This is a genomic window from Samsonia erythrinae (assembly GCF_004342665.1).
Classification (GTDB): domain Bacteria; phylum Pseudomonadota; class Gammaproteobacteria; order Enterobacterales; family Enterobacteriaceae; genus Samsonia; species Samsonia erythrinae.
Genome location: NZ_SMBY01000008.1, coordinates 1 through 115,343, shown reverse-complemented (window position 1 = coordinate 115,343; position 115,343 = coordinate 1). Strand labels below are relative to the sequence as shown.

102 protein-coding genes and 2 pseudogenes (1 of these 104 running past the window's edge) are annotated in these 115,343 nt (G+C 52.2%); 67 read left to right on the top strand and 37 right to left on the bottom strand.

The window, feature by feature from the left end; all coding sequences use genetic code 11:
• On the bottom strand, positions 1–709 hold the 5' portion of the coding sequence (gene asnA / locus EDC54_RS13385; RefSeq protein WP_132457172.1) for an aspartate--ammonia ligase. 284 nt of this gene lie to the left of the window's left edge; only the first 709 of its 993 coding nucleotides appear in the window; the start codon lies at positions 707–709; the stop codon falls past the left edge of the window.
• A gap of 151 nt (positions 710–860) precedes the next feature.
• On the opposite strand from asnA, the gene asnC reads away from it, so the two are divergent.
• From asnC to EDC54_RS13320, 13 genes are all read left to right on the top strand, one after another.
• Positions 861–1,322: a transcriptional regulator AsnC gene (gene asnC, locus EDC54_RS13380; protein ID WP_132457169.1), complete on the top strand. Its 462-nt coding sequence runs from the start codon at positions 861–863 to the stop codon at positions 1,320–1,322.
• A gap of 89 nt (positions 1,323–1,411) precedes the next feature.
• Positions 1,412–1,861, top strand: coding sequence for an FMN-binding protein MioC (gene mioC, locus EDC54_RS13375; protein ID WP_132457166.1), 450 nt, complete (start codon positions 1,412–1,414; stop codon positions 1,859–1,861).
• A 385-nt stretch (positions 1,862–2,246) separates the two neighbouring features.
• A complete protein-coding gene (mnmG, locus tag EDC54_RS13370) occupies positions 2,247–4,136 on the top strand; it encodes a tRNA uridine-5-carboxymethylaminomethyl(34) synthesis enzyme MnmG (RefSeq protein WP_132457163.1) in 1,890 nt (629 codons plus the stop codon).
• An 81-nt stretch (positions 4,137–4,217) separates the two neighbouring features.
• Entirely contained in the window at positions 4,218–4,838 is a 621-nt protein-coding gene (gene rsmG, locus EDC54_RS13365) for a 16S rRNA (guanine(527)-N(7))-methyltransferase RsmG (RefSeq protein WP_132457160.1), read from the top strand.
• Between the two features lie 631 nt (positions 4,839–5,469).
• Entirely contained in the window at positions 5,470–5,853 is a 384-nt protein-coding gene (atpI, locus tag EDC54_RS13360; protein ID WP_132457157.1) for a F0F1 ATP synthase subunit I, read from the top strand.
• A 22-nt stretch (positions 5,854–5,875) separates the two neighbouring features.
• On the top strand, positions 5,876–6,676 hold the full coding sequence (gene atpB, locus EDC54_RS13355) for a F0F1 ATP synthase subunit A (protein ID WP_132457154.1): 801 nt from the start codon (positions 5,876–5,878) through the stop codon (positions 6,674–6,676).
• A 50-nt stretch (positions 6,677–6,726) separates the two neighbouring features.
• The gene (gene atpE / locus EDC54_RS13350) at positions 6,727–6,966 is read left to right on the top strand and encodes a F0F1 ATP synthase subunit C (RefSeq protein WP_005976545.1); all 240 of its coding nucleotides are present in this window, start codon (positions 6,727–6,729) and stop codon (positions 6,964–6,966) included.
• A 62-nt stretch (positions 6,967–7,028) separates the two neighbouring features.
• Complete coding sequence (gene atpF / locus EDC54_RS13345; RefSeq protein WP_132457151.1) at positions 7,029–7,499, top strand: F0F1 ATP synthase subunit B; 471 nt, start codon at positions 7,029–7,031, stop codon at positions 7,497–7,499.
• Positions 7,500–7,513: 14 nt separating this feature from the next.
• Complete coding sequence (gene atpH / locus EDC54_RS13340; protein WP_132457148.1) at positions 7,514–8,047, top strand: F0F1 ATP synthase subunit delta; 534 nt, start codon at positions 7,514–7,516, stop codon at positions 8,045–8,047.
• A 12-nt stretch (positions 8,048–8,059) separates the two neighbouring features.
• Positions 8,060–9,601, top strand: a complete 1,542-nt coding sequence (atpA, locus tag EDC54_RS13335; RefSeq protein WP_132457145.1) for a F0F1 ATP synthase subunit alpha — start codon at positions 8,060–8,062, stop codon at positions 9,599–9,601.
• A 52-nt stretch (positions 9,602–9,653) separates the two neighbouring features.
• Positions 9,654–10,517, top strand: coding sequence for a F0F1 ATP synthase subunit gamma (gene atpG, locus EDC54_RS13330; RefSeq protein ID WP_132457142.1), 864 nt, complete (start codon positions 9,654–9,656; stop codon positions 10,515–10,517).
• Positions 10,518–10,563: 46 nt separating this feature from the next.
• Entirely contained in the window at positions 10,564–11,946 is a 1,383-nt protein-coding gene (gene atpD / locus EDC54_RS13325; protein WP_132457139.1) for a F0F1 ATP synthase subunit beta, read from the top strand.
• A gap of 19 nt (positions 11,947–11,965) precedes the next feature.
• Positions 11,966–12,385, top strand: a complete 420-nt coding sequence (locus EDC54_RS13320) for a F0F1 ATP synthase subunit epsilon (RefSeq protein WP_132457136.1) — start codon at positions 11,966–11,968, stop codon at positions 12,383–12,385.
• Positions 12,386–12,640: 255 nt separating this feature from the next.
• Here the strand turns inward: EDC54_RS13320 and pelX are convergent, their stop codons facing one another.
• Positions 12,641–14,839, bottom strand: coding sequence for a pectate disaccharide-lyase PelX (gene pelX / locus EDC54_RS13315; protein ID WP_132457133.1), 2,199 nt, complete (start codon positions 14,837–14,839; stop codon positions 12,641–12,643).
• 321 nt (positions 14,840–15,160) lie between these two features.
• On the opposite strand from pelX, the gene glmU reads away from it, so the two are divergent.
• The 7 genes from glmU to phoU all read left to right on the top strand — a co-directional run bounded on the left by glmU (position 15,161) and on the right by phoU (position 23,381).
• Positions 15,161–16,531: a bifunctional UDP-N-acetylglucosamine diphosphorylase/glucosamine-1-phosphate N-acetyltransferase GlmU gene (glmU, locus tag EDC54_RS13310; protein WP_132457130.1), complete on the top strand. Its 1,371-nt coding sequence runs from the start codon at positions 15,161–15,163 to the stop codon at positions 16,529–16,531.
• Between the two features lie 182 nt (positions 16,532–16,713).
• A complete protein-coding gene (gene glmS, locus EDC54_RS13305; protein ID WP_132457127.1) occupies positions 16,714–18,546 on the top strand; it encodes a glutamine--fructose-6-phosphate transaminase (isomerizing) in 1,833 nt (610 codons plus the stop codon).
• 226 nt (positions 18,547–18,772) lie between these two features.
• Positions 18,773–19,813 carry a phosphate ABC transporter substrate-binding protein PstS gene (pstS, locus tag EDC54_RS13300; protein ID WP_132457124.1) on the top strand — a complete coding sequence of 347 codons (1,041 nt, stop codon included), beginning with the start codon at positions 18,773–18,775 and terminating at the stop codon, positions 19,811–19,813.
• 132 nt (positions 19,814–19,945) lie between these two features.
• Positions 19,946–20,905, top strand: coding sequence for a phosphate ABC transporter permease PstC (gene pstC / locus EDC54_RS13295; protein WP_132457121.1), 960 nt, complete (start codon positions 19,946–19,948; stop codon positions 20,903–20,905).
• Positions 20,905–21,792, top strand: a complete 888-nt coding sequence (gene pstA / locus EDC54_RS13290) for a phosphate ABC transporter permease PstA (RefSeq protein ID WP_132457118.1) — start codon at positions 20,905–20,907, stop codon at positions 21,790–21,792. The genes pstC and pstA overlap by 1 nt, the downstream gene beginning before the upstream one ends.
• Positions 21,793–21,860: 68 nt before the next feature.
• The gene (pstB, locus tag EDC54_RS13285) at positions 21,861–22,637 is read left to right on the top strand and encodes a phosphate ABC transporter ATP-binding protein PstB (RefSeq protein WP_039346412.1); all 777 of its coding nucleotides are present in this window, start codon (positions 21,861–21,863) and stop codon (positions 22,635–22,637) included.
• Positions 22,638–22,649: 12 nt separating this feature from the next.
• Positions 22,650–23,381: a phosphate signaling complex protein PhoU gene (gene phoU / locus EDC54_RS13280; protein ID WP_132457115.1), complete on the top strand. Its 732-nt coding sequence runs from the start codon at positions 22,650–22,652 to the stop codon at positions 23,379–23,381.
• 114 nt (positions 23,382–23,495) lie between these two features.
• On the opposite strand, the gene EDC54_RS13275 is transcribed toward phoU, so the two are convergent.
• The 8 genes from EDC54_RS13275 to EDC54_RS13240 all read right to left on the bottom strand — a co-directional run bounded on the left by EDC54_RS13275 (position 23,496) and on the right by EDC54_RS13240 (position 32,284).
• Positions 23,496–24,281 carry an SDR family oxidoreductase gene (locus tag EDC54_RS13275; protein ID WP_132457112.1) on the bottom strand — a complete coding sequence of 262 codons (786 nt, stop codon included), beginning with the start codon at positions 24,279–24,281 and terminating at the stop codon, positions 23,496–23,498.
• A gap of 19 nt (positions 24,282–24,300) precedes the next feature.
• Positions 24,301–25,098 (bottom strand): glucose 1-dehydrogenase, encoded by a 798-nt coding sequence (locus EDC54_RS13270; protein WP_132457109.1) that lies wholly within the window; start codon positions 25,096–25,098, stop codon positions 24,301–24,303.
• Positions 25,099–25,148: 50 nt separating this feature from the next.
• Positions 25,149–26,216, bottom strand: coding sequence for an ABC transporter permease (locus tag EDC54_RS13265; protein WP_132457106.1), 1,068 nt, complete (start codon positions 26,214–26,216; stop codon positions 25,149–25,151).
• 17 nt (positions 26,217–26,233) lie between these two features.
• The gene (locus EDC54_RS13260; RefSeq protein ID WP_132457103.1) at positions 26,234–27,778 is read right to left on the bottom strand and encodes a sugar ABC transporter ATP-binding protein; all 1,545 of its coding nucleotides are present in this window, start codon (positions 27,776–27,778) and stop codon (positions 26,234–26,236) included.
• Between the two features lies 1 nt (position 27,779).
• On the bottom strand, positions 27,780–28,400 hold the full coding sequence (locus tag EDC54_RS13255) for a DUF2291 family protein (RefSeq protein WP_132457100.1): 621 nt from the start codon (positions 28,398–28,400) through the stop codon (positions 27,780–27,782).
• Between the two features lie 50 nt (positions 28,401–28,450).
• A complete protein-coding gene (locus tag EDC54_RS13250) occupies positions 28,451–29,386 on the bottom strand; it encodes a D-ribose ABC transporter substrate-binding protein (protein ID WP_132457097.1) in 936 nt (311 codons plus the stop codon).
• A gap of 64 nt (positions 29,387–29,450) precedes the next feature.
• Complete coding sequence (locus tag EDC54_RS13245) at positions 29,451–30,977, bottom strand: FGGY family carbohydrate kinase (protein ID WP_132457094.1); 1,527 nt, start codon at positions 30,975–30,977, stop codon at positions 29,451–29,453.
• Between the two features lie 356 nt (positions 30,978–31,333).
• Positions 31,334–32,284 (bottom strand): sugar-binding transcriptional regulator, encoded by a 951-nt coding sequence (locus EDC54_RS13240; protein ID WP_132457091.1) that lies wholly within the window; start codon positions 32,282–32,284, stop codon positions 31,334–31,336.
• A 363-nt stretch (positions 32,285–32,647) separates the two neighbouring features.
• Between EDC54_RS13240 and EDC54_RS13235 the strand changes: the two genes are divergently transcribed.
• The 5 genes from EDC54_RS13235 to EDC54_RS13215 all read left to right on the top strand — a co-directional run bounded on the left by EDC54_RS13235 (position 32,648) and on the right by EDC54_RS13215 (position 37,032).
• A complete protein-coding gene (locus EDC54_RS13235) occupies positions 32,648–33,478 on the top strand; it encodes a transketolase (RefSeq protein ID WP_132457088.1) in 831 nt (276 codons plus the stop codon).
• Positions 33,471–34,406, top strand: a complete 936-nt coding sequence (locus tag EDC54_RS13230; protein WP_132457086.1) for a transketolase family protein — start codon at positions 33,471–33,473, stop codon at positions 34,404–34,406. Before EDC54_RS13235 ends, EDC54_RS13230 begins: the two co-directional genes overlap by 8 nt.
• Positions 34,407–34,618: 212 nt before the next feature.
• Positions 34,619–35,455: an ABC transporter substrate-binding protein gene (locus EDC54_RS13225; protein ID WP_132457083.1), complete on the top strand. Its 837-nt coding sequence runs from the start codon at positions 34,619–34,621 to the stop codon at positions 35,453–35,455.
• A 103-nt stretch (positions 35,456–35,558) separates the two neighbouring features.
• Positions 35,559–36,302 carry an amino acid ABC transporter permease gene (locus EDC54_RS13220; protein ID WP_132457080.1) on the top strand — a complete coding sequence of 248 codons (744 nt, stop codon included), beginning with the start codon at positions 35,559–35,561 and terminating at the stop codon, positions 36,300–36,302.
• 1 nt (position 36,303) lies between these two features.
• Entirely contained in the window at positions 36,304–37,032 is a 729-nt protein-coding gene (locus EDC54_RS13215) for an amino acid ABC transporter permease (protein ID WP_132457077.1), read from the top strand.
• Positions 37,033–37,053: 21 nt separating this feature from the next.
• Here the strand turns inward: EDC54_RS13215 and yieH are convergent, their stop codons facing one another.
• Positions 37,054–37,722, bottom strand: a complete 669-nt coding sequence (gene yieH / locus EDC54_RS13210) for a 6-phosphogluconate phosphatase (RefSeq protein ID WP_132457074.1) — start codon at positions 37,720–37,722, stop codon at positions 37,054–37,056.
• A 388-nt stretch (positions 37,723–38,110) separates the two neighbouring features.
• On the opposite strand from yieH, the gene EDC54_RS13205 reads away from it, so the two are divergent.
• Entirely contained in the window at positions 38,111–39,448 is a 1,338-nt protein-coding gene (locus EDC54_RS13205; RefSeq protein WP_132457071.1) for an NCS2 family permease, read from the top strand.
• Positions 39,449–39,503: 55 nt separating this feature from the next.
• On the opposite strand, the gene EDC54_RS13200 is transcribed toward EDC54_RS13205, so the two are convergent.
• The 3 genes from EDC54_RS13200 to aegA all read right to left on the bottom strand — a co-directional run bounded on the left by EDC54_RS13200 (position 39,504) and on the right by aegA (position 43,092).
• Positions 39,504–40,247 carry a 4'-phosphopantetheinyl transferase family protein gene (locus EDC54_RS13200; RefSeq protein WP_132457068.1) on the bottom strand — a complete coding sequence of 248 codons (744 nt, stop codon included), beginning with the start codon at positions 40,245–40,247 and terminating at the stop codon, positions 39,504–39,506.
• Between the two features lie 305 nt (positions 40,248–40,552).
• Positions 40,553–41,071, bottom strand: a complete 519-nt coding sequence (locus EDC54_RS13195) for a 4Fe-4S dicluster domain-containing protein (protein WP_132457065.1) — start codon at positions 41,069–41,071, stop codon at positions 40,553–40,555.
• A complete protein-coding gene (gene aegA / locus EDC54_RS13190) occupies positions 41,068–43,092 on the bottom strand; it encodes a formate-dependent uric acid utilization protein AegA (RefSeq protein WP_132457062.1) in 2,025 nt (674 codons plus the stop codon). The genes EDC54_RS13195 and aegA overlap by 4 nt, the downstream gene beginning before the upstream one ends.
• Before the next feature lie 412 nt (positions 43,093–43,504).
• Between aegA and EDC54_RS13185 the strand changes: the two genes are divergently transcribed.
• Genes EDC54_RS13185 through EDC54_RS13175 form a run of 3 tightly spaced genes read left to right on the top strand, consistent with a single transcriptional unit; the run spans position 43,505 to position 45,210 of the window.
• Positions 43,505–44,176 (top strand): CsgG/HfaB family protein, encoded by a 672-nt coding sequence (locus EDC54_RS13185; protein WP_132457059.1) that lies wholly within the window; start codon positions 43,505–43,507, stop codon positions 44,174–44,176.
• A gap of 18 nt (positions 44,177–44,194) precedes the next feature.
• Positions 44,195–44,554 (top strand): DUF4810 domain-containing protein, encoded by a 360-nt coding sequence (locus tag EDC54_RS13180; RefSeq protein ID WP_132457056.1) that lies wholly within the window; start codon positions 44,195–44,197, stop codon positions 44,552–44,554.
• Positions 44,551–45,210: a DUF799 domain-containing protein gene (locus EDC54_RS13175; RefSeq protein ID WP_132457053.1), complete on the top strand. Its 660-nt coding sequence runs from the start codon at positions 44,551–44,553 to the stop codon at positions 45,208–45,210. Before EDC54_RS13180 ends, EDC54_RS13175 begins: the two co-directional genes overlap by 4 nt.
• A gap of 87 nt (positions 45,211–45,297) precedes the next feature.
• On the opposite strand, the gene EDC54_RS13170 is transcribed toward EDC54_RS13175, so the two are convergent.
• The 3 genes from EDC54_RS13170 to EDC54_RS13160 form a co-directional block, all read right to left on the bottom strand.
• The gene (locus tag EDC54_RS13170) at positions 45,298–46,800 is read right to left on the bottom strand and encodes an MFS transporter (protein WP_132457050.1); all 1,503 of its coding nucleotides are present in this window, start codon (positions 46,798–46,800) and stop codon (positions 45,298–45,300) included.
• A 76-nt stretch (positions 46,801–46,876) separates the two neighbouring features.
• Positions 46,877–48,349 carry a GGDEF domain-containing protein gene (locus EDC54_RS13165; RefSeq protein WP_132457047.1) on the bottom strand — a complete coding sequence of 491 codons (1,473 nt, stop codon included), beginning with the start codon at positions 48,347–48,349 and terminating at the stop codon, positions 46,877–46,879.
• Positions 48,350–48,918: 569 nt separating this feature from the next.
• Complete coding sequence (locus EDC54_RS13160) at positions 48,919–49,770, bottom strand: WYL domain-containing protein (protein ID WP_230514517.1); 852 nt, start codon at positions 49,768–49,770, stop codon at positions 48,919–48,921.
• Positions 49,771–50,030: 260 nt separating this feature from the next.
• Between EDC54_RS13160 and pgaA the strand changes: the two genes are divergently transcribed.
• From pgaA to pgaD, 4 genes are read left to right on the top strand one after another with little or no spacing between them, the layout of a single operon-like run.
• Positions 50,031–52,493 carry a poly-beta-1,6 N-acetyl-D-glucosamine export porin PgaA gene (gene pgaA / locus EDC54_RS13155; protein WP_132457030.1) on the top strand — a complete coding sequence of 821 codons (2,463 nt, stop codon included), beginning with the start codon at positions 50,031–50,033 and terminating at the stop codon, positions 52,491–52,493.
• Positions 52,494–52,504: 11 nt separating this feature from the next.
• Complete coding sequence (gene pgaB / locus EDC54_RS13150; RefSeq protein WP_132457027.1) at positions 52,505–54,520, top strand: poly-beta-1,6-N-acetyl-D-glucosamine N-deacetylase PgaB; 2,016 nt, start codon at positions 52,505–52,507, stop codon at positions 54,518–54,520.
• Positions 54,517–55,845, top strand: a complete 1,329-nt coding sequence (gene pgaC, locus EDC54_RS13145) for a poly-beta-1,6-N-acetyl-D-glucosamine synthase (protein WP_132457024.1) — start codon at positions 54,517–54,519, stop codon at positions 55,843–55,845. Before pgaB ends, pgaC begins: the two co-directional genes overlap by 4 nt.
• Positions 55,846–56,271, top strand: coding sequence for a poly-beta-1,6-N-acetyl-D-glucosamine biosynthesis protein PgaD (gene pgaD / locus EDC54_RS13140; protein ID WP_230514516.1), 426 nt, complete (start codon positions 55,846–55,848; stop codon positions 56,269–56,271).
• A gap of 143 nt (positions 56,272–56,414) precedes the next feature.
• Here pgaD and EDC54_RS13135 read toward each other — a convergent pair whose 3' ends face one another.
• Complete coding sequence (locus tag EDC54_RS13135) at positions 56,415–56,807, bottom strand: winged helix-turn-helix transcriptional regulator (protein WP_132457021.1); 393 nt, start codon at positions 56,805–56,807, stop codon at positions 56,415–56,417.
• An 86-nt stretch (positions 56,808–56,893) separates the two neighbouring features.
• Between EDC54_RS13135 and EDC54_RS13130 the strand changes: the two genes are divergently transcribed.
• Entirely contained in the window at positions 56,894–57,745 is an 852-nt protein-coding gene (locus EDC54_RS13130; protein WP_132457018.1) for an SDR family oxidoreductase, read from the top strand.
• 46 nt (positions 57,746–57,791) lie between these two features.
• Here EDC54_RS13130 and EDC54_RS13125 read toward each other — a convergent pair whose 3' ends face one another.
• On the bottom strand, positions 57,792–58,625 hold the full coding sequence (locus tag EDC54_RS13125) for an acyltransferase family protein (protein ID WP_329957847.1): 834 nt from the start codon (positions 58,623–58,625) through the stop codon (positions 57,792–57,794).
• Between the two features lie 882 nt (positions 58,626–59,507).
• Here EDC54_RS13125 and EDC54_RS13120 point away from each other — a divergent pair.
• Both EDC54_RS13120 and EDC54_RS13115 read left to right on the top strand, forming a co-directional pair.
• Positions 59,508–59,828: a DMT family transporter gene (locus tag EDC54_RS13120; RefSeq protein WP_165904314.1), complete on the top strand. Its 321-nt coding sequence runs from the start codon at positions 59,508–59,510 to the stop codon at positions 59,826–59,828.
• Positions 59,829–59,839: 11 nt separating this feature from the next.
• Positions 59,840–60,169, top strand: coding sequence for a DMT family transporter (locus EDC54_RS13115; RefSeq protein ID WP_132457012.1), 330 nt, complete (start codon positions 59,840–59,842; stop codon positions 60,167–60,169).
• A gap of 112 nt (positions 60,170–60,281) precedes the next feature.
• Here EDC54_RS13115 and mnmE read toward each other — a convergent pair whose 3' ends face one another.
• The 5 genes from mnmE to rpmH form a co-directional block, all read right to left on the bottom strand.
• Positions 60,282–61,646: a tRNA uridine-5-carboxymethylaminomethyl(34) synthesis GTPase MnmE gene (mnmE, locus tag EDC54_RS13110; RefSeq protein ID WP_132457009.1), complete on the bottom strand. Its 1,365-nt coding sequence runs from the start codon at positions 61,644–61,646 to the stop codon at positions 60,282–60,284.
• 114 nt (positions 61,647–61,760) lie between these two features.
• Positions 61,761–63,395: a membrane protein insertase YidC gene (gene yidC / locus EDC54_RS13105; RefSeq protein WP_132457006.1), complete on the bottom strand. Its 1,635-nt coding sequence runs from the start codon at positions 63,393–63,395 to the stop codon at positions 61,761–61,763.
• Positions 63,396–63,397: 2 nt separating this feature from the next.
• On the bottom strand, positions 63,398–63,655 hold the full coding sequence (gene yidD, locus EDC54_RS13100; RefSeq protein ID WP_129707533.1) for a membrane protein insertion efficiency factor YidD: 258 nt from the start codon (positions 63,653–63,655) through the stop codon (positions 63,398–63,400).
• Positions 63,619–63,978, bottom strand: a complete 360-nt coding sequence (rnpA, locus tag EDC54_RS13095; RefSeq protein ID WP_132457003.1) for a ribonuclease P protein component — start codon at positions 63,976–63,978, stop codon at positions 63,619–63,621. The genes yidD and rnpA overlap by 37 nt, the downstream gene beginning before the upstream one ends.
• 18 nt (positions 63,979–63,996) lie before the next feature.
• A complete protein-coding gene (gene rpmH, locus EDC54_RS13090; protein WP_004093983.1) occupies positions 63,997–64,137 on the bottom strand; it encodes a 50S ribosomal protein L34 in 141 nt (46 codons plus the stop codon).
• Positions 64,138–64,780: 643 nt separating this feature from the next.
• Here rpmH and dnaA point away from each other — a divergent pair.
• The 4 genes from dnaA (at position 64,781) to gyrB (ending at position 70,947) form a co-directional block, all read left to right on the top strand.
• The gene (gene dnaA / locus EDC54_RS13085; RefSeq protein ID WP_132457000.1) at positions 64,781–66,175 is read left to right on the top strand and encodes a chromosomal replication initiator protein DnaA; all 1,395 of its coding nucleotides are present in this window, start codon (positions 64,781–64,783) and stop codon (positions 66,173–66,175) included.
• Positions 66,176–66,179: 4 nt separating this feature from the next.
• A complete protein-coding gene (gene dnaN / locus EDC54_RS13080; protein WP_132457221.1) occupies positions 66,180–67,280 on the top strand; it encodes a DNA polymerase III subunit beta in 1,101 nt (366 codons plus the stop codon).
• Between the two features lie 145 nt (positions 67,281–67,425).
• The gene (recF, locus tag EDC54_RS13075) at positions 67,426–68,511 is read left to right on the top strand and encodes a DNA replication/repair protein RecF (protein ID WP_132456997.1); all 1,086 of its coding nucleotides are present in this window, start codon (positions 67,426–67,428) and stop codon (positions 68,509–68,511) included.
• An 18-nt stretch (positions 68,512–68,529) separates the two neighbouring features.
• Positions 68,530–70,947, top strand: a complete 2,418-nt coding sequence (gyrB, locus tag EDC54_RS13070; protein WP_132456994.1) for a DNA topoisomerase (ATP-hydrolyzing) subunit B — start codon at positions 68,530–68,532, stop codon at positions 70,945–70,947.
• Positions 70,948–71,107: 160 nt separating this feature from the next.
• Here gyrB and EDC54_RS13065 read toward each other — a convergent pair whose 3' ends face one another.
• Together EDC54_RS13065 and EDC54_RS13060 are read right to left on the bottom strand one after the other, a co-directional pair.
• Complete coding sequence (locus EDC54_RS13065) at positions 71,108–72,298, bottom strand: MFS transporter (protein WP_132456991.1); 1,191 nt, start codon at positions 72,296–72,298, stop codon at positions 71,108–71,110.
• Between the two features lie 310 nt (positions 72,299–72,608).
• A complete protein-coding gene (locus tag EDC54_RS13060; protein WP_132456988.1) occupies positions 72,609–73,622 on the bottom strand; it encodes a LacI family DNA-binding transcriptional regulator in 1,014 nt (337 codons plus the stop codon).
• Positions 73,623–73,891: 269 nt separating this feature from the next.
• On the opposite strand from EDC54_RS13060, the gene EDC54_RS13055 reads away from it, so the two are divergent.
• Positions 73,892–75,334, top strand: a complete 1,443-nt coding sequence (locus EDC54_RS13055) for a 6-phospho-beta-glucosidase (RefSeq protein ID WP_132456985.1) — start codon at positions 73,892–73,894, stop codon at positions 75,332–75,334.
• 349 nt (positions 75,335–75,683) lie between these two features.
• Positions 75,684–76,499 carry a sugar-phosphatase gene (gene yidA, locus EDC54_RS13050; protein ID WP_132456982.1) on the top strand — a complete coding sequence of 272 codons (816 nt, stop codon included), beginning with the start codon at positions 75,684–75,686 and terminating at the stop codon, positions 76,497–76,499.
• A 147-nt stretch (positions 76,500–76,646) separates the two neighbouring features.
• Here the strand turns inward: yidA and EDC54_RS13045 are convergent, their stop codons facing one another.
• Positions 76,647–77,543, bottom strand: coding sequence for a LysR family transcriptional regulator (locus EDC54_RS13045; RefSeq protein WP_132456978.1), 897 nt, complete (start codon positions 77,541–77,543; stop codon positions 76,647–76,649).
• A 178-nt stretch (positions 77,544–77,721) separates the two neighbouring features.
• Between EDC54_RS13045 and EDC54_RS13040 the strand changes: the two genes are divergently transcribed.
• The 12 genes from EDC54_RS13040 to EDC54_RS12985 all read left to right on the top strand — a co-directional run bounded on the left by EDC54_RS13040 (position 77,722) and on the right by EDC54_RS12985 (position 91,390).
• Positions 77,722–79,272, top strand: coding sequence for an ABC transporter substrate-binding protein (locus tag EDC54_RS13040; RefSeq protein ID WP_132456975.1), 1,551 nt, complete (start codon positions 77,722–77,724; stop codon positions 79,270–79,272).
• 67 nt (positions 79,273–79,339) lie between these two features.
• Positions 79,340–80,224 (top strand): dihydrodipicolinate synthase family protein, encoded by an 885-nt coding sequence (locus tag EDC54_RS13035; RefSeq protein ID WP_132456972.1) that lies wholly within the window; start codon positions 79,340–79,342, stop codon positions 80,222–80,224.
• 99 nt (positions 80,225–80,323) lie between these two features.
• Positions 80,324–81,277 carry a nucleoside hydrolase gene (locus tag EDC54_RS13030; protein ID WP_132456970.1) on the top strand — a complete coding sequence of 318 codons (954 nt, stop codon included), beginning with the start codon at positions 80,324–80,326 and terminating at the stop codon, positions 81,275–81,277.
• Position 81,278: 1 nt separating this feature from the next.
• Entirely contained in the window at positions 81,279–82,250 is a 972-nt protein-coding gene (locus tag EDC54_RS13025; RefSeq protein WP_132456967.1) for a nucleoside hydrolase, read from the top strand.
• Entirely contained in the window at positions 82,250–83,227 is a 978-nt protein-coding gene (locus EDC54_RS13020) for an ABC transporter permease (protein WP_132456964.1), read from the top strand. The genes EDC54_RS13025 and EDC54_RS13020 overlap by 1 nt, the downstream gene beginning before the upstream one ends.
• A complete protein-coding gene (locus EDC54_RS13015) occupies positions 83,224–84,132 on the top strand; it encodes an ABC transporter permease (RefSeq protein WP_132456961.1) in 909 nt (302 codons plus the stop codon). Before EDC54_RS13020 ends, EDC54_RS13015 begins: the two co-directional genes overlap by 4 nt.
• Positions 84,133–84,172: 40 nt before the next feature.
• Positions 84,173–85,978 carry an ABC transporter ATP-binding protein gene (locus tag EDC54_RS13010; RefSeq protein ID WP_132456958.1) on the top strand — a complete coding sequence of 602 codons (1,806 nt, stop codon included), beginning with the start codon at positions 84,173–84,175 and terminating at the stop codon, positions 85,976–85,978.
• Positions 85,979–86,351: 373 nt separating this feature from the next.
• Positions 86,352–87,050 (top strand): D-galactonate utilization transcriptional regulator DgoR, encoded by a 699-nt coding sequence (dgoR, locus tag EDC54_RS13005; RefSeq protein ID WP_132457218.1) that lies wholly within the window; start codon positions 86,352–86,354, stop codon positions 87,048–87,050.
• A complete protein-coding gene (locus EDC54_RS13000) occupies positions 87,047–87,943 on the top strand; it encodes a 2-dehydro-3-deoxygalactonokinase (RefSeq protein ID WP_132456956.1) in 897 nt (298 codons plus the stop codon). Before dgoR ends, EDC54_RS13000 begins: the two co-directional genes overlap by 4 nt.
• Positions 87,927–88,541 (top strand): 2-dehydro-3-deoxy-6-phosphogalactonate aldolase, encoded by a 615-nt coding sequence (locus EDC54_RS12995; RefSeq protein WP_132456953.1) that lies wholly within the window; start codon positions 87,927–87,929, stop codon positions 88,539–88,541. Before EDC54_RS13000 ends, EDC54_RS12995 begins: the two co-directional genes overlap by 17 nt.
• Complete coding sequence (gene dgoD / locus EDC54_RS12990) at positions 88,541–89,689, top strand: galactonate dehydratase (RefSeq protein ID WP_132456950.1); 1,149 nt, start codon at positions 88,541–88,543, stop codon at positions 89,687–89,689. Before EDC54_RS12995 ends, dgoD begins: the two co-directional genes overlap by 1 nt.
• Before the next feature lie 411 nt (positions 89,690–90,100).
• Positions 90,101–91,390, top strand: a complete 1,290-nt coding sequence (locus EDC54_RS12985) for an MFS transporter (RefSeq protein ID WP_132456947.1) — start codon at positions 90,101–90,103, stop codon at positions 91,388–91,390.
• Positions 91,391–91,452: 62 nt separating this feature from the next.
• Here the strand turns inward: EDC54_RS12985 and ssuB are convergent, their stop codons facing one another.
• The 5 genes from ssuB to bhsA all read right to left on the bottom strand — a co-directional run bounded on the left by ssuB (position 91,453) and on the right by bhsA (position 95,804).
• Entirely contained in the window at positions 91,453–92,265 is an 813-nt protein-coding gene (gene ssuB / locus EDC54_RS12980; RefSeq protein WP_132456944.1) for an aliphatic sulfonates ABC transporter ATP-binding protein, read from the bottom strand.
• Positions 92,262–93,056, bottom strand: coding sequence for an aliphatic sulfonate ABC transporter permease SsuC (gene ssuC / locus EDC54_RS12975; RefSeq protein ID WP_132456941.1), 795 nt, complete (start codon positions 93,054–93,056; stop codon positions 92,262–92,264). The genes ssuB and ssuC overlap by 4 nt, the downstream gene beginning before the upstream one ends.
• Before the next feature lie 9 nt (positions 93,057–93,065).
• Positions 93,066–94,208 (bottom strand): FMNH2-dependent alkanesulfonate monooxygenase, encoded by a 1,143-nt coding sequence (gene ssuD, locus EDC54_RS12970; protein ID WP_132456938.1) that lies wholly within the window; start codon positions 94,206–94,208, stop codon positions 93,066–93,068.
• Positions 94,209–94,247: 39 nt separating this feature from the next.
• Positions 94,248–95,204, bottom strand: coding sequence for a sulfonate ABC transporter substrate-binding protein (locus EDC54_RS12965; RefSeq protein WP_165904313.1), 957 nt, complete (start codon positions 95,202–95,204; stop codon positions 94,248–94,250).
• Between the two features lie 342 nt (positions 95,205–95,546).
• Positions 95,547–95,804 (bottom strand): multiple stress resistance protein BhsA, encoded by a 258-nt coding sequence (gene bhsA, locus EDC54_RS12960; protein WP_132456932.1) that lies wholly within the window; start codon positions 95,802–95,804, stop codon positions 95,547–95,549.
• A gap of 233 nt (positions 95,805–96,037) precedes the next feature.
• On the opposite strand from bhsA, the gene EDC54_RS12955 reads away from it, so the two are divergent.
• The gene (locus EDC54_RS12955) at positions 96,038–97,318 is read left to right on the top strand and encodes a DUF3748 domain-containing protein (RefSeq protein WP_165904312.1); all 1,281 of its coding nucleotides are present in this window, start codon (positions 96,038–96,040) and stop codon (positions 97,316–97,318) included.
• A 36-nt stretch (positions 97,319–97,354) separates the two neighbouring features.
• Here the strand turns inward: EDC54_RS12955 and EDC54_RS12950 are convergent, their stop codons facing one another.
• On the bottom strand, positions 97,355–97,711 hold the full coding sequence (locus tag EDC54_RS12950; RefSeq protein WP_132456929.1) for a YceK/YidQ family lipoprotein: 357 nt from the start codon (positions 97,709–97,711) through the stop codon (positions 97,355–97,357).
• 258 nt (positions 97,712–97,969) lie between these two features.
• On the opposite strand from EDC54_RS12950, the gene ibpA reads away from it, so the two are divergent.
• The 6 genes from ibpA (at position 97,970) to dcuR (ending at position 105,387) form a co-directional block, all read left to right on the top strand.
• Positions 97,970–98,383, top strand: a complete 414-nt coding sequence (gene ibpA, locus EDC54_RS12945; RefSeq protein ID WP_132456926.1) for a small heat shock chaperone IbpA — start codon at positions 97,970–97,972, stop codon at positions 98,381–98,383.
• A gap of 151 nt (positions 98,384–98,534) precedes the next feature.
• A complete protein-coding gene (gene ibpB, locus EDC54_RS12940) occupies positions 98,535–98,990 on the top strand; it encodes a small heat shock chaperone IbpB (RefSeq protein WP_132456923.1) in 456 nt (151 codons plus the stop codon).
• Between the two features lie 157 nt (positions 98,991–99,147).
• Positions 99,148–100,806, top strand: coding sequence for a putative transporter (locus EDC54_RS12935; protein ID WP_132456920.1), 1,659 nt, complete (start codon positions 99,148–99,150; stop codon positions 100,804–100,806).
• A gap of 649 nt (positions 100,807–101,455) precedes the next feature.
• The gene (locus tag EDC54_RS12930; protein ID WP_132456917.1) at positions 101,456–102,868 is read left to right on the top strand and encodes an anion permease; all 1,413 of its coding nucleotides are present in this window, start codon (positions 101,456–101,458) and stop codon (positions 102,866–102,868) included.
• Between the two features lie 175 nt (positions 102,869–103,043).
• Positions 103,044–104,672, top strand: a complete 1,629-nt coding sequence (locus EDC54_RS12925; protein ID WP_132456914.1) for a sensor histidine kinase — start codon at positions 103,044–103,046, stop codon at positions 104,670–104,672.
• Complete coding sequence (gene dcuR / locus EDC54_RS12920) at positions 104,665–105,387, top strand: two-component system response regulator DcuR (protein ID WP_132456911.1); 723 nt, start codon at positions 104,665–104,667, stop codon at positions 105,385–105,387. The genes EDC54_RS12925 and dcuR overlap by 8 nt, the downstream gene beginning before the upstream one ends.
• A 134-nt stretch (positions 105,388–105,521) precedes the next feature.
• On the opposite strand, the gene EDC54_RS12915 is transcribed toward dcuR, so the two are convergent.
• A complete protein-coding gene (locus EDC54_RS12915) occupies positions 105,522–106,871 on the bottom strand; it encodes a 2-hydroxycarboxylate transporter family protein (RefSeq protein WP_132456908.1) in 1,350 nt (449 codons plus the stop codon).
• A 1,351-nt stretch (positions 106,872–108,222) separates the two neighbouring features.
• Here EDC54_RS12915 and dppA point away from each other — a divergent pair.
• From dppA to dppF, 5 genes are all read left to right on the top strand, one after another.
• On the top strand, positions 108,223–109,830 hold the full coding sequence (dppA, locus tag EDC54_RS12910) for a dipeptide ABC transporter periplasmic-binding protein DppA (protein ID WP_132456905.1): 1,608 nt from the start codon (positions 108,223–108,225) through the stop codon (positions 109,828–109,830).
• A gap of 218 nt (positions 109,831–110,048) precedes the next feature.
• Positions 110,049–111,068, top strand: a complete 1,020-nt coding sequence (gene dppB, locus EDC54_RS12905; protein WP_132456903.1) for a dipeptide ABC transporter permease DppB — start codon at positions 110,049–110,051, stop codon at positions 111,066–111,068.
• A 13-nt stretch (positions 111,069–111,081) separates the two neighbouring features.
• Complete coding sequence (gene dppC / locus EDC54_RS12900) at positions 111,082–111,984, top strand: dipeptide ABC transporter permease DppC (RefSeq protein ID WP_132456900.1); 903 nt, start codon at positions 111,082–111,084, stop codon at positions 111,982–111,984.
• 13 nt (positions 111,985–111,997) lie between these two features.
• The gene (dppD, locus tag EDC54_RS12895; RefSeq protein WP_132456897.1) at positions 111,998–112,978 is read left to right on the top strand and encodes a dipeptide ABC transporter ATP-binding protein; all 981 of its coding nucleotides are present in this window, start codon (positions 111,998–112,000) and stop codon (positions 112,976–112,978) included.
• Positions 112,975–113,991, top strand: coding sequence for a dipeptide ABC transporter ATP-binding subunit DppF (gene dppF / locus EDC54_RS12890; RefSeq protein WP_132456894.1), 1,017 nt, complete (start codon positions 112,975–112,977; stop codon positions 113,989–113,991). Before dppD ends, dppF begins: the two co-directional genes overlap by 4 nt.
• A 46-nt stretch (positions 113,992–114,037) precedes the next feature.
• On the opposite strand, the pseudogene EDC54_RS18270 reads toward dppF, so the two are convergent.
• A pseudogene (locus EDC54_RS18270) lies at positions 114,038–114,175 on the bottom strand (RHS repeat domain-containing protein); the annotation flags it as partial.
• Positions 114,176–114,262: 87 nt separating this feature from the next.
• Between EDC54_RS18270 and EDC54_RS18265 the strand changes: the two are divergent.
• Positions 114,263–114,451: pseudogene (locus EDC54_RS18265) on the top strand (SymE family type I addiction module toxin).
• Positions 114,452–114,530: 79 nt separating this feature from the next.
• On the opposite strand, the gene EDC54_RS12875 reads toward EDC54_RS18265, so the two are convergent.
• Positions 114,531–114,860 (bottom strand): hypothetical protein, encoded by a 330-nt coding sequence (locus EDC54_RS12875; RefSeq protein WP_132456891.1) that lies wholly within the window; start codon positions 114,858–114,860, stop codon positions 114,531–114,533.
• A gap of 1 nt (position 114,861) precedes the next feature.
• The gene (locus EDC54_RS12870; RefSeq protein WP_230514515.1) at positions 114,862–115,188 is read right to left on the bottom strand and encodes an HYD1 signature containing ADP-ribosyltransferase family protein; all 327 of its coding nucleotides are present in this window, start codon (positions 115,186–115,188) and stop codon (positions 114,862–114,864) included.
• Positions 115,189–115,343: the final 155 nt, after the last annotated feature.

The following is a 115,343-nucleotide window of genomic DNA, read 5'->3' as shown; positions in this document are numbered from 1 at the left end:
GGATATCGCCATTCAGACCAGCCAGTCCCTGCTCGCCCGGCGTTGTCCAGTCATCATAATCCGGCGCGCGCGCATCGTGAGGCTGCCCGCTGGACAGTTTACCGCCGATCCCAATCAGGAAGACCGCGCCCAGCTCTTTGGCAATGGCGCGTTCACGCCCTTTGGCATCCAGCTCAGGGTAACGTTCTAGCAACGTTTCGGTGTGGACAAAGTGGATCTGCGCCGGCAGGAAAGGCTGAATGCCAAACGCCTGATGCACGGCAGCTTCCGTCGCTTTAATGCCCTGATAAATTTTCTCGACTGTGGACTTCAGGTAGTCGGCATGACGCTCGCCGTCGCCCATCACACGCTCCCAATCCCACTGATCGACATAGACGGAGTGGATCGGACTCAAGCGATCTTCGTCCGGGCGCAGGGCTTTCATATGGGTATAAATTCCTTCGCCGCGGCTAAAATCATAGCTGCCCAGCGTCTTACGTTTCCACTTGGCAAGAGAGTGAACCACTTCAAAAGCTGCATCCGGCAGCGCCTTAACCTTTACCTGTACCGCTTTTTCCGTACCGGATAAGTTATCCTGCGTACCATCGCCGATACGACTGAGAATCGGCGCCTGGACTTCAATCAGCCCCAGAAGCTGCTCCAACTGACTGGAGAAAAAAGACTTAACGAAGCTGATTTGCTGTTGTTTTTCGATGTACTGTTTTTTCATTGCCGCATCTCTTGTCAATCGTATTTGTTACTCATTAAGCAATAAAAAGGGTTAGTCATTCAATATTCTTATGGATAAATTGCGGTTGTGCTTTTAATCCGTCATTTTATAACGGTATAAAATGACTATTCGTTAAAACAGGAGGCTCAAAATGGCTGAAATTTATCAGATCGATAATCTCGATCGCGGCATTCTTTCCGCATTAATGGGCAATGCGCGCACCCCTTACGCCGAACTGGCAAAACAATTCTCCGTCAGCCCCGGCACCATCCATGTCAGAGTGGAAAAAATGAAGCAGTCAGGCATCATTGTCGGCACGAGGCTGGACGTGAACCCAAAACAGCTGGGTTATGACGTATGCTGCTTTATCGGCATCATTCTCAAGAGCGCCAAGGATTATCCCTCCGCGCTGGAAAAGCTGAACAATCTGGAAGAAGTCGTCGAGGCCTACTACACCACCGGCCATTACAGCATCTTTATCAAGGTCATGTGCCGTTCGATCGACGCGCTGCAACATGTACTTATCAACAAGATCCAAACCATTGATGAAATTCAGTCCACTGAAACCCTGATCTCCCTGCAAAACCCCATTATGCGGACGATCGTGCCATAATGCTTTTTTCCTATACCCATATTATCCACAGGTAGATCCCAGCCAGATCACAGCGTACAATGTCCCGTCTTTTATCGGATGGGATCGCTATGGCAGACATTACCCTTATCAGCGGCAGTACCCTTGGCAGCGCCGAATATGTCGCAGAACACCTGGCTGAATTGCTGGAAAAAGAGGATTTTTCCACTGAAATTCTGCACGGCCCTGAACTCAGCGAGCTGCCAGAAAGCGGAATATGGCTGGTGGTGACATCCACGCACGGCGCTGGGGAATTTCCCGATAACCTGAAAACTCTGTTTGAACAATTGGCACAGCAGAAAACCGATCTTTCTCAGATTCGTTTTGGCGCGGTGGGGATTGGCAGTAAAGAGTACGACACATTTTGTGGCGCGATCCTGACGGCAGATCGTGTATTAACCCAATCGGGGGCGAGACGGATCGGCGATGTTCTGACGATCGACATTACGGAACATCAAATTCCGGAGGATCCGGCAGAAATCTGGTTGGGATCCTGGATCGATTTACTCAAAAAAGATTAAAAAAACACCGAACAGATGTGGATAACTATAATTATTTCACGTGTAAAACCAGTAGTTATCCCAATAACAACCGCTGTGTGTTTTTTATCCTGTGAATAAATCCTCATTAAGATCCCAGCTTATACTGGCTAGGATCACCGATCATTCACAGGTAAGGATCTTCTCCATTCTCTTGATCTTTAATATGAATAATCACTTATCCACATAACACGACGATCCTAATAAGAGATCTAATAAAGAGATCTTTAAATAAAAAGATCTTTCTTTAATTAACGACGATCCAACGTGCTTGGTCGTTGACGCAAAGTTGAGTAAAATCCCCCACCCCAGGGCAAGTAACGATCGTTAACCACTCATCATTCGCAATAATGCGAGGAGCAGTTCCATGTTTTATCCAGATCCCTTTGACGTCATTGTCATCGGTGGCGGTCATGCCGGAACAGAAGCGGCGATGGCCTCTGCACGAATGGGCCGACAGACGCTTTTACTGACTCACAATATCGATACGCTGGGGCAAATGTCCTGTAACCCGGCTGTCGGGGGTATTGGCAAGGGTCATTTGGTGAAAGAGATCGATGCCATGGGGGGATTGATGGCGCGTGCTGTCGATCAGGCGGGCATCCAGTTTAGGATACTAAACAGCAGTAAAGGCCCGGCGGTCAGAGCCACTCGCGCACAGGCCGATCGCGTACTCTATCGGCAGGCGGTTCGCACCGCGCTGGAAAACCAGCCTAACCTGACGATCTTCCAACAGGCGGTGGACGATCTAATCGTGGAAAACGATCGCGTCGTTGGCGCCGTGACTCAGATGGGACTGAAATTCCGCGCGAAAGCCGTTGTGTTGACGGTAGGAACGTTCCTCGACGGCAAGATCCACATTGGTCTGGATAATTACAGCGGTGGCCGTGCAGGCGATCCGCCGTCCATTCCACTGGCGCGCCGTCTGCGTGAACTGCCGCTACGCGTCAATCGCCTGAAAACGGGAACGCCGCCGCGTATTGACGCCAGAACAATTGATTTTAGCGTGCTCACTCAGCAACACGGCGATAACCCGCTGCCGGTATTCTCATTTCTGGGCAATCCAAGCCAGCATCCGGCGCAAATGCCGTGTTATATCACGCACACGAATGAAAAAACGCATGAGGTGATCCGCAATAACCTCGATCGCAGCCCGATGTACGCTGGGATCATTGAAGGGATCGGTCCCCGCTACTGTCCTTCGATCGAAGACAAGGTGATGCGGTTCGCCGATCGTAACGCGCATCAGATCTTCCTCGAACCCGAGGGGCTGACCAGCAACGAGATTTACCCTAACGGGATCTCAACCAGTTTGCCGTTTGACGTCCAATGGCAAATTGTGCGTTCCATGACCGGGATGGAAAATGCGCGCATTGTTCGTCCCGGTTATGCCATTGAGTACGATTTCTTCGATCCCCGCGATCTGAAACCCACGCTGGAAAATAAATTCGTTCACGGTTTGTTCTTTGCCGGACAGATCAACGGCACGACCGGTTATGAAGAAGCTGCGGCGCAAGGCATGCTGGCAGGGTTGAATGCGGCGCGTTTGGCTGCCGATCAGGAAGGCTGGTCGCCGCGCCGCGATCAGGCCTATCTGGGCGTACTGGTTGACGATCTCTGTACGTTGGGAACCAAAGAGCCCTATCGTATGTTCACGTCACGCGCCGAATATCGGCTGATGCTGCGCGAAGATAACGCCGATCTGCGTTTAACCGAAATTGGTCGTAAACTGGGGATGGTTGATGACTATCGCTGGGCGCGTTTCAATGAAAAACTTGAAAATATCGAGAAAGAACGCCAGCGTCTGCGCGATATTCAGGTACATCCTCACGCCGAGCAGGTGGAACAAGTTAATTCGCTGTTGAAAACACCGCTGTCTCGTGAAGCCAACGGCGAAGAGCTGCTGCGTCGCCCGGAAGTGGACTACGTTAAGCTTACCGCTTTACCGCTGTTTGCTCCGGCATTGGCTGATGAACAGGCGGCGGAACAGGTTGAAATTCAAGTCAAATATGAAGGATATATCGCCCGCCAACAGGATGAGATCGAGAAACAGTTGCGCAATGAGAATACGCTGCTGCCTGCCGATCTGGATTACAAACAGGTTAGCGGGTTGTCCAATGAGGTTATTGCCAAGCTAAACGATCACAAACCGGTATCAATAGGTCAGGCTTCGCGGATTTCCGGTATCACGCCAGCGGCGATCTCCATTTTGTTGGTTTGGCTGAAAAAACAGGGGTTGCTGCGTCGCAGCGCCTGATTTGAGATAGACTTATCCTCTAAATAGCCGGTTATCCGGCTATTTTTATGACTATTCTGACACTTTCATCGGGATTTTATTGTGCGTAACACACTCGATAGTCTGCTGAACACATCTGGCATTGTGATCTCAGACAAACAAAAAAACCTTCTGATACAATATGTTGATATGCTGAATAAGTGGAATAAAGCGTACAACCTGACGTCGGTACGCGATCCGCAGCAAATGCTTATCCGTCATATTATGGACAGTATCGTCGTTGAGCCGTATTTAGACGGACGACGTTTTATCGATGTGGGAACCGGTCCCGGGCTGCCGGGGATCCCGTTGGCGATTGTTCGCCCTGATTCGCATTTTACCTTGTTGGATAGTCTGGGTAAGCGTGTCCGTTTTCTGCGTCAGGTGCAGCATGAACTTCAGCTTGAAAATATCACCCCGGTGCAACGCCGCGTTGAGGAATTTCCGGCTGAGCCGCCTTTTGATGGGGTCATTAGCCGCGCATTTGCGTCTTTGCAGGACATGATCAACTGGTGCCGTCACCTTCCAGCCCGACCCGCGGGACGTTTTTATGCCCTGAAAGGCGTTATTCCTGAAGAGGAATTGTCAGACTTGCCACAAGGGGTTGTGCTGGATCGGGTGGTTCGTCTCTCCGTTCCTGAACTGGAGGGAGAACGTCATTTGGTCGTGCTTAAACCAAACTAATTTTGCTCTTTATCAAAAAAACGATAGCTAAAGATAGCTAAATATTGTGCATCAGTCTGTTATCCCGTTTACCGGCCGGGGAATATCTGAGTACATTGTTTTCACTGAAATTTTACACCTTTGTTTTTCTGTCTCGCGCTTTTTGCTTTCGTGCTGAATAATAACGTTCGAAAATAAATAATTGGCATCAAAAGCGGGTTGTTTTTGTGTTAATTGAGTAAAAAAATGATATCAATAATGTCAATAGTTGGTTTAAACGGTGTTTATCAAGTATTCCAAAACGATGGTTTTATAACACATTGAAATTAAATAAAATAAATAGCTTCTTTTGCTAAAGACAAAAAAAAACGCTTTCGGTTATAAAACTTTGTAAGCGCTTTTATGTGAGAGGTATCACATATTGTGGACCTTTAGAAATTAATGATACCAGGCATGCGCTGAGAGATAGTTAGTAAAAATCGGGCTTCAGGAAGAAATTTAAATAATTGTTCACCTTTTCGCTACTTATCGATTGAATTCGTAGGGATGACCCGTATAATTTGCTCGTTTTTTGCTGCTTGACTCTGTGGTGTAAAGGCAGTTTTATACGTCAGCGGCATACCTCTGAAAAGGTACGGAGAGAGCAAACGTCATGTCTGTATCCCTTTACAGCGGAAAAGTGGCTTTAAAACTGCTGTTGCTACAGTTAATGACTTTTGTTCTGTTGAGCGCGGTTTTCAGCCTCAATAGCATCCATGCTGCCGTTTCTGCACTCGGTGGTGGGTTGTCGGCCTGGTTGCCGAACATCTTGTTTGTGCTGTTTGCCTTGTTGCATCAGTCGCACAAACCCGTGGATGGAAAGGTGGCTTGGTCATTCGCGATTGGCGAGGCGCTTAAAGTCTTTGTCACCATTGCGCTGCTGGTGGTGTCGTTAGGGGTGTTCAACGCGGCATTTTTTCCGCTTGGCCTGACTTATTTATCGGTGCTGGTTATGCAGATCGTGGCGCCGACAGTTATTAATCGTTACCGTAATTAACAACAAAAGGGTAAGAGACATCATGGCTGCTGGAGAAATCTCTACTCCGCAAGAGTATATCGGTCACCACTTGCATCATTTGCAGGTGGGGACGGGTTTTTGGTCGATTAACGTCGATTCGATGTTTTTCTCCATCGCTCTTGGGATCCTCTTTCTGGTTATCTTTCACCGCGTCGCTAAACATGCGACCAGTGGCGTTCCAGGCAAGCTGCAAACGGCTGTCGAACTGATTATCGGTTTCGTTGATGGCACCGTACGCGATATGTTCCACGGCAAAAGCAAACTGATTGCGCCTTTGGCGCTGACCATTTTCGTCTGGGTTTTCCTGATGAACCTGATGGATTTGCTGCCTATCGATCTGTTGCCGCAAGCCTGGGCTGGAATCTACAGCCTGTTGGGATACGATCCGGCGCATGCTTATCTGCGTGCTGTACCGACAGCTGACGTCAATATTACGTTATCGATGGCGCTTGGGGTGTTTATTCTTGTGCTGTTCTACAGCATCAAAATGAAAGGCGTCGGTGGTTTCGTTAAAGAACTGACCATGCAGCCGTTCAACCATCCCGTGTTTATTCCAATCAACCTGATTCTTGAAGGTGTCAGCCTGCTGTCCAAGCCTATTTCCTTAGGGTTGCGACTGTTTGGCAATATGTATGCGGGTGAGTTGATCTTCATCCTGATTGCCGGTCTGTTGCCGTGGTGGTCACAATGGTTGTTAAATGTGCCTTGGGCTATTTTCCACATTTTGATTATTACGCTTCAGGCTTTTATTTTCATGGTTCTGACCGTTGTTTATCTCTCGATGGCATCTGAAGAGCATTGATTTTCTTTCAACACAATAACGTTTTTAACTGAAACAAACTGGAGACTGTCATGGAAAACCTGAGTGTGGATCTGCTGTACATGGCTGCCGCGTTAATGATGGGTTTGGCGGCAATCGGTGCTGCGATCGGTATCGGCATTCTGGGTGGTAAATTCTTGGAAGGTGCTGCACGCCAGCCTGACCTGATTCCTCTGCTGCGTACACAGTTCTTTATCGTCATGGGCCTGGTTGACGCCATCCCGATGATCGCTGTTGGTCTGGGGCTGTATGTGATGTTTGCGGTAGCCTAAGCAGAAGGTTTTCTGCTGAGGTTAAAACATCAACTTATTAACTTTGAAAGAGGCATTGTGCTGTGAATATTAACGCAACAATCCTCGGCCAGGCCATTGCGTTCGTCCTGTTTGTCTGGTTCTGCATGAAGTATGTATGGCCGCCGATTATGGCAGCCATCGAGAAGCGTCAGAAAGAAATTGCTGACGGTCTGGCTTCTGCCGAACGTGCCAAAAAAGATTTGAACTTGGCTCAGGCCAATGCGACAGATCAACTGAAAAAAGCCAAAGCGGAAGCTCAGGTCATTATCGAGCAAGCGAACAAGCGTCGCGCTCAGATTTTGGATGAGGCGAAAGTTGAAGCGGAAGCTGAACGTAACAAAATTGTCGCGCAGGCGCAGGCTGAAATCGAAGCCGAACGTAAGCGCGCTCGTGAAGAGTTGCGTAAGCAAGTTGCCGTGTTGGCGATTGCCGGTGCTGAGAAAATTATTGAACGTTCCGTGGATGAAGCTGCTAACAGCGACATCGTTGATAAACTGGTCGCTGAACTGTAAGGAGGGAGGGGCTGATGTCTGAATTTGTCACGGTAGCTCGCCCCTACGCCAAAGCAGCTTTTGACTTTGCGGTTGAGAATCAGGCTTTGGAACGCTGGCAGAATATGCTGGCGTTTACGGCTGAAGTGGCGCGCAACGAGCAGATTGCCGAGTTGCTTTCTGGTGCGGTCGCACCGATTGAGCTGGCGAAAACGTTTATTGCCGTTTGTGGTGATCAACTTGATGAAGCCGGTCAGAACCTGATTAAGGTGATGGCCGAAAACGGACGTTTACCGGTGCTTCCTGAAGTACTGGAACAATTTATTCAACTGCGGGCGGCTCTGGAATCGACGGTTGACGTCGAGGTGATTTCTGCCAACACGTTGAATGAGCAGCAGCTGTCGAAGATTTCTGCTGCTATGGAACAACGTCTGTCACGCAAAGTGAAGCTGAATTGCAAAATTGATAAGTCTGTCATGGCCGGTGTGGTTATTCGCGCGGGCGATATGGTGATAGATGGCAGCATTCGCGGTCGTCTGGAACGTCTGGCAGACGTCTTGCAGTCTTAAGGGGACTGGAGCATGCAACTGAATTCCACCGAAATCAGCGAACTGATCAAGCAGCGCATTGCTCAGTTCAATGTGGTGAGCGAAGCTCACAATGAAGGTACTATTGTTTCCGTCAGCGACGGAATCATCCGTGTTCACGGTCTGGCCGACGTGATGCAGGGAGAGATGATCTCTCTGCCGGGCAACCGTTATGCGATTGCACTGAACCTGGAGCGCGACTCCGTTGGTGCGGTGGTAATGGGGCCGTATGCGGATCTGGCCGAAGGCATGAAAGTAAAATGCACTGGCCGTATTCTTGAAGTTCCGGTTGGCCGTGGCCTGCTGGGGCGTGTGGTGAACACGCTGGGCGTGCCGATTGATGGTAAAGGCCCTCTGGATCATGATGGCTTCTCTGCGGTTGAAGCGATTGCGCCTGGCGTTATCGAACGTCAGTCCGTCGACGAACCTGTACAGACGGGTTATAAGTCCGTTGACGCCATGATCCCAATCGGGCGTGGTCAGCGTGAATTGATTATCGGCGACCGTCAGACGGGTAAAACCGCGCTGGCTATCGATGCCATCATCAACCAGCGTGACTCCGGTATCAAATGTGTGTACGTCGCTATCGGCCAGAAGGCTTCCACGATCTCTAACGTGGTGCGTAAACTGGAAGAGCATGGCGCACTGGAAAATACCATTGTCGTCGTGGCTACCGCGTCTGAGTCTGCCGCGCTGCAATATCTGGCGCCGTATGCCGGTTGCGCGATGGGCGAGTACTTCCGTGACCGCGGTGAAGATGCGCTGATTATTTATGATGACCTGTCTAAACAGGCCGTTGCTTATCGTCAGATTTCTCTGCTGCTCCGTCGTCCGCCAGGCCGTGAAGCTTATCCTGGTGACGTTTTCTATCTCCACTCCCGTTTGCTGGAGCGTGCATCGCGCGTTAACGCCGATTACGTTGAAGCATTCACCAAGGGTGAAGTGAAGGGGAAAACCGGTTCGTTGACCGCGCTGCCGATCATCGAAACGCAAGCGGGTGACGTTTCTGCGTTCGTTCCGACCAACGTAATTTCGATTACCGATGGTCAGATCTTCCTGGAATCCAACCTGTTTAACGCCGGTATTCGTCCTGCGGTTAACCCGGGGATCTCCGTATCCCGTGTGGGTGGCGCTGCACAGACCAAGATCATGAAGAAACTGTCCGGTGGTATTCGTACCGCGCTGGCGCAGTACCGTGAGCTGGCTGCTTTCTCTCAGTTTGCCTCCGATCTTGATGATGCGACACGCAAGCAGTTGAGTCACGGTCAGAAAGTGACCGAGCTGTTGAAGCAGAAACAGTATGCGCCGATGTCTGTCGCACAACAGTCTCTGGTTCTGTTTGCGGCTGAACGTGGTTATCTGGAAGACGTTGAACTGTCGAAAGTCGGCAGCTTTGAAGCGGCTCTGCTGGCTTATGCCGACCGTGAGCATGGCGAACTTCTGCAACAAATCGACCAAACTGGCGCTTATAACGATGAGATCGAGGGCAAATTTAAAGGCATCCTCGATACTTTTAAGGCAACCCAGTCCTGGTAACGCCCGGTGGCCTGCTATAAAGCAGGCCGCAAGGCATTGAGGAGAGGCAAAGATGGCCGGCGCAAAAGAGATACGTAGTAAGATCGCAAGCGTCCAAAATACGCAGAAGATCACCAAAGCAATGGAAATGGTCGCCGCTTCCAAAATGCGTAAATCGCAGGAGCGTATGGCGGCAAGCCGTCCTTATGCGGAAACGATACGCAATGTGATTGGTCACCTTGCGTTAGGTAATCTGGAATATAAGCACCCATACCTGGAAGAGCGTGACGTTAAGCGCGTCGGGTATTTGGTCGTGTCTACTGACCGTGGTCTGTGCGGTGGTTTGAACATTAACCTGTTCAAGAAACTGCTGGCTGATATGAAATCCTGGAGCGATAAAGGCGTTGAAATTGATTTAGCGCTGGTGGGTTCCAAAGCGGTCTCTTTCTTTGGTTCAGTAGGCGGGAACATTGTTGCTCAGGTCACCGGTATGGGGGATAACCCTTCCGTATCAGAGTTGATCGGCCCGGTTAAAGTTATGCTGCAAGCCTATGACGAAGGTCGTCTGGACAAGCTGTATATCGTAAGCAACAAATTTATTAATACCATGTCTCAGGAACCGCTTATTGTTCAAATTTTACCGTTACCGCCTTCGGATGACGGTGAGTTGAAGAAGAAAGCCTGGGATTACCTGTATGAGCCCGATCCCAAGTCGCTGCTGGATACCTTGCTGCGCCGTTATGTGGAATCTCAGGTTTATCAGGGCGTCGTAGAAAATCTGGCTAGCGAACAGGCTGCACGAATGGTTGCGATGAAAGCCGCGACCGATAACGGCGGTAGTCTGATCAAAGAGCTTCAGTTGGTTTATAACAAAGCTCGTCAGGCCAGTATTACCCAGGAACTCACCGAAATCGTCGGGGGAGCCTCCGCGGTTTAAGCAGGTTTACGAATTACGTATTGTTGAATTACGTAGAGGATTCAAGATGGCTACTGGAAAGATTATCCAGGTAATCGGCGCCGTGGTGGACGTCGAATTCCCCCAAGATGCCGTACCGAAAGTGTACGATGCGCTTGAGGTAGAGAACGGTTCTGCCAAACTGGTGCTTGAAGTGCAGCAGCAGTTGGGCGGCGGCGTTGTTCGTTGTATCTCAATGGGTTCCTCCGATGGCCTGCGTCGCGGGTTGACGGTCGAGAATCTGGAACACCCGATCGAAGTGCCGGTTGGTAAAGCAACGCTGGGTCGTATCATGAACGTACTGGGTGAACCGGTTGACATGAAGGGCGACATCGGCGAAGAAGAACGTTGGGCTATCCACCGTTCAGCACCTAGCTATGAAGAATTGTCAAACTCACAGGAACTGCTGGAAACCGGCATCAAGGTTATCGACCTGATGTGTCCGTTCGCCAAAGGCGGTAAAGTGGGTCTGTTCGGTGGCGCGGGTGTAGGTAAAACCGTCAACATGATGGAGCTGATCCGTAACATCGCGATCGAGCACTCAGGTTATTCTGTGTTTGCCGGTGTGGGTGAACGTACTCGTGAAGGGAACGACTTCTACCACGAAATGACCGACTCCAACGTTATCGATAAAGTATCACTGGTGTATGGCCAGATGAACGAGCCGCCGGGTAACCGTCTGCGCGTTGCATTGACCGGTCTGACCATGGCGGAAAAATTCCGTGATGAAGGCCGTGACGTACTGCTGTTTGTCGATAACATCTACCGTTATACCCTGGCCGGTACCGAAGTTTCCGCACTGCTGGGTCGTATGCCTTCTGCGGTAGGTTATCAGCCGACGCTGGCGGAAGAGATGGGCGTTCTGCAAGAACGTATCACTTCCACCAAAACCGGCTCAATCACGTCCGTTCAGGCCGTTTACGTTCCTGCGGATGACTTGACTGACCCGTCGCCTGCCACCACCTTTGCGCACCTGGATGCAACCGTGGTTCTGAGCCGTCAGATCGCGTCGTTGGGGATCTACCCGGCGGTTGACCCGCTGGATTCCACCAGCCGTCAGCTGGATCCGCTGGTTGTTGGTCAGGAACACTATGATGTTGCCCGTGGCGTGCAGTCTATTCTGCAACGCTATCAGGAACTGAAAGACATTATTGCGATTCTGGGTATGGACGAGCTGTCTGAAGAAGATAAGCTGGTGGTATCCCGTGCGCGTAAGATTCAGCGTTTCCTGTCCCAGCCGTTCTTCGTCGCGGAAGTCTTTACTGGCTCGCCGGGCAAATACGTCTCTCTGAAAGACACCATTCGTGGCTTTAAAGGGATTATGGACGGCGAATACGACCACCTGCCAGAGCAGGCGTTCTATATGGTTGGTTCCATTGAAGAAGCCGTGGAAAAAGCCAAGAAACTGTAACGCCTTGTAGGAGGGTGACATGGCTATGACTTACCATCTGGATGTCGTGAGTGCGGAACAGCAAATGTTCTCCGGTCTGGTGCAGAAGATCCAGGTAACGGGGAGCGAAGGCGAACTGGGGATTTATCCGGGACATGCCCCTCTGCTCACTGCCATTAAACCTGGTATGGTTCGTATCGTTAAGCAGCACGGTGAGGAAGAGTATATTTATCTTTCTGGCGGCATCCTTGAGGTGCAGCCGAACATGGTTACCGTGCTGTCTGATACGGCTATCCGCGGGCAGGATCTGGATGAAGCGCGCGCGTTGGAAGCAAAACGCAAAGCCGAAGAACATATCCGCAATTCGCATGGCGATGTGGATTATGCACAGGCTTCTGCTGAGCTGACTAAAGCGATTGCGAAACTGCGCGTTATCGAGCTGACCAGAAAAGCGATGTAACAGATAAGCTTGCAATAATTGAAGGCCAGTCGGTTCACACTGACTGGCCTTTTTGCATTTAAGGTGATTCCTCTTTCCTGCCTGCCTTCACAGATTCACCTCTTAGTTACATTTTTATGCAGACTAAGAGATGGTTTTGTCCTGCGTGGCGCAAGCTTTCGCAGCGTCCATGCTGCTCATCCTAAGCCTGCTATCTCCTCAGCATAATTTTTTGCGCCGGATAATGACAAAATCTGTGATGCTCTCTGCTCAAACTTATTTTTTCTTCAGGAAGTCACCGGGTACCAGATTGCCTTTGGCGTCACGTGTAAACGTCTCTGGGACGGTAACCGAAACAAAGTTATTTACTGTGATTTCCTTACCTTGCGCGTTAACAGAGCGGTCGCCTTTGATGAAGTAGTTGGTGTTATCGATATTGCCGACCACTGCATCATCATATTTACCGGTCTTGGTTTTCAGCGAGATGTTGTTCTTAAAGATGCCTTGTTTTTCCGGGCCAGAGTAAGGGCTTGGGCGGAAAATGAAGTTAAAACGCTCGTTATCTAACGCGATGTTGTTTTCAACGATCAGTGCGCCAGGGTTGAAGTTGTCAGTGAAACCATCAAGTTTATTCCCCACCGCAATACTGTGTTTGACCTGATGCGCGACTGGCTGCCCCTCTCCCCCCATTTTGAAACCGTTGCTGGTGTTGTTCATAGCGATAGAATGCTCGATCACCACAACGCCGTTTGCGCCATCTTCAATTTTGTTAAACAGGTCGAAGCCGTCATCGATGTTGTTGTGTGAGAAGGCGCCACGAATCACGTTGCCTTCACCCACGCGCATTTTCACCGCGAAGCCGTCGGCATTAATTTTGCCTGGATCCTGGTTGCTGTGAGATTCTGAATTCAGAATCAGGTTATGGCTGGCCCAAAGTGGTCTACCTACATCGGCTTTCGAGGTAACCTGAATACCGGTGTCATCACAATGGTGTGCCAGAACGCGTTCGATAGTGTTGTGGCTCCCTTCGATACGGAAAGGTTTCTCTGTGATTTCAATCCCTTTCACATGCCAATGGTTTGCATTCAGTTGCAGACCATGAATGACGGCTTTATTACCGACGGCAAACAGGTTCTTGACGGCTTTTGGCTGACCGCTGGCGCTGACGGGGATTTCGGTCGCAGTGTAATCACCATCGTTAAGCCAGATTGTACCGCCAGCGGGCAAAGCGGCGATGGCGCTGGTCAGATCGAGCGGCGCATTTTTACTGCCGTCGTTGCTGGCTGAACCTTGCGGCGAGACATACAGATTTTTCGCGTCGGCATAAGCCAATCTCTCTACTTTAAACGTACTCTCTTTTGCTGCTTTATCATCCCCTTCTACGGGTTGATAAGTGAGAGTGAATTCAGCACCGTTACCGGTCATTTTGGCTGGCTGAGAGAACGTTTCTCCCGCTTTGATCGGTTTGGCCTCGCCCAGAGACGTCCCGTTTTGTGCAACCAAGATCGTGCCGTCATAGTTGGCTCTGGCCTGCACGATATAATGTTCGCTGGTGGTTTTGGGGGATGACATCACCTGTAACAAGGGCTTATAGGCTTTAGCTTTAAATTCGGGTGACGATTTTGTCTGCGCCGGGGTCGTGGTTAACCGGGCATTGCTGACCGTTATTTTGGCATTACGTGAGGCAAAGAAACCGACGTAATAGTGGTCTTTATCCAGCTTGGTAACGACGTCCGCGCCTTTGACTTCTTTCGATACCCAGTTATCCGTGCCTTTCGGTGCATAAGAGGTAATGAAGCCGTCGTTGGTGCGCTCCAGTTTCAGGCGGAACGTCGGCGTTTGCTCCAGATTCACATTTTCCTGATAGCTGGTTTTGGTCATCTTCGCGCCCGCGTTACCCCACGGCTGTGTCACGCCATTGCGCAAAATGGCCTGTAGTTTAATTTCGGTATGAGATTTTTTATCCTGCGTCATGATGGCGTTCATCACCATATTGGAGGCCGCGGGGAATTCCTCATAACCTATTTTCAGGGGGACTTGACGCGGTGCGCCGAGAATATCGCGTACCAGAATTCCCGCCCCTTCCTGCGCGGCGGGTTTGGCGCCATTTTCGGGGCCAAACTGTTCCACGGTAATATCAGACAGAAGCGTAAAATTCACATTGGCCGGTAACCGCTTATAGAAGAACGTTAACCCGTCATGGGTGTTGGCAATCTTCCCGCCACGGCTCTCAATCGTGATAGGCGCGGAGAGATCGGCGTTATCGCCCGGTGATAATTTCTTACCGTTAATGGTGACGTCGTTAATACCTATTTTTTCTGGCAGGACATTGGATGAGAAGTTGACATCTGTTGACTGACCAAAGGTGATGCCGTGCCAGACCGTTGAAACGGCGGTCGTGGCGTGTGTGCTGAAGCTAAAGAGTAATGCATTCGTCAAAGCGACGACGGCAAGGTGTGAAGAACAACGTTTCATTGTATCTCCTTCGTTATTAAATTATTCGCTCGCGTATATTGCTATAAATGAAACGCTGTTTCTTTTGTGTACGTCACAAATGGGTTGGTTTAAAAATAAGGTCTGTTTTATATGAAATGGCATGTCATTTATTTTTCGATGGATGGCGCCCATTTTATTTCCTGATGAGAATTCTCGTTTTTTTGCGCCATTTTCGGAAAAAACTCACCAAAAAGTATCTGCGTTATGCACCAGTTTCGGTAAACTCAGAGGATTCGCGCCGTAACAGGCTGGCTGTTTTTATTCTTGCGGGGCTGCGACCCCGGAATTGTCAGGATGCTTATGTCAAATAGTGCTATGAGCGTGGTGATCCTTGCCGCCGGTAAAGGAACCCGAATGTATTCCGATCTTCCAAAGGTGCTGCACAGACTGGCAGGTAAACCGATGGTTCAGCACGTCATTGACGCCGCAATGACGACAGGCGCACAGCATGTCCACCTGGTGTATGGTCACGGCGGCGAGTTATTAAAGCGGGAATTAACCGATCCGGCATTGAACTGGGTATTGCAGGCGGAGCAGTTGGGAACCGGTCATGCGATGCAGCAAGCTGCGCCTTACTTTGCTGATGATGAAGATATTTTGATGTTGTATGGTGATGTGCCGCTGATTTCGCCGCAAACGCTGGAACGTCTGCGTCAGGCTAAGCCACAGGGTGGTATCGGTCTGTTGACGGTGAAACTGGACGATCCGACGGGATACGGACGTATTGTGCGTAAAAATGACGCGGTCGTGGGGATCGTCGAGCACAAAGATGCCAGTGAAACGCAACGACTGATTAACGAAATCAATACCGGCATTTTGATTGCCGGCGGCAAAGATTTGAAACGCTGGTTAAGCCGATTGAATAACAACAATGCTCAGGGCGAGTTTTATATCACCGATATTATTGCAATGGCGGCGGAAGACGGTCAGCGGGTTGAAACTGTCCACCCCGATCGGCTGAGCGAAGTTGAGGGCGTTAATAATCGTCTGCAACTGTCGACATTGGAGCGGATTTACCAGCGTGAACAGGCGGATAAGTTGTTGTTGGCTGGCGTCATGCTACTCGACCCGGCGCGATTTGATCTGCGTGGTGAATTGACCCACGGTCGTGATGTGGTGATTGATGTCAATGTGGTTATGGAAGGTCAGGTACGGCTTGGCAATCGGGTAAAAATCGGTGCCGGATGTGTCATTAAAAACAGCAGCATCGGTGATGATTGTGAGGTAAGTCCTTACTCTGTATTGGAAAATGCGACGCTGGACTCGCAGTGCACCGTCGGGCCGTTTGCTCGCTTGCGCCCCGGTACTGAGCTGGCCGAAGGCGCGCACGTCGGTAATTTTGTCGAGCTGAAAAAAGCGCGTCTGGGAAAAGGTTCGAAAGCGGGCCACCTCAGCTATTTGGGGGATGCGGATGTCGGTTCCAATGTTAATATTGGTGCGGGGACGATCACCTGTAACTATGATGGCGCGAATAAACACAAAACGGTGATTGGTGATGACGTATTTGTCGGTTCGGATACGCAATTGGTCGCGCCCGTTAGCGTCGCCCACGGCGCGACCATCGGCGCGGGAACGACGGTTACCCGTGATGTGGCAGAGAATGAGCTGGTGATTAGTCGCGTAAAACAGCGCCATATTTCCGGTTGGCTACGGCCAGTGAAGAAGAAGTGATACCCGATGCCTCCGCACGCCGCGGAGGCGATTTTGTTTTGTACGCTGGCTGGTGCAGGGTACAAAACAAAACATAATAATCCCCAACTCTCTACAAGGCTCGGGGAATCCGGAAAACCGGAACAATCAGATCTAAGACATCCCAGGTGACACAATATGTCACTTTTATAGGAATACCATCGATGTGTGGAATTGTAGGCGCAGTCGCGCAACGTGATATTGCAGAAATTTTGTTGGAAGGTTTACGCCGTCTTGAATACCGTGGTTATGACTCTGCGGGGCTGGCGGTGGTTGACGGCGAAGGGCATGTCGCCCGTTTACGCCGTCTGGGGAAAGTGCAAGTGTTGGCTCAGGCCGCCGATGAGAGTGAACTGCACGGCGGTACCGGTATCGCCCATACCCGCTGGGCAACGCACGGCGAGCCTTCCGAAGAGAACGCCCACCCGCATGTTTCTGAACATATTATTATCGTTCATAACGGCATTATCGAAAACCATGAGCCGCTGCGCGAACTGATGATCGGTCGCGGTTATCGTTTTGTTTCTGAAACGGATACGGAAGTGGTTGCCCATCTGGTGCATTTTGAGCAACAGCAGAATGGGGGATCTCTGGTTGACGTGGTTAAGCGCGTGATCCCACAGCTGCGCGGCGCGTATGGTATGGTCGTACTGGACAGCCGCGATCCCAGCGTGCTGGTCGCTGCTCGCTCGGGTAGCCCGCTGGTGATTGGCCGCGGTGTTGGCGAGAACTTCATTGCTTCCGATCAGCTGGCGCTGCTGCCTGTCACTCGTCGCTTTATGTTCCTGGAAGAGGGCGATGTAGCGGAAATTACCCGCCGAGATGTGCGCGTGTTTGATAAATCCGGCCAGCTTGCGACACGCGAAGAAATCGAATCAAAAGTGAATTACGATGCCGGTGACAAAGGCGCTTACCGCCATTACATGCAGAAAGAGATCTATGAACAGCCGATGGCGATCAAGAATACCCTTGAAGGGCGTTTCAGCTACGGTGAGATCAATCTTTCTGAATTAGGCCCGAAAGCGGATGAACTGCTGGCGAAGGTTGAGCACGTTCAGATTATCGCCTGCGGGACGTCATACAACTCCGGTATGGTTTCTCGCTACTGGTTTGAAGCGCTGGCTGGTATTCCGTGCGACGTGGAAATCGCTTCCGAGTTTCGCTATCGCAAACCGGCTTTGCGTAAGAACAGCCTGATGATTACCCTGTCTCAGTCGGGCGAAACCGCTGATACGCTGGCGGCTCTGCGGTTGTCCAAAGAGCTGGGGTATCTGGGGTCACTGGCTATCTGTAACGTCGCGGGTTCTTCGCTGGTGCGCGAATCCGATCTGGCGTTAATGACCAAAGCCGGCGTGGAAATTGGCGTGGCATCGACCAAGGCTTTCACCACCCAGCTTACCGTTCTGCTGATGCTGGTGGCACGTATTGGCCGACTGCGCGGTATGGATGCACAAATTGAGCATGATATCGTTCATGGTTTACAGGCGCTGCCGGCGCGTATTGAGCAAATGCTGTCTCAGGACAAACTCATCGAATCGCTGGCGGAAGGTTTCTCTGATAAACATCATACATTGTTCCTTGGCCGTGGCGATCAGTATCCGATCGCGATGGAAGGGGCGCTGAAGCTGAAAGAGATCTCTTACATTCATGCAGAGGCCTATGCGGCTGGCGAGCTGAAGCACGGCCCGCTGGCGCTGATCGATGCTGATATGCCGGTTGTCGTGGTGGCGCCGAACAACGAGCTGTTGGAAAAACTGAAATCCAACATCGAAGAGGTTCGGGCGCGCGGTGGGGAACTGTATGTCTTCGCCGATGAAGATGCCGGTTTCACCAGTAGCGAAAATATGACGGTTATCTCGCTGCCGCATATTGAAGAGGTGATTGCGCCAATCTTCTACACGGTGCCGTTGCAGCTGCTGTCTTATCACATCGCGTTGATTAAAGGCACCGATGTCGATCAGCCGCGTAATCTGGCGAAGTCCGTTACGGTAGAGTAATGTTTTGAAAATGAAGGTAAATAGCCAGCGTGTTATTTACCTTCAGCCCGTTTTTCATTTCCGTCCCTTTTTTTTCGCTATTTCATTGTCATAAAAATGTCATATTTCGTACATTTTACTGTCACTGAATTGTCCTATTTTTCCTCCTGCAAACTACACTCTGATTTGATAGCTCTGATTGATAACGACTCAATATCGACACATCGAGTATCCCACAGGAGGGATTATGAAACTGATGCGTACCACTCTTGCCAGTGTTGTTGCGGCAACCTTTTCTTTGACGGCGTTTTCTGCTTTTGCTGCCACCAACCTCACTGGTGCGGGTGCGACATTTCCTGCGCCGGTTTACGCTAAATGGGCTGACTCTTATCAAAAAGAAACCGGCAATAAAGTTAACTATCAAGGGATCGGTTCTTCAGGCGGTGTGAAACAAATTATCGCGAAAACCGTGGATTTCGGTGCGTCTGATGCGCCGCTGAGCGATGATAAATTAGCGCAGGATGGGTTGTTCCAGTTCCCTACGGTGATTGGTGGCGTGGTGCTGGCCGTCAATATTCCGGGTATCAAATCGGGTGATTTAACGCTGGATGGTAAAACGCTGGGCGATATCTACCTGGGTAAAATCAAAAAATGGAATGACCCAGCGATTACCAAACTGAACCCCAATGCGAAGCTGCCGGATCAGGATATCGCCGTTGTTCGCCGTGCTGATGGCTCAGGCACATCCTTCGTGTTCACTAGCTATCTGGCGAAAGTGAACCCTGAGTGGAAAGAGAAGATCGGCGCAGGATCTACCGTTAACTGGCCGACCGGTCTGGGCGGTAAAGGTAACGATGGGATCGCCGCATTCGTTCAGCGTCTGCCTGGTTCAATCGGTTACGTAGAGTATGCGTATGCCAAGCAGAATAATCTGGCCTACACCAAAATGATTTCTGCCGACGGTAAGGTTGTGAGCCCGACTGGCGAGAGCTTTAGTAACGCGGCTAAAGAGATCGACTGGAGCAAGTCTTTTGCTCAGGATTTAACGAATCAGAAAGGCGCTGATGCATGGCCAATCACATCAACGACATTTATTCTGGTTCACACTAAGCAGGATAAACCCGTACAAGGCGCTGAAGTACTGAAGTTCTTTGACTGGGCGTTCCAGAAAGGCGGCGAGCAGGCGACCGCGCTGGATTATGCGACGCTCCCGAACGAAGTGGTTGAGCAAATCCGTACTGCCTGGAAAACGCAGGTAAAAGACAGCAGTGGTAAGGCGTTGTATTAATTGTATTGATAGCCAGTGTCTGGTCATCATGCCAGGTTCTGGCAGCGTTACTGAATAACAAGTTGTATTGGGGCGGAGGGGAATAATGACCTCTCTGCCTTTCATATGTCGTTAAAACGAGAAGAGAGACGTATGGCTGAATACAAGCCAACTATCAAAGCCCCGGGGAAGTATGGCGATATCCTCTTCAGCGCGCTGGTAAAACTGGCGGCGCTGGTCACGTTACTGCTGCTGGGCGGTATTATTCTTTCCCTGATTGTGGCGTCCTGGCCCAGCATCGAAAAGTTCGGTTTTTCCTTCTTGTGGACGAAAGAGTGGGATGCGCCCGCTGAACAATTTGGTGCTCTGGTGCCGATTTACGGCACGATAGTCACCTCGCTGATTGCTCTGATTATTGCGATTCCGATTAGCTTCGGGATTGCGCTATTTCTGACGGAACTGGCGCCAGCCTGGCTGAAGCGCCCGCTTGGCGTAGCGATTGAACTGCTGGCTGCCATACCGAGTATTGTTTACGGCATGTGGGGCCTGTTCATTTTCGCCCCGCTGTTTGCCGAATACTTTCAGCAGCCGGTGGGCAACGTCCTGTCCGGCATTCCTATTGTTGGCGAGTTGTTCTCCGGTCCGGCGTTCGGGATTGGGATTCTGGCCGCCGGCGTCATTCTGGCCATTATGATCATTCCGTATATTGCGGCGGTGATGCGTGATGTGTTTGAGCAAACGCCGGTCATGATGAAAGAGTCCGCCTACGGTATCGGCTGTACAACGTGGGAAGTGATTTGGCGCATTGTGCTGCCTTATACCAAGAACGGCGTCATCGGGGGGATTATGCTGGGATTGGGACGCGCGCTGGGGGAAACCATGGCGGTGACCTTTATCATCGGTAATACCTACCAGCTCGACAGCGCGTCATTGTATATGCCCGGTAACAGTATTACTTCTGCGTTGGCGAATGAGTTTGCTGAAGCGGAGTCCGGCCTGCATACGGCGGCACTGATGGAGCTGGGGCTGATTTTGTTTGTGATTACCTTTATTGTTCTGGCGTGTTCAAAGCTGATGATTATGCGCCTGTCAAAAAATGAGGGGGCGCGCTAATGGCGACATTAGGCATAGAACAAGAAGCCGCACTGACACGTATGCGGCGTAAAATGCAGGCCTGGCGACGTAAGAAAAACCGCATTGCGCTGTTTTTATCCATGTCCACGATGGTGTTCGGCCTGTTCTGGCTGATCTGGATCCTGTTCTCGACGGTCACCAAGGGTGTGGATGGCATGTCGCTGGCCTTGTTTACTGAAATGACGCCGCCGCCGAACACGGCTGGCGGGGGGCTGGCTAACGCCATTGTCGGGAGCGGATTACTGATCCTGTGGGCAACGCTGCTGGGAACGCCGTTAGGCATCATGGCGGGTATCTATCTGGCGGAATATGGTCGCAAATCCTGGATCGCCGAAGTGATTCGTTTCATCAACGATATCCTGCTGTCAGCGCCGTCGATTGTGGTCGGTCTGTTTGTTTACACGCTGGTCGTGGCAAAGATGCAGCACTTTTCCGGTTGGGCGGGGGTGATTGCGCTGGCGCTGTTGCAAGTGCCGATTGTGATCCGCACCACCGAAAATATGCTCAAACTGGTGCCGGATAGCCTGCGAGAGGCGGCTTATGCGTTGGGGACGCCGAAGTGGAAAATGATCTCCGCGATCACGCTGAAGGCCTCGGTATCGGGCATTATCACCGGCGTGTTGCTGGCTATCGCGCGTATTGCCGGGGAAACGGCGCCGCTGCTGTTTACGTCGCTGTCGAATCAGTTCTGGAGCACGGATCTGATGCATCCGATTGCCAACCTGCCTGTCACCATATTCAAGTTTGCCATGAGCCCATTTGTGGAATGGCAACAGTTGGCCTGGGCGGGGGTGTTGCTGATTACGCTGTGCGTTCTGCTGCTGAACATTCTGGCTCGCGTTATTTTCTCCGCGAAGAAGCATTAATTTGCGGATAAACACCAAATAAATTCAAAGCGTTGCCAGCCAACGCCCGGTTAAAGAGAGAAGTCTTGATGAGTATGGCTACTGAGACATCCACCAGCAAAATCCAGGTACGCGATCTGAATTTCTATTACGGAAAATTCCATGCGTTGAAAAACATCACGCTGGATATTGCCGCTAATCAGGTTACCGCGTTTATCGGCCCGTCCGGCTGTGGTAAATCCACGCTGCTGCGTACGCTGAATAAAATGTATCAACTCTATCCTGAACAGCGCGCCGAGGGCGATATTCTGCTGGATGGGAATAATATTCTGACGGATAAGCAGGACATCGCGTTGCTGCGCGCCAAAGTTGGTATGGTTTTCCAAAAGCCGACGCCGTTCCCGATGTCGATTTACGATAACATCGCGTTTGGCGTTCGCCTGTTTGAGAAGCTGTCTCGCGCCGATATGGATGAACGCGTTCAGTGGGCGTTGACCAAAGCGGCGTTGTGGCAGGAAACCAAAGACAAGCTGCACCAGAGCGGCTATAGCTTGTCTGGTGGTCAGCAGCAGCGTTTATGTATCGCGCGGGGGATTGCGATTCGTCCTGACGTTTTGCTGCTGGATGAGCCTTGTTCCGCGCTCGATCCCATTTCCACGGGACGTATTGAAGAGCTGATCTCCGAGCTGAAAAAAGATTACACCGTGGTTATTGTGACGCACAACATGCAGCAGGCGGCACGTTGCTCAGACCATACGGCGTTTATGTACCTGGGCGAGCTGATTGAGTTCAGCGACACCGACACCCTGTTTACTGCCCCACGGCAAAAACAGACTGAAGATTACATCACCGGCCGTTACGGTTGATTAGGGTATATCATGGATAATCTGAATCTGAACAAACACATTTCCGGTCAGTTTAATGCCGAGCTGGAGCATATCCGCACACAGGTCCTGACCATGGGCGGGCTGGTGGAGCAGCAGTTGAGCGACGCCATCACCGCTATGCATAATCAGGATGCACAGCTGGCTCAGCAGGTGATTGAAGGTGATGCCAAAGTTAATATGATGGAAGTGGCGATCGATGAAGCCTGCGTGCGCATTATCGCCAAACGTCAGCCGACCGCCAGCGACCTGCGTCTGGTGATGGCGATCATCAAAACCATCTCAGAGCTGGAGCGCATGGGAGACGTGGCGGATAAAATCTGTCGCACCGCGCTGGAGAAATTCTCCCATCAGCATCAGCCGCTGCTGGTCAGTCTGGAGTCATTGGGACGCCACACCGTGCAGATGTTGCATGATGTGCTGGATGCGTTTGCCCGTATGGATCTGGACGAAGCGATTCGTATCTATCGCGAAGACAAGAAAGTGGATAAAGAGTACGAAGGGATTGTGCGTCAGTTGATGACCCACATGATGGAAGATTCCCGCACCATCCCCAGCGTGCTGACGGCGCTGTTCTGCGCCCGCTCTATTGAGCGTATCGGCGATCGCTGCCAGAACATCTGCGAATTTATCTTCTACTTCGTCAAAGGGCAGGATTTCCGCCACCTTGGCGGCGATGCGCTGGAAAAGCTGTTGGTGCAGAAAGATAAAACAGCGGGAGAGTAACGCTGCGTTATGCTACGACGATAAGGCCCTGTTTACAGGGCCTTATCTGTATGCAGCGTTGAACCGGGACGAGAAGGAATACCGGCCAGTTATACCGACGCTCTGTTTATTACGTTACCAGCAGGTAAATCCGCCGTCGACCAGCAGGTCTACCCCAGTACAGAATGATGATGCGCTGCTGGCGAGGAAGATAGCCGGGCCCGCCATCTCCTCTACAGACGCCATGCGTTGCATCGGCGTCTGGCTTTCGAATGATTTCGTCTGATGCACCATTTCGGGCCGCGTATTCATGGGGGTTGCGGTGTAGCCTGGGCTGATGGTGTTGACGCGGATATTTTTATCGACCCACTCCATGGCCAGACTTTTGCTCATGTGGATCACCGCCGCCTTTGAGCTGTTATAGTGTGCCTGTTCCAGCCCGCGGTTAACGATGACGCCAGACATGGAGGCGATGTTAATGATTGAGCCGCCGCCACTTTCCACCATCAGTTCTGCCTCGGCTTTGCAGGCATTCCACACGCCGGTGAGGTTGATATCAATCACCGTTTGCCACTGTTCTGATTCCATTTCCAGCGCCGGATTAGCATTGGCGATACCGGCGGCATTCACGGCAATATCCAGCCGACCGTACTGGCGCTTCGCCAACTGCACCGCCGCGCGCAGTTCGCTTAGCTGGCGCACGTCGCCGGTAAACAGACAGGCTTCGCCACCTAGGGAAGCGATATTTTTTACCGTTTCCGCAAGGCCGCCATCTTCCCGTAAGTCGAAGCACACCACTTTGGCGCCCGCGCTCGCCAGACCATAAGCGATTGTCTGGCCGATACCGCTGCCTGCGCCGGTGACGAACGCAACGCGATCCTTGAGTCTAAATAACGTTTGAGCAAAATCTTTCGTTATCATTTTTCTGTTCTCCATCCTTTCAGGACATGATTAAACCGCCGTCAACGTTGATGGTTTGACCGGTGATATAACGGGCATCATCCGACGCAAGGAAGGCGACAAGACCGGCCACGTCCTGCGGTTTACCCGCGCGTTTTAGCGGAATGCCCTGTACCCATTCGGCCATCAGTTCACCTTTGCCATACCGTTTTTGTTCGTTACTGAGGATTTGTCCCCAGACGCGATCGTTGTAATCCCACATCTCACTTTCAATAATGCCGGGGCAGAAAGCATTAACGGTGATGTTCCAGGCTGCCAGCTCCTGCGACAAACTTTGCGTGATGCCAATGACGCCCATTTTGCTGGCTGCGTAGTGGGGGGTATAGATGAACCCTTGACGTCCCTGCCCGGATGAGGTGTTGATGAGACTGCCGTGACGTTGTTTGACCATGTATTTTGCGGCTTCGCGACAGCACAGCCAGACGCCGGTCGTATTGACGGCCAACACCTTCTCGAAGTCGGTTTTGGGCATACGGTCGAAATAGTCGATAGTGATGATGCCGGCGTTTTGAACGGAGACATCAATGGTGCCGAAGCGCTCCGCCGCCTGCTGGTACAGCGCCTGAACCTGTTTTTCATCGGTGACATCGGCCTGTATGGCGAGAATGTCGGCCTGATATCGCTGGCGCAGCTGTTCTGCCGTTTCGTGAACCCGCTCGGCATTAGAAACCATGACCAACCGGGCGCCGTCTCTGGCAAAACGTTCAGCGATACCGGCGCCAATGCCCCGGCAGGCCCCGGTAATGACGATGGTTTTATTGTGGAAATCTCGTTGCATGGTGTTCTCCTTAAACAAGCCGGGCCCGCGGGCATCCGGCGATGTTTTTCTTAGCCTTGTGTGGCTTGAGTACGCTGCGCGAGGCCCTGTTTCTCTTCATGACGGCGCAGTAGGATGACTTTATTTTGCAGGCGTTGTTGGAACTGATCGATCACGACGGCGGTGACGATAACCACACCTTTGATGACCATCTGCCAGAAATCGCTGACGCCCATCATGACCATGCCGTCGGCGAGGAAAACGATGACAAACGCCCCGATAATCGAGCCAAAGACGCGGCCACGTCCGCCCGCCAGTGCCGTACCGCCGAGTACCGTGGCGCCGATGGCATCCATTTCAAACATGTTGCCGGTCATTGGGTGGGCGGTTTGCAGCTGTGAGGCGACGATCAGCCCAACCAGTGCGGCGCACAGGCCGGAGAAGGCGTAGACAAAGATTTTTACTTTTACGCCGGGGACGCCGGCCAGACGTGCGGCGGATTCATTCCCGCCGATGGCATAGATATAGCGGCCCAGCGGCGTTTTACTGGTGATCCAATAGCCTACGATCAGGAACGCCAGCATCAGCCAGATGGGGATGTAAATTCCCAGCAGCGTACCGGAGCCGAGCAGAGAGAAACCGGTGTTGCCCAATTGCGCCATGCCGTTCAGATTAGGGTAGGTACTACCGTTGTTAAACAGCAGCGCCACGCCGCGCGCCACGTACATCATACCCAGCGTACAAATAAACGGCGCGACGCCGAATCGCGTGATTACCGTACCGTTGATCAGACCGATAAGCATGCCGAAAATTGCAACAACGAAGATCACTTCCAGTACGTTGAAAAAGACAATATTGCCGCCCCACAGCGGCAGCCCGTTGGTCAGCAACGCCCCCGCGACCATGCCGCAGATCCCCGCCACGGCGCCGACCGACAGGTCGATGCCGCCTGTCAGAATCACCAGCGTCATACCTATCGCCAGCAGGCCGGTGATGGCGACATGCTGAGTCATAATCAGCAGGTTAGAGGGTGTCAGGAAATTCGGTACCGTCACGCTGAAAAAGGCGATCACCAGCAACAGGGCAATAAACGTTCTGGCTTTCAGCAGGGTCATATAAATCATATATTTCTGGTTCATGATGCGTTCCAGCCTGATTAGTCTTGAGGGGTTGACGACGCGATAAGCTTTTCACGGGTGATGGCCTGGCGCGGTAAATCCGCAGTGATACGGCCATCGGCCATGACCAGAATGCGGTCCGCCAGCGCCATCACTTCATCCAGCTCTGATGAGGAGAACATCACCGCCAGTCCTTGTTGCGCCATGCGACCGATAAGGTGGTATACGTCGGTTTTGGCGCCGACGTCGATTCCCCGCGTCGGTTCATCGAGTAGCACCACCTGAGGTTGCGTCATCAGCGCTTTTCCCAGCACCACTTTTTGCTGGTTGCCGCCGCTGAGTGAGGTGATAGGCAGGTCGGGGTCGCCGACTTTAATCGCCAACTGCTGAACCATGTCTTTCACGCTGGTGCGTTCCTTGCGCGGGTTTAGCCATTTCCAGGCGCGGCGAAACCCTTTGAGGCTCAGATCGGACAATGTCATATTGGATTGAATCGACATCAGTTGGATGACGCCTTCTTTCTGGCGGTCTTCCGGCACCAGCGCCAGCCCTTTCTTCAATCGCGCGTGGAAGCCCGCTTTGTCGAGGCACTGGCCGTTCAAATGTACGCTGCCATGCTGACAGGGCATCAGCCCGATGAGTCCTTTGAATAACTCGGTGCGTCCGGCGCCGAGCAGGCCGTAAATGCCGACAACTTCGCCTTTTCGCAGGCTAAAGGTGACATCGTTAAGTTTGTAGCCGCCGCTCTGGTGCAGGGCCGTCAGGCCGTTGACATTCAGCACGGTTTCACCGTGAGGCGCACGCTGATAGTCAAAATGTTTTTTCTTATCGCCCACCATTTGCTCGATAATCCACGGTATGCTGGCGTCGCTAACCTGCCGTTCACTGATGAAACACCCATCGCGGAAAATGGTGATGTGGTCGCCGATTTCCATCAGCTCTTCCAGACGATGGGAGATATAAATAATGGTGACGCCGCGGCGTTTAAGCTGTTCAATGACGCTGAACAGCACTTTTACCTCCGACTGGCTGAGCGCGGAGGTTGGTTCATCCATGATCAGCACCCGCGTATCTTTTGATAACGCGCGGGCAATTTCGACCAGTTGTTGGTGGCCGATACCCAACTCTTCCAACGGCGTATAGGGATCGACGTCCAGTTCAAGACGCTCAAGCAGGGATTTGGCTAACGCATACTGGTATTTTTCATTAATCTTGCCGTGCTGAAAGAACTCATTGGCAATAAAAATATTGTCCATCACATTCATATTCGGGAATAAGTTCAATTCCTGAAAAATAATGCTGACGCCGTGTTTTTCCGCCTGATGCGTGGAATTCAACGTGATCGGCTTCCCGTCAAGAATGATTTCGCCAGAGGACGGCGTTTCCACGCCGGCCAGCATTTTCATCATTGTTGATTTACCCGCGCCATTCTCGCCAATCAGGACATTCACCTTATTGCGATAGACTCGGTAATTCACATTGTCCAGCGCGGTAACACCGGGATAAACGCGGGATAAATTGCGCGTTTCAATAATAATATTGCTCTCGGCAGACGGTGCATTAACGAGATCTTGCTGCGGCATCTTATTTCTCCTCCGAAGGCACGATCTTCGCGGGGGTAATATCGGGTAGCGTGGTTGGCGTATCCCACGCGGAAAACACCCCGTAAATTTCCACATTTTTTCCGACCGTTAAGTCTGCCGCCTGGATCATCTTGACCGCTTCATCGTTGATGGCCCGGCTGTAGTCACCGTAAAGAACCTGATCGTTGAAGTCGCCGTAGCTTGTGTCTTTGTAGCCGTCGCGTAATTGCGTACCACGAAGGGTCGGCCCGATTTGCACCACTACGCGGTTGCCGCTGGTGTCTTGCAGCGTGAGCTTACCGCTGCGCGACGAGGTATCAATGTTGTCGATTTTTCCCCTGATGTTGACAAAGAAAATGCACGGGTTTTCTTCCTGAGCACGGTAACCCAGCGTTTCGCAGGCGGCGTCAAAGTCTTTTGCCGTATTTATTGCGGCCAGTAGTTCGTCAGCCGGACGAGCCAGCGAAACCACCTGTGGAACCAGTTTTTCTTGCCAGGTTTGCGCGATGTTTGCCATGTGTGGATTCGGCGGCGATTTTAGTTCGGCCAGCTCTTGTTCGGAGACAATCCGGCAACCGCCCAGCATGAGAAATGCCAGCATGAGACATGCTTGCTTATACATAACCCCTCCTTTGCGCCCCCGGCGGGGCGGGGGCGCAAGACAACACGAAATCAAGACTTGATATTGAAATCCTGCACCTTGTCTGCGTTATCCTTATCAATCAGGATGCCGCGGAACATGACGCGCTGTTTGGCGGGTTTTTGGCCATTTTGCAGGTAGTTATCCAAATCGGTAACGCCCTGCGCGGCGACGGCCTGGGCCTGTAGCATTACGGTTGCCTGCAACGAGCCGGCTTTTACCGCATCGCGTTCATCATTGCTGCCGTCAATGCCAACGACGATCACATCGTTGCGGTTGGCGGCTTTCAGCGCCGCAATCGCGCCCAGCGCGACCGGGCCATTGCCGCAGATCACCCCTTTTACATCCGGGTGGGCCTGGAGAATGCTGTCCATGATGCGTTTGCCGTCAATCAGGGTGCCTTTCGCATCCTGTTTGGCGATGCTACGCATTTCCGGGTATTGATCGAGAACCTGATGGAATGATTTGGAGCGGGTGACGCAGTTATTATCCGCGAGGTTACAGGTTAATTCTGCGTATTTGCCTTTCTCGCCCATTTTCTCCACGAATACGTTGGCGACTTCAGAACCGGCCTGAAAATTGTTGTGGGTGATTTGGACTAATGCCACGTCGTCAACGGGAATTTCGCGGTTAATCAAGACCACCGGGATCCCCGCGTCTTTGGCTTTTTTCACCGCGGCGACGCTGGCGGTCGAGTCGGCATTATCGAGAATAATGCCCTGAACCTTTTTACCGATCGCCGTGTCGATCAGCTCATTTTGTTTTTTAACATCTTCGCCATGCGACAGAATGGTGGTTTTGTATCCGAGCGCCTGCGCTTTTTCGCTGGCCCCTTTCGCTTCGGAGGCATAATAAGGGTTATCCAGCGAGTTCACGAGGATCATGATAGTGCCTTTTTCCGCCGCCTGAGCGGACAGGGAAAACGCGGTCATGGCGGCAAAGGTCAGTAGGGATAGACGTAATTTCATAACGATGTTCTCTCTTTAGTTATTTTCGGGTACGGGGGAAACAACGTAAATGCGATGACTTGATTCAACTGTGGTTCGTTGATGGCGGCTGCCATCGGGTCCTTTCCACGGCCTGTTGCCAGCCGCGCCATCTTTCCTGCAAACATTCATGACGCGCCATGTCAGGCTGGAAGGTATGGTGTCGGGCGCTGAAGGCGCTGAGTTCCTCCTGCGAGAGGTGGTCCAGCGCTTTGCGGGCGAGCAGGGCGGCACCGATGGCTGACAGTTCTGCGACATTGCTGCGCATGACCGGGCAGCCGAGCAAGTCAGCCTGAAACTGCATCAGCCAGTCGTTTTTCGTTGGTCCGCCATCCACCATGAGTGCGTTAAGCGAAAAGTCGTCATGCTGGCGCATGGCGTCAACAACATCGGTTATCTGGTAGGCGATGGATTCCAGCGCGGCGCGGATTAGATGTGCCTGCGTCACGCCACGGCTCAACCCGCAGATTGTCCCTCTGGCCCGATCGTCCCACCACGGTGCGCCGAGTCCTGTCAACGCCGGAACAAAATAGACGCCCAGCGTCGAATCGACGGATGCGGGCAGGGTATTTAAGCGCTCAGCCAGCGCCGGTTCGGCCAGGTCATTCAGGCCGGTGCTGTTTACCATCCATGCGACGGCGTCGCCGGTATGTGGAATATTGCCTTCCAGCCCGTACACCAAATGCTGCCCGTCATGCCAGGCCACCGTGGTCGCCAGCGCCTGAACGGTGCTTTGCGGCGTGCGTACAGGCGCCATCACCGATGACCCCGTGCCGTAGGTGGCTTTAACGCGGCCCAGTTCGCCCAGGGCATGACCAAACAGCGCGGCATGGGAATCGCCAATCATCGACAGGATCGGCAGACCATCGGGGATAAGGGGCAGGCCGCGGGTATAACCGAACAGGCCGCTGGAGGGTTTTATCGTCGGCAGCGCAATACGCGGCAGATGAAAAATATTTAGCATCTCGTCATCCCACTGCCCGTTGTGCAAATTAAGCAGTTGGGTGCGTGCGGCGTTAGAGTAGTCGCAGGCAAACTGTTCGCCGCCCGTGAGATTCCACAGCAGCCAGCTATCGATGGTTCCAAGGCAGATTTCACCCTGCTGTGCGAGTTGCAGACCCTGGGGGATGGATTCCAGCAGCCAGCGCATCTTCGAGGCTGAAAATAGCGGCGCGACGGGAAGCCCGGTGATCGTTTTTATTTTTTCTTCGAGGCGATTGTGACGCAGTGATTCGCAAAAATCCGCGCTACGACTGCATTGCCAGGTGATGGCGGCGTTCAGGGGTTTTCCCGTATGGCGGTACCAGCCAATTGCCGTTTCACGCTGGTTGCTGATGGCCAGCCCGGCAACGTTGTTCGCGCCGACATGGGCAATCGCCTGTGAGATGACGTTTAAGGAGGCGGAAACCAGCATTTCTCCCGATTGTTCCACCCAGCCTTCGCGCGGCGTCTGAATGGTTAACGGCTGAGAAAATTTGGCGATGACGTTCCCCTGTCCGTCCAACGCCACGGCTTTGGCGTTGGTTGTCCCCTCGTCGAGAGCGATGATAACGTTATTATTGGTATTGAGCATGGCTGTACTCCTGAGTCACATCTATCATCCCGGCGTCGAATAGTGCTTCCCTGGTGCCCTATCACATTCCAGTCAGGATCTTGTGCGACATTCTGTTATCATTTTTGTCACTAATGAATATATATTCTGTATTGATTATATATTTTATACCTTAGCCAGAATCCTTCAGCCAAGCCACTGGCAAAAGCTTCATTTGTGCTGGTAATCACATTTATCTGCAAAGAGGAAAAGCGTATGAGGAAAAATCGTCAGGCTGAAGGGATGTTCTATATTAATGAATATTAAGGATTTTATTTTCCCGCCTTTAGGGGTATGACACAGTAAAAAGGCGGGGGACGCTGAACCTGACGGTTGGCTTAGTCTTCCATCAGTCCCCTGGCTGTGGGGTAATCGGTGATTAAAACATCAATGTAGCCGCCGTTCAGGGCGCCTTTGATGGCGGCGACTTTCTCGGTTCCACCAGCCAGTGCGACCACATTTTGGCAATTTTTGACTTTATCAAGTTCCATTCCGATCACCGGATCTTCATCGTCCCGCAATACGGCTTTGCCCTGTTTGTCATAATAGTGGAGGCAAATATCCCCCACCGCGCCACGCTCTGCCAGCACCTGAAGCATGTCTTCGTGGTAATAGTTTCCGGATGTTTTGAGTAGCTGTGACGGCTCAAGAATACCGATGCCGACAATGGCGATATCCATGTCATCGAAGCGGGCAATGACGTCGGCAACATCTTTACTGGCGAGTAGCCGGTTTTTCTCTTCCATCGACCCTTCAATGCTCTGTGAGGGAAGAAGCCATGCATCGCAGTTGAGCTGTTTCGCCAGCGTCTGGGTCAGGATGGTGGCCTGTACGTTGCCGTTAGGGCCGACGCCGCCAAGCAGTTGGATCACGCCGCTCGCCTTCAGGTTCTGCGTATGGACTTCATCAACCATGGCGCGAATGGTTGAGCTCCACGAGGAAACCCCGACGAGATCTTTCGGCCGCAGGCGGGTTTCCAGATAGTGCGCGGCGGCGGAGCCGATGGCGCGTTTGATAGTATGGTCTGAGGCATCGTCTTCCGTATCGACGACGATGGCTTGTTTGATGCCGAAACGGTCTTCAATGCCTTTTTCCAGATTGAGGAAAATGTTGGAAGGCTGCACCACGCTGATTTTTACCACACCTTCTTTCTGACAACGGGTAATTGCTCTGGAGACAAATGACTGAGAGAGCGAGAGAAGCTGAGCGATATCTGACTGTTTGCGTCCCTCAAGGTAGTAAAGCGTTGCAATTTTTACCAGTAGCCGTTGTTCGTCCTGTTTAGCCATGTAGATCCCCAAAGAAGAGTTACCTGCCGCCATTATGTGAGAGCGACTCAGGATACGCGAAAAAAAAACGCCATTAAGTGTGATATGGCTCAAATTTTCATCGATTCTGCAATTCTGCTGTAGACAAAATCCCCGGATTGGCAAATAATTGAATAAAGAATCACATATGAATATATATTCAATTGCATTTCAGTTCAACTGAAAAGTTCACCGGGTGTCGGTATACCTGATGATAAGGAGGCAAAATGTATCTGAACACGTTGCATTGGCATCCTAACTGTTGCGTGTTGTATGAGAGTATCAGATTTTTTAGTCCCTTAAGGAATAAATATTCAATATTGAAATTAAATCCAGAGGTATTAAATGAATCCCTATAATTACGATATTGCCGCGCTGGAGCGCAAAGCGCGTGCCGTGCGTCGGCATATTATCAGGATGAACGCCAACAGTCCGGCGGGAGGCCACACCGGCGCCGATCTCTCTCAGGTTGAACTGCTTACTGCGCTGTACTTTCGGATTTTGAACGTCGCGCCCGATCGCATTGATGATAACGCGCGCGATATCTATATCCAGTCAAAAGGACATGCGGTGGGGTGTTATTACTGCGTATTGGCGGAGGCCGGCTTTTTCCCCGTGGATTGGTTAGCGACCTATCAGCACCCTGATTCCCATCTTCCCGGCCACCCAGTACGGCAAAAAACGCCCGGTATTGAGTTGAATACCGGGGCGCTCGGCCACGGTTTACCTGTCGCGGTAGGGATTGCGCTCGCCGCAAAACGCGATAATAGCCGTCGTCGGGTTTTTCTGATCACGGGGGATGGCGAGCTGGCGGAAGGCAGTAATTGGGAGGCCGCTCTGGCCGCCGCCCATTATGGCCTTGATAACCTGATTATTATCAACGACAAAAACAACCTGCAACTGGCCGGCGCTACCCGTGACATCATGAATACCGATCCGCTGGCCGACAAGTGGCGAGCGTTTGGCCTGACGGTGACGGAGTGCCAGGGGAACGATATGGCTTCGGTGGTGGCGACGATTGAAGGGCTGAAGCAGGAAGGAAAGCCGAATGTCGTTATCGCGAATACCACCAAAGGCGCCGGTATTTCCTTTATACAAGGGCGTCCGGAATGGCACCATCGGGTACCGAAAGGCGATGAGGTCGAGCTGGCTCTGGAGGAACTAAAAGATGAGTAATGCGGAACATCTGGCCAATGTCATGGTGCAGGCGTTTATTGATGCCGTCGAGCGCGGTATCGATCTGGTGCCGGTTGTGGCGGACTCGACCTCGACGGCAAAAATTTCGCCTTTTGTGCAGAAATTCCCCGAACGTCTGGTTAATGTGGGGATTGCCGAGCAATCTCTGGTGGGAACTGCCGCTGGGTTAGCGCTGGGCGGAAAAGTCGCGGTAACCTGTAACGCCGCGCCATTCCTGATTTCCCGGTCGAACGAACAGATTAAAGTGGATATCTGTTACAACAATGTCAATGTGAAGCTCTTTGGGCTGAATGCCGGGGCCAGCTACGGTCCGCTGGCGAGCACGCATCATTCTATTGACGATCTTGCGGTGATGCGTGGGTTCGGCAATATTCAGATTTTTGCCCCTTCGTCGCCGCGCGAATGCCGCCAGATTATCGACTATGCGTTAGCGCATACCGGCCCGGTTTATATCCGGATGGATGGTAAAGCATTACCGGAACTGTATGACGAAAATTACCGCTTCACGCCGGGCGCCGTCGTCACATTGCGCGAAGGTCGCGATATCGCGCTGGTGGCAACGGGATCGACCGTGCATGAAATCGTTGACGCGGCGGCGATGTTAGCGGATAGCGGCATACGGGTGAAGGCGATCGGTGTGCCGTCGCTGCGTCCCTGTGATACGAACGCTTTACTGGCGGCGATGCGTGATTGCCATACTGTCATCTCTGTTGAAGAACATAACGTGAATGGCGGTTTAGGTAGCCTGGTGGCGGAGGTGTTGGCGGAATCCGCCGCGGCGATCAGGCTGAAACGGCTAGGGATCCCGGATGGTGAATATGCCGTGGCGTCCGATCGGGCTTACCTGCGTCAGCATCATGGATTTGATGCGCGCAGTATCGTCGAGTTGGTTAAGACTTTTGTGTAACGTACTCAGCCCGGCAGCCAGAAGTCCCGCCGGGCTCCCCTCAGATACGTCAGATTACCGTCTTCCATCTGCTTAAAAACCCCTTTTCAGCAGAATAATCTGCCAAAACACCTAAGTAACCTAAGGTTATATTATAGCTGTTTATGTTATTTCCCGCGTTTTCGACCTGCTGATAGCCTGCAATTAATACAGTAATAATCAAGGGGCAGGGAATGAAAAAGCGTGTTTTGGCAGCGGCTTTATTGGCTACATTGGCCTCCGTTTCTGGCGTGGCGCAGGCTGATAAGCTGGACGATATTCAGAAAGCGGGCGCGGTGAAAATTGCCGTCTTCGACAGTAATCCGCCGTTTGGCTATGTTGATCCGCAAAGCAAAAAGCTGGTGGGTTATGACGTGGATATCGCCGAGGCGATTGGTAAGGCGCTGGGGGTGAAGGTGGAGCTGCGCGCGACTAACCCGGCTAACCGCATTCCGCTGTTAAGCTCGCAGAAAGTCGATCTGATCGCCGCGAACTTCACTATTACCGATGAGCGCGCCAAACAGGTGAATTTTAGTATTCCTTACTTCGCTACCGGACAGAAATTTATCGCCCGCAAAGGCGTGCTGAAAACGCCGGAAGACATCAAGACGCTGCGCATTGGCGCGGATAAAGGCACCGTGCAGGAAATCACGCTGCGCGAACATTACCCGACAGCCAAAGTGATTTCCTATGACGATACGCCGCTGGCCTTTGCCGCGCTGCGTAACGGTAACGTTCAGGCGATTACCCAGGATGATGCCAAGCTGGTCGGCCTGCTGGCTAACGTGCCTGATGCGCAGAAGGCGGAGTTTGAAATCTCTCCCTTTAGTATCACGAAAGAGTATCAGGGCATCGGGATCCCCAAAGGGGAAGAACGGCTGACGGCGAAAATTAACGACACGCTGATTGACCTGGAAAAACAGGGTGAAGCGAAGGTGATTTACGATCGCTGGTTTGGGCCGAGCACCAAGTCTGCGCAACCGCGCGGTGACTTTACTTTTGCCCCGCTGGACCAGCAGCCTAAATCCTGATCTCAGACGCGTTCGATGCGATGATCCTCGCCCTCTGTCTCGCAGGGGGCCTTTTTATTCTGTAGGATATCTCTCGTGATAATGACAAAGAGAAATTAAGCGCATGGATTCGGTGCTGCAATCGCTTGAGTCGTGGCTGTTGGCTCCTCAGTATCTCACCTGGCTGTGGCAGGGTTTTCTGATCACGCTGGGGATTTCCTTTTGTACGATCGTGCTGGCGACGGCGTTGGGTTTTATTCTGGCGGCCGCCAGAGATAGCCGGATGCCGGTGCTGCGCGGCGCCATCGTGGCCTACAGCTCGCTGTTTCGCAATACGCCGCTGCTGGTGCAGCTGTTTTTCTGGTATTTCGGCGCCGGGCAGCTTTTTCCCGCCGGGATGATGCAGTGGCTGAATATGCCTCATGCGGCGTCCCTGTTCGGCCTGACCGTGGCGTGGCCGTCCTTTGAGTTTCTGGCCGGGTTAGCGGGGCTGACGCTCTACTCCAGCGCCTTTATTGCAGAGGAGATCCGCGCCGGTATTCGCGGTGTGGCGCGCGGGCAAAAGTACGCGGCGCACGCGCTGGGACTCACGGACTGGCAGGCTATGCGCTATGTCGTGTTGCCGCAGGCGTTGAGAATCTCACTGCCGCCGCTGCTCGGGCAGTACATGAATGTCGTGAAGAATTCATCGCTGACGATGGCGATCGGCGTTGCTGAGTTGTCTTACGCTTCGCGTCAGGTAGAGACGGAAACCTTGCGTACCTTTCAGGCGTTTGGCGTCGCGACGGCGCTGTATATTGCGATTATTGCCGTGATGGAAGGCTGGGGTATGTGGCGTCAGCAGCGTCGTCTGGCGGAGAGGCACTGAAATGGATTTTACCGTTATCACCGACAACATCAGCTATTTAATGTGGGGCACCTTTCCTGATGGTCCGCTGGGCGGCGCGGCGCTGACGCTGGTGATGAGCCTGCTGGCGGGCATCGCCTCTGCCGTACTGGGCACAATCCTGGGCGTGGCGCTGGCGATGTCCCGAGGCGGGTGGAGCGCACTGTTGGCGATGGTGCTGGGGTTCTTTCGCGCGATCCCTGTCATCATGCTGATTTTCTGGACTTACTTCCTGCTGCCGATCGTATTTGGCGTCGATATTCCTGAAATTACCACCGTCGTCTGTGCATTGGCGCTGATCGCTTCGGCGTATCTGGCGCACGGCGTAAAGGCCGGTATTGTCGCGATCGGGCGTGGTCAGTGGCAGGCGGGACTCTCGCTCGGGCTAAGCCGCTGGCAGGTATTGTGGCAAATTGTTCTGCCGCAGGCGCTGCGAATGATGGTGCCTTCCTTCATTAACCAGTGGATTTCCCTGATTAAAGATACCTCGCTGGCCTACATTGTCGGGGTCGGCGAGTTGACGTTTCTCGCCACGCAGGTCAATAACCGCAGCATGGTTTACCCGATGGAGGTTTTCCTGTTTGTCGCACTGGTCTACTTTGTGTTTTGCCTGTCGCTGGAACTGCTGGCTAACCGGGTTAACGCGCGTTTCAGCCAGCAGGAAAAACAGCCGAAGCGCCGTTTTCTGTGGCAGCGCAATAAGCCAGCCTGAGGCTGGCCCTCTTTGGATGTGCTACTGCGCGGTGATATTCCAGCCTTTTTCGCGCCAGATTTGCGGCAGTTCGCGCATGTCGTCGAACATCGTGACCAGCGGGTGATGGATAGGCTGGTTGTGGGGATCGGCGCAATAGTAGAACACCGGAATGCCCGCCGCGATGCCCGCCTGTACGCCTGCGGCGGAGTCTTCAACCAGAATGCAGCGCTCAATGGGGAGTTGTAACTGCTCGGCGGCGTGATACAGCACCGCCGGATCGGGCTTCCACTTTTTCAGGTCGTAGCCGCTGTAGAGGTGGTCGCCAAACAGATCGAGCATGTGCGTCAGGCCAAGCGAGTGCTGCATTTTGCTAACCGGGCCATTGGATACCACGGCCATCGGGACGGTGATGGATTGCACTAACTCGCGTGCGCCAGCGATAGGTTGCAGGAACGCATCGAAAAGGTGTTTCACCTCTTGCCGGAAATGGCGCTCCGCCTCTTCTACCGATACGCTTAAACCGTGCTGCTGGCTGATGCGCGTAATGATCTCGTACAGCTTCACGCCCTTATACGTTTTTATCACCTCTTCCAGCGATAACTTCACGCCATACGGGATGAAGATATTCACATAAGCCTGGCAACACAGCACTTCGCTATCAACCAGCGTGCCGTCACAGTCGAAGAAGACGCATTCGATACGGGGCATGACCAATCCTTATTGATGGAATAAAAAAAGATGAAATCGTAATACTCGTCACTTAAATCCCCTTGCGGGGAAACCGGATGATGAAGTTGCCACAGGGACGCCTTGCACCGTCGTCGCTCCGGTATCTCAATTCCTACACGTTCGAAACGAGATGAAGCCCTACTTTAACCAACTGACCTGATATTGCGACCTATAAAGCCGTTTTGGAACGATTTTTCCTGAAATCACGTCATTTCAATGGGTTGATTTATCCGTTTGGCGATGTCAGCCCCATAAAACGCATCGGTTTTGCTGATGGGCTGAAAAAAAATGCGGGTGGAACGTAAAAACGTATGGTTTTGTTATAGGATACCCGACGACAGTTATTTCCTTCTTTGGATTGGTACTCATGAATAAATCACAACCCGGTCTTGCTGCCGAGCAGGGCTTGCTGGAGCGCGTGTTTAAACTGAAACAACACGGCACGACAGCGCGTACGGAAACGATTGCCGGTTTCACGACGTTTTTAACCATGGTCTACATTGTTTTTGTTAACCCGCAGATTCTGGGCGCGGCGGGGATGGATACCAAAGCGGTCTTTGTGACCACCTGTCTGATTGCGGCATTCGGCAGTATTTTAATGGGGCTGCTGGCTAACTTGCCTGTGGCGCTGGCGCCTGCAATGGGGCTGAATGCGTTTTTCGCCTTTGTGGTTGTGGGGGCGATGGGGCTGCCATGGCAGGTTGCGATGGGGGCGATTTTCTGGGGCGCAATCGGTTTCCTTTTGCTGACGCTGTTCCAGATTCGCTACTGGATGATAGCCAATATCCCGCTTAGCCTGCGTTTAGGGATCGCGAGCGGCATCGGGTTGTTTATTGCCATGATGGGCCTGAAAAACGCCGGCATTATCGTTCCCAACCCTGAGACGCTGGTGACGATTGGCAACCTGACCTCACATAGCGTTCTGTTAGGGGCGCTGGGTTTTTTTATTATTGTGGCGTTGGCTTCACGCAATATTCATGCCGCGGTACTGATCTCCATCGTCGTGACGACGTCAATTGGTCTGCTGTTGGGGGATGTGACGTTTTCCGGCGTGTTTTCGATGCCGCCGAGCGTTACATCGGTCGTCGGTCAGGTTGATCTGGCCGGGGCGCTTAACCTCGGGATGTCGGGGATTATCTTCTCCTTCATGCTGGTTAACCTGTTTGATTCGTCCGGCACGCTGATCGGTGTGACGGATAAGGCGGGGTTGGTGGATGCCCGCGGTAAGTTCCCACGGATGAAGCAGGCGCTGTATGTGGATAGCGTCAGTTCGGTCGCCGGATCGTTTCTCGGAACGTCATCTGTCACCGCGTATATTGAAAGCTCTTCCGGCGTATCCGTTGGTGGCCGCACGGGGCTGACCGCCGTGGTCGTGGGGCTGCTATTCCTGCTGGTGATCTTCTTGTCGCCGCTGGCAGGGATGGTGCCGGCGTATGCGGCTGCCGGCGCCTTGATTTACGTGGGCGTATTGATGACGTCCAGCCTGGCGCGCGTGAAGTGGGATGATTTGACGGAGGCCGTTCCGGCCTTTATTACCGCCGTGATGATGCCGTTCAGCTTCTCAATTACCGAAGGGATTGCGCTGGGGTTCATTTCTTACTGCGTCATGAAATTGGCGACAGGGCGCTGGCGTGAGATCAGCCCTTGCGTCGTGGTGGTTGCGCTGCTGTTCCTGCTGAAAATTGTGTTTATCGACGCGCATTAATTTGCGCGTGGCTCCGGGGCTTTCCCGGAGCCTCAGCCTGCTATGCGGCGGCTGGCTACTGTGAAGCGGTAGAGGTGGCTTTTTCTATCGTGTGGCTGGTTAATTTCATATAGCGTACAGACTGGCGCTGCTGTTGGACGATTTCTCCCGCTTTTTTCATTCCCGCTGCCGAGGTGTATTTCCACACCATCAATCGATTAAGCGTGGGGACGTGGGCGCAGGCCCATGCCAGATAATCATCGACGTCGCTCATCACTTCAACGGCGGGAATGCTGCTTGAACGCAGCCTGCCAGAGGCCGGGTGGAGCTTCAGGCTCTCAGGCCGATAATTATTCACGCCGGGGATTTTCATCAGTGACTGACGGATCGTGCATAGCTGCGTTGAGGCTTCCAGCGGATCGCGCTGAGCGTTAATCCACGCCTGTTCCGCCTGCGTCTGTGCCTGCATCTGTGGAACGACCTGATTCGTTGGCCTGACATGAACGATTTCGATATCCATTCCCACCTTTCCTTCTTCGCTCAGAAGGATGGCGATGGTATTGCCGGCATAGCCGATGCTGAAATTGGGCAGGTTGGGGTCGGCAAAATAAGGACGCCCTTCAGGGGACATCAATAGCGTGGGTAATAGCGGATAGCCGAAAAAATAGAACATCATTTCCGCCAGCAGCACGCGGCTTTTCAGATAACGCTCACGGCGTTTGGCTGAAAAATGTTGCGTTGATGCGATAAGCCTGTCTGGCAGTCTTTGTAAGTCAGGAAGCGTTTCCGTGCTTGTCCACCTGACAAAATGGCAGGTCATTGTTCACTCCATGATGGCGATAAAATAGTGTAGGTCCGATATACCTCAAGCCGTATGTGCGTTGGCGCTGTTACGCGGCACACGCAGGAGAGCATCTTGAGGTGTTCAAAACGATAACGTTTTCGTTTCACCGCGCAAAGTATTTTAAGGGGTCGTGCCTCGATAGGAATCTATCAGATATTACAGATGCATATTATCAGACTAATATGCGATCTAAAGAAAAATCGATGAATAAATCGGCGAAAATTATTAATTAGATGCGACAAACGTATCAGTATCACATTTTCGTGGCGTACTTCCCTGCTTTACTGATGAGTCCAGCTCTGCGCTGAACGTTGCTGCTTTTCCTGCGTTTGTCTGTGTAGATCCGCTGTCGTCACCAGCCGCAGCGCTGAGGTTGGACACACGTTGATGCAAGAAGGATCGGCGGCGACGTCCACGCAAAGGTCGCATTTGTGGATCTCGCTCTGCACGAGGTGTACTTGTTCGTCGTCACTGGTGGGGAGCACGACGTTGATGGCGCCAAAAGGGCAGGCGATGACGCAGCTTTTGCAGCCAATACAGCGGGACTGAATGGCCTGAATGCTATCCCGATCGCGTACCAATGCGTCATTGGGACACACACTGGCGCAAGGTGCGTTTTCACACTGGCGGCAAAGCACGGGAACGCTGATGCTGGCGGTTTTTATCACTTTCAGGCGAGGAAAGAAGTGAGAAGGGCGCAGTTGCGCGCTTTGACCACCGCTGTGGGCTACCGCGCAGGCAATTTCACAGGTTCGGCAGCCGATGCATTTTTCGGCCTCGGCAATAACAAATTGATTCATGAGCGGCGCTCCTCGCAGATGGCGTTCATTTTGTTGTGCTCTGGCTGTGCCGGCATGGCGTCTGCTCTCGCGGTCATCCCCATCGTCGTCAGCATTCCCAATGCGGCTTGACGCCCGTCGGCAATGGCGGTCACAACCAGATCGGCGCCGCGCACGGCATCGCCGCCCGCAAAAATACGCGGATGACGGGTCTGGCAAGGTATCTGGCTATTACGGGGGGCCGTGATGTACCCCCGACGATCCAGACCGACCTCGGCTTCATCCAGCCACGGCATAGGGTGCGCCTGAAAGCCGAAGGCGGTGATAATGGCTTCCGCCGGCTGCACGAATGCCGATCCGGGTATGGGGCGCGGGCGGCGGCGTCCACTGGCGTCAGGTTCACCCAGTTCGGTGCGAACCAGACGAATACCGCAAACTTCACCGTGTTCGTTGAGGCAAACCTGCTGTGGCTGAACGTTAAACATGAACGTCACGCCTTCTTCGCGGGAATTTTTCACCTCTTTTTTCGAGCCGGGCATATTGGCTTCATCACGGCGATACGCACAGGTTACAGAAAGGGCGCCTTGTCGAATGGAGGTTCGCAGACAGTCCATTGCGGTATCGCCGCCGCCGAGCACCACCACCCGTTTCCCTGCCATTGAGATGTAAGGTTCATCGTCACGCTCTGGTAGTCCCATAACGTGTTTGGTATTGGCGATAAGGAAAGGCAGCGCATCAAAGACGCCGGGGGCCGTTTCATTTTCAATGCCGGCCTTCATGGAACGGTAAGTGCCGACGCCGAGGAAGACCGTATCGTAATCCTCCAGAAGCTGAGACAGGGAAATATCTTTCCCCACTTCGGTATTCAATTGAAACTCAATGCCCATGGCGCTAAAGACTTCACGGCGGCGGGCCAGAACGCGTTTATCCAGCTTGAACGGCGGAATGCCGAACGTGAGCAGGCCGCCGATTTCCGGGTGGCGATCGAATACGACGGCCTGTACGCCGTTGCGCGCCAGGACATCGGCACAGGCCAGTCCGGCGGGGCCTGCGCCGACGATCGCCGCGCGTTTTCCGCTGGACGCGATGTGCGTCATGTCGGGTGACCAGCCCATTTCCATCGCGGTATCGGTGATGTAGCGTTCAACGTTACCGATGGTGATGGCACCATACTCCTGACCCAGCGTGCAGGCCCCTTCACAGAGCCGATCCTGAGGGCACACCCGGCCGCAGATTTCCGGCAGACTGCTGGTTTTGTGCGACAGTTCTACGGCTTCAAGGATGCGTCCCTGTTTCGCCAGATTCAGAAGTTCAGGGATATTGTTATGCAGTGGACAGGTCCACTCGCAAATCGCACGTTTTCCGCAGGAGAGGCAGCGGCCTGCCTGATCTTCAGTCTGCCGGGGCGTGAAGCCGTAATAGATTTCATCAAAGGTCGATTTTCTGTGCGACAGCGGTTTTTTCTCCGCGTCCCGACGCGGCCAGTTTTTTCTTTTGCTGAGAGGATTGGACGTGATTTTTTTCCGTTGCGGTGTTTCATGTTGCCCGTAGGCTGAAGAGCGCAGCGCCGTCATTTGCTGCTTTTCCTGACGATGAGCCGCTAATGATTGCTCACTAAACAATTGCAGTGCCTGAGTCGGACAGGCTTCGACACAGGCTTGCCCTTGAGAACGTTCGGCGCAGAGATCGCATTTATGCGCGACGGTGCGATTATCTGTCGGGTTTGTGATCATGGAGATCGCGCCGAATGGACAAGCCAGTACACAACTTTTACAGCCGATGCACTTTTCCTGAATGAGCTGAATGCTATTGTCTTTTCTGATCAATGCCTGCGTTGGACACACGCTGGCGCAGGGGGCCTCTTCACAGTGGCGGCATGTCACGGCAGCTCGCAGTTTCGGTGTATTAAATGCCTTGATTCTGGGCTGAAAGACGGCATCGCTATCGGGATACCGTTCGTCATTGTGTGAAATCACACAGGCAATTTCACATGCACGGCATCCCATACAGTCTTGAACACTGGCAATCACAAATCGATTCATTACCTTCCCCCTGAGCCAGCACGATCCGCTGTTTTCATCCTAATCGCTGAATCGTGCGGTGACCTTGATATAGCGCAGGTAAGGTAGTGTAATGTTAAATTCTATGCAGGCTTTTAATGTGATTATTGAATTTTTTCATTGGGTTACGATGTTGTGTAAAAGTAATGAGTTGGTTGCGTATCACCTTGTTTTTGGTGTGGTTTTTGGTGGTGGCAAGCGACGATTCTGCTTTTATTATTTTCATTAATTTTATCGTGAAACAACTAGTTACTTTTCCTTATGTTCCTCATAATGCTTGTCGCTATTTAAGTGCGCTTAAACCCTAAGGCGGCTAAATAGTGTTTTCGGCATTTTCATTATTAATCAATAACAGCATTTTGTTTGTGTTAATTTAATGTTAAGGGATTGTGCTATGAATAAAAAAATCGTTCTGTATTCTGTATTCATATCCGCTGTGTTACTGAGCGGATGTGCTTCAGAATCTTCTCGTACTGTGGAGGCGCCAAAAGTGACGTCTTACAGTACGCCTTACCAGGGGGTTCGCAGCCCGATTTCAGTCGGAAAGTTTGAAAACCGTTCCAACTACATGAACGGGATTTTCTCTGATGGCGTTGACCGCTTAGGTAATCAATCTAAAACCATTCTTGTCAGCCATCTTCAGCAGAGCGGTCGCTTTAATGTGTTGGATCGCACCAACATGGAAGAGCTGAAAGCAGAAGCGGGCATTAAAGGCCAAACGCAGACGCTGAAGGGCGCAAACTATGTCATTACAGGGGATGTGACCGAGTTTGGCCGTAAAGAAGTCGGCGACCACCAGCTATGGGGCATTCTTGGCCGCGGTAAAACCCAGGTCGCCTATGCCAAAACCACGCTGAACGTGGTGAATGTACAAACCTCTGAGGTGGTCTATTCCGTACAGGGTGCCGGAGAGTACACGCTGTCCAACCGTGAAATTATCGGTTTCGGCGGGACGGCCAGCTATGACTCTACGTTGAACGGCAAGGTGCTGGATTTGGCTATCCGTGAAGCCGTCAATAACCTGGTAGCGGGAATTGAAAGCGGCGCCTGGCGTCCTGCGAACTAATGGAATAGGAATATCACCATGTTATCTCATAAGAAAATAATCCTGCTGCTTGCGGCGACGGCACTGGCGGGTTGCGCATCTCAACCGAAAACGATTTATAGCTGGGACAGCTATCAGCCAGCGCTTTATGATTATTATCAACAAGATAAAGTTGGGCCAGAGCAGCAGATTCTGGCTTTGAACACATCGCTCGAAAAAGCGAAAGCCGCCAATAAACCTGTACCACCGGGGCTCCATGCTCAACTTGGCTTGCTGTACGCCAATACGGGTCGTGATAGTGAAGCTCGCCAGCAGTTTGAAACAGAAAAAGCGCAATTCCCAGAATCGGCATCTTTCATGGACTTCCTGTTGAGTAAAAATAAAGGAAATATTAAATGAATCGTTTCTTAGGATTATGTGGTCTGGTTTTTGCGCTGGTGCTGACCGGCTGCGCTAAACCCGTTCCTTACGACTACACGGCATTCAAAGAGAGCAAACCGAAGTCGATTCTGGTGTTGCCGCCGGTTAACCATTCACCTGATGTGAAAGCAAGCTATAGCCTGCTCTCACAAGTTACTTATCCGTTGGCCGAATCAGGTTATTACGTCTTGCCTGTTGCGGTAGTGGATGAAACGTTCAAACAGAATGGTTTGTCTACCGCATCGGATATCCATGCGCTGAGCACGGCGAAGCTGCGCCAAATCTTTGGGGCTGACGCCGCGCTGTATCTGGATGTGAAAGAGTACGGTACGTCATACACGGTGATTAACAGTGAAACCCGCGTTTCCGCCGATGCTCGTCTGGTTGATCTGCGTACGGGCAAACTGTTGTGGAGCGGCAGTGCGACGGCTTCCAGCAACGAGCAGCAGTCAAACTCTAACGGTGGCATCATTGGTATTCTGGTGCAGGCTGCGGTGAACCAAATCGCGGACACGATCTCCGACAAAGGCCATGATGTTGCCGGTGTGACTAGCGCGCGCCTGCTGGCCGCGGGTCATGCACGCGGTATGCTGTATGGGCCTCGTTCACTGCAATACGGTAAAGAAACCTACTGAGTTGCGATGTAGTACGTTGCTAAATCATTAACGCCGTTTGTTACTGAACGGCGTTTTTTATTCACTTTAACTTGATCGTTGGTGGTGCTATGCATCAGCGGCCTGATTACGCCGCTGTTTATTATGGCGCGTCGTCCAGACGAAGGCGGAGGTCAGCAATAGGATCAGCGTTGCGGTTGCCAGCACTGCTGAAAATCCAGAGTCAAAGGCGGAATGCGCCTGTGTGGTGAGGATACGTCGCATATTTTCCGGCAAAGATTCAGCAAAGATCAACGCCTCGTCCAGACTGTCATAGGCGGTGTCCGGTGCGGAAAATCCAACGGGCAACATAAATGATGCGGAATAAGCGAAAGACAGCAAACTGCCCATCAGCGTCACGCCCGTCGCGCCGCCCAATTCATAGGACACTTCTTCGATTGACGCTGCCATACCCGCTTTTTCAGCCGGCGCAACCTGCATAATCGTGCTGGATGCGGCGGTCATCGTTGAACCTACGCCCGCCCCAATCACTATCAGGCTGATAATTTGTATGACGATGGGCGCATTGTGCAATAGCAGGTAGCTTCCCATGCCCAGGCCTGAAACCAGCAGGCCAGCGGCTAGCATTGTCCCACTATTCACGCGCGGCAATATCTTTCCCGTCAACGGGCCGGAGATAAAGGATGCCAGCGACAGCGGTAAAATAAACAATCCTGCCTGTAGCGGAGACAGGCCGACGACCAGCTGCAATCGCTGCGTGAAAGCAAGCTCCATACCGATCAACGCCGCTGCGGCCACGATGGCCGACGCCACGGCAGCGCTGAAAGGGCGGAGACGGAACAGGGTAAAGTCGACTAAAGGATGTGTGCTATTTCTCTGCCGGAGGATAAAAAGTGTTGTGAAAACGACGCCGATAATCAAGGCAATCAGCGCATCTTGATAGGATGGAGCCCGCTTGCCCAGCTCTTTTATGGCATAGGTGGCACCAATCAAACCTACCATGATTAAGAGGGAGCCAACGATATCCCAGCGTTGTGAAGCGTTACCCGGCCGATGAGGAATCACCGCCATTCCCATGATCAGCGCGAGCAGAACAACGGGCACATTGATGAGGAAAACAGACCCCCACCAGAAATATTCCAGCAGTATTCCCCCCATCACCGGGCCAAATGCTGCCCCACCCGATGCTACCGCTGCCCAGATACCAATTGCCAGCGCGCGCTCCTTCTCGTCAATAAACGTTAGACGAATAATGGAGAGCGTTGCTGGCATCATCATGGCTGCACCGACGGCCAACAGCGCCCGCGCGGCGATGAGGATATCTGGCGCTGGCGAATAAGCGGCAAACAGGGAGGCCGTACCAAAAATCACTAACCCCGCAATAAACAGTGGCTTGTGACCCAGCTTATCGCCCAGCGTGCCCATTCCCAGCAGCAAGCCAGAAGCGACCAGCGCATAAATATTAACGATCCACAGCTTATCTGATGCCGAAGCGTGCAAATCATGAGTCAGTGTTGGAAGCGCGGTGTACAGCACGGTCATGTCGATAACAATCAGAAACAGTGCGCTGGAAACAATGGCCAGAATCAGCCACTTCTTTGGTGTTTGCATAGCAAGTTCTCTACCGTCGATTTTTGTTTTCATCTGTGGGTTAGCTCCGCTAATATCGAGCCAGTCTTTAAAAAGATTATTTTAAATGGATGCAACCATTATGATATTTGTTTTGTACCGAATTTACGCGATTACGTCCTTGTTCTTTTGCGATGTACAATAATTCATCGGCTTCTTGAAACGCGTCATGAAAATCCTCAATTCTATTCAGGTGAAAAAAACTGACTCCTATACTGGTTGTACATCGAACAACATGACCCTCTGAGATCGCTAATGAGGAACCTTCTATAATTGACCGAATTCTCTCTGCTATATCTAAACATTCATGGACGGAGAGACCCTGAATGATTATTAAAAACTCTTCGCCTCCCCATCGACATAACAAGTCTTGAGGTCGGGTATATTTCTTTAGGGTTGCGGAAAACTCTTTAATGACATTGTCGCCTATAGCATGACCATAGGTATCATTGATTTCTTTAAAGTGGTCAATATCAAGAACAAACAGAGACATGATTTTATTCTCTCCATCACGTGTGGAATTTATGATATTCATCATGTGCTGATTGAGCGAACGTCTATTCAGCATACCCGTTAGTGCATCATGGTTACTGGCTAATTCTATTCTTTTTATATTTTTCCTGTTTTTATTAATAAAGAAAGATGCGATAAGGACGGTGATGATAATCACTGAGGTGTTGACTTGAAATAAATAAGATAATTCGAATAAATATTTTTTTTCTATTGTTTCTTGAGCATCTATTAATTTGTTTATATAAATATAGTTTAGTGCAATTCCCGTTGCAGAGCACATTAAAACAATCCTGTTAAATGAATGAAATAAAGAAAGGTAAATTAATGGTAATATGGCTAGTACACTTAGCGTGATGTTTAACGATTTTGAGCAAAAAATAATAATGAGAGGGTAGAGTATAAGTGATGGGTTTTTGAATGTTTTTTTAATTGAATGTTTTGATATATTAAGGAGGGTTTTTATGTTTTGTGTCGCTTTTAGAAATAAAAAAATGAAAATAACACCAGAGCTTAATTCTTCGCTAAACCACTTTCTTGAAAGAATAAAAACATCCTCTCCGTTAATTTTTGTGGATAAATAAATCCCATAGGATGTAGCTGAAAAAATAGCGCCTATAGAAATGGAAATAAAAACAAAAAAGATATATTTTTTACTTAACTGATTGTAACTATTATCTTTTGTTTTAAAAAGTATTATTAATGTAATCCATGCGGTAATGAAAAAAATGGAACTTACTGTGCAGTGAATGACTTTTTCAGAAAAAGACTGATTGTTTTTAAGGAAAATAGCAGGAAGCAGCATGCCGAAAAAACCGATCATACATAAAATGACACTATGTAATAATTTGTTTTTTATGCTTTTATCTCGACTGCGATAGCGTATGAGAAAGCAAAATAAGAGAATGTCTGCTGGCCAGAATAGAGATGTGTCGTCGAGTAGCCTAAAAGATAGACCTAAGTAACTAATAAGTAAGGTTGAACTGAAAATAATTAATAATTCATATGCGCGAATTTTCATTTTTTTTCCCGATTAACCTATCTACCCAGCATCACTTTTTTACCAGAATCGCTATAAATTACCTTATTATTTTGCATCATTGTATGAATTTCTGACGCATGGATGAAAAGTGAAATCAATATAAGAATTTACTTAGTGACTATCCCAATAGGATTTTATTCCATATGATAATGCCGAAGAAAAAATGAGACATCGTTTCATTGTTTTCAACTTTTCTCACAATGGATCTGGAATCGAGAAAAATAGTTCAGCCAGTGATGTGTGCTCACCACCAGCCAACGTTCGCTTTAAAGCACGCAATTCTGATGGCGTCTGGATCCTCATTCCACGACCGAATATGTGGGGCGTAACGACGCTTTTCAGGTAAGTTTCCAACCCTCCGGCGTCGTACCTTTCTCCATGCATTAGCGCAATCTTTTTCCGGGCGTCCGTTTTCCCCTGGGTTAATCACTGAGTTGCCACTTCTCACCCACGATGTCCCACTCATCAATGATCATGATTTATTAATGGCAACTCCTCTGGGATAGATTCTTACTTATGACCTTGTTCTGCGTTATGTCGATGAGAAATTAATAGGCGTGAAGGGGATGGGGGTAAGCCCTTACAATTGCTTGAATATCTTCTTTATTTTTTAATACAAACAGCTGATCTTTTTCGTTATTTTCATCCATCAAGCTGATGTGGAATCGCCCGAGTGTCTCATGTATACATGCCAAACGGCAGGATAAATTCAACTCGCCATTGCGCATACCATATTCCAGTTCCAATGCACGTTGGCGTGCCTGAGGCAGTTCTTTATTTGTCTTCAACATTAACTGTACATGGGTATGCCACGGATAATCGCTGGCGGGATCGATTGTCGAAAGTTCGACGCCTTCAATACTGAGGATGCGCGTAAGAATGAAGTCACTAAACTGCTGCTTGATATGGCAGTAGGCACGCACTCGCCATCGTAATCCATCATTGCCTAAAGCGTGTGGCGAAATGAGTCGTGGCGAATTATCCATGGAGGATGAGGATTGATAGCAGATGCTTACCGCCATTTTATCACGAATCGCTCTGACAATGACTTCAACAATCTGTTCATTGTCGGTGTTGAATGGGATATGGACCCAGCACACCTCTGGCGCAGACTCAATGAAGCTGGCATCTGCTTCAAGTACGCCCGTCTTCATTGCCAATAATTCCGCCAGATAGCGCTGGGCAGAATTCTGTGGGTAGACCGCAGAGAATGTTGGTGTAGCCGTGTAAGTTTTGGTGCGACGATCGTAGGCCAGATTATTGGGCGCGAGCTCAATATATTTAGCGATGTCGAGTGACGCCTGCGGGATCGATAATCCAAAAAAAGAAGTTAGATCGGTACGATTTATGTGTCCACTCCACCGTAGCCGAAAGTCGATGAACTGAAGGCGACGTTCCAACCCCCAACTGCGTCCTTTAACTACTGATTCTGAACCTGTCACTGAAGTTTTAGTCATATGCGTATAAAAATTATATTGATAAAAAAAATATATGCATTATTATGCGCCAAACTGGCCTTAGCGTCTATCTCTGACTTCGAATCACGGGAGGGATAGCTACGCGTCGTGTTTAGACTCGATTAGAGGTGTTAAGTCATGAAACCAGCGTTCAACGATGCATTTAAACGTCGTCCTGTCATCACTGATGGGGAGATTCAGCGATGAGTTTTGTTAATTCTCATTCAAGCAGACTCAACCCAATATTATTTAATTTACTTAAATCATTGGTTTACCTTTCCTTTTCTGGCAGCGTGGTGGCGGCAGAATCTCATTACGACACATTAATCATCAATGCTCGGCAGGGGGATATATCCACGGCGACGTCATGGTTCGATGGGCAATCCAGAAACCGTGTATTGACCGCAGCCGAAGTGACCGACTGGCTACAAATTAACGGTTGGGCGGGAAAGGATGCTGAAGTGAGGCGAGTTTGGGAAGCCTATTCGCCAACGATGTCACTGCCCGATCCTGCTCTGAAAGCGGCGGCGAAATCCTATCGTAACCTCCGCCAGTGGCAGACATCAGTGGCGTTATGGCGTCAGGTTCTGCAACGTTCTCCACGAGATGACGACGCATGTAGTGGTTTGATACTCACCCTCGCCGATGCCGGACAGACAAAAATAGCGCTGGAACTCGCTGCGTCTCGCGTTAAGCGTGAACCTACGGCAAACCATTGGCGTGAATTAGCGTGGGTGCAACGAATTGCGGGAAAGCATCCTGATTCTCTCTTTTCTATCGTTCAGGCGATGCGTTATGCACCACAGGATAAAGCCCTGCGCTATGACTATAGCGATATGCTATCCAGCAATAATATTAGCGCGCCGGCGTTAAACGCCCTGGAAAACGGCAAGCCTCACGGCGTCCAGACCGACGAAAGGCAGCGTCAGCGAGAATTGGAGGCGGCGGCAGAGTTGGTCCGTCTTGCGTTTATTTCCTCGACAACGGAGAACGAACGTTTCGTTGTGGCAGATCGCGCTTTAGCGCGTTACGCCACCTTGATGAATCAATGGCAAACGTTTCCGTCTGCAAAAGCCAGCTATCGCCATGCTCGAATTGATCGTCTAGGTGCATTGCTGGTTCGCTATCGCATGGAAGAAATTATTTCGGAATATCAATCCCTCCTCAAAGAAGGAGATGTTCCCAGCTATGCACGACGCTGGGTCGCTTCTGCTTATCTCTATTTAAAGCAGCCAGAGAAAGCAGAGCAAATGCTTAGCACGATAATACAGGAAGATCCTTCGCAACGCTTGCCGATAGTGCGGCAAGGCGATTTTTTCTACAGCACTATGGAGAGTGAAAAAGTTGAACAGGCAACGCAGTTGTCGGTTCAGGCTGAAGAAAAAACACCTTATAAGAAAAGAGTTTATGGTTTACCAACCCTCATACCTAACGACGCCTGGGTTGCCATCCAATACCTGCGTATACAGTCACTGATTTCTCATAACGATTTTCCTGCGGCGCAACGGCTGGCGGAACGCCTGGCTTTTACCGGGCCAGGAAACCAAGAGCTGAATGTACGTTTGGCCGGAGTTTATCTAAGCAGGGGATGGCCACGTCGTGCCGAAACGTTATTAAAGCGAGTTGAGTTGTTGGAGCCAAGATCATTCCAGTTGGAGACCCTCCAGGGACTTACTGCATTGGAACTTCAGGAATGGCGTCAACTTGAACAACTGACCGACGACACTGTAACGCGCTACCCGGATGATTTTTCTGTGAAACGATTAGCGCGCCTGCGTCAGGTTCATCACATGGCGGAGTTGCGTATTGCTGGCGCTCAGGGCATCAAGTCTGACAGTCCAACGAAAGGAATGAATGACACCGAGATTGATGCCATGCTCTATAGCCCGCCGTTTGCCGACCATTGGCGTGTGTTCTCTGGGGGGGCTTTTAATAAAAGCGATTTCAGTGATGGGCGGGCGACTCACCGCACTTTTCGCGGCGGCGTGGAATTTACCGATCGCGACCATTGGGCTGAGGCCGAACTTTCACACCGAAATTTTGGATCTGGTTCTGATATCGGCGCGCGTCTCTCTTATCGCTATGATGTTAATGACTTTTGGCGTGTCGGTCTTAATGCCGAACGGCTCATGCGCAGCACACCGCTACGGGCACTTAAAAATGGCGTAACGGCCAATGGTGCTGGAGGGTATGTGCGCTGGCGGCAAAGTGAACGGCGCTCATGGCAAGCAGACCTGTCGCACGGGTGGTTTTCTGATGGTAACAGGCGTCAGGAATATACACTGAGTGGGCAAGAGCGAGTCTTTTCATCACCATTTTTCGTCATCAATTTCACCCCGTCGCTCAGTATGGGGTCGAACAGTCGGCAAAATACCCCTTATTACAATCCACGGAAGTATGTAGCCGTATTACCCGCCTTAGCCATCGATCACTTGCTTTATCGACATTACCAGACGGAGTGGCATCAAGAGATAACGTCGGGTGTCGGGCGTTACTGGCAAAAAAGTGCCTCTGCTGGCGCCATTACCCAGCTCGGATACGGGCAAAGAGTACGGTGGAACGACGTACTGGATACGGGGGTGAGTGCTCAGTGGGATAAACGGCCTTACGACGGCAAGCGGGAGAAAAATGTGTCGCTGTCTTTTGATTTGAATTATCGGTTTTGAGGAGAAAGGTGATGTCATTCGTACGACTACGAAACGTTGTGATGCTGCTGGGGGTGTTAATGATCACCGCCTGCGCACATTCCGTTGACGTGAAATATAGCTCACCAATAGAACGTCCGGTTTTGGATAAGGAACAGCCGTGGAAAGCCAATCAATATATTGTTATTGCCTATCATGATGTGGCAGATAATGGAGCCGATCAACGTTTCATGGCGGTACGCACCAGCGCACTGAATGAACACTTTGCCTGGTTGAGGGAAAATGGTTACCACCCGGTATCCGTTGATGACATTCTGACTGCGGGTGCAGGGGGTAAACCGCTACCGGATAGGGCGGTGTTACTGACATTTGATGATGGTTACAGCAGTTTTTATCATCGTGTTTACCCTCTGCTGAAAGCCTACGGTTGGCCGGCAGTACTGGCACCCGTAGGACGCTGGCTGGACACACCAGAAGATCGGCCGGTGGATTTTGGTGGTATTCAAATACCTCGCAACCATTTTCTTACCTGGCAGCAAGTCGGTGAAATGGCGCAATCTGGCCTGATAGAAATTGGTGCCCATACCTATGACTTACATAAAGGAATTCGGGCAAACCCGCAGGGGAACATGGAACCCGCCGCCGTTACTCGTCAATATTTTCCTGAGAGTAAGCGATACGAAACGCGAGATGAGTATCGTAAACGTTTTGCGCAAGATACGGCGCTCATTACTAAAAGGATCGTTGACGCGACGGGGAAAAAGCCTCGGGTTTGGGTTTGGCCTTATGGTGCGGTAGGCGGCGATGCCCTAAACATCGTTAAGCAACAGGGTTATCAACTGGCGCTCACGCTTAAAAATGGGCCAGCATCGATCGACTCACCCTATAGCGTTCCTCGCATACTGATTAACAACAATCCCAATGTACAGCAGTTTGCGCTGTTGGTTAGCTATGTCCGTGAACCTGAGGTGACACGGGTTGCGCATATCGATCTGGATTATGTTTATGACACCGATAAAGCGCAGCAGTCTCGTAATGTCGATGCATTAGTTCAGCGTATTGCCGACTTGCGTATTAATACCGTTTATCTTCAGGCTTTCTCGGATCCGAAAGGGGATGGCAACGTAAAGTCACTCTACTTCCCTAATCGTTGGATGCCCGTTCGAGAAGATTTATTCAATCATGTGGCCTGGCAGCTAACATCGCGGGCGTTTGTTAGCGTTTATGCCTGGATGCCGGTACTGGCTTTTGATATGGATGATGAGACATTGCCGCACGTTGAGCGGATCGACAGCGAGACCGGCCAGAGAAGTATCAACCGTAGCCAATATAGACGGTTATCGCTATGGGATGCGGAAGCCAGAAGACGAATTAGTGATATCTATGAAGATCTTTCTGCCTACGCCATGTTTGACGGCATCTTATTTCATGACGACGCCGTGCTGGCAGAGGATGAAGATGTAAGCCATTCGGCGATGCAGGCATATCGGGAGGCTGGATTCCCCGACTCGATTGCCAGCATTCGTCGTGACCCCGAGCTTACTGCACGCTGGATGCGGTTTAAAAGTAAAGCGCTAACGGACTTTACGCTCGACCTCGCGGCCCATGTGCATGACATTCGTGGTCCGCAAGTTCGTACCGCACGTAACATTTTCGCATTACCGATTATTGAACCGGAAAGTGAAGCATGGTTTTCCCAAAATCTGGATGACTTCCTTGCCGCTTATGATTGGGTCGCCCCCATGGCGATGCCATTGATGGAAAACATCGCGTCCAAGGACAGCAATGTGTGGTTGCAAAAGCTGGTACAAGAAGTGGCTCGTCGCCCTGGCGCGCTGAATAAAACGGTTTTTGAACTTCAGGCTCGGGATTGGCGTCTCCCAGAAGAGCCGTGGTTAGACACCGCACAATTGGTTAAATGGATGACCGTGTTGCAACTGAATGGTGCACAAAACTACGGTTACTATCCGGATGATTTTATTAACAATTCACCTGAATTGGAAAGCATCCGCCCCATGATTTCACCAGAATGGTATCCACTGCCATGATAGAGAGAATTTTAGCTTTCTTAATCTTATGTTTGATGCTCGGCATCCCTTTTGGCTCGATGTTTTCCTTTACAGGGGATGTCGTTCTTAACTTTACCTTTTTCTGGCCTTTATTTATGTCTGGGCTATGGATAACGGGAGGGCTGTATTTTTGGTTGCACTATGAACGCCATTGGCCCAAGGGAGCAGAGGGGATACCCGATGAACCCGCCGGGCGCCCGTTAGTTTCGATCTTGATCCCTTGTTGTAACGAAGGGCCTAACGTATGTGAAACGATTGAAGCGGCATTAGCACAACGTTATACCCATATCGAAGTGATTGCGGTGAATGACGGTTCCAATGATGACACGGGAGACGTGCTCGATCGGTTGGCGAACCAATATGACAAACTGCGAGTCATTCATCTGGCGAATAATCAGGGCAAGGCGGTGGCGCTTCAAACTGCGTGTGCCGCGGCCAAGAGCGATCTGCTGGTGTGTATTGATGGTGATGCGCTTCTCGATCCCGATGCTGTCGCCTATTTAGTTAATCCGTTAATTAATAATCCGCGGGTCGGAGCAGTAACGGGAAACCCAAGAATAAGAACGCGATCGACGCTGATTGGTCGCATTCAGATTGGTGAATTCTCCTCAATTATTGGGTTGATCAAACGCACACAGCGCGTTTATGGCAAAGTTTTTACTGTTTCTGGCGTTATCGCCGCTTTTCGCCGCAGCGCCTTAGCCGATGTCGGGTACTGGAGTACCGATATGATCACGGAAGATATCGATATTAGCTGGAAGCTTCAATTGCGCCATTGGTCGATATTTTTTGAGCCAAGAGCACTTTGTTGGATTCTGATGCCGGAAAAACTATCTGGCTTGTGGAAACAGCGGCTACGTTGGGCGCAGGGCGGTGCAGAGGTCTTTTTAAAAAACCTCCGGCATTTATGGTCATGGCGCTATCGTCGCATGTGGCCGTTGTTTCTCGAATACTCTATTTCGATATTATGGGCCTTCACTTATGCCATGAGCGTCTTATTGTATTTATTAGGCTTTTTTATACAACTGCCTGAGGGGATTCGGGTAGAAACGCTCTTTCCTCCCGCGTTTACCGGCATGATGATCGGCGTGGTCTGTTTAATCCAGTTTGCCGTCAGTATGTTGATCGAACGACGTTATGAGAAAGATATTGGCAAATATCTGTTCTGGGTAATCTGGTATCCCATGGTGTATTGGACGTTGAGTCTGTGTACCAGCCTGGTCAGTTTTCCAAAGGTCATGCTGCGCTCCCGTAAAAAACGAGCGCGTTGGGAAAGCCCGGATCGTGGTATTGAAAGAGGATAAATGATGCATTCACCGTTAATCATTTCTGAAAGACGCTGGTTTCCACTCTTTGTTGATTCTTTCCTGACGCTATGTGGATGGGGGATCTTTATTTGGCTGTTTTCCGAGGTATTTATCGGAGCTTTTTTGAATAGTCATATGTCCGAACTGCCTGCCTTCACCTCTGATGGTTGGACTGTATCGATACTTTTATGCATATTCCTGGTAAATGCGTCGCTCTTAATTGCCTGGGGGAAACTGGAGCACTATCGCTATCGTTCCAGAAAAGAACAAAGAACGCGTAGTGATGCGCTAGATGCCGAACGCGTTGCCAGAAGTTTTTCTTTATCAGATGGATTCGTTCAGGAATTGAATCGTAATAAGATCCAGCGTGTTTGGCATAACGAGCATGGAAGAATCATTGATATCGATAACTTATCGTCGTGACTAACTGGAGACGCATTTGCGTTTTATAGCGGTTGATGATGAGAGCTGGAAAGTCATGCTCTCTGATATCACCGCTTGTTTCCCAAACTCGCCTCTTCCTGAGTAAGGAGCGTGCTTCAGGAGGTACGCCGTTTACCTGACCGTTATTCACTTGAGTGTTGTGCCGCCAGAATATCGCTCAGATTTTCTTCAATCCATAGCGCCAAATCTTTTACCCGCTCGCCAACGTCTTTACCTAACGGCGTCAGGCTGTATTCAACGTGTGGCGGCACAACCGGATAAGCGGTTCGCAGCACAAAACCATCGTTTTCCAGCCATTGCAGGGTCTGCGCCAGCATACGCTCGCTTACGCCGCCGATGCGACGGCGCAGTTGGCTGAAACGGTGTGTGCCATCAAGTAATGCGATCAGAATCAGCACGCCCCAACGGCTGGTAACGTGGTTTAGTATCTGGCGGGACGGACATTTCTCAGCGAAGACATCGCCTGAGGGCAAAACAGACCGCAATAAATTTTCCGATGTGTTGGAAGGCGTCACTATACTTACCTTTGTGTATGTACTTACTAAAAGTTAGCTTTGCCGATATTATGCCAGTCACTACCTGTCAATGAAAGGAGCTTGAGATGATTGCTATTACTGGTGCATCCGGCCAACTGGGTCGCTTGGTTATCGAACAATTGTTGGAAAAGGTTCCGGCGAATGACGTCGTCGCGCTGGTGCGCGATGTAAATAAAGTCACTGATTTGTCGGCGCGTGGCGTGCAGGTAAAAGCGGCTGATTACACTCAGCCAGCGTCGCTGGAGGCCGCGTTGCAAGGCGTGAACAAACTATTGCTGATCTCTTCCAGCGAGGTAGGGCAGCGCGTGGCGCAACACCGCAACGTGATTGAGGCTGCGGTCAAGGCGGGGGTGAAATTAGTCGCGTATACCAGCCTCCTGCATGCCGATAAATCCCCGTTGGCGCTGGCGGAAGAGCACAACAAAACCGAAGCGCTGCTTAAGGATTCGGGCTTACCACACGTATTGTTACGCAACGGTTGGTATACCGAAAATTATGCGGGCAGTATTCCAGAGGCGTTAAAGCACGGCGTATTTATTGGCAGCGCAGGCGAAGGGAAAATTTCCTCTGCAACCCGTGATGATTTTGCCGCCGCCGCAGTAGCGGTACTCACGCAGGAGGGGCAGGCGGGTAAAGTTTACGAACTGGCGGGTGACGAGTCTTACACGCTGGCGGATCTGGCCGCAGAGATTAGCAAGCAGTCGGGTAAAAATATTGGCTATCGCAATCTGTCTGAAACGGACTTCACCGCAGCGCTGGTCTCTGTCGGGCTGCCGGATGCTTTAGCGGCGGTTGTTGCCGATTCAGATGTCGGGGCATCAAAAGGCGGCCTGTTTGATGATGGTAAGCAATTGAGTCGCTTAATTGGCCGAGCGACGACACCGTTGTCCGCCGTTGTGAGAGCGACGCTGAAATAAGGTTAACGATCGGCTCTGCATTACGCTGAGCCGATCGGACTTCCTGTTATTGCGTCTTAAGAGACGATTCCTGGGTTGCTGATGTTTTGTTCTTTTTGGCGGTAAGAAAATGGCCGATAGGCTTTTCAATGAATGTATAAAGCAGCCAGCTGGCGACAAGGCTGACTACTCCAGCGAGCACGATCAGCAGTATTGCACTCATTGTGTCGTACCGAGCGCCGTCGGTCCATGCCGCTAAAATTTTCAGGATGAAAAAATGGATCATGTAGAATCCAAAAGAAATATTTCCTAACCATTGCATTGGTTTTGAATGTAAAAAGGAATGTTTCTCTCTTAAGTCGTTAACCGCGAGTGAGCCTATCAGTAATGTCAGCGGAATCAGGGCAACCAGTTTCAGGCTGAGCAGGAATGGCATGAAAAGATCGAGACAATACGCTAAAACAAGCAGAGTGACGCTTGTGGTGACAGAAACGGATATCCACCTCCCCTCCAGAATAATACGTGACAGCAGCATACCGATGATGAATTCAAAAACGCGCGCAGGAGGGAAGGTATAGGCAAGCCAAAATTGAATCTCGCCCACCATAAAAGGCCAGCCTTCGATTAACGGTACGGAAGGTAATAAAGTATATATCGCACTATCAATCGCAATGATTGCAATATAGCACAATAGTAATGACATCCATAAATAATTGGTGTTTATGTTTTTTATTAACTTAAATATAAATGGGAAAATAATGTAAAAAAACACAATAACGGATATAAACCAACTGGGCGTGTTCCCGCCAATATAATTTTCTTCGTGCGGTATCCAGGTCTGTATTAAGAGCAGGTTGGGTAGCCAGATATGAACGTGGTTGATGCTGATTATTCCTGTGATGACGATGATAAATATAACAAAAATATTTACGGGATATATTTTTGCAAGCCGCTTTTATAAAAATTAAGGGGGGTGGGAACAGATGGAGATGACCAGCTTATGACAAAGCCGCTTAAGATAAAAAAGAATGAAACGCTCATCCATCCTGCTTTGCTTAAGAGGAAGGTGTAAGCATCGCTGATTTGCTTATCGGAAAAAATGTCTAACATATTCACTAATGTGGTATGAAAAAGATAAACCAAAACGGCGGCGATAATACGTATGCCGCTTAGCGAGGGCAGATTGGGAGGATATCACTTAGCCGTTCTTTTTATCAGGATGTTGTTTTTCCCGCGTGGGGCGTTAACGTCTTTGACGGTAGTGATACTATCCATTTTCATCTCCGATTTAATAAGTTCGACGAAAAAGAGGCAAGCCTCTTTAGAAAAGAAAATGTGATATTGTTAATTTTCTAAAATTTTTCTTGGTGTGATTAAATAATAACTAAATAAATATGTTGTTATTTATTTTCATAGTGAATAAAGAGAAACTTTTTTAGGTTAGTCATAGCACCAGCGTTTTTTAAAAAAGTCAGATAAATTTCGATTTTCCCCTGGGGGGGAACGCCAGAATAGCTTAGACGTCATTTCTGTTATTCGCCACATCGAGAGATAACGTTTACAGAGTTATTTTAGGGCAATACACACCTTGTTATTTTTTTCGGATGGTCACAAGCGTTCGCATACCGATCATTTCGGCTTCTGCCGTCAGTAACGCGGAGCGAACGCGAAGATTTACCCGCCGGATCGTTCACCCGACTTTGGAACTTCAGTTGATAAGCAGGTAATATCGGCCCACATAATTGTTAAGCGCTTTATTCGCTATCCTAAAATGAAGGATGTTATGAACTTCGCTCTTCTTATCATCTTTGCTGGTGCCGTATGCAGCACGGTTGGCACGCTAGCCATCCAGAGATCGGATAATTTTCGCAAGCCGGCATTCACATTAACCTCTGTGGGCTGTTATAGCGGCTCAACCGTCCTGTTGTCACTGGCACTGACTTATCTTCCTGTGGCTCTGACGCATGCGCTCTGGAGCGGCACCGTTGCATTGTTTCTGCTGGTTTTTGACCGCTTTTTTCTCAAAATCCGGCTGCCTGCATACAAAATCGTGGGGACGCTTTGTGTTATAGCGGGAATTGCTCTGCTGAGTATGAACGGTTAAACGGAGGTAAGGTGAAATACTGGCTGTTGCTACTGGGTATGATCGTGACAGAGTCCTTTTCGACGCTATTGCTTAAAATGTCAGACGGTTTCAGTCGACCTCTCATTGGGGGAACTGCTTTACTGGGTTACCTGATCGTACTGTATCTGTTTTCTTTCATACTGAAGGTGATCCCCGCCAGCGTAGCTTACGCTGTCTGGACGGGGCTGGGTACGCTACTTGTCGCTCTCGCGGGTTGGGTATGGTTTGGTGAGGCGATGAGCGCCTCTAACATTGCCGGGATTGCGCTTATTGTTTACGGCGTTATTCAGCTTAATCGTTCAGAAAAGACATCAGCCTAACCGTCTTTCCGGAAATACCGTGGAAGAATAGACATCGATGGAACAAAAAATCCCGCATAACAGGCAGCTATGCGGGAGCGGTGGAAGTGAGTGGGCGCTTACAGACGCAGCATTACTTGCCAATACAGAAGCTGGAGAAAATACGCCCTAACAGATCATCGGATGTGAATTCACCGGTGATTTCACTTAAAGCCTGCTGGGCCAGTCGTAGCTCTTCCGCCAGCAGTTCTCCCGCGTAGGCGCTCACCAACTGGTCTTTACCCTGAACCAGATGTTGGGCTGCCCGTTCCAGCGCTTGCAAATGGCGACGTCGTGCCAGAAAACCGCCTTCCGTATTGCTGGTGAACCCCATACTTTGCTTGAGGTGGTCACGCAGCGTGTCTACGCCTTCACCCGTGCGGGCAGAAAGGCGAATAAGTGAGTGTGTACTCACACTCTCGATGCCAAGCTCTTCGCCTGTGATGTCTGCCTTATTACGCACCACGGTAATCGGCAGCGTTTTTGGCAGTCGAGCCATGAATTCAGGCCAGATTTGTTCGGGATCCACCGCTTGTGTGGTGGTGCCGTCAACCATGAACAGCACGCGATCGGCCTGTTCGATTTCCTGCCAGGCGCGTTCGATGCCAATGCGTTCCACTTCGTCGCTGGCATCGCGCAGTCCGGCGGTATCAATGATATGCAGCGGCATCCCGTCGATATGAATATGTTCACGTAGCACATCGCGTGTCGTACCGGCGATATCCGTCACAATTGCGGCTTCGCGGCCCGCTAACGCATTGAGTAAGCTGGACTTACCGGCATTAGGTCGCCCCGCAATCACGACCTTCATCCCTTCACGCAGCAGGCTGCCCTGATGTGCTTGTGCCCGGACGGCATCCAGATCGGCCATCACGCCGTTGAGCTGTGCTTCAATTTTGCCATCGGAGAGAAAGTCGATCTCTTCATCCGGGAAGTCGATAGCAGCTTCGACGTAGATCCGCAGGTGAGTAAGTGCTTCCACCAACTGATTTATACGGGTGGAAAAAACGCCTTGCAGGGAGTTCAGCGCCGAGCGAGCCGCCTGTTCCGAACTGGCGTCGATCAGGTCGGCAATGGCTTCCGCCTGCGCGAGGTCGAGTTTGTCATTCAGGAAAGCGCGTTCAGAAAACTCACCGGGGCGTGCAATGCGCACGTTTGGCAGCATCAGAATGCGTTGCAGAAGTAAATCAAGAATGACCGGACCACCGTGTCCCTGAAGCTCCAGCACGTCCTCACCGGTAAAGGAGTGCGGGCCGGGAAACCAGAGGGCGATGCCCTGATCGAGCGTGGCGCCGTTGGCGTCGCGAAATGGTAAATAATCTGCGTAGCGCGGCTTGGGGAGTTTCCCCAGAACGGCTTGCGCTACCCTGGCTGCCGCCTGTCCTGATATGCGTAAAATACCTACCCCGCCGCGTCCCGGTGGCGTGGCTTGGGCGACGATGGTGTCGGTATTACTCATGGCGCTCTCTCTGCGTTAAAACCTGTCATACAGGCTATTTTACGATAAAACGGCGGCTAAAAAAGAAGGCGGTCAATGACCGCCTTACGCTGTTTTGTTTACCCGCCAACCGGATTATTTTTTCTCACGGCTGTGCAGGCCGCGTTTTTCCAGTCCGCGGTAAATCAGCTGCTGCTGGAGGATCGTCACCAGGTTGCTGACAATGTAGTACAGCACCAGACCTGACGGGAACCACAGGAAGAAGACCGTAAAAATGACCGGCATGTAGGTCATGATCTTCTGCTGCATCGGATCGGTCACTGTGGTCGGCGACATCTTCTGAATGAAGAACATCGTCACACCCATCAGGATCGGCAGAATATAGTACGGGTCTTGCGCCGACAGGTCATGGATCCACAGGGCGAACGGCGCGTGACGCAGCTCAACGGAGCCCATCAGCATGTAATACAGCGCCAGGAAGATAGGCATCTGAATCAGCAACGGGAAGCAGCCACCCAGCGGGTTTACTTTCTCTGACTTGTACAGCGCCATCATTTCCTGACTCATGCGCTGTTTGTCATCGCCAATACGCTCGCGCATGGCCTGCAATTTAGGTTGCAGCAAGCGCATTTTCGCCATCGAGGTGTATTGCGCTTTCGTCAACGGATACATGATACCGCGCACAATAAAGGTAATGGCGATGATGGAGAAGCCCCAGTTACCGATAAAGCTATGCAGGAATTTCAGGAGCTTAAACAGCGGCTGAGAAATAAACCACAGCCAGCCGTAATCCACGGTCAGATCCAGATGCGGCGCGACAGCGGCCATTTTATCCTGAATTTCCGGGCCGACCCACAGGGTGGCGTTCAGGTTTTGCTGGCTGCCTGCGGCGACAACCACCGGCGCGGCTTTGAAACCAATAGCGGCCTGACCATTACCCAGATTGCTGGTATAGAACGTATTCGCGCCAGCCGTGGTTGGGATCCAGGCGGTTGCGAAGTATTGTTGCAGCATCGCCACCCAGCCACCGTTGGTGGTGATGTTCAGATTTTCTTCCATATCGCTGAAGCTGTACTTCTGGTACTTGTCTTCGCTGGAAGAGAAGGCGGCGCCACGATAGGTATGCAGCGCAAAGTTGCTGCTGCCGGTATCGCGGTGTTTAGGCAAGTCGATGGACTGCTTTAACTGACCGAACAGCGTCAGTTCCAGCGGTTGATCGCTGCTGTTGTTAACGCTGTAGTCAACGTTCAGTGCATAATCGCCACGTTTCAGAACGAACGTTTTGGTGTAAGTCACGCCGTCTGCCGCGGTATACGTCAGCGGAATACGCAGTTCGTTCTGGCCATCCGCCAGTTCGAAGCTATCTTGCGTCGTGGTATACAGCGGACGCGGGCCGTTCGCCGGGTTGTCCGGGCCGTTCTTGCCGGTCAGGCCGCTTTGCGCCTGATAGACGAACTCCGATGTGGTTTCCAGAAGGTGGAACGGTTTATCTGAACCCAGCGTATCCGGGTAACCCAGCAGATATGCCTGTTCAATATCACCGCCACGGGTGTTGATCGCCAGAGATAACACATCGGTTTTCACTGTGATCAATTTGCCTTGAGCACTTCCCGGCACGCCCTGGTGGGTAGCATCATCGTTCGCTGTGTTCGTCGCCTGCTGTATGGCCTGCGTGGTTGCTGGCGGATTTTTATCCGTTTCCCAGGCCTGCCAGAGCATAAAGGTTACGAATAGCAGAGCGATGACAAGAAGATTGCGTTGCGAATCCATCGTTAATGTTCTCTGTTATTGTCGGTTTTTGGCGGTACGGGATCATCACCACCAGGGTTCAAAGGGTGGCATTTTAATACGCGTTTAAGCGTCAACCAACAGCCTTTTATCATGCCGAACCTGCGTATTGCCTCAATACCGTATTGTGAACACGTTGGCCGAAACCGGCAATGTGGTCCAAGTAACGGGCTGATGAAGAGTTGATAACCGCGTATCAACCCGATCAACAGTCGGGAGCCAAACGACAGTGCCGACGCCATAATTTTTCCAATGCTTCCGTCAGAGTACGGTTATCCAGTTCAGACACCCCTTTTTTCGCGATGACGACAAAATCCATTGAAGGCAATGAATGTTGGTGCAGGCGAAAACTTTCACGCGTCAGACGTTTAATCCGATTACGTTCATGAGCACGTTTGACATGCTTTTTGGCGACGGTAAGACCGATGCGGGGATGCCCCAGCGAGTTCAGGCGGCCGAGGATGGTGATTTGCGGCGTGCCCGCCCGTTGCGGTTGCTGGAAGACGAAAGTGAAATGGCTGGGAGTTAACAAACGTAACTCCCTGGGAAAAGCGAGCTTAACCACTCGGTGGGTTAGCTTTTATTACTTAGAAACGGTCAGACGAGTACGGCCTTTCGCACGACGGCGGGCCAGAACCTGACGACCATTTTTAGTGGCCATACGAGCACGGAAACCGTGGCTACGGTTACGCTTCAATACGGACGGTTGGAAAGTGCGTTTCATGGCGATTTCTACCTAAACTTGGATAATTATAACTTCACAGTAAACGCGTTTGGCTACTCGGCGTGAAAATGACCGACGCCTCAATCGCATATCACAATCTGAAAGAGGCAGGATTGTAATAATTGTACAGTCCTGAGTCAATTAACATCACGCGTCACATGCCAGCCATTCCCATTCTTTTGGGGGTTTCTGTCTGGCTGAGCACAGAAAAGGCGTAAGCGCGCGGGCAAGGAATTATACGGACTCTATAATAAAGCGCAAGGATCCTGCAACGATCGCTCTGGCCGGATCGCGATCGTGTTTTCAGGCCCGGTGTCGCCTTCTTTATTATCGGGACGGATGAAATCTGTGCGAACCGCGTGTCTGGCGTGCTGTCAAGGGGAGGCATAAGAATAGCCTGTGGATAAAAAGGATCGAAACTGTGAGGAAGGGGAAGATCTCTTGGGCGTATTAGGTTATGATCCGCGGTCCCGTTAGCGATCCTTTTATCGGATCGTCAGGGCAAACCGCCGCGCTGCGAGTGTCTGGCATCTGATATCGTGTATGAAGCGATGGTGGATGGCGCAGGCATAAAAATCATGAGTCACATAAATAACGTCTTATTCTTTTCTTGGTGATCGTTCTTGTTCGAGTGGAGTCCGCCGTGTCGCTTTCGCTTTGGCAGCAGTGTCTTGCCCGTTTGCAGGATGAGTTACCTGCCACAGAATTCAGTATGTGGATACGCCCGTTACAGGCGGAGCTGAGTGATAACACTCTGGCGCTCTATGCCCCTAATCGCTTTGTGCTGGATTGGGTTCGTGATAAATACTTAAATAATATCAATGTCCTGCTGAATGATTTTTGTGGGATGGACGCCCCTTTGCTGCGTTTTGAAGTCGGCAGTAAACCGCTGGTTCAGGCTGTCAGTCAGCCAGTTCAGTCGCAACACAGCGGCAGTGTCGCGCCGCAGCACAACGCCCGCACCGCGCCGATACGCCCAAGCTGGGATAATTCGCCTGTTCAGGCTGAGCATACTTACCGTTCCAACGTGAACCCCAAGCATACGTTTGATAATTTCGTTGAGGGTAAGTCTAACCAGTTGGCGCGCGCGGCAGCGCGTCAGGTGGCCGACAACCCAGGCGGCGCGTATAACCCGCTGTTTCTTTACGGCGGCACCGGCCTGGGTAAAACGCACCTGTTGCATGCGGTGGGGAATGGCATCATTGCCCGTAAGCCCAATGCCAAAGTGGTTTATATGCACTCCGAGCGTTTCGTTCAGGATATGGTAAAGGCGTTGCAGAACAACGCGATTGAGGAGTTCAAACGCTACTATCGTTCCGTCGATGCGCTACTGATCGATGATATCCAGTTCTTCGCGAATAAAGAGCGCTCGCAGGAAGAGTTCTTTCATACCTTTAATGCGCTGCTGGAAGGGAACCAACAAATCATTCTGACCTCCGACCGCTATCCGAAAGAGATCAACGGCGTGGAAGATCGTTTGAAATCCCGCTTTGGCTGGGGGTTAACGGTCGCGATCGAACCGCCAGAGCTGGAAACCCGCGTGGCGATCCTGATGAAAAAGGCGGATGAAAATGATATTCGCCTGCCCGGCGAAGTCGCGTTCTTTATTGCCAAACGTCTGCGCTCCAATGTGCGTGAGCTTGAGGGCGCGTTGAACCGCGTCATCGCCAACGCCAATTTTACCGGCCGCTCTATCACCATCGATTTTGTCCGCGAGGCGCTGCGCGATCTGCTGGCGTTGCAGGAAAAACTGGTTACTATCGACAATATTCAAAAGACCGTGGCGGAATACTATAAAATTAAGGTAGCCGACCTGCTGTCTAAACGCCGTTCCCGCTCGGTGGCGCGTCCGCGCCAGATGGCGATGGCGTTGGCGAAAGAACTGACGAATCACAGCCTGCCGGAAATCGGCGATGCTTTCGGCGGGCGTGACCATACGACGGTGTTGCATGCCTGCCGTAAAATCGAGCAGTTGCGTGAAGAGAGTCACGACATCAAAGAAGATTTTTCCAATTTAATCAGAACATTATCTTCATAATATGATGAAATTTATTGTTGAACGCGAGCGTCTGTTAAAGCCATTGCAACAGGTCAGCAGTCCGTTAGGTGGCCGACCGACTTTACCGATCCTGGGTAACCTGCTGATTCAGGTGACGGAAGGCGCGCTGTCGCTGACCGGTACCGATCTGGAAATGGAGATGGTGGCGAAAGTGGCGCTGACGCAGCCGCACGAGCCGGGGGCGACCACGGTGCCTGCCCGCAAACTGTTTGATATTTGCCGCGGCCTGCCGGACGGCGCCGAGATCACCATTATGCTGGATGGCGATCGTATGCTGGTGCGCTCCGGGCGCAGCCGTTTCTCGCTGTCGACGCTCCCCGCCGCGGATTTTCCTAATCTGGATGACTGGCAGAGCGACGTTGAGTTCTCTTTGCCGCAGGCGACGATGAAGCGTTTGATCGAAGCGACGCAATTTTCGATGGCGCATCAGGATGTTCGCTATTATCTCAACGGTATGCTGTTCGAAACCGAAGGTGAAGAACTGCGCACGGTCGCGACCGACGGCCACCGTTTGGCGGTTTGCGCCATGCCGGTGGGGCAGTCCCTGCCTTCTCATTCGGTGATCGTACCGCGTAAAGGCGTGATGGAACTGGCGCGTTTGCTCGACGGCGGCGATACGCCGCTGCAACTGCAAATCGGCAGCAATAACATTCGTGCGCACGTCGGTGACTTTATTTTCACATCGAAGCTGGTTGATGGCCGTTTCCCTGACTATCGTCGCGTTTTGCCGAAAAATCCGGATAAGACGCTGGAAGCCAGCTGCGATTTACTCAAGCAGGCCTTCTCGCGTGCGGCGATTTTGTCGAATGAGAAATTCCGCGGCGTGCGTCTGCATCTTATCCAGAATCAGCTTAAAATTACGGCCAACAACCCGGAACAGGAAGAAGCGGAAGAAATTCTGGATGTGCAGTATGACGGCACTGAAATGGAGATCGGCTTCAATGTCAGCTATGTGCTGGATGTGCTAAATGCGCTGAAGTGTGAGGATGTCCGTTTGCTGCTGACGGATTCCGTGTCCAGCGTGCAGATTGAAGATAGCGCCAGTCGGGCGGCGGCCTATGTCGTCATGCCCATGCGGTTGTAGAATTATCGGGCTATTTTACTTGCCCATTTGCGATTGGGCAGTGCTCGCAATCCTCACGTACTCTGTGTACGCTCCGGTTGCTGTGCGCTGTCCGCACGCAACTGGCCTGCGACAATAACGCCCTCCCATATAAGATATCTGCAACATGGCCCTTACTCGTCTTCTTATTAAAGATTTCCGCAATATCGAGGCGGCCGATCTGGCGTTGGCACCCGGCTTCAATTTTCTGGTTGGCGCCAACGGCAGCGGTAAAACCAGCGTGCTGGAAGCCATCTATACGCTGGGACATGGGCGGGCGTTCCGCAGCGTGCAAGCCGCGCGCGTCATTCGCCATGAACAGCCGGAATTTGTGCTGCATGGTCGCATTGACGGAACGGAAACGGAGCGCGCCGTTGGGTTGAGCAAAAACCGTCAGGGTGATAGCAAGGTGCGCATTGACGGCAGCGATGGTCATAAAGTCGCGGAGCTGGCGCACTTGCTGCCGATACAGCTGATCACGCCGGAAGGATTTACCCTGCTCAACGGCGGACCGAAATATCGTCGCGCCTTTCTTGACTGGGGCTGTTTCCACAATGAACCCGGTTTCTTTGCGGCGTGGAGCAACCTGAAGCGCCTGCTGCGGCAACGCAATGCCGCGCTGCGTCAGACGAGCCATTACGGGCAGCTCAGAGCCTGGGATCAGGAACTGGTGCCGCTGGCGGCGCGGATTAGCGAATGGCGTGCGCAATACGCTGAGGCGATTGCCGATGATATTGCCGCAACCTGTACGCAGTTTTTACCTGAGTTTTCTCTCAGTTTTTCTTTCCAGCGCGGTTGGGACAGAGAAAGTGAGTATGCCGAACTGCTTGAACGGCAGTTCGAACGCGACCGTATGTTAGGCTATACGGCGCTTGGGCCGCATAAAGCCGATTTCCGCATTCGCGCCAGCGGCGTGGCGGTCGAGGATATGCTGTCCCGTGGCCAGCTCAAGTTGCTGATGTGTGCGCTGAGGCTGGCTCAGGGTGAATTTCTCACCCGTCAGAACGGACTGCGCTGTCTGTATCTGATCGATGATTTTGCTTCCGAACTGGATAGTACCCGCCGCCGTTTGCTGGCCGAACGGTTGAAAGCCACCCATGCCCAGGTTTTTGTCAGCGCCGTCAGCGCTGAGCAGATAGGCGATATGGTTGGCGAAAAGGGCAAGATGTTCCGCGTAGAACAGGGTAAAATAACGGTTCAATCACAGGACTAAAATGAGCGAGAAACGTTGATGTCGAATTCTTATGACTCCTCAAGTATCAAGGTATTGAAAGGGCTGGATGCGGTACGTAAACGCCCAGGTATGTATATCGGCGATACGGATGACGGTACCGGTCTGCATCACATGGTATTCGAGGTTGTGGACAACGCTATCGACGAAGCGCTCGCTGGATATTGTAAAGATATTGTCATTACAATCCATGCTGATAACTCGGTATCGGTGCAGGATGACGGGCGCGGTATCCCGACGGGGATTCACGAAGAAGAAGGGATTTCCGCGGCGGAGGTCATCATGACCGTGCTGCATGCGGGGGGCAAGTTCGACGATAACTCCTATAAAGTCTCCGGCGGCCTGCACGGCGTAGGGGTTTCCGTGGTTAACGCCCTGTCGGAAAAACTGAAGCTGGTTATCCACCGTGACGGGAAAGTTCATGAGCAGATCTACAGCCACGGTGTGTCACAGGCGCCGCTGGCGGTGACGGGCGAGACCAACAGAACCGGCACCACGGTGCGTTTCTGGCCAAGTCTGGAAACCTTCACCAACGTGGTCGAGTTTGAGTACGACATTCTGGCTAAGCGCCTTCGCGAGTTGTCCTTCCTTAACTCCGGCGTGTCTATTCGTTTGATCGACGAGCGTGTGAAAGATAAAGCCGATCACTTCCATTATGAAGGCGGTATCAAGGCGTTTGTTGATTACCTTAACCGGAATAAGACGCCGATCCATCCGACCGTATTCTATTTCTCGACGATGAAAGATGACATCGGCGTTGAAGTGGCGTTGCAGTGGAACGACGGCTTTCAGGAAAACATTTACTGCTTTACCAATAATATTCCTCAGCGCGACGGTGGGACGCACCTGGCTGGTTTCCGCGCCGCCATGACCCGCACGCTGAATAATTACATGGATAAAGAAGGCTACAGCAAGAAAGCCAAAATCAGCGCCACCGGCGACGACGCGCGTGAAGGGCTGATTGCCGTGGTTTCCGTGAAAGTGCCGGATCCGAAGTTCTCCTCACAGACCAAAGACAAACTGGTGTCTTCCGAGGTGAAAACCGCCGTTGAATCGTTGATGAACGAAAAACTGGTGGACTATCTGATGGAAAATCCGTCAGACGCCAAAATCGTGGTCGGCAAAATTATCGATGCCGCGCGTGCGCGTGAAGCGGCGCGTAAAGCGCGTGATATGACCCGCCGTAAAGGGGCGCTGGATCTGGCAGGCCTGCCGGGTAAGCTGGCTGACTGTCAGGAGCGTGACCCGGCGCTGTCCGAATTGTATCTGGTGGAAGGGGACTCGGCGGGGGGATCTGCCAAGCAGGGGCGTAACCGTAAGAATCAGGCGATTCTGCCGCTGAAGGGTAAAATTCTGAACGTAGAGAAAGCCCGTTTCGACAAGATGCTCTCCTCGCAGGAAGTGGCGACGCTGATCACCGCACTGGGCTGCGGCATTGGCCGCGATGAATACAACCCGGATAAACTGCGCTATCACAGCATCATCATCATGACCGATGCGGACGTGGATGGGTCGCACATTCGTACTCTGCTGCTGACGTTCTTTTATCGTCAGTTGCCTGAAATCATCGAGCGTGGCCACGTTTATATCGCGCAGCCGCCGCTGTATAAGGTGAAGAAAGGCAAGCAGGAACAGTACATCAAAGATGACGAAGCGATGGACCAGTACCAGATTATGCTGGCGCTGGACGGCGCGACATTGCATACCAACGCGCATGCCCCGGCATTAGCGGGCGAGCCGCTGGAGAAACTGGTGTCTGAACACTATGCCGTACAGAAGCTGATTGGCCGCATGGAGCGCCGCTTCCCGCGTGCGCTGCTGAATCGTCTGATTTATCAGCCCACGCTGTCCGAAGCCGATTTGGGCGAACGTGAACGGGTCGTAGCTTGGGTGGAATCATTGGTTAACAGCCTGAACGAAAATGAACTGCACGGCAGTACGTACAGCTTTGTTATTCACCACGACGAAGAGCGTAGCGTGTTTGAACCGGCGCTGCGCGTGCGTACTCACGGCGTCGATACGGATTATCTGCTCGGTACGGGGTTCATTGCGGGGAGTGAATATCGCAAGCTGAACCAATTAGGTGAAAAACTGCGTGGCCTGATTGAAGAAGACGCGTACATCGAACGTGGCGAGCGTCGTCAGCCGGTTGCCAGCTTTGAGCAGGCGCTGGATTGGCTGGTGAAAGAATCGCGCCGTGGTCTGGCGGTTCAGCGTTATAAAGGTCTGGGTGAAATGAATCCGGAACAGCTGTGGGAAACCACAATGGATCCGACCAGCCGCCGTATGCTGCGCGTGACCGTCAAAGATGCGATTGCCGCTGACGAGCTGTTCACGACGCTGATGGGGGATGCCGTTGAACCCCGTCGCGCGTTCATTGAAGAGAACGCCCTGAAAGCGATGAATATCGATATCTGATGTAGATAGGTTCTTCCATTATCACCGCGCGATCGGTTTTATTCGTAGCCTCAGCCAGCTCCCAGCGGAGCTGGTTTTTTTATGGCGAGCTTACTGCTCGCCACCTTTGGGGCCGTCGCAAGCGACGTTGAAAAACATTCCCTACGTTTTTACGCCTTTATCAGGCCAGCGCACGTCGTCTGATGCTGCGCATTTCCTGTAGCAACGTAATAAATGAGGTGATCAGCATAAAGATAACGGCAGACCAGAAAATCGCCTGAGGATGACCGTGATCCAGCAGCCAGCCGAACAGCACCGGCCCGGCCGCGCCACCAATGTTGAAGCCGGTGGAAACAATACCGAAAACCCGTCCTTCCGCGCCGGGCGGAGAGGCGGCGCGCACCAGCATATCCCGTGAGGGCGCAATCATGCCGGAAAGGAAACCGGCGGTACCCAGCAGCGGTACCAGCACAACGGTGGGTAAGGGATAAATGGCGACGATGCTGACCAGGACGGCGGTCAGCGCCAGCGCCGCAGTTGCAACCAGACCGTGGCGTTTGGTTTTATCCGCCAGCGCGCCACCGGCCAACACGCCAAACGCGCTGGAGAACAGGAATGCGGTGAGCACCACATTGGCCTGTGAAAGCGGTAAGTCGTAACCGGTCACCAACGCCGTGACCGAGAAGTTCTGAATTGAACCGGTACTCAGATTGAGCAGCAGGAACAGGATCAATAGCGCCAGAATCGGCAGTGTGAAAACGGGAGCGCGTGATTTACCCGGCTGGTTTTTCACCGTTGAGGCCGGCTGGATCCGGACTGGCTCATCATGTTCGCTCAGCAGGAGCGGAACGGCAAGTAAGCCAATGACGCCGGAAACGATGAACGCGCTGTTAATGCCGGAAAAGGCCGCAACGGCCAGCAAAATACCGGGGGCGATTGCCGTGCCCAGAAAGCCGGAGAAGGTATGTATTGAGAAGGCGCGGCCCATGCGTGTTTCGTCAATTCCGCGCGACAGCAAAGCGTAATCCGCCGGATGGTAAACCGCATTGGCGATGCCCGCCATCGCCATCGCAGCGAGCAGCCAGGTATAGCTGCCGAAAAAGCCGAGAGAAAAAAAGCAGAGGCTGCCGAGCGTTAGCCCGGCGGTTAGCGTTCGGCGTGCGCCTAAGCGATCCACCATAAAGCCGATGGGCGTCTGTACGCAGGCGGAGACGATGTTGAACACGCTGAGTGCGAAACCCAGTTCAACAAAGCTGATATCGCGCTGAGCTGACAGCAACGGAATAAGCGCAGGCAGCACCATCATATGGAAGTGGCTGACCAGATGCACGGAGGAGATTTGCGCCAGTAGCGGTAATTTTATGAATTTCATATTATCTTTACATACCCGTAGTGCCTTAAGCTGCATGTGCATTGGCTTTTCTCATTCACCCCCGCCCTGACATCAGTAAGGGACGGAGCGTTCACGACGTCGCTGCCTTCCTGCAACTCAAACGATTTCGGGTGTAGCCTAAGAGTCTGTCGATTTTGTTCTTGTGAGAGCGGGCGCAAGAACGGGGCGTCGCTCTCTGGTAAATGGATCATGAGGTTAGCATATTACTTATATCACCCGGGGTGAAGACTGATACCCGTATTTCGACAGAATAGGCTGGCGTGCCATGACGATAACATCGTCGTGGGGATTAGGCGGCGGGGCCTTTACTGACGGAGTCGCGGATAATCAGTTCGCCTTTGAAGTCAGGCACAGGCAGGAGGGTTTCGCCTTCCAACCGGGACAGCAGTTTCTCCAGAGTGTACTTGATCATCTCGGCGACGGGAACATGGACGGTCGTCAGTGGCGGGTAGAACCATGAGGCCATCGGCAAATCGTCGAACCCTAGTAGCGAGATATCCTGCGGTAGGACAAAGCCGTGCTCGCGTAGCGCTTTCGCCGCGCCAATCGCCATATCGTCGTTGCTTGCGACCAGCGCGCTGAAGGTAGGAGCCTGCTGTAGCAGCGCCTTTGTTGCCGTATAACCGCTGTCATAGGTCCAGTTTCCCACGGCAATCAGGCTGTCAATGCAGGGGATACCGTTTTCTGCTAAGGCTTGTCGATACCCTGCGAGCCGGCTTGTACCGGTTGGCGAATTGGCTGAACCGCAGATAAACGCAATATCATGGTGGCCCTGCGTAATCAGATATTTAACGGCATCGCAGCTATGTTGTTGATGATCGGCGCAAATACCGTTGTCGCTGTGCTGATGCAGGGTGCGATTCACCACCATTATCGGCTGTTCGTGTTGTTCGATAATGCTTTCCAGTGCGTCGATAGAAAGAAAGCGTGGATAGATAATGACGGCGTCGCAGCGTAAATCGAGCAAAAACTGGATGGCTTCCCGCTCTTCTTCTGCGCTGTGTTTACCGTCGGCCATAATGAGCTGGCGCCCATATTTTTCCATCATGGTGGCCGTCTGGAACAGCAGTTCGCTGAAATAAGGCCCGCTGTAGAGCGTATTGGTTACGACCAAACCGATACATTGCGACTTGTTCGTCGCAAGCTGACGCGCCAGTAGGTTGGGTCGATAGCCGATCTCTTCGATCGCCCAAAATACCCGTTCCCGGGTAGTTTTGCTGACGTAGTTATTCCCTGTCAGTACGCGTGATACGGTGGCTTTTGAGACACCCGCTTTTTTCGCCACATCGAGCATGGTTACCATCGTACTTCCCTGTTCTCCTGTTCTGCTGCCATTATAGGGATAATTCCTTCTTTTTTATCATCAATGACGAATGCAGGGATAAATATATGTCCAGATAGATGATGCTGTTTATGATCGTCTTCAAAAAATGGCAATGCCGTTATGAAACCGGTTGCATATTATTTTATGTCTTGCTTGAATGATAAAAAACAAACGGTAAAGGGCGGTATGAATAAGATTTTTGCTTTGTCAGTCAATAATTCGTACCCCTGAAATGAGAAGGAAAGAAGATGTCTGTTGAACAATTACCGAAAGACTTTCTGTGGGGTGGTGCAGTAGCGGCGCATCAGGTTGAAGGTGGTTGGGATCAAGGCGGCAAAGGCGTCAGCATTTGCGACGTTTTGTCCGGCGGCGCCCACGGCGTTGACCGTGTGATTACCGATGGCGTACAGCCCGGCGTCAGTTATCCGAACCACCAGGCGGTGGAGTTCTATTCCCACTATAAGCAGGATATTGCCCTGTTTGCCGAAATGGGCTTCAAATGTTTTCGTACCTCGATTGCCTGGACGCGTATTTTCCCTAATGGCGACGAACTGGAGCCGAATGAAGCGGGCCTGCAATTTTATGATGACCTGTTCGATGAGCTGCTGAAGTACAACATCGAACCCGTCATTACGCTGTCGCACTTTGAAATGCCGCATCATCTGGTTAAGCAGTATGGCGGCTGGTTGAACCGCAAGGTGGTGGATTTTTTCGTGCGCTACAGTGAAGTGGTGATGACGCGTTACCGGTCCAAAGTGAAATACTGGATGACCTTCAACGAGATCAACAATCAGCGCAACTGGCAGTACCCGCTGTTTGGCTATTGTTGTTCCGGTGTGATTTTTACCGATCACGACAAGCCGGAGCAGGCGATGTACCAGACGCTGCACCATCAATTTGTCGCCAGTGCGAAAGTGGTGAAATTGGGTCATGACATTAACCCGGATTTCAAAATCGGCTGCATGCTGGCGCTGGTGCCGCTCTATCCGTGGTCGTGCCATCCGGATGACGTGATGTTTGCGCAGGAAGCGATGCGTGAACGCCACCTGTTCGGTGACGTTCAACTGCGCGGCTACTATCCGTCCTACATCCTGAAAGAGTGGGCGCGCAAAGGCTACCAGATTGATATGCAGCCGGAAGATGAACAGACGCTGCGTGAAGGGTGCGCGGATTATCTGGGCTTTAGCTACTACATGAGTAATGCGGTGCAACTGGTGGCGAAAGGTCGGAAAACCGAGGATGCGATTGCGGGGTTTGACGGCGGTGTGAAAAATCCGCATGTGAAGGCCTCAGAATGGGGCTGGCAGATCGATCCGGTTGGCCTGCGTTATGTGCTGAACAGTTTCTACGAGCGCTACCAGAAGCCGATGTTCATTGTCGAAAATGGTTTTGGCGCGGTGGATCGCGTGGAAGCCGACGGCAGGATTAATGACGATTACCGTATCGAATACCTCAAGGCGCACATTGAGCAGATGAAGAAAGCCGTCGTAGAAGACGGCGTGGCGCTGATGGGCTACACTCCGTGGGGCTGCATCGATTGTGTGTCGTTCACGACCGGCCAGTACAGCAAGCGCTACGGCTTTATCTACGTGGATAAACATGACGACGGCACCGGCACGTTCAAGCGCGCGAAGAAAAAGAGCTTCGACTGGTATAAAAAGGTGATAGCCAGCAACGGGGCTGAGCTATAACCGATTGCCCTGAGAGAACGCGTGTCACACAGGCCGTGCTTAACCGCACGGTTTTTTCTTGTCCGTGTTAATCACTTCTCCAGGATGAGCTCTTATGCAAATTAATGTAGTGTGCAAGCGGGGTTGGCGTTATTCCTGGCGTAAGAAATTATGCCGAGGAGATGGCAGGCTTAGGATGAGCTGCAGGGACGCGGCGCACGAAACGGTTTCTGTATTTGCATAACAATGTGACTAAGAGGCCGGTGCCAGAGAGTGTGCGTCATATGTCTGTCATCCCGTCTATTTCACTAACGACTTCATCGCTGAATCGCGTTAGCATGAAGGCAGGTCTCCTGATGCTGGAAAAATTATGTCTGTAAAACTGATCGCTATTGATATGGACGGGACGTTGCTGACGCCCGAAAATAGAATCTCGCCTGCGGTGAAAGCCGCGATTGCCGCCGCCCGTGAGCAAGGTGTGCAGGTCGTATTGGCGACGGGGCGCCCTTATATCGGTGTCGAACGCTACTTGATGGAACTGGATTTGCAGCAGGAAGGGTGTTATTGCATCACCAATAACGGCGCGCTGGTGCAACGTACGAGCAACGGCGACTGCGTGGCGCAAACCACGCTGAGCTTTGACGATTATCTCCATTTTGAAGCGCTGGCCAGCAAACTGGGCGTGCATTTCCATGCATTGGACTTTAACTTCGTCTATACCGCCAATAAAGACATCAGCCCTTACACCATTCACGAATCTCACCTGACCGGGATGCCCCTGAAGTACCGTGCGGTTGAGGAAATGGATCGCAGCCTGACGTTCCCGAAAGTGATGATGATTGATGATCCTGAGATATTAGACCGCGCTATCAGCCAGATCCCACCGGAAGATTTTGAACGTTACACCATCATGAAGAGCGCGGAATACTATCTGGAAATACTGGATAAGCGCGTTAACAAAGGCGAAGGCGTGAGGATGTTGGCGGAGCACCTCAATATTCCGCGCGAAAGCGTCATGACGCTGGGGGATCAGGAAAATGATTTGGCGATGCTGGAGTATGCCGGGTTGGGCGTAGCGATGGGCAATGCGGTTGAGTCGGTGAAAGCGGTCAGTCAGTTTGTCACCAAAACCAACAGGGAAGACGGTGTCGCCTACGCGATTGAGAAATTTGTGCTGAATAAGTGAAAGACAATATGTTTGTTTGAATAGCCATCGATGATGGCTATTTTTATGTCTTAATGATTTTCATGATAATTATTTTTTTTAAATCAATTCAAAAGGCATTTATTTAATCGCTGTATTAAAAAAATAAATCATGCTTTTGGCCCGATATTATTTCAATGCCAGGCTGGCCGCTATTTTCTCTTTCATCACCTGAGTGACGCGATTAACCATCTGGCTGCGGGGAATTTGCGGAGGATATACCGCGCAATATACCATTTCGATATCCGGATTGAACGGCTTGACGACAATCGGCGAAGGGCTGTTCAGGGCAGTAATAAAATCCACGACGCCGATGCCGACGTTTCGCGATGCCAGCACGCAGCAGTTAATCATTGAGGTTTCGATAGGGTTATGCAGATAGCTTTGCTCTTTCCTGATGGAAATATCGATTTGCGCCCGCAGCGGCGTGGTTCTGCCGGGTAGAATAGCGCGGCTCCTGGCCAGGTCGGACAGCGTAATTTCATCCGCTTGCGCAAGAGGGTGATCGATGGCGAGCACCGCCACGGCACTGATGTTGGCCAAGGGTTCTGCCTCTAGCCCTTTGGCGCCCGGCTGGCCGAAAATAAAGCCGATGTCATACTGATTGCTGGCGATGGCATCCGTAATCCGGCTGGTGCTTTCGATGTCTAAAAACAGGGAAAGATCGGGATATTTCTTGAGTAAGGTTGGCAACACCTGATCGGAACAAACAAACGAGAGCGCCTGAACGGCGGCGATACGCAGCACGCTGCCTCTGGCGTGACGAATTTCGTCGGCGATCATCCCAATGTGATCCAGCCCCAAATAAAGACGCTCCACTTCCCGATACAGCTTCATCGCTTCCGCGCGCGGGATCAGGCCGCGCCCGTCTCTGTCAAACAGCGTCAGATTGAGCGCGTCTTCAAAGTCCCGAATCAGGCGGCTGACGGCGGGTTGAGTGATGTACATCATGTTGGCGGCGGCGGTGATGCTTCCGGTAAGAATCACTTTATGGAAAGCTTCAACCTGACGGGGATTTATTCGCATTTTTAATCCTCACGTTTGGCCTCTTCCTTTTGGCTGACGACAAAACGAGACACATAATGTTTTGTTATCAATTTAACACAAAATACGATTTTTAATTATCCTACCGGGCGCATAGACTCAAATTCATAATATTTAATACACTTCATTAGTACTCAATCATGGAATAGAGGGTTAGTGAATGAAGAAATCAACGCTGGCGTTATTATTTACCGTTTTATTTTCATCTTCACCTTGGGTTTATAGCGCAGATCTGAATATCGGTCTGGCTTCCTCCACCACATCGATGGATCCGCAATTTTATGTGGGGGGAGCGAATAGCGCCATGGCGCGAAATATTTTTGACGGTTTGGTTGTACAGGATGAAAAACAGCAGATTAAACCTGCCCTGGCAACCGATTGGAAAGTGATTGACGACAAGACGTGGGAATTTGCTTTACGTCCTGACGTTAAATTTCACGACGGCAGTGATTTTACGGCGAAAGATGTGATTGCCAGCATTAAACGTATTGCGCTGGCATCGAAAAACAGCCCGAGTTCTTACGCACCATACGTCAGCGATATTGCTGAAGTAACAGAAGTTAATCCACTCACGGTGCGGATTAAGACAAAAGAGGCTTCGCCGCTGCTGCTGAATAATTTAAGTCGGGTTTCCATTTTGCCCGCTCGACTTGAGAACGTCCCAACGGAAACGTTGAATTCAGGAAAAGAGGTGATTGGTACAGGGCCATTCAAATTTGTTTCCTGGGTGCCGGACGATCGGGTAGTCCTTGCTCGTAACGATGATTACTGGGGAGGAAAAGCCGAATGGGACAACGTGACGGTCCGCGTATTTAAAAATAGCAGTGCGCGTGTAGCAGCAATGTTATCCGGTGATGTGGACATGATTGAAAACGTTCCAACAGCCGACAGCCGTAATATTGAGAAAAATCAGCAGTTAAAAACGATTTCAACACCAGGGAATCGTGTTATTTATCTGCACATGGACCAACAAAGAGACGGATCACCGTTCGCCAAAGGTCCTGATGGTAAAAATCCATTACTTAAAAAAGCCGTACGTCAGGCGATGTCTTTAGCGATTAATCGCCAGGCCATCGTCGACCGTGTGATGGAGGGGCAGGCTGTTGTTGCCTCTCAGCTTGTGCCGAAGGGGTATTTCGGGTATTCCGCCTCCATTCCTGCGCCGGTTTATAGCCCGGAGAAAGCCAAACAGGAACTGGCGGCGGCGGGTTACCCCAACGGCTTCACGCTGACCTTCCACGCGTCGAATGACCGTTATCCTAATGATTCTAAAATTGCTCAGGCCATTGGCCAAATGTTTACACGTGTCGGCATTAAAACCGAAGTGGTTACGATGCCCGGCAGTGTGTATTTTTCACGCGCTTCCCGTCAGGAGTTCAGTTTGATTATGGGCGGCGCGGCGATTGAAACCGGGGAAGCCTCTGGCGTATTGGGGCCATTGTTGGAAACCTTTGGCCCCCATGCAGGACAGGGGAACCGTGGCCGCTATTCCAATCCTGCCTTCGATAAAAAGCTGAATGAAGCGCGTTCTACGTTGGATGAAGCGAAACGTGAGGCGCTGCTGGCCGAAGCGATGAATATCGGCATGGATGAGCTGGGGGTCATTCCGGTGATGTTCCTGTCCAACACCTGGGCGATGAAAAAGCAATATACATATGTAGGCCGTTCGGATGCCTACACGCTGCCTTACTTTGTCCGTTCCGCGCAATAGTTACCTTCCCGTTATGAACCCAAAGGGGTGACGCTTCACCCCTATTACCGATAACAAGGAGAGCCGTGTGAAGACGTTTAGCGGTGTTTTTCCCTATCTGGTGTCCCCCGTCAGACCCGATGGTCAGGTAGATAAGCCTGTTCTGGCACAGCTCACCGAACACCTGATTCAATGCGGGGTACATGGCGTAGTGCCGCTGGGTAGCACCGGTGAATTCGCCTACCTCTCTGCTTCACAACGTCTGGATGTGGTCAAAACGGTCATTGAGACGACCGCCGGTCGTGTGCCGGTGATCGCCGGCGTCGCGTCGACGACGATTCAGGATGCCGTCGAGCAAACGCGACGTTATATCGAACTGGGTGCGGATGGCATTCTCGCCGTGCTGGAAGCCTACTTCCCGCTGAACGATGAAGGCGTCGAGCACTATTTTCGTGCGATTGCCGAGGCGGCGCAGGGTAAACCTGTGGTGCTTTACACCAACCCTCAGTTTCAGCGTTCTGATTTGAGTTTGCCCGTCATTGAACGTCTGAGTCATGTTGAAAATATTCGCTATATCAAAGACGCCTCAACCAACACCGGGCGCTTGCTTTCCATCATCGAACGTACCCGTGGTCGAATGGATGTCTTCTCCGCCTCTGCCCATATTCCCGCCTGTGTGATGCTCATTGGCGGCGTGGGTTGGATGGCGGGCCCGGCGTGTATCGTTCCCAAACAGAGCATTGCTTTGTATGAAGCCGCCCGAACGGGCGACTGGAATCGAGCGATGGAAATTCAGCGTCCGCTGTGGCGCATTAATGAAATCTTCGCTCGTTATTCTATTGCCGGTTGCATCAAAGCGGCGCTGCAATTGCAGGGGTTTGCGGTTGGCGATCCGTTGCCGCCTCAGCAGCCGCTGGGTGAAAATGCGCGTAAAGAGATTGCCGACGCTCTGGCATCTGTCGAGTCCCTCTGATGTAAGCTGATTTATCCTGTTACACGCTGTAAGGCGCGGGTATATTGCGCCCTGAAATCTGGTCGTACGGATTAAAAAGAGAAAAGGAATCATCGTAAGATGAATGTGTTACCGATTATTATTGATTGTGATCCGGGGATAGATGATGCAATTGCGTTATTAAGCGCCTTTGTCGCGCCTGGGTTGGATATTCGTGGTATTTGCGCGGTGTGCGGCAACCAGCCGTTGGAAAAAACGGTGCGAAATGCTCTGCAAATTGTTGAGCTGGGCCAGCGGACGGATATCCCCGTTTTTGCCGGCTGTCATCGTCCTCTGTTGCGCACGCCGATCCACGGTCAGTTCCACGGCGAAAGCGGGCTGGGCAAGACGGTGTTGCCTGCGCCGCAAAAGCAGCCTGAATCCCGGCATGCCGTGAATTTTATTATCGAGCAGTGCCGGCAAGCGGCGGCTGACGGACAGCCGATGACGATCTGTACGCTCGGGCCGTTAACCAATGTGGCGATGGCATTGCGTATGGTTCCTGACATTGCTGACGGCATTGCGCGAATTGTGATGATGGGCGGCGCATACCGCGAAGCGGGCAACCGTAGCCTGACGTCTGAATTCAATATGCTCGCCGATCCGCAAGCGGCGAAGGTGGTGTTTGATTCGTCGATTGCGATCGTCGCGTTGCCGCTGGACGTGACGCATCAGGTGATTTTAACCCCAGAGTTAGTGGCGCGCTTTATTGCGGTCTCCGGGCGCATTGCCGCGCCGCTGGGGGAAATGATGGCGTTCTGGGATCGTAACGATATTCGTCGTTATGGCTCACGCGGCGGCCCGTTGCACGATCCGCTGGTGATTGCCTGGGTGCTGGCGCCGCAGTATTTCACGACGGAAAAAGCCAGCGTTTACATCGAGCAGGAAAGCGAGCTGTGTATGGGGCAAACCGTTGCCGACTGGTACGGCAAAACCGAACGTCAGCCGAATGTCGATGTTGTGACCGGGGTTGATGCCGAATGGGTCGTCGAGCTGTTTGTCGATCTACTGAGTCGTTATGGGGAGGGGAGCTGACATGGTTCAAGAGCGGATTATTATTGATACCGATCCCGGCGTCGACGATGCGATAGCCCTCTGGCTGGCATTGGCTTCACCCGAACTGGACATACTCGGCATCACTGCCGTGGCGGGCAATGTTCCGCTTGAGGCGACGTTGGCGAACGCCTGCAAAATCGTCGGCCTGACCGGAAGAGACGATGTGCCGATTTTTGCCGGCGCTGCGCGTCCGCTGATCCGCGATCAAGTTTTCGGTAAATATGCCCATATCGGCGCGTTTTCCCCGGACTGGGTGCCGGATAGCGCGTTGCTGCCTGAACAGGAACACGCCGTCGATTTTCTGGTGCGGATGACGCGACAGGCGGCGGCGGAGGATCATCCCATTACGATTTGCGCGCTGGGGCCAATGACCAATCTGGCGCTGGCGTTGCGTTTCCACCCCGATGTCGCACGCGGCATTAAACAGATTGTTTCCATGAGCTGCGCCTTTACCGCCTTGGGGAACCGCGTGCCGTGGGCCGACTTTAACGTCTATGCCGATCCGCACGCGGCGGAAATTGTTTTTTCTTCCGGCGTTCCCGTGGTGATTATGCCGCTGGATATGACCTTTCAGGCGCTTATTCAGAAGGAACAGGTTGACGATATCGAACGTCATGGCGGCGCGCCGGGCAAGGCGATGGCGGCGTTGCTGCGCACGTTCGATCGTAATGAAGTCAAACGCTTTGGCCGTGACGGTGGCCCGATTCATGATGCCACCGTGATTGCGTGGCTGTTAAAACCCGAACTGTTTCATTCAGCGTCTGCCCGTGTCGGTGTGCAAGTCACCGGTCAGACGGCGGGTTACACCTTTGCCGATTTCTATCACAAACTGAATGAACCGGACAATGCGCTGGTCATGCGGGACATCGACGAACAAGGGTTTCTCGCCCTGCTTGCCGAACGCCTGCGCCGCTATGATATGGAAGCCAGAAATGGTTCCGGGGGGCGCTAATGGTCGCCTACCTGCTCAGCCGAATCGGACAAACGCTGTTAACGCTGGCGGTGATGTCAGTGCTGGTGTTTGTGGGGGTCTATCTGGTCGGTAATCCGGTCGATATGTTGTTGGGCGCGACGGCGACGCCAGCGGAGCGGCTGGCGGTGATTCAGTCCTTTGGTCTGGACAAGCCGGTCTGGGAGCAGTACGGGCGGTTTGTCTGGAACGCCTTGCAGGGCGACATGGGCAACTCCTTTATCTTTAACCAACCTGCGCTGACGCTGATTTTTCAGCGCATGCCCGCGACGCTTGAGTTGGCGATGGTGGCGTTTGCGATGGCGCTGATTGTCGGTATTCCGCTGGGGATTTACGCGGGTCTGAAGCCGGACAGCGCGGTATCTAAATCCATCATGACCTTCTCTATTCTGGGCTTTAGCCTGCCGACATTCTGGATCGGGCTGGTGATGATCATGCTGTTCAGCGTGAAGTTCGGCTGGCTGCCTTCTTCTGGCCGGGGCGATACGCAGGAATTGTTCGGTATTCCTTTCAGTTTTCTGACGCGCGATGGTCTGGAACACCTGCTTTTGCCCGCCTTTAACCTTGCGCTGTTTAAAATCTCGCTGGTGATCCGCCTGATGCGCGCCGGGGTGATGGAGTGCCTGCAACAGGACTATGTGCAGTTTGCCCGCGCGAAAGGGCTGTCGGAAACCCGTATCGTACTGGTGCATGTGCTGCGCAACACGCTGATCCCGCTGATTACCGTATTGGGGCTGGAGCTGGGATCGCTGATCGCGTTCGCCGTCGTGACGGAAACCATCTATGCCTGGCCGGGCATGGGCAAGCTGATTATCGATGCGATCGCCGTACTCGACCGTCCGGTGATCCTGGCTTACCTGATGATTACCGTCGTGATGTTCAGCGTGATTAACCTGCTGGTCGATTTGCTGTATGTGCTGGTCGATCCGCGCGTGCGGCTGGGAGGAGACAAGGGATGACAGGGAATACGATACACCAGCCTGCGGCCGTGCCAAAAACCGTCCATCCGGTCATGCGCGTCGTGATGGCGCTGATTCACGATCGGCTGGCGCGGTTCGGCCTGATGACACTGGCGGTTTTCGTGCTGCTGGCGCTGTTTGCCCCGCTTCTGTCGCCGCAGGATCCCTACGATCTGATGCAGCTCGACATCATGGACGGTCGGCTCGCGCCAGGGGCGGAGAGCATGGCGGGCATGACGTATTGGCTGGGGACGGACGATCAGGGGCGCGACCTGTTCAGCGCTATTCTGTATGGCACCCGAATCAGCCTGATGGTGGGCTTCTCCAGCGCGGTGTTTGCGCTACTGATCGGTGCTTCGCTGGGGCTGATTAGCGCCTACGTCGGCGGGAAAACGGATGCGACAATCATGCGCATTGTCGATATCCAGCTCAGTTTTCCCCCCATCCTGATTGCGCTGATTCTGCTGGCGGTGCTGGGACAAGGGGTCGATAAAATTATTCTCGCGCTGGTCGTGACTCAGTGGGCTTACTACGCGCGGACGATCCGCGGTTCAGCGCTGGTGGAGCGTCGCCGCAGCTACGTGGACGCCGCGCGCAGTATGGCGCTGTCCAACCGTCGCATCCTGTTTCGCCATATTTTACCGAACTGTCTGGCGCCGCTGATCGTGGTGGCGACGATGCGCATCGCTTACGCCATCATGCTGGAAGCCACGCTCTCGTTTTTGGGGATCGGCCTGCCGGTGACGGAACCGTCGCTGGGGCTGCTGATCGCCAACGGGTTTGAGTACCTGATGTCGGGCGACTATTGGATCAGTTTCTTTCCGGGGCTGACGCTGCTGTTGCTGATTGTGGCGATCAATCTGGTCGGGGATGCGCTGCGCGACATCCTCAACCCACGGAACTAATCCTATGGAGCAACGTGTGGAAACAAGGGGCAACGAACACATGACGGCACCGATTATGTCCGTTTCGCATCTGACCACGGCTTTTCAGGTGAACGGCGAGTGGATGAACGTCGTGCGGGATTTATCCTTCACGATTGGCGAGAAAGAGACGGTCGCCGTGGTGGGAGAATCCGGTTCAGGGAAAAGCGTGATGGCGAAATCCATCATGCGCTTGCTGCCGCCCGGTCAAAGCCGGATTGACGGTCAGATCCGGTTCGGCGACACCGAGCTGCTGTCGCTGTCGAATAAAGCGATGCAGGACGTGCGTGGCAACCGTATCGGCATGATTTTTCAGGAACCGATGACCAGCCTGAACCCGGTTCTGCCCATCGGCTACCAGATTACGGAAGTGCTGCGTCGTCATCGCGGCATGAGCACAACGGAAGCGCGTGCCGAAGCGGTGCGGCTACTGGAAAAGGTGCGTATTCCGGCGGCGAAGTCACGGCTGAATGAGTATCCGCAAAGCTTCTCCGGCGGGATGCGTCAGCGGGTGGTGATTGCGATAGCGTTGGCCTGCCACCCCAAACTGCTAATCGCCGATGAACCGACCACGGCGCTGGACGTCACGATCCAGGCACAAATTCTGACGTTGATAAAAACCCTTCAGGAAGAAGAAGGGATGTCGGTACTGTTTATCACCCACGACATGGGCGTGGTGGCGGAAGTCTCCGATCGCACGCTGGTGATGTATCAAGGCGAAATGGTGGAGAATGCGACCACGCGGGAGATTTTTCATCATCCACAACAGCCCTATACCCGCATGTTGCTGTCCGCCGTACCCAAATTGGGCTCAATGTCCGGCAGTGCCTGGCCGCAACGTTTCCCGCTGATTGATATCAACACGGGTGAGCGCCAGCCAGCGCCGGAGGCGGTGAATACCATCTCTGGCGATGCGCCGGTGCTGGCGGTAAAAAACCTGGTCACGCGATTTGATATTCGGGCAGGTTTTTTCCGTCGCCTGTCCGGGCGGGTGCATGCGGTGGAGAATGTCTCGTTCGATCTCTGGCCGGGAGAAACGCTGGCGCTGGTTGGGGAGTCGGGCTGCGGTAAATCCACTACTGGCCGGTCAATTATCCGTCTCAATGAGGCCGTCGGCGGCGATATTCAACTGATGGGCAAAAGTATCCTGACGGCGGATAAGCGTGAACTGACCGACCTGCGGCGGCAGATTCAGATGGTGTTTCAGGATCCGTATGAAAGCCTGAATCCGCGTATGCGGGTGGGCGAAGCGATTGCCGAACCGATGTTGCTGCACGGTCTGGCGACCCGGCAGGATGTCGATGTCCGGGTGAGCGCACTGCTGGAGCAGGTGGGGCTATCGAGTGAGATGGCGGCGCGTTTTCCGCACCAGTTCTCCGGCGGGCAGCGGCAGCGCGTGTGTATCGCGCGTGCGCTGGCTCTGGAGCCGAAAGTGATTATTGCCGATGAATCCGTGTCGGCGCTGGATGTGTCCGTCAAGGCGCAGGTGATCAACCTGATGCTGGATCTCCAGCAAAGCCTGGGGCTGGCATTCCTGTTTATTTCGCACGATATGGCGGTGGTTGAACGCATCAGCCACCGCGTGGCGGTGATGTATCTGGGGGAGATCGTCGAAATTGGACCGCGTTCGGCGATCTTCGACAACCCTCAGCATGATTATACCCGACGTCTGATTGCTGCGGTGCCGGTGCCCGATCCTGAGGCCCGCCCGGTGCGCAATATCACCAATGATGAACTACGTAGCCCGGTGCGTTCCCCCGATTTCCGTCCTCCTGCGCGTCGCTATAAGCAGGTCGGAGAGGGGCATTTCGTACTGGAACAGGCGTAGCTTTACCCTTATCTGAGTTTGCCATTAATGGCGGTTCTTTTGTGTGCGCATTGCGTATGGCCTGAACCGCCATTCTTTTTCTTCTTATCTTTTCTTTCCCTCTTGCTGCTCCGGCGAGCTTTCTCCGCCTGCCCGTCTCACGCGGCTCAATTCCACTGGATGTTGAAATCCGGTAACGCATGATGTTGCAAAGTTGTATTAATTGTCTGTTTTGTGATCCAGATTGTAGTACAACATATAATAATGGTACTACAATTGAGGCAAGGAAAGCAGGAAGGATGCGGTTATTGTGCAACAGTTCGACGACGCGAAGCGGCATGGCGAGTAAAGTAAGTGCTGTGATATCAATCCGTTTTGTCTCGTTGAGGTGATGATGAGTAAGCATGAACTCAGTAAAACTGACCGTATCATTCTGGATATCGGGCAACAGATCGTTGGCGGCAAATATGCGCCGGGCACGCCGTTACCTTCAGAGGCTGAGCTATGCGAAGAGTTCCAGACGTCCCGTAACATCATTCGTGAAGTGTTCCGGGCGTTGATGGCGAAAAGGCTGGTGGAAGTGAAGCGGTATCGCGGCGCGTTTGTGGCCGCGCGTAACCAGTGGAACTACCTGGATACCGATGTGCTGCAATGGGTTTTGGCCAGTGACGACGACCCGTGTCTGATTAGTGCGATGAGCGAGGTGCGTAATCTGGTGGAGCCCACCATCGCACGCTGGGCGGCTGAGCGGGCGACGTCAAGCGAGCTGGCGGTGATTGAAGCGGCGCTCAACGACATGATCGCTAACCATCAACAGCGTGATGCGTTTAATGAAGCGGATATTCGCTTCCATGAGGCGGTATTGGCCGCGGTGCACAACCCGGTACTACAGCAACTGAGTGTGGCGATCAGTTCATTGCAGCGCGCGGTGTTTGAACGCACTTATATGCCGGATGAAGACAACATGCCACGGACATTGCGTGAGCATCAGGATCTCTACGATGCCATTCGGCATCAGGATATTGAAGCAGCGGAGCGGGCGGCATTGACCATGATCGCCAGCTCAACCAAACGGTTAAAGGATATTACATGAGTGAAAGCTATATCGCCGTTGACTGGGGTTCGACCAACCTGAGGGCATGGCTGTATCTGGACGGCGCCTGTGTCGACAGCGTGAAGTCTGAAGCGGGCGTGACACGCTTGAACGGCCAGACGCCGCAGCAGGTTTTTCAGCAGATCGTTGCGCCGTGGCAACAACACAACGTGCCTGTCGTCATGGCGGGCATGATCGGCAGCAATGCGGGCTGGCTTTCCGTGCCGTATTTGTCATGTCCGACCCGTCTGACGGATGTCGCCCATCGCCTGACGCGCGTGGAAGAAGCCCGGCCGCTGGCGGCCTGGATCGTGCCGGGGCTGAGCATTGCGCAGGACGACAACTGCAATGTGATCCGCGGTGAAGAAACCCAGCTGATTGGCGCGTATAGCGAATGTCCTTCTTCTCTTTATTTAATGCCGGGAACCCACTCCAAATGGGTGCGGGCGGATGACAGCACCGTGCTGGATTTCCGCACGGTGATGACCGGCGAGCTGCACCACCTGCTGATGACGCAGTCGTTAATTGGCGTGGGGCTAACCGAGCAGCAGCCGTCCCCTGAGGCTTTCCAGCAAGGGTTGGCACTGGGTTTTGCCGACGACAACATTATCCGCTGCCTGTTTGAAACCCGTGCGGCGCACGTGCTGGGACGTCTGGAGAAAAGCGCCGTTAGCGACTGGCTGTCAGGACTGCTGATTGGCAACGAAGTCTCACAAATGCAGCGCCACTATCAGGTCGCGGCGGGTGATGTGATCACGGTCATCGGCTCCCCTGCGCTCACGACGCGCTATGAGCAGGCATTACAACAAGCCGGATTACGCTGGCAGCCGTTGGACGGCGATCGCGCTTTTCAGGCAGGAATAAGGAGCATTGTTAATGAACTGGAATACTAATCTTCCCTTGATTGCCATTCTGCGCGGTATCACGCCGGATGAGGTGCTGGAACATGTCGCGGCGCTGCTGGATGCCGGATTCGATGCGGTGGAGATCCCGCTGAATTCGCCGAATCCGTATGACAGTATTCAATTGGCGGTGGAACATTTTGGCACCCGCGCCCTGATCGGCGCCGGGACGGTCTTAAAAGCCGAAAATGTCGATAAATTACAGGAAATTGGCAGCAAGCTGGTGGTTACCCCCAACATTTCTCCCGAGGTGATTCGCCGGGCGGTGGGTTACGGCATGACGGTCTGCCCAGGCTGCGCCACCGCGACTGAAGCTTTCGCGGCGTTGGAGGCCGGGGCGTCGTCGCTGAAGATTTTCCCGTCATCGGCGTTTGGGCCGGACTACATCAAAGCGTTGAAAGCGGTGTTGCCAAAAGAAATCCCCGTCTTTGCCGTTGGCGGTATCACGCCAGAAAACCTGAAGGATTACCTTCGTGCAGGTTGCATCGGTGCCGGCTTAGGCAGCGATCTGTATCGAGCCGGTCAGTCGGTCGAAGTGACCGCGCAAAAAGCACACGCATTTGTTAACGCCTATAAGGATGCTGTTTAATGAAAATTACCAAAATCACAACGTACCGGCTGCCGCCACGCTGGATGTTTCTGAAGATTGAAACCGATGAAGGCATTGTCGGCTGGGGTGAACCGGTTATCGAAGGGCGCGCGCGCACGGTGGAAGCCGCCGTTCATGAACTGTCCGACTATCTGATTGGTCAGGATCCGGCGCGCATCAATGATATCTGGCAGGTCCTTTACCGTGCGGGTTTTTATCGCGGCGGCCCGATTCTGATGAGCGCCATCGCGGGTATCGATCAGGCACTGTGGGATATCAAAGGCAAGGCGTTGGGTGTGCCGGTTTATCAGTTACTGGGTGGACTGGTGCGCGATAAAATCAAAGCTTACAGCTGGGTTGGCGGCGATCGCCCGGCGGACGTGATTGACGGCATCAAGAAACTGACGGCTATCGGCTTTGACACCTTCAAGCTGAACGGCTGTGAAGAGATGGGCATCATTGATAACTCACGCAAAGTTGATGCCGCAGTGGCGGTGGTGGCTGAAATCCGTGAAGCCTTTGGCAACAGCATTGAGTTCGGTCTGGATTTCCACGGCCGTGTCGATGCGCCAATGGCGAAAATTTTGATCAAGGAACTGGAGCCGTATCGTCCGCTGTTCATTGAAGAACCCGTGCTGGCTGAGCAGGCTGAATATTATCCTCGTCTGGCGGCGCAAACCCACCTGCCGATTGCAGCGGGCGAACGTATGTTCTCTCGTTTTGATTTTAAACGCGTATTGGCGGACGGCGGGCTGGCCATTATTCAGCCGGATCTGTCTCACGCGGGCGGCATTACCGAATGTTTTAAAATTGCCGCGATGGCGGAATCTTATGATGTGGCGTTGGCTCCTCACTGCCCATTAGGTCCCATTGCATTAGCGTCCTGTTTACACCTCGACTTTGTTGCGCGTAATGCCGTATTCCAGGAGCAAAGTATGGGCATTCATTATAATAAAGGCGCGGAGTTGCTGGACTACGTTATCAATAAAGAAGATTTTGCGATGACCGACGGCCATTTCTATCCGTTGAATAAACCGGGCCTGGGTGTGGAAATTAATGAGGAGCTGGTTATCGAACGGAGTAAAAATGCGCCGGACTGGCGTAATCCGGTGTGGCGTTATTCTGACGGCGCTGTCGCTGAGTGGTAATACATTTTTATCCTATACAATGCGTTAGGATATAAATAACGGATAATACATAACGCGAATCCCCAACATGTCGTAATAGAACGACCGTGGTTTATCACAAAATAGCGTATTTTGTGAGGGACGGATGTTTTATTTTATTCATGTTGGGGAGATTCAGGTTCTATTTATTATGCGTTCATCATCACCGGGGTTTTAAATAACAGGACATGATTGGTATGGGAACATATTGATGATGTGTGGTTGTTTAATCAAAAAATAAAGCATGTCAACGGCTCATGTTATTGATGGTTGAAATAGCGGGGATCACTCTGCGTGCCCGTTAAATAAATCTGATTTATTCCATTTTCAGAACAATCAATGCATATGCAGTTGTAATATGACAGGCATAAATAGAAATAACAGGAAAATAAGATGGATATGACATTAACTACCCGTCCTACAAAACGCCGTTATCTCACGTTACTGATGATTTTTATTACGGTGGTTATCTGCTATGTGGATCGGGCCAATCTGGCTGTAGCGTCGGCCCATATTCAGGAAGAGTTTGGTATCTCAAAAACGCAAATGGGCTATATCTTCTCCGCGTTTGCCTGGACCTATACTCTGTGCCAAATCCCGGGCGGCTGGTTTCTTGACCGCGTCGGTTCCAAGGTGACTTATTTTATCGCCATCCTGGGATGGTCGATTGCGACCTTATTACAAGGTTTTGCTACCGGTTTAGCGTCATTGATTGGCTTACGCGCCGTGACCGGGCTTTTTGAGGCGCCAGCGTTTCCAACGAACAACCGCATGGTAACCAGCTGGTTCCCTGAACAGGAGCGTGCTTCTGCCGTTGGCTTCTATACTTCCGGCCAGTTTGTCGGCCTGGCGTTCCTCACGCCGTTATTAATCTGGCTTCAGGAAGTCTTAAGCTGGCACTGGGTGTTTATTGTCACCGGCGGGATTGGTATCGTCTGGGCGCTCATCTGGCACTTTGTGTATCAGTCACCGAAGAAAAGCAAAGGGATCAATCAGGCCGAGCTGGATTATATCGCCGAAGGCGGGGGGATCATCGATGGTGATGCGCCGACCGAGAAAAAGGCGCGCACGCCGTTGACCGCAGCCGACTGGAAGCTGGTGTTTAACCGCAAACTGGTAGGCGTTTATATCGGGCAGTTCGCCGTCACCTCGACGTTGTGGTTCTTCCTGACGTGGTTCCCTAACTATCTGACGCAGGAAAAACAGATCAACGCCTTGACGGCGGGCTTTATGACGATTGTGCCTTTCCTTGCGGCGTTTGTAGGGGTATTGCTGTCCGGGTTTGTCGCGGACCGTCTGGTGCGCAGCGGTAAATCGCTCGGTCTGGCGCGTAAAACGCCGATTATCTGCGGCTTATTGATTTCCACTTGTATCATGGGTGCGAACTACACCAACGATCCGATGTGGATTATGACGCTGATGGCCGTGGCGTTCTTCGGTAACGGTTTTGCCTCCATCACCTGGTCGTTGGTCTCATCGCTGGCGCCGATCCGTCTGATTGGCCTGACCGGCGGCGTATTCAACTTTGTCGGTGGCCTGGGGGGGATCACGGTACCGTTAATCATTGGCTATCTGGCGCAGGATTATGGTTTTGCTCCGGCGCTCACTTACATTGCGGGCGTTGCCTTGATCGGCGCGTTGTCTTACATCTTCCTCGTCGGCAAGGTTGAGCGCGTAGGGTAATCCGCGATACTGATACTGGTGTTATGACAGGCAGGTAAGCGCCATCTTACCTGCCTGCGACGTTATATCGCCGCCTTATGAGGCAGCGTCGTCGCCGTTGTCGCTGTTGTCGGCGTCAGCACGCGCTCCAGCACGCGGGCTTCCAGCTCCGCCAGTTTTGCCGAACCGCGACGCCGGGGGCGAGGCAGGTCGATCTGGATGTCCATCCCCACGCGCCCCTCTTCAATCAAAATGACCTTGTCGGCCAGCGCAATGGCTTCGGAGACGTCGTGCGTGACCAGCAGGACGGTGAACCCGTGCTGAAGCCACAGGTTTTCAATCAGGCTTTGCATCTCAATGCGGGTTAAGGCGTCCAGCGCCCCCAGCGGCTCATCCAACAGCAGCAGGCGCGGATGGTGAATAAGCGCGCGCGCCAGTGCGACGCGCTGTTTCTGACCGCCGGACAACGCCGCCGGCCAGTCGTTGGCGCGATCGGCCAACCCGACCGAGGCCAGCGCATCCTGCGCTTTTGCACGCCAGTTGCCGCGCAGTCCCAGCCCGACGTTATCGATCACCTTTTTCCACGGCAACAGGCGCGCCTCCTGAAACATCAGTCGCGTGTCGTCTTTTACGCTGCTAAGCGGCGCACTACCCGTCAAAAGTTCGCCGCTGCTGGGGGCTTCCAGCCCGGCAATCAGGCGCAGCAACGTGCTCTTACCGCAGCCGCTGCGCCCGACGATAGCGACAAACTGCCCGGAAGGAATGTGCAATTGCACGTTATCCAGGACGGTGCGGTGGCCATAGCGTTTAGTGATGGCATCCAGCACTAGCGGCGTACCTCGGGTGAACGGCGAGGCGGAATGAAGTGGCGTTGCGGAATCGGTAAAAGCGGTCATGATGCATCCCCCGATGACGTTTGATAAGCCGGGTTCCAGCGCAGCCAAATGCGCTCCAACCCCTGTGCGCTCAGGTCGGCCAGTTTGCCGAGCAGCGCGTAAAGGATGATGGCGACAACGACGACATCCGTTTGCAGAAATTCGCGGGCATTCATGGCGAGGTAGCCGATCCCGGCGTTGGCCGAAATGGTTTCTGCGACGATCAGCGTCAACCACATGAAGCCGAGCGCAAAGCGAATGCCGACCATGATGGACGGCAATGCGCCGGGCAACACCACCTGATAGAACAGACTCAGGCCGGATAACCCGTAGCTGCGCGCCATTTCCAGCAGGCCGCGATCGATATTCTTAATACCGTGATAGGTATTGAGATAAACCGGAAACAGCGTGCCCAGTGCGACCAGAAAGATTTTGGCCGCTTCATCAATGCCAAACCACAGGATGACCAGCGGGATCAACGCCAGATGGGGGACGTTGCGGATCATCTGCACCGAACTGTCCAGCAGGCGTTCGCCCCATTGAGACAGCCCGGTGATGAAACCGAGCGCCAGCCCGATCCCCCCGCCGATAGCAAACCCAATCAGGGCGCGCCAGCCGCTGATGGCCAAATGCCGCCACAGCTCGCCGCTGACGATGAGCGACCAGCCGGCGGTAATAACCGCGCTGGGCGCGGGCAGGATCCGGCTGGACAGCCAACCGAATTCAACCGAGATTTGCCACGCGACTAGCAGCGCCACGGGGAGCAGGAAAGGGGCTAATCGCTGTGCCAGCGCAGAATGCGTTCTTGCCATGGTGTTACCTCAGCTCTGTGAAACCTTACGCGGCACATAGCGATTTGCTATCACTTCTCCGGCAGGGTTTACCGCATGGAGCGGCGTCGGTTGCTGCACCAGATTGAGGTGCGGGAACAACAGTTCACCTACCCGATAGGCCTCTTCCAGATGCGGATAACCAGACAAGATGAAAGTATCAATCCCCAGGTCGGCATATTCCTGAATGCGCTCGGCGACCGTCGGACCGTCGCCGACCAGCGCTGTACCCGCGCCACCGCGCACCAGACCAATGCCTGCCCACAGGTTTGGACTGATCTCCAGATTCTCCTTTTTACCGCCGTGCAGCGCAGCCATTCGCTGCTGTCCGACCGAGTCAAAGCGTGCCAGCGCCGCCTGTGCATCGGCGATGGTTTTATCGTCAAGATGTGAAATCAGCCGCTCGGCTTCCTGCCAGGCTTCTTCCGTGGTTTCCCGCACGATAACGTGCAGACGAATGCCGAAGCGTACCTCTCGATTTTGCGCCGCGGCTTTAGCGCGAACCTCCGCCAGCTTCTCTTTCACCTGTTCCGGTGTTTCGCCCCATGTCAGGTAAAGATCGACCTGTTCTGCGGCCAGATTCTGCGCGGCTTCGGAAGAGCCGCCAAAGTAGAGCGGCGGACGCGGTTGCTGCACGGGAGAATAAAGCAGTTTGGCGTCTTTTACCTGAATGTGTTTGCCCGCGAAATCCACGGTTTCGCCTTCCAATAATCTGCGCCAGACATGGGTGAATTCCGCGGAGGCTTCGTAGCGCTCTTCATGACTGAGAAACAATCCCTCGGCGGCGAGTTCTTCCGGATCGCCGCCGGTGACCAGATTGAATAGCGCCCGTCCATTAGACAACCTGTCCAATGTCGCGGCCTGACGTGCGGCGATGGTGGGGGAAATCACGCCGGGGCGAAGGGCGACAAGAAACTTCAGCCGCTGCGTTACAGGGATGAGCGATGCCGCCACTAGCCAGGAATCCTCGCAGGAACGGCCCGTTGGCAATAAGACGCCGCCGAATCCCTGTCGTTCCGCGGCTTGCGCGACCTGTTGCAGATAGCTGTAGTCAACCTGACGGGCACCTTCTGCGCTGCCGAGATAGCGCCCGTCTCCGTGAGTAGGCAGAAACCAGAATACGTTAAGACTCATGGCGTGTTCTCCTGAACGGTAAGCTGTGTATTAAGTGAATTAATGCGTTTGGGGTTGCCAGACGCGCTCCGCGATATTGACCTTCACGGGGATCAGACGGTTTTCATAAAACAGGTTGGCCGTGGATTGCTGCGCCTTGATCGTGGCGGCATCCAGCGGCTTAATGGCCGTCGGCGGGCGGTGATCGAGCGCCGTTTCAATCACTTTTTCCGGTAGCCCCACCGCATTGGCCAGCAGCGTGACGCTTTGCGCCCGGTCACTGAGGGTTAATGCGTCGGCTTTGGTCAGCGTGTCCAGAACCTGACGAATAAACGTGCCGTGTGCTTCGGTATAAGGGCGGGAAGCGAGGTAGAAGGAGCCGGTTTTCTCCAGCCCGCTGCTGTCAACCAGCACCCGGACGCCGCCTTCCAACAGCGCGGCGGAATAGTAGGGATCCCAGATTGCCCATGCATCGACGTTGCCCTGCTGGAACGCCGCGCGCGCGTCAGCCGGGGTCAGATAAGTGGGTTTGATGTCGGTAAAGGTCAGACCGTCGCGTTGCAACGCCCGCAGCAGCGTGTTATGCGCGCTGGAGCCTTTCTGGAAGGCGACCTTACGGCCTTTCAGGTCGGCAACGGTTTTTACCGGGCTGTTTTCCCGCACCAGAATCACTTCGGCTTCCGGTTTAGGGGGTTCTGCGCCGACATACAGCAGGTCAGCCCCCGCGGCCTGCGCGAAAATAGGCGGGATATCGCCCGTGCCGCCCAGATCGATGCTGCCGACGTTTAGCGCTTCCAGCATCTGCGGCCCGGCGGGGAATTCAACCCAGCTGATTTTGGTCTTGGGGAACTGCTCTTCCAGCAGTTGGTGTGATTTTGCCAGCACCAGACTGATCGATCCTTTCTGATAACCGATGCGTAACTGCGTCGGTACGCTGTCCTGCGCATAGGCGCTGGACGTGAACAGCGCAACGCAGGCGGCCAGAAACACGGGTATTGGACGTAACCACCCCGTCATTTTCATCCATGACGCGGCGTTTTTGCGCGCTCCCTCTCCACGTCTTTCTGCGGTTGATCCTCTTGTTCGTCGCCCGTGCATAATGCTTCCCTTATAACGAAAAATAAAATTACGGTGAGAAAATGCAACATCAGGAGATAAAGGTAACAGGTGAGGGGCGGGCTTTTTAAATCTCAATTTGTCGTTTTTATAGTCAAAAGGAGGAAATGCTAAAAATCAGCGCAGTTAACGTCATCGTTCACGCAAAAAAACCGGCTTGCTCTGATGAGGAAGCAAACCGGAAGAGGGTAATACAGAATGTTTTACGGGTTTATCCGGGAACATTGTCGGGGAGAATCGTCATTAATTGTAGATTACCGCAGAGCCATGCAACTGGTCATTACCGGTCGCAGACGTAATGGTATAAGCTTTAGCGCCTGCTTTTTCCGCTTTCATGGCGAGCTTAGCCTGTAGCGAGCCGAGGTCTTTCGCCGTCGCGGTAACGACACCGGCTTTTTCCAGATTCTGAGCCTGTGAAGGGGAAACATACTCAGCGGCAGAAGCACCGAAAGAGACGGTGGCGAGAACAACAGCAGCGGCGATGGTTTTTACGTTTTTCATGATGTCTTATCCTTTTTTTGTTGATAGGTGAAAGGGCCTGCCCTCTCGATAGGAAGAATGTTACGCCGATGCTAATGAATTAAAAAACAGATGTTATTGAGCTTCTCTTTCTATTTTTTTGAATAAAAATGATGAAGGTTGTTGGATTTTTTTAAAATAAAACAACGTCTTATGTTTTAACTGGCGGAGATTTTACAAACTGTCGCGTCTTTTTTGATAAATGGGGTAGTGTTTTGCTTATTGATAAACAGATAACGTTTAATGCTGCTGGTCATCAAATTACCAATATTAATTGCTACTCCTGTGATGGTGAGTGGTTGGTTTATGATGTCAGACCTGGCGGATCTTCATTCACAGGGCTGACAATCGAACGCGTACACCTTAAGAGCCTGAAAACCGAGGTGATCTATCGGGCGACGGCGGGGGCACACGTCGGCGTGGTCACCTGTAGCCCGCAGGCGCCGCAGCGCTATGTCTTCATTCACGGGCCGGAAAATCCCGACAGCGACTGGCAGTACGATTTCCACCACCGCCGCGGGACGATAGTCGCGGATAGTCAGCGAGAAAAGGCGATGACGCTTGATGCACTGGCGATTACGCCGCCTTACCAGGCCGGCGCGCTGCGCGGCGGCACGCATGTCCACGTTTTCAGCCCCGATGCGAGCCGCCTGAGCTTCACCTATAACGATCACGTGTTGCATGAATGCGATCCGGCATTGGATTTACGCAATGTCGGCGTGGCGGTGCCGCTACAGGCCGTCACCGTTGCAAAACGCCATCCGCGTGAATATGACGGCAGCCACTATTGCGTGCTGGTCAGCAAAACGACGCCCCGACCGCAGCCCGGCAGCGATGAGATTAACCGTGCTTATGAAGAAGGTTGGGTAGGAACGGCAGGCTATATCCGACGGGATGGTTCGCGCCAGCGCTGGGCGCTGGCCTTTATCGGCGATACTTGCGCAGCGGACGGAACGAAAGTCCCCGAAGTCTTTATTGTGGATTTGCCGGACGAACTGGACGATTACGCCAAAGAAGGGGAAAGACCGCTGGCGGGAACGGCCACGTCAATGCCCGCGCCGCCTGCGGGAGTGCAACAACGGCGTCTGACCTTTACGCATCAGCGCCGCTACCCTGGGTTGGTAAACCTGCCGCGTCATTGGCTGCGAGCCTCGCCTGATGGTCGTGAGATCGCTTTTCTGATGCGGGATGAGACGGGCGTGGTGCAGCTATGGACCATTTCCCCGAATGGCGGAGAGCCAAGGCAAGTAACCGATGCAAAATTCGGTATACAGTCTGCTTTTAGCTGGCATCCCGCAGGGCATTCGCTGGCGTTTGTGTGTGATAACAGCATTATGCTGTGTGATGCGCAAAACGGCGAGTTAGTCCGGCTGACGCCGAGAACGGACCGCGCGCCCAGTGGGGATGCCGTGGTCTTTTCCCCGGATGGGAAGCATATTGCGTATATGCGGGAGATCGACGGTTTTAATCAGCTTTTTGTCGTGGCGGCGGCGTAGTCAGCCCGTATCGGGACACTGCCAATGCCGCGACGCTCAAAGCTGATTATGCGGCAGGGCGCTGAACTGCGAGCTGGCGGTCTGGTTTTGTTCTTCGCTGAGCAAAATACGTTCATGCGTGGAGAGCGCATGTTCATCGCTGCCTGCGCGATAATAGTCATAAGGCAACAGCAGGGTGTCGGCTACGGCCGAAAACGGTAGGTCGATGGCGACTAGCGGGAGCATTGCCCAACTGGTGTTGTCGTCGTGCAGCATGTCCATGCTGGCGCGTGCGCCAGAATAGTATCCCTGATCGCCTCCGGTACGCGTCATCACGCTGGAACAACCGCTGATTGCCGTTACGCAACTGCTGGTGAGGATGAAAGAGCACAATACGTTTTTCAGTAAAATCATATTACCTGTCCGTTAAGCACTTGTCGTCAGGGGCTGAGTCCGCATTATTGAGTGTATGTGATAATGCCCAAAGCGTGAGTGAATTTTGTATTAAAGGCCACTTTTTACTTCTTTTACCTCTTGAAAGTCTGAGAGGGGTCACCATATTGATAGTAAGCCACGAGAAAAGATACGCCGTCAGGGTATTTGTTCCGGCTATGAACCTGTCCTTTAGGAAGGTAAAAATTAATCCTCGCTGCAAGTTTAGGAGGCTGTTTTATGCGTACCCCTGATTTTTCTCCGTTTTATCGTTCCGCAATTGGCTTTGATCGCCTGTTTAACCTGTTGGAAACGGGCCAGACTCAGAGCAACGGCGGTTATCCTCCCTACAATGTCGAACTGGTCGATGAGAACCAATACCGTATCGCGATCGCCGTTGCAGGTTTCGCCGAGCAGGAACTGGAGATCACCGCACATGACAATTTATTGATTGTAAAAGGCGCCCATGTTGGTGAGCAGGTTGTTCGCAACTACCTGTATCAGGGGATCGCCGAGCGCAACTTCGAGCGTAAATTCCAGCTGGCTGAACATATTCAGGTTAAAGGCGCCAATCTGGAAAACGGGCTGCTGTATATCGATCTCGAACGGGTCGTGCCGGAAGAGATGAAGCCGCGCCGGATTGAAATCAAATAAATTTGCGTGAAGGGCTCATTGCCTGAAACGGCAACGCCATGAATTAAATTTTCGTTCGCCGAACGGGGACGACGCCAGCGACTGAACGGTGGCTGGCACAGACGATGCCCACAGGGCATGATTATCTCGCTTCTTAGAAGGAGTTAGTATTATGCGTAACTACGACTTATCACCTTTACTGCGTCAGTGGATCGGTTTTGACAAATTGGCCAGTTCAATGCAGAGCGGTCAGGAACCGGTGGATTTCCCTCCCTATAATATTGAAAAGAAAGACGATAACCACTATCGCATTACGCTCGCGCTGGCGGGCTTCCGGCAAAATGAGTTGGATATCGAAGTGGAAGGCCCACGCCTTACCGTGAAAGGCAACCCAACGCCAAGTGAAAAGAAAGTGGAATATCTGCATCAAGGGTTGGTGTTTAAACCCTTCACGCTAAGTTTTACGCTGGCCGAGCACCTGCGCGTGTCCGATGCGCATTTTGAAAATGGCCTGCTGCACATCGATCTGGTGCGTGAAGTGCCGGAAGCATTGCAGCCGCAGCGGATTGCTATCGGCGGTGGCCGTCCGGTACTGAGCCAGCAGTCTGATGTGGAAGACGCGTCATAACGCGCGACCCGCATCTTTAACCGATGATTTCCCGCGCCCGCACCATAACGGGCGCGGTTTTGTGTCCCCCGCCACGTTTCCCACTCCGGCATTCTGCCAAAATCGAAAACAGCAGTAGTAACATTCCCCAATAAAAACGTCCGCTAAGGATATGGCTATGAGTGATATTGCGCTTACCGTGAGTATGTTGGCGTTGGTGTCTGTTCTGGGGCTATGGATCGGCAACTGGCGAATTTACGGCGTCGGTTTAGGGATTGGCGGCGTGCTGTTCGGCGGGATCATCGTCGGGCATGTTGCTCAACAGTATCAGATTCAACTGAATGATGACATGCTGCACGTGATTCAGGAGTTCGGGCTGATTCTGTTCGTTTATACCATCGGTATTCAGGTCGGACCGGGTTTTTTTTCCTCCCTGCGCGTGTCTGGTCTGCGCCTCAACGCTTTTGCTCTGCTGACGGTTTTTCTCGGCTGTGTGGTCACCGTCCTGCTGCATACACTGCTTGATGTTCCTCTGCCTGTCATTCTGGGCATTTTTTCGGGGGCGGTGACCAACACGCCGTCACTGGGGGCGGGGCAGCAGATTCTGTCCGATCTCGGTTTGAACGAAGCTCTGGTCAATCAGATGGGGACCGGTTACGCCATGGCGTATCCGCTGGGGATTTGCGGCATTTTATTGGTGATGTGGCTGATGCGCATTCTGTTCCGCGTGGAGGTAGAGCGCGAGGCAAAACAGTTTGAAACCAGTAATGGTCAGCACCATGAGCAGTTGCACACGATGAATGTGTCAGTGACGAACGCCAATTTGCAGGGACTGGCCATACAGGACGTTCCGATCCTGAACCGCGATACGATCGTCTGTTCCCGCCTGAAGCGCGGCGATGAGCTGATGGTGCCCTCGCCGCAAACGCTCATCCAACTGGGCGATTACCTGCATCTGGTGGGGGCGAAAAGCGAATTGGAACAGGCGCGCCTTGTCATTGGTCATGAAGTTGACACCTCTCTGTCGACGCGTGGTACGGATCTGCACGTTGAACGGGTGGTGGTAACGAATGAAAAAGTGCTGGGGCGTAAAATTCGTGAACTCAACCTGAAACAAAATTATGACGTCGTGATTTCACGCCTGAATCGTGCTGGCGTCGAGTTGGTCGCCAGCAGTCAGGCCAGCCTGCAATTTGGTGATATTCTGAATTTAGTCGGGCGAAAAGCGGCGATTGATGCCGTCGCAGATATCGTGGGAAATGCTCAGCAGAAGCTTCAGCAGGTGCAGATGTTGCCGGTCTTTATCGGTATTGGGCTGGGCGTATTACTGGGTTCCATTCCGCTGATGATCCCGGGGTTTCCCGTGGCGCTGCGGCTCGGACTGGCCGGCGGGCCGCTGGTGGCGGCTCTGATTCTTGGCCGCATTGGTCGTATCGGTAAGCTTCACTGGTTTATGCCGCCCAGTGCGAATCTGGCGCTGCGTGAGCTGGGTATTGTGCTGTTTTTATCGGTAGTGGGGCTGAAATCCGGCGGCGATTTTATCGAAACGTTATTGAACGGCGATGGGGTGTGGTGGATTGGCTATGGGGCGCTGATTACCATTGTGCCGCTTCTGATTGTCGGTATTGTAGCGCGCGCGGTAGGTAAGATGAATTATCTGACCTTGTGTGGCATGTTGGCCGGTTCTATGACCGATCCGCCCGCGTTGGCATTTGCTAATGGGCTGCATGCAACCAGCGGTGCGGCTGCGCTGTCTTATGCTACGGTTTATCCGTTGGCGATGTTTCTGCGCATTATGTCGCCGCAGCTGTTAGCCGTGCTGTTTCTCACGCTCTAGGGGCTGATCCATTCATGCTGTTTTACGCGCGCTTTGAACCTGGACAGTGTTCGCACGTACGCAATGGCGTTGAACACCTGGCGGACTGCGCCAGTAAGTGCATAATGAGGCAGGCTCTGAATGTTATCAGTTAGATAAAAATAATATTTTTTCATTGAGGCGTGGCGATTTCCTCTGTTATTTTTTTTATCGCGGAATACCTGAGTAAATAAAGAGGGAATAGATAACCGACTGTCTGAAAAAGAATTATATTACCCCTATTGAGTAGTGGGGTTTTAGGGGCGCAATGTTGCCGTCGGGCTCGTTAAATTTATGTTCGGTAAATGTCAATCATTATTGAATTAAAAGGATTTTTATACGGAAACTAAAAATTTCTCAGTTTCCTAAATAAAGTAATGAACCGGTTTAGTAACTAAAGTAACGCTATTTTCAATGCGTGTTATAATACTATCTCTTCAATAATTAGTTGATTTTATAAGACGAGAGAAACACCTTGAACCATTATTTTCTCGTCTGCTTTTTCCGCAGATGACTCCTGTTGCGTTGTTTTCATCAGGGTGACGAAGGAATAATTGCGAAAGACCCACTCCTCCGCACGGGGCATCCGTTGTGAATATAGAATTCCGTTTTAATGAAGAGTGGTGTGCTTATGTCTGCGAATAACGGCAGGTTGCTGAAACTTTTAGTTATCCTTTGTATTGCCGGTGGCTTATGGCTATTGCCGGTTCCCGACGGGGTTAAACCCGATGCCTGGCATCTGATGGCGATTTTCATTGCCACGGTTGTCGGTCTTATTCTCTCCCCTTATCCGCTTGGCGCGATGGCGATGTTTAGCCTGACCTCCGTCTCCATACTCGGTTTGTTATCCATTAAAGATGTGCTGGCGGGCTTTAGCGACCCCACTATCTGGATGATCGCCTGCGCCTTTTTTATCTCCCGCGGCTTTATCAAAACGGGGTTTGGTCGGCGTATTGGCCTGCTGTTTATCAGCAAACTGGGGAATAGCTCTCTTGGTCTGGCTTACGGGTTGGTGTTCACCGATCTGTTGTTTGCGCCGGCGATGCCTTCTACGTCTGCGCGCTGTGGCGGGATCATTACCCCGCTGTTCCGGTCGATTTCCGAAGCGTATGACTCCACGCCGGAGAAGGGCACACAGCGTCGTATTGGCGCATTTCTGGTGCAGTCCATTTTCCAGTGTAACGCCGTGACCTCCGCGATGTTTATGACATCTATGGCCGGTAACCCGATGGTGGCGAAACTGGCCTCTCAGTTTGGTATCCATATCAGTTGGACGGACTGGGCGTTGGCGACCCTACTGCCGGGCTTCCTGTCTCTGGCGCTGATTCCCTACCTGATCTACCGCTTCTATCCGCCTGAGCTGAAGAAAACGTCGGAAATGCGCGCAATCGCCGTCGAAAGACTGCGTGAAATGGGTAAAATGTCCCGCGATGAGTGGGTGGTGCTGGGTGTGTTCCTGGGTCTGGTGACTTTCTGGGTTCTGGGTTCTACGCTGAAGATCGACGCGACCCTGACCGCACTGGCAGGCCTGAGCGTGCTGTTGCTCAGCCGCGCGTTGACGTGGGATGACGTGGTCAGCGAAAAAGAAGCCTGGCACACCGTGGTATGGTTTGCCGTCTTGATGACGCTGGCCGGCCAGCTCAATAAAATGGGCCTGATCGCCTGGCTGGGTGGATTGGCCGGTAATGCGGTAAGCGGCATGCACTGGTTACCGATGCTGGGCCTGCTGCTGTTGGTGTACTACTACAGCCACTACCTGATGGCGAGCGCGATTGCCCACATCAGCGCCATGTACGCGATTTTCGTCTCTATCGCGCTGGCCGCGGGGGCACCGCCGATGCTCACCGTACTGGTGTTCGGTATTTTCAGTAACCTGTTTATGTCCACGACTCACTACTCCAGCGGCCCGGCGCCGATTTTGTTCGGCTGTGGTTACATGCCGTTAAGCACATGGTGGAAGATCGGTTTTTTCATCAGTCTGGTCATCATTCCTATCTGGCTGGGCGTTGGCAGCATGTGGTGGAAACTGCTCGGTTTCTGGTAAAAACTTGCGCTACCCGATGGCGTTGCGGATGTGGCTGTATATCGCAACGCTTAAGCCTGACTCCCTTCTTGGTTATATGCGCTGTCCTTGTGACAGCGCATATGCGTCACGACACGCGAAACGCGATGAAACAGTATAAGATAACGGTGTAATGATGGTTGCTTCGGAGAGTGACATGGGCAAAAAAAAGACACCGCTCAAGCTGGGAACATCGGTATTCCTGATGGTATCCGTTGTACTTGGCGCGGTGCTGCTGGTGGTTTATTCCCTGCTGTTTTTTCGTATAAATCAGCTGTCGGAAGATCATCTGCGAGAGAAAGCTTTTGCCATTGCCCGCACGTTTGCGGCTTCTCCGGTTGTGATTGACGAACTGAGGGGGATCGGCAGCCCAGAGGCGGTGCAAGCGGCAGCGGAGACGATCCGCCAGCGCAATCAACTGCTCTTCGTCACCGTTGCGGATATGAATACGGTACGCCACACTCATCCGGAACCGGAAAGGATCGGCGAGCATTTTGCCGGTCGGGATATCTACCCGGCGCTGCTGGGTATGGAAAATACCGCCATCAATCGGGGAACGCTCGATCCGGCGCTGCGGGTATTTACGCCGGTTTTTGACAACAACCATGAGCAGGTCGGTGTAGTCGCGCTGGGTATTGCTTTGACCAGCGTACAAAAGGTGATTAACGATAATCGCTGGATGATCCCCTGGGCGATATTGGCGGGGGCGCTGGTTGGTTGGCTGGGCACGTTGATGTTAGTAAAGGTGCTCAAACGTATTATGCTGGGATTCGAACCCTTTGAGATCTCGAACCTGTTTGAACAGCGTAACGCGATGTTAAAGCACATTAAAGAAGGCGTGATTGCGGTCGATCAGCAGGGACGGATTACGGTCATCAATGATGAAGCGCGACGACTTTTCCGGCAGAATAAACCGCATAACGCCGAAGCGCCGACAGCGAATTCGACGGAACGCGTCAGCGATCGGTGGCTTGAGCTTCTGCACCTTAAACAGGTGTTGGAGAGCGGGACTCCTCGACGTGATGAGGAGATTAACTTTAACGGTCACTTGCTGCTGACCAATACCGTTCCGGTCTTTGTCAAGGGCGATATTATCGGTGCGATTGCGACCTTTCGCGATAAGACGGAGATCAGCCAACTGCTGCAACGCCTGAGTGGAATGTCATACTATGCGGATGCGCTGCGTGCGCAGTCGCATGAGTTTATGAACAAGCTGCACGTCATACTGGGGATGTTGCACTTAAAATACTATTCGCAACTGGAGGATTACATCCTGAAGACCGCCAATAATTATCAGGCGGAAATCGGTTCGATTATTCGTAAAGTGAAATCGCCAGTGATTGCGGGCTTCCTGTTGGGTAAAATCAACCGCGCGCGCGATCTCGGCATTACGCTCTCCATCAGCGAGGAGAGCTTGCTGCCGGATACCGATGATGTGGATGCGACCAATGAGCTGATTACCGTGTTGGGTAATCTGATTGAGAATGCGATGGACGCGATTGATGGGCAGGAGAACTGCGAAATCAGCGTGAGTTTCCACCATCAGGACGGTCGCCTCCACTGTACAGTGGGAGACGATGGCCCCGGCATTGCGCCACAGAGCCAGACGCGTATTTATGAACAGGGATTCTCTACCAAAGGCAGTGGGCGCGGTATTGGCCTGTATCTGACCAAACAGAGTCTGGAGAAGATTGGCGGCACTATCGAGTTTGAATCAGAACCTGAGGTGTACACCCAGTTTTTCGTTACTATTCCTTATCAAGCAAGGCTGTTTGACCATGATTAATGTACTGATTGTTGATGACGATGCCATGGTTGCAGAGCTTAACAAATCTTATCTGAACCAGGTTTCTGGCTTTAGCTGCTATGCGACCGTTCCGACGTTGCAGCAAGCGAGAAACCTGTTGATGCAACCTGACTTGGAAATTGACCTTGTGCTGCTGGATATCTATATGCAGCAGGATAACGGACTGGATTTGTTGCCCACGATCCGTGAATTCAGCGAAAAAACGGATGTCATTATCATCTCTTCCGCCAGTGATGTGCATACCATCAAAAAAGCGTTGCACTATGGCGTTGTGGACTATCTGATTAAGCCTTTCCAGTTTTCTCGTTTTGAGCAGGCCTTGACGGCTTACCGCGAAGAAGCGAATTTGTTCAAGCACCGTGATTTTGTCGCGCAGTCTGATATTGATAACCTGATCCGCCGTACCAGCAGCACATCCGCCAGTGAGCGCAAGAAACTGCCGAAAGGGTTAACCAGCCTGACGCTGCGTACCGTGTGTGAGTGGGTTGAAGGTAATCAGGGCACGGAATTCTCCACCGAAATGTTGGCGAATGCCATCGGTATTTCTCGTGTGTCCTGCCGGAAATACCTGATTTATCTTTCCGATACCGGCATTCTTACCACCAACATTCTTTACGGTTCGACGGGCAGACCGGTTTATCTGTATCGACTGCTGCCAGAGAAACAGGACTCGCTGCGTCAATATTGTGAATAAGTGGCAATGAATAAGTGGCAATGAATAAGCGGCTGTGATGGCCGCTATGTTTTCCCTGTAACGCGCTATTCGTCACCAATAAAAACGCCACGGCATGACCGTGGCGTTTTTATTATGGATAAACCGCGGTTGGATTAGACAACCCAGCCCAGCAGAAGCGTTGCTGCGATGACGGTAGACGCGCCGCCAATGCGGGTGGCGATCTGTGCGAATGGCATCAGCGACATACGGTTAGAGGCGGACAGGATCGCTACGTCACCCGTACCGCCCAGCCCGCTGTGGCAGGTGGTAACAATAGACGCTTCGATTGGGTACATATTCAGGTGAGGCGCGATCAGGAAGCTCACCAGCGCCATGGACAGCACCACAGAACCACAAACGATGACGTAACCGACAGAGAATACCGCGACGACGCTTTCCAGCGGGATGTACAGCATACCAAGCCCGATCATCAACGGCCATACCAGCGAGCTGGACACGAATTTGTAAACACTGTGCGCGCCGGTTTCCATGATGGCGGGAATAACGCGCCCGTATTTACAAAATACCGCGATCAGAATCATCAGGACCGGACCCGGGATGTGTACCAGTTTTTCAAACAGGCCGCCGACGATGAAGAAAGCGCAAATCATCAATAATCCGCCACCCATCAGGTGAAAATCGACCGGCTTTGGCGCGTCGTTTACGGCAAACATCTTACTGTCTTCATCGCTGCGTACCAAACGGCCTTCTCCAGTCAGGTCCTTACGGCGCATACCCAGACGAGACAGCACGCCAGCGCACAGAATCGCGAAGATGTTACCGACGACGGCAGCCGGCGCCAACTGCGCGACATAAACGTCCGGGCTTTGTCCCAGAATCGCAGAATAGGCTAACGACAAGGGCAGGATACCTTCGCCAATACCGCCACCGATAATCGGCACGATGATGAAAAAGAAGGTGTGATAGAAACTGTAGCCACACAGTTTGCCGACCAGCAAACCAGTTGCTAGCGCCGTCGCCGTGCCGATAACCAGCGGGACGAACATGCGTACCATACCCTGAATCAGGATCTTGCGGTTCATGCCTAAAATACTGCCAACCACCAGACAGGCGATGACGAAATACAGAAAGTTCGCCTCTTTCATCAGCAGGTGTACGGTTTTCATGGTGTTGTCGTTAAACAACTCAAAATAAACCATGATGGACGGCACCATCAGACAAAGAATGGCAGGGCCGCCAATATCTTTGAATACCGGGATATTGCTACCAATATGCGCCAGTAAAAAGCCCATCGTCATGATAACGGCAAAACCGCCAATCATATTTTTTGGCAGGTATCCCGCAATGGCCGCGATTGCGACAACGGCCGCGATCGCAATAAAAAGCGCCAGAGGAACGGAGCCGATCTTGTTTTTAAATAAGCTCCCGATAAATGATGTTGGTGCTGGTGTTTCCAGTGCGAGATTGTGCTCACATAAAATATCAGTTTCAATTTTTTTCATTATATTCACCCTGCTAGGACAGTTGGTACAGAAACAAATGACATGCCGTCGCATAGTATTGTGGCGATATTGATGACGCAGTGTTAGCGGTATGGTTTATTCACTGCTTCCTACCGATAACGGTTGTTTATCGATAATCACTCATGGCGACGGAATATGTAGTGTCAGAAAACATAAAGTTGCTTTTTTGGGTTTTTAATCAACTAGTAATAAAAATAAAGAGAGTAAGAAATGTTATTTGACGAATCGGCCTGGAGAGTAATCTAGCATGGTGGAATGTTAAAAATAATATGTTAATTGCGTATTTGTGAACTTAGCGACAACTCCATTTTAAATAACTTAATTCGTTTTTTTGTAATTAAAATTATTTTCTGGCGGTGAGAGATAAGTATTGAGGATGGGGTCAATCATATTATGAGAAAATAACACTTTATAAGAATAAGTAAATAGCTCGATTTTATTTTAGTGAAAATATTTATTTAATTAAAGTAGCTGAATCGCCGTCGGTCAATCTCGTGCCTGCCAGACCCTTTATGACGTAGATGTCGGTGGCATCGTCGACAATTTCCCCGCCTCAGCTTGGATCGGGTATGCCGCAATAAAGCAACGCTGTGCATGCCTGTCTGATCGGTAAAAAGCGAAGAGGCAAAGTTTTTTTCTGTGACGTAGATAGTTTGATTTTTGCTAATAATTCGTCTTTTGATATCAGTATTTCTTATGTTTCGCTAGGATATTCACCTGCTGTTAATGGTTTTAACAAAAAATAGTGCTCAGATCTTGGACATGTAAGACCAGATAAAAATCGCTTTTTTAATGGTGATAATTTCTCTTTGTAGACAGTATGTTAGTTTTTATTGCTGTTTTTATGGTCAAAGATGAAATATACGTCTTATTTATGGTGGGTTATTTGTATTTTATTTTTTAATAAAATGTAAGTGAATTTTGTAAATCCTTACGACTTGTATTGACGTCACCCCTATCTATTGACAAATTGAAGGCGCAATAGGGGAATCAAGGAGGAAAGTGGCGGTATTGCCTGAATGATTTTACGTCTTCATCCGGCATCCGTTGGCGGGTTATGACACTTCAGGATAGACGTTGATATCGAACCGTTAGGTGGTGGTCATTGACTCTGATGGCTACGATGCCTCCCCCCCTTTTAATTTTGCCTACGGGCGACAGGGTACAGACCGCAGCATTTAAAAATACAGGTCTGGCCAATCATTCCTAATCGATTCCGAGATGCGGGTAAATACGCTGTTTTTAACAAAACGCCGCTTTATACGATGCGTATGCAGCTTGGAAGAGGATGGGTATAGCACACAACATCATCCACAATGGAGCACGAGTAATGAAAAAGTCCCTGGCTAAATCAAGGGTGTTGACATTCGGCCTTGGCTTGCTTGCCATGTCCGTTTCCGCCAGTTTGCAGGCGAAAACGCTGGTTTACTGCTCTGAGGGGTCTCCGGAAGGCTTTAACCCACAGCTTTTCACCTCCGGCACCACATTTGATGCGAGCTCGATTCCTCTCTATAACCGTCTGGTTGAATTCAAAGACGGCACCACGGACACCGTCCCGGGGTTGGCCGAAAAATGGGATATCAGCGAAGATGGCAAGACCTATACCTTCCATTTGCGCAAAGGCGTGAAATGGCAGAACAGCAAAGATTTCAAACCGTCCCGTGAATTCAATGCCGATGACGTGATTTTCTCTTTTATGCGTCAGCAGGATGCCAACCACCCGTATCACAAAGTCTCTGGCGGCAGCTATGAATACTATCAGGGAATGGGGATGCCGGAACTGATCAGCAAAATTGAGAAAGTCGACGATTATACCGTCCGCTTTGTGCTGACGCGTCCTGAAGCGCCGTTCCTGGCGAACCTGGCGATGGATTTTGCTTCCATCATGTCAGCGGAATACGCGGATAACATGCTGAAAGCCGGTTCGCCGGAGAAGATTGACCTGAATCCGATCGGGACCGGTCCGTTCCAACTGCAACAATATCAGAAAGACTCCCGTATTCTGTATAAAGCCTTTGACGGCTACTGGGGCAGCAAGCCGGGCATCGACCGGCTGGTCTTCTCCATCACGCCGGATGCCTCTGTGCGTTACGCCAAGCTGCAAAAAGACGAATGCCAGATCATGCCTTATCCAAATCCAGCCGATCTTGCGCGCATGAAAGAAGATAAGAATATCGAGCTGATGGAACAGCCGGGCCTGAACGTTGGCTATCTGTCCTACAATGTGGAGAAAAAACCGCTGGATAACGTCAAAGTGCGTCAGGCGTTGAACTATTCGGTTAACAAATCCGCCATCATTGATGCCGTTTATCAAGGCGCTGGGCAGGCTGCGACCAACCTGATCCCGCCGACCATGTGGGGCTACAACAACGACGTTAAAGACTACAGTTACGACCCTGAAAAAGCGAAAGCTCTGCTGAAGGAAGCGGGTATGGCTGACGGATTCTCGATCGACCTGTGGGCCATGCCGGTACAGCGTCCGTACAACCCGAACGCCCGCCGTATGGCGGAAATGATTCAGTCCGACTGGGCGAAAATCGGCGTGAAAGCCAAGATCGTCACCTACGAGTGGGGCGAGTATCTGAAACGTGCGAAAGACGGCGAACACCAGACCGTACTGATGGGCTGGACGGGCGACAACGGGGACCCAGATAACTTCTTCGCCACTCTGTTCAGTTGTGACGCTGCCAAGAACGGCTCCAACTACTCCAAGTGGTGCTACAAGCCGTTTGAAGATCTGATCCAACCGGCGCGTGCCATTTCCGATCACGAAAAACGTATCGAGCTGTATAAGCAGGCGCAGGTCGTGATGCACGATCAGGCGCCGGCGCTGATTGTGGCGCACTCCACCGTGTATGAGCCCGTGCGTAAAAATGTGAAAGGCTATGTGGTTCAACCGCGCGGCGTCCATAGCTTTAATAACGTTACGTTGGATTAATTCAGCCACTGATTTCCATGGACATTGAAAACCCCGCCCTTGCGGTCTCTCTGTAGAGGGGACGTAGAGGCGGGGTTTCTTGCCCGTTAAATTTTTCATGCCCGCCACCCCGCGGGCCGCTGTATACGACGTTTAAAATCGCGCCTGCGATTTTATCTGTGAGCAATGATAAGCCTGCCGGCCAATGAGCCGACAGGCATGAATAGAGAGTTCGGGATATGTTGCAGTTCATACTCCGGCGTTTGGGGCTGGTTATCCCAACGTTTATTGGTATTACCCTGTTGACCTTCGCGTTTGTACACATGATTCCGGGTGACCCGGTGATGATCATGGCGGGTGAGCGTGGTATTTCTGCTGAGCGTCACGCGCAGTTGCTGGCCGAAATGGGGCTGGATAAGCCGCTCTGGCAGCAATATGTCCACTATGTTGGCGGCGTATTGCAGGGCGATCTGGGGGTTTCTCTCAAGAGCCGCATTCCGGTTTGGGAAGAGTTTGTTCCCCGCTTCAAGGCGACGCTGGAACTGGGCGTTTGCGCGATGTTGTTTGCTATTGCTGTCGGGATCCCTGTCGGCGTGCTGGCGGCGGTCAAACGTGGTTCCATTTTCGATCACACGTCAGTTGGTCTGGCGCTGACGGGTTATTCCATGCCTATCTTCTGGTGGGGCATGATGCTGATTATGCTGGTTTCCGTCCAGCTCGATCTCACGCCTGTCTCGGGCCGCATTAGCGATACCGTCTTTCTTGATGACAGCATGCCGCTGACCGGCTTTATGCTGATCGATACCCTATTCTGGGGCGAAAACGGCGATTTTATCGATGCGGTTGAACACATGATCCTGCCGGCCATTGTGCTGGGCACCATTCCGCTGGCGGTGATAGTGCGGATGACGCGCTCCGCGATGCTGGAAGTGCTGGGTGAAGATTACATTCGTACCGCGCGCGCCAAAGGGTTGAGTCGCCTGCGCGTGATTGTCGTGCACGCCTTGCGTAACGCGATGCTGCCGGTGGTGACGGTGATTGGCTTACAGGTTGGCACGATGCTGGCCGGGGCAATCCTGACGGAAACCATCTTTTCGTGGCCGGGGCTGGGACGCTGGCTGATCGATGCGCTACAGCGGCGCGATTATCCGGTGGTACAGGGGGGCGTCCTGCTGGTGGCGACCATGATCATTCTGGTCAACCTGCTGGTCGATGTGCTCTACGGCGTGGTGAACCCGCGCATCCGTCACAAGAAATAAGGGGAAGGCTGAGATGACACATGTCACTGAACCTGTTGTAAATAACGCGCCTAAGCCGATGACCCCGCTACAGGAATTCTGGCACTACTTTAAACGCAATAAAGGGGCCGTGGTTGGCTTGATTTATGTGGTTCTGATGCTGGTGATCGCCATTGGCGCGAGCGTATTAGCGCCACATGCGCCGGCGGAACAGTTCCGCGATGCGCTGCTGCGCCCGCCGGTCTGGCAAGAGGGCGGGAGCTGGCAGTTTATTCTGGGTACGGATGACGTTGGGCGTGATGTCTTTTCCCGCCTGATGTACGGCGCGCGCCTGTCGCTGCTGGTCGGCTGTCTGGTCGTACTGTTATCGCTGGTGCTGGGCGTCATTTTTGGCCTGCTGGCCGGCTACTTCGGCGGTGTGGTGGATGCCGTCATCATGCGTATTGTCGATATCATGCTGGCGTTGCCGAGCCTGCTGTTGGCGCTGGTGCTGGTCGCGGTTTTCGGGCCGTCTATCGTAAACGCTTCGCTGGCGCTGACGTTTGTTGCGCTGCCGCACTACGTTCGTCTGACCCGCGCCGCTGTGCTGGTGGAAGTGAACCGTGATTATGTTACGGCTTCCCGCGTGGCGGGCGCAGGCGCAATGCGCCAGATGTTTATCAATATCTTTCCTAACTGTCTGGCGCCGCTGATCGTTCAGGCGTCGCTGGGTTTCTCTAATGCCATTCTTGATATGGCTGCGTTGGGTTTCCTCGGTATGGGCGCACAGCCGCCAACGCCGGAGTGGGGCACCATGCTGTCGGACGTGCTGCAGTTTGCGCAAAGCGCCTGGTGGGTGGTGACGTTCCCCGGTCTGGCAATTTTACTGACGGTATTGGCGTTTAACCTGATGGGGGACGGCTTGCGTGATGCTCTCGACCCCAAACTCAAGCAGTAACAGAGGTAGAGAGATGGCGTTGCTCAATGTAGATAAACTGTCCGTTCACTTTGGTGATGAAGATCTGCCGTTTCGCGCGGTCGATCGCATCAGCTATCAGGTGGAACAAGGGCAAGTGGTTGGTATCGTCGGGGAATCCGGTTCCGGTAAATCCGTCAGCTCGCTGGCGATAATGGGACTGATTGATTACCCCGGCAAAGTGATGGCCGACAAGCTGGAATTCAACCAGCGCGATTTAAAGCAAATTTCCGAGAAAGAACGGCGTAATCTGGTGGGTTCTGAAGTCGCGATGATCTTCCAGGACCCGATGACCAGCCTGAACCCCTGTTACACCGTGGGCTACCAGATCATGGAAGCGATAAAGGTGCATCAGGGCGGTAACCGTAAAACCCGTCGTCAGCGTGCGATTGACCTGCTGACGTTGGTCGGTATTCCCGATCCGGCTTCGCGTCTGGATGTTTATCCCCACCAGCTTTCCGGCGGGATGAGCCAGCGCGTGATGATCGCCATGGCGATTGCCTGTCGGCCAAAACTGCTGATTGCCGATGAACCGACCACGGCGCTGGATGTCACCATTCAGGCGCAGATCATCGAACTGCTGCTCGAATTGCAGCAGCGCGAGAACATGGCGCTGATTCTGATTACGCACGATTTGGCGCTGGTGGCGGAAGCCGCTCACCACATTATCGTGATGTATGCCGGACAGGTGGTGGAATCCGGCAAAGCGGCGGATATCTTCCGTGCCCCCCGTCACCCCTATACTCAGGCGCTGCTGCGTGCGCTGCCGGAGTTTGCGACGGATAAATCCCGGCTGGCGTCCCTGCCGGGTGTGGTACCGGGCAAGTATGACCGGCCAAACGGCTGTCTGCTCAACCCGCGCTGCCCTTATGCGCAGGACCGCTGCCGTCAGCAAGAGCCAGAACTGCGCGATATTCCTGGCCGTCAGGTGAAATGTCATACACCGCTGGATGATGCGGGGAGGCCGACCCTATGAGTGAACTGAACGTTACGTCGCAGCCGTACTTACTGCATGCGATCGATCTGAAAAAACATTATCCGGTGAAAAAGGGCCTGTTCGCGCCGGAGCGGATGGTGAAAGCGCTGGACGGCGTTTCCTTTACGCTGGAGCGCGGTAAAACGCTGGCGGTGGTGGGGGAATCCGGCTGTGGGAAATCTACGCTGGGCCGCCTGCTGACGATGATCGAATCGCCGTCTGACGGCGAGCTGTACTATCAGGGACAGGATCTTTTAAAGCCGGATCCGGCGGCGCAGAAACTGCGTCGGCAAAAGATCCAGATCGTGTTCCAGAATCCTTACGGATCGCTCAACCCGCGTAAAAAAGTTGGGCAGATCCTTGAAGAACCGCTGCTGATCAACACGGAACTGTCAAAAGCCGGGCGCCGTGAAAAAGCGCTGGCGATGATGGCGAAAGTGGGGCTGAAAACAGAGCATTATGACCGCTACCCGCATATGTTCTCCGGCGGCCAGCGTCAACGTATCGCCATCGCCCGTGGATTGATGCTGGACCCGGACGTGGTGATTGCGGACGAACCGGTTTCGGCGCTGGATGTGTCGGTGCGCGCGCAGGTACTAAACCTGATGATGGATTTACAGCAGGATCTGGGGCTGTCTTACGTCTTCATCTCGCACGACCTGTCAGTCGTCGAGCACATTGCTGATGAAGTGATGGTGATGTATCTGGGCCGCTGCGTCGAGAAAGGCAGCAAAGACGCCATTTTCAACCACCCGCGCCACCCGTATACGCAGGCGTTACTTTCCGCGACGCCGCGCCTGAACCCGGATTTACGTCGCGAGCGTATTAAGCTGACCGGGGAACTGCCCAGCCCGCTGAATCCACCGCCGGGCTGCGCGTTTAACGCCCGCTGTCAACGCTGCTTCAGCACCTGCACGCAGTTCCAGCCGCAGTTGAAAACCTACGGTGAACAGCAGGTTGCCTGTTTCGCCGTCGATCAGGATGAGCACGGCACAGGCGCGGTCTTCTCTTAATTTAGCCCTGTATCCACGCGGCGGAGAAGCGGCGTGGATACACAATATACAGAAAATGGCGGGTATCGCCTTCGCCATGACGGACTGCGATGCAGTGGCCGTCTTCGTCATAAGTATAGTGAGTTTCGGTGCCGGCAATATCGCGCTCGCGGATGACCCGTGCATCGGCATCGAGCCACCACCTGAGTCAGGCGTCACCGTTAATAAAGCCACCAAAACAGAGCGTTACTATACGGTGGGATACGCCGCGCACAAACCTGTAATAACAGGTTTGAACAGCTTTAGCTGGCCCGTAGGGAGAGTCTCAAAATGAGACGAGTAAAATGGCAACACCAACCCGCCGTCCGCCATCAACCTTAAAGGCCGCTGGCTGGAAGAGTCGGGGTTTATGACCGGGATGCCCATCACTATTACCGTGGAGCGGGGCAGGATAGTGATTGAGACGGAGATTAATCTCTGACTGTGCACATCAAGGAATAAGCAGCAGATAAAATAAAGCCGGAAGGATCGTTGTGATCGCTTCCGGCTTTATCAGTATTCTACTTTGAGTGTGGCTTCCAATAACTAATGCCTTCCATTTCCCTTTCAATATCATCCATATCATCATCACCTAGCTCAAGATTAAATTTTTCAGTAATGATCTCTCTTATATTTGCTAATTTTTTAGTAATATCATTCTCATCGATAAACCTTGTGGTTTCTTCACAATATAATCCCCTGTCCTCTGAGCTAATATCACCACTGACGTTGTCATAATAATGCCTGGCAATATCTCTTAGTGAAACAAGCATATACTCCACATCGGATAATATTTTAATGGCCTCTTCTCCTGATAGGGAGATTTTTTCATTATCTTTTAGCAAATTCAATTTACTTCCTCCTAAATATTTTAGGATCATCTAATTTAACATCGCCTTTTACGGTTAGTTCATCAATATGATAACGGGGGTTGCGCACCCATTCTAAAGACTCAGTTGGCACATCTGTTTCTATATAGTCACGACCGCGCCCACGACCTATTTGGTATTTGTTCTCTGCCTCAAGAGGGCTCAAAGGTTTATTTTTTGCTGGTTCTACATAAACACGATTATTATCATGTGCTTTTATGACACCACTCTCTTCGATCGCTTTAGAACCCTTACGATTGGTGTAATGGCGAACACGAGTCTTTCTAGTTGAACAACCAGCCAACCCCAACGGATCGATCCAACTTATAGGGTTCTTGACGTACTGGTAATTGTTATCACCCCCCAACACCCCTATCGGGTCATAGGGACGATCCTGACGCCGTCGTACTTTTTAGCGCACTTAACCCCTTGAAGCAACACCCTTTTCAGACAGCGTTTTCGGCC

What these genes read in the sequence shown, in the direction of transcription:
- asnC (WP_132457169.1), top strand. Translation starts at nt 861, where the DNA reads ATGGCTGAAATTTATCAGATCGATAATCTCGATCGCGGCATTCTTTCC.
- mioC (WP_132457166.1), top strand. Translation starts at nt 1,412, where the DNA reads ATGGCAGACATTACCCTTATCAGCGGCAGTACCCTTGGCAGCGCCGAA.
- mnmG (WP_132457163.1), top strand. Translation starts at nt 2,247, where the DNA reads ATGTTTTATCCAGATCCCTTTGACGTCATTGTCATCGGTGGCGGTCAT.
- atpI (WP_132457157.1), top strand. Translation starts at nt 5,470, where the DNA reads ATGTCTGTATCCCTTTACAGCGGAAAAGTGGCTTTAAAACTGCTGTTG.
- atpB (WP_132457154.1), top strand. Translation starts at nt 5,876, where the DNA reads ATGGCTGCTGGAGAAATCTCTACTCCGCAAGAGTATATCGGTCACCAC.
- atpE (WP_005976545.1), top strand. Translation starts at nt 6,727, where the DNA reads ATGGAAAACCTGAGTGTGGATCTGCTGTACATGGCTGCCGCGTTAATG.
- atpH (WP_132457148.1), top strand. Translation starts at nt 7,514, where the DNA reads ATGTCTGAATTTGTCACGGTAGCTCGCCCCTACGCCAAAGCAGCTTTT.
- atpA (WP_132457145.1), top strand. Translation starts at nt 8,060, where the DNA reads ATGCAACTGAATTCCACCGAAATCAGCGAACTGATCAAGCAGCGCATT.
- atpG (WP_132457142.1), top strand. Translation starts at nt 9,654, where the DNA reads ATGGCCGGCGCAAAAGAGATACGTAGTAAGATCGCAAGCGTCCAAAAT.
- atpD (WP_132457139.1), top strand. Translation starts at nt 10,564, where the DNA reads ATGGCTACTGGAAAGATTATCCAGGTAATCGGCGCCGTGGTGGACGTC.
- EDC54_RS13320 (WP_132457136.1), top strand. Translation starts at nt 11,966, where the DNA reads ATGGCTATGACTTACCATCTGGATGTCGTGAGTGCGGAACAGCAAATG.
- pelX (WP_132457133.1), bottom strand. Translation starts at nt 14,839, where the DNA reads ATGAAACGTTGTTCTTCACACCTTGCCGTCGTCGCTTTGACGAATGCA.
- glmU (WP_132457130.1), top strand. Translation starts at nt 15,161, where the DNA reads ATGTCAAATAGTGCTATGAGCGTGGTGATCCTTGCCGCCGGTAAAGGA.
- glmS (WP_132457127.1), top strand. Translation starts at nt 16,714, where the DNA reads ATGTGTGGAATTGTAGGCGCAGTCGCGCAACGTGATATTGCAGAAATT.
- pstS (WP_132457124.1), top strand. Translation starts at nt 18,773, where the DNA reads ATGAAACTGATGCGTACCACTCTTGCCAGTGTTGTTGCGGCAACCTTT.
- pstC (WP_132457121.1), top strand. Translation starts at nt 19,946, where the DNA reads ATGGCTGAATACAAGCCAACTATCAAAGCCCCGGGGAAGTATGGCGAT.
- pstA (WP_132457118.1), top strand. Translation starts at nt 20,905, where the DNA reads ATGGCGACATTAGGCATAGAACAAGAAGCCGCACTGACACGTATGCGG.
- pstB (WP_039346412.1), top strand. Translation starts at nt 21,861, where the DNA reads ATGAGTATGGCTACTGAGACATCCACCAGCAAAATCCAGGTACGCGAT.
- phoU (WP_132457115.1), top strand. Translation starts at nt 22,650, where the DNA reads ATGGATAATCTGAATCTGAACAAACACATTTCCGGTCAGTTTAATGCC.
- EDC54_RS13275 (WP_132457112.1), bottom strand. Translation starts at nt 24,281, where the DNA reads ATGATAACGAAAGATTTTGCTCAAACGTTATTTAGACTCAAGGATCGC.
- EDC54_RS13270 (WP_132457109.1), bottom strand. Translation starts at nt 25,098, where the DNA reads ATGCAACGAGATTTCCACAATAAAACCATCGTCATTACCGGGGCCTGC.
- EDC54_RS13265 (WP_132457106.1), bottom strand. Translation starts at nt 26,216, where the DNA reads ATGAACCAGAAATATATGATTTATATGACCCTGCTGAAAGCCAGAACG.
- EDC54_RS13260 (WP_132457103.1), bottom strand. Translation starts at nt 27,778, where the DNA reads ATGCCGCAGCAAGATCTCGTTAATGCACCGTCTGCCGAGAGCAATATT.
- EDC54_RS13255 (WP_132457100.1), bottom strand. Translation starts at nt 28,400, where the DNA reads ATGTATAAGCAAGCATGTCTCATGCTGGCATTTCTCATGCTGGGCGGT.
- EDC54_RS13250 (WP_132457097.1), bottom strand. Translation starts at nt 29,386, where the DNA reads ATGAAATTACGTCTATCCCTACTGACCTTTGCCGCCATGACCGCGTTT.
- EDC54_RS13245 (WP_132457094.1), bottom strand. Translation starts at nt 30,977, where the DNA reads ATGCTCAATACCAATAATAACGTTATCATCGCTCTCGACGAGGGGACA.
- EDC54_RS13240 (WP_132457091.1), bottom strand. Translation starts at nt 32,284, where the DNA reads ATGGCTAAACAGGACGAACAACGGCTACTGGTAAAAATTGCAACGCTT.
- EDC54_RS13235 (WP_132457088.1), top strand. Translation starts at nt 32,648, where the DNA reads ATGAATCCCTATAATTACGATATTGCCGCGCTGGAGCGCAAAGCGCGT.
- EDC54_RS13230 (WP_132457086.1), top strand. Translation starts at nt 33,471, where the DNA reads ATGAGTAATGCGGAACATCTGGCCAATGTCATGGTGCAGGCGTTTATT.
- EDC54_RS13225 (WP_132457083.1), top strand. Translation starts at nt 34,619, where the DNA reads ATGAAAAAGCGTGTTTTGGCAGCGGCTTTATTGGCTACATTGGCCTCC.
- EDC54_RS13220 (WP_132457080.1), top strand. Translation starts at nt 35,559, where the DNA reads ATGGATTCGGTGCTGCAATCGCTTGAGTCGTGGCTGTTGGCTCCTCAG.
- EDC54_RS13215 (WP_132457077.1), top strand. Translation starts at nt 36,304, where the DNA reads ATGGATTTTACCGTTATCACCGACAACATCAGCTATTTAATGTGGGGC.
- yieH (WP_132457074.1), bottom strand. Translation starts at nt 37,722, where the DNA reads ATGCCCCGTATCGAATGCGTCTTCTTCGACTGTGACGGCACGCTGGTT.
- EDC54_RS13205 (WP_132457071.1), top strand. Translation starts at nt 38,111, where the DNA reads ATGAATAAATCACAACCCGGTCTTGCTGCCGAGCAGGGCTTGCTGGAG.
- EDC54_RS13200 (WP_132457068.1), bottom strand. Translation starts at nt 40,247, where the DNA reads ATGACCTGCCATTTTGTCAGGTGGACAAGCACGGAAACGCTTCCTGAC.
- EDC54_RS13195 (WP_132457065.1), bottom strand. Translation starts at nt 41,071, where the DNA reads ATGAATCAATTTGTTATTGCCGAGGCCGAAAAATGCATCGGCTGCCGA.
- aegA (WP_132457062.1), bottom strand. Translation starts at nt 43,092, where the DNA reads ATGAATCGATTTGTGATTGCCAGTGTTCAAGACTGTATGGGATGCCGT.
- EDC54_RS13185 (WP_132457059.1), top strand. Translation starts at nt 43,505, where the DNA reads ATGAATAAAAAAATCGTTCTGTATTCTGTATTCATATCCGCTGTGTTA.
- EDC54_RS13180 (WP_132457056.1), top strand. Translation starts at nt 44,195, where the DNA reads ATGTTATCTCATAAGAAAATAATCCTGCTGCTTGCGGCGACGGCACTG.
- EDC54_RS13175 (WP_132457053.1), top strand. Translation starts at nt 44,551, where the DNA reads ATGAATCGTTTCTTAGGATTATGTGGTCTGGTTTTTGCGCTGGTGCTG.
- EDC54_RS13170 (WP_132457050.1), bottom strand. Translation starts at nt 46,800, where the DNA reads ATGCAAACACCAAAGAAGTGGCTGATTCTGGCCATTGTTTCCAGCGCA.
- EDC54_RS13165 (WP_132457047.1), bottom strand. Translation starts at nt 48,349, where the DNA reads ATGAAAATTCGCGCATATGAATTATTAATTATTTTCAGTTCAACCTTA.
- pgaA (WP_132457030.1), top strand. Translation starts at nt 50,031, where the DNA reads ATGAGTTTTGTTAATTCTCATTCAAGCAGACTCAACCCAATATTATTT.
- pgaB (WP_132457027.1), top strand. Translation starts at nt 52,505, where the DNA reads ATGTCATTCGTACGACTACGAAACGTTGTGATGCTGCTGGGGGTGTTA.
- pgaC (WP_132457024.1), top strand. Translation starts at nt 54,517, where the DNA reads ATGATAGAGAGAATTTTAGCTTTCTTAATCTTATGTTTGATGCTCGGC.
- pgaD (WP_230514516.1), top strand. Translation starts at nt 55,846, where the DNA reads ATGATGCATTCACCGTTAATCATTTCTGAAAGACGCTGGTTTCCACTC.
- EDC54_RS13130 (WP_132457018.1), top strand. Translation starts at nt 56,894, where the DNA reads ATGATTGCTATTACTGGTGCATCCGGCCAACTGGGTCGCTTGGTTATC.
- EDC54_RS13120 (WP_165904314.1), top strand. Translation starts at nt 59,508, where the DNA reads ATGAACTTCGCTCTTCTTATCATCTTTGCTGGTGCCGTATGCAGCACG.
- mnmE (WP_132457009.1), bottom strand. Translation starts at nt 61,646, where the DNA reads ATGAGTAATACCGACACCATCGTCGCCCAAGCCACGCCACCGGGACGC.
- yidC (WP_132457006.1), bottom strand. Translation starts at nt 63,395, where the DNA reads ATGGATTCGCAACGCAATCTTCTTGTCATCGCTCTGCTATTCGTAACC.
- yidD (WP_129707533.1), bottom strand. Translation starts at nt 63,655, where the DNA reads ATGGCGTCGGCACTGTCGTTTGGCTCCCGACTGTTGATCGGGTTGATA.
- rpmH (WP_004093983.1), bottom strand. Translation starts at nt 64,137, where the DNA reads ATGAAACGCACTTTCCAACCGTCCGTATTGAAGCGTAACCGTAGCCAC.
- dnaN (WP_132457221.1), top strand. Translation starts at nt 66,180, where the DNA reads ATGAAATTTATTGTTGAACGCGAGCGTCTGTTAAAGCCATTGCAACAG.
- recF (WP_132456997.1), top strand. Translation starts at nt 67,426, where the DNA reads ATGGCCCTTACTCGTCTTCTTATTAAAGATTTCCGCAATATCGAGGCG.
- gyrB (WP_132456994.1), top strand. Translation starts at nt 68,530, where the DNA reads ATGTCGAATTCTTATGACTCCTCAAGTATCAAGGTATTGAAAGGGCTG.
- EDC54_RS13065 (WP_132456991.1), bottom strand. Translation starts at nt 72,298, where the DNA reads ATGAAATTCATAAAATTACCGCTACTGGCGCAAATCTCCTCCGTGCAT.
- EDC54_RS13060 (WP_132456988.1), bottom strand. Translation starts at nt 73,622, where the DNA reads ATGGTAACCATGCTCGATGTGGCGAAAAAAGCGGGTGTCTCAAAAGCC.
- EDC54_RS13055 (WP_132456985.1), top strand. Translation starts at nt 73,892, where the DNA reads ATGTCTGTTGAACAATTACCGAAAGACTTTCTGTGGGGTGGTGCAGTA.
- yidA (WP_132456982.1), top strand. Translation starts at nt 75,684, where the DNA reads ATGTCTGTAAAACTGATCGCTATTGATATGGACGGGACGTTGCTGACG.
- EDC54_RS13045 (WP_132456978.1), bottom strand. Translation starts at nt 77,543, where the DNA reads ATGCGAATAAATCCCCGTCAGGTTGAAGCTTTCCATAAAGTGATTCTT.
- EDC54_RS13040 (WP_132456975.1), top strand. Translation starts at nt 77,722, where the DNA reads ATGAAGAAATCAACGCTGGCGTTATTATTTACCGTTTTATTTTCATCT.
- EDC54_RS13030 (WP_132456970.1), top strand. Translation starts at nt 80,324, where the DNA reads ATGAATGTGTTACCGATTATTATTGATTGTGATCCGGGGATAGATGAT.
- EDC54_RS13025 (WP_132456967.1), top strand. Translation starts at nt 81,279, where the DNA reads ATGGTTCAAGAGCGGATTATTATTGATACCGATCCCGGCGTCGACGAT.
- EDC54_RS13020 (WP_132456964.1), top strand. Translation starts at nt 82,250, where the DNA reads ATGGTCGCCTACCTGCTCAGCCGAATCGGACAAACGCTGTTAACGCTG.
- EDC54_RS13015 (WP_132456961.1), top strand. Translation starts at nt 83,224, where the DNA reads ATGACAGGGAATACGATACACCAGCCTGCGGCCGTGCCAAAAACCGTC.
- EDC54_RS13010 (WP_132456958.1), top strand. Translation starts at nt 84,173, where the DNA reads ATGACGGCACCGATTATGTCCGTTTCGCATCTGACCACGGCTTTTCAG.
- dgoR (WP_132457218.1), top strand. Translation starts at nt 86,352, where the DNA reads ATGAGTAAGCATGAACTCAGTAAAACTGACCGTATCATTCTGGATATC.
- EDC54_RS13000 (WP_132456956.1), top strand. Translation starts at nt 87,047, where the DNA reads ATGAGTGAAAGCTATATCGCCGTTGACTGGGGTTCGACCAACCTGAGG.
- EDC54_RS12995 (WP_132456953.1), top strand. Translation starts at nt 87,927, where the DNA reads ATGAACTGGAATACTAATCTTCCCTTGATTGCCATTCTGCGCGGTATC.
- dgoD (WP_132456950.1), top strand. Translation starts at nt 88,541, where the DNA reads ATGAAAATTACCAAAATCACAACGTACCGGCTGCCGCCACGCTGGATG.
- EDC54_RS12985 (WP_132456947.1), top strand. Translation starts at nt 90,101, where the DNA reads ATGGATATGACATTAACTACCCGTCCTACAAAACGCCGTTATCTCACG.
- ssuB (WP_132456944.1), bottom strand. Translation starts at nt 92,265, where the DNA reads ATGACCGCTTTTACCGATTCCGCAACGCCACTTCATTCCGCCTCGCCG.
- ssuC (WP_132456941.1), bottom strand. Translation starts at nt 93,056, where the DNA reads ATGGCAAGAACGCATTCTGCGCTGGCACAGCGATTAGCCCCTTTCCTG.
- ssuD (WP_132456938.1), bottom strand. Translation starts at nt 94,208, where the DNA reads ATGAGTCTTAACGTATTCTGGTTTCTGCCTACTCACGGAGACGGGCGC.
- EDC54_RS12965 (WP_165904313.1), bottom strand. Translation starts at nt 95,204, where the DNA reads ATGACGGGGTGGTTACGTCCAATACCCGTGTTTCTGGCCGCCTGCGTT.
- bhsA (WP_132456932.1), bottom strand. Translation starts at nt 95,804, where the DNA reads ATGAAAAACGTAAAAACCATCGCCGCTGCTGTTGTTCTCGCCACCGTC.
- EDC54_RS12950 (WP_132456929.1), bottom strand. Translation starts at nt 97,711, where the DNA reads ATGATTTTACTGAAAAACGTATTGTGCTCTTTCATCCTCACCAGCAGT.
- ibpA (WP_132456926.1), top strand. Translation starts at nt 97,970, where the DNA reads ATGCGTACCCCTGATTTTTCTCCGTTTTATCGTTCCGCAATTGGCTTT.
- ibpB (WP_132456923.1), top strand. Translation starts at nt 98,535, where the DNA reads ATGCGTAACTACGACTTATCACCTTTACTGCGTCAGTGGATCGGTTTT.
- EDC54_RS12935 (WP_132456920.1), top strand. Translation starts at nt 99,148, where the DNA reads ATGAGTGATATTGCGCTTACCGTGAGTATGTTGGCGTTGGTGTCTGTT.
- EDC54_RS12930 (WP_132456917.1), top strand. Translation starts at nt 101,456, where the DNA reads ATGTCTGCGAATAACGGCAGGTTGCTGAAACTTTTAGTTATCCTTTGT.
- EDC54_RS12925 (WP_132456914.1), top strand. Translation starts at nt 103,044, where the DNA reads ATGGGCAAAAAAAAGACACCGCTCAAGCTGGGAACATCGGTATTCCTG.
- dcuR (WP_132456911.1), top strand. Translation starts at nt 104,665, where the DNA reads ATGATTAATGTACTGATTGTTGATGACGATGCCATGGTTGCAGAGCTT.
- EDC54_RS12915 (WP_132456908.1), bottom strand. Translation starts at nt 106,871, where the DNA reads ATGAAAAAAATTGAAACTGATATTTTATGTGAGCACAATCTCGCACTG.
- dppA (WP_132456905.1), top strand. Translation starts at nt 108,223, where the DNA reads ATGAAAAAGTCCCTGGCTAAATCAAGGGTGTTGACATTCGGCCTTGGC.
- dppB (WP_132456903.1), top strand. Translation starts at nt 110,049, where the DNA reads ATGTTGCAGTTCATACTCCGGCGTTTGGGGCTGGTTATCCCAACGTTT.
- dppC (WP_132456900.1), top strand. Translation starts at nt 111,082, where the DNA reads ATGACACATGTCACTGAACCTGTTGTAAATAACGCGCCTAAGCCGATG.
- dppD (WP_132456897.1), top strand. Translation starts at nt 111,998, where the DNA reads ATGGCGTTGCTCAATGTAGATAAACTGTCCGTTCACTTTGGTGATGAA.
- dppF (WP_132456894.1), top strand. Translation starts at nt 112,975, where the DNA reads ATGAGTGAACTGAACGTTACGTCGCAGCCGTACTTACTGCATGCGATC.